A 112,361-nucleotide genomic window follows, 5' to 3' on the forward strand; every position below is an offset into this window, starting at 1 on the left:
GGGCACACTGCGCAGCGCGCAGGCGCAGGCCGCCGCGCATGCGCTCGCCGGCGCGCTCGGCGACTCCTACGAACCGCTCACCGTCGAGCGTCTCGACGACGTCGACGCGCTCGACATCGGCGGCGACGCGCTCGCGAAGCTCGCGCTCGCCGAGGACCGCGCCGGCTTCGCCACCGAAGTGCTCGCCGGCCGTTTCGCCGACGGAGCGGCCGAGGACGAGGCCACGGCGCGCCTCGTCAAGGACGGCGACCTGCTCGCGATGAGCGACAACCACAAGGAGACGGCGTCGCGGCTGATGCATCTGTCCGACGGGGCGAGGGACCTGCGCCGCAAGGTGTACGCGACGCAGGAGCTCACGGCGCACAGCGCGCAGGCCGTAGACCCGGCGACCGGCCTGCGCGCGAACACCGTCGCCATCCTGGAGATCGACTGCGCGCGCGACGAGCTCACGGCCTTCGACTCCTCCGCGCATGTCGACTACGCGACGATGTCCTCGCCGCGGCGCACGCAGATGCGCGCCGCGCTGGCGCAGTTGTCGATGCTCATCGCGACGCACGCGTACACGGCCTTCACTCTCGGCTACCCCCGCACCGACGACGTCCTCTTCGGTTGATCCGCGTCATCCGCAAACGCGGTCTCCGGTCGCGACATGCCGAGGATTTGACGTGGACGCAACCTGTGCCATAATGAACAAGTTGCTTGATTGCAGCGAATGGATGAGTGTCCGAGCGGTCTAAGGAGCACGCCTCGAAAGCGTGTGAGGGCAACCCCCTCCGCGAGTTCGAATCTCGCCTCATCCGCCATCAGGGTTTCCGGCTTCGCCCGGAAGCCCTTTTTTCATGCCATTCCCGGTCCCCTGACACCCAGACAGCGCGCCTTGCGCCCTGCACTGTCCCGCCCCGCGCACCCATACGCCCCGCAGGTCAGTCCTCCGGCAATGTGCGGCGCGCGCGGATCGCCTCGGCGCGCGCCGCCAGCTCGTCGTCGGCCGGGTATGCGATGTGCTCGAGCGTCAGCCCCTGCGGAGCGATCGGCCCGGTCGAGCCTTCGCGCAGCGGCACCGCCATCTTGCCGGCGAACCAGTCGACGCTGCGTTTGCCCATCCCCACCTGCACACAGGCGCCGACGAGCGAGCGCACCATGTTGCGCGCGAACGCGTCGGCGACGATCGTGAGGCACAGCAGCCCCGATTCGACGTCCGGCGTCCGGTAGCGCTCCCCCATGCCGGCGTCGAGCAGCGGACGCGCCGGCACGCGCGCCCAATACGCGGTCTTCACGTCGCGGATCGTCGTCCCTCCCGGATTCGCGATGGCGAAGGAGCCGAAGTCGTGCAGCCCGAGCGTCAATGCGGCGGCCTCGTTCATCCGCGCGACGTCGAGCGCGCGGTCGGTGCGCCATACGAAGTCCTTGAGCCGTGGATCCCATGGTGCATCGGCGTCGGCGATCCGGTACACGTAGGTGCGTTCGAGCGCGGAGAAGCGCGCGTCGAAGCCGTCCGGCGCGACGGTGACGTCATGGATGGCGATGTCGTCGGGCATCATGCGCGACAGCCTCGTCGCCAGCGCCTGCACCGGCGTGAGCCGCATATGCCCGACGCACCGTGCGAGCGAGGCGTCGTCGACGTCGATATGGCAGACCTGATGCGAGGCGTGCACGCCGGCGTCGGTGCGGCCGGCGACGGTCAGCCGAGGCGCGACGGCGCCGCCATGCGATCCGAGGATCCTGCCCAAGGCCTCCTCGATCGTCCCCTGCACCGTCCTGCCCTGCGGCTGCACCGCCCAGCCGTGGAAGGCGGCGCCGTTGTATGCCAGATCGATTCGTAAGCGCGTCACAGGGCGAGCTTAGCAAATGCGCCGGCCTCCCCTTCAGCGTCCGTGGCGCCTGCGTAGCCCGGAGAAGGCGTACCAGCCCGGGACGAGCGTCATGCCGGCGAGCAGCGCGGACAGCGTGAATACGTTCCAGAAGCCGTCCGCTCCGGTGATCGGCATCACCGGCGTCGTTCCTGCGGCCACTAGCTCGTAGCGCACGACGCTGCCGTTGTAGTCGTACCGGGCCGTCGTGTCCCACTGCGCGGTGCCGGCCGGATAGCCGCCCGGATACCGCGCGGTCGTGTCGCCGACGATCCGGATGGACTCCAGATCGTAACCGGAGGGCACGAGGTCGCCCTCCTTGGCCTTGAGTTCATCCAAGGTCTGCGGGAAGTCGCTCTTCGCGAACACGTCCTGGTTGTTCCTGTAATGCCTGGTCAGGTTCTCCAGCGGCACGACGCGCTCGGCGCCGGAGGCGTCGACGTACGCCAGCTGTGCGGTGATCGTCGACTTGCCGGTGACGGTGATCGTGGGCGTGCGCTCGTCGCCGGCACGGTAGAGGAGCGGGGCCAGCCGCAGCCCGGAGATGTACAGGCCGGATTCCACCGACTCGCTTTTGCCGGCGTCGACGGCGAGCGTGGGATCGATGCCGTGGAGGATGAAATGCCCGGCCACCGTGTTGCTCGCCAGCTGCGGTACCTTGATGAGCACCGAACGGATCGCCCCCCAGTCGGTGACGTGCGCCGCGTCCACGTAGGAAGTCGTGTCGGGCACCGCCGTCGCGCTCAACGCGGCCGGCGCCGTGGAATAGGCGACCGTCGTGCCGTCCGGGACGACCGATCGGTCCGTCGTCGCCGTGACGGGTCCCGTCAACCGTATGCCGAAGCCATCGCCGCCGCCGTCGGGCAGGTTGATGAACTGCCGCAGATCCTGCTGCACGACCGACGATCCGTTGTTGATGACGACTTCGACGTTCATCTCGCGTGCGTCGCTGAATGTGTTCGTCGCGGCGATGTCGTTCGATTCGCCGTTGCGGCTGAACATCACGTCGAGGTTGCCCTGCACCTGCGTCGTGCTCATCAGGATCCTCGCGGCGTTCACCGACCAGCTGCCGCCGCCGACCTCGTAGAGGTCCGTCGTCCTGTGCTCGACCCATGTGGGGTTCCATGAGGGGGCGCTCGTGTCGACCTTCCGGTTCGTCATCTGCGTCGTGGGGCTGTATACATAGATCGAGTACGGGTAGACGCCGGTCGTCGCGTCGCCGAGGATCGACAGCCACGCCTGCGTGTTCGCGCCCTCGTTGCAGTTGAACCAGTAGCCTGTGCCGTGGTAGCTGATCTTGACGACCTCGCGCCCGTCACTGGCCTGGAATTCGCTGACCTTCGGCGTCGGGCTCGTGCCGGCGTTGGAGTTGAGCGTCGTCAGCCCCTTCTGGCGGTTGTAGACGGTGCCCGCCGGCAGCACGTAGTAGAACTCCGGTTCGTAGATCGTCGGCGTCGTGCCGCCGTAGCTCTGGTAGACCGAGAGGTATCCCGATTCGAGATCACCCGGCTCCTTGCTCGTCTGCCAGCCGAAGGGCTGCAACGCCGCGCGCAGCTGGCTCGGCACGATCACCTGCTGCGTGACGGAGGCCTGCACCGAGAACTGGACGAAACGCCGGGAATCCGCATCCCATTGGAACGCCTTCTCGGGATCGGTCATCGAGATCGACGTGACCAGGTCATCGCCGCGCTTGACCGGCGCGCCGTCGTCGTACCGGGCGGCGAGCGTGCCCTGCAGATACAGCATGACCCTGCCCGCGCAGTTCGCGTTGTCGTCGGCGAGCGTCGTGCATGAGGACGCGTCGGCCGTGTGCGCGCCGGCCATCAGCAGGTTCGGATACAGCTTGGCGGTGCGGATCGGCGAATCCTTGACGCGTGTGATCGTGCCGCCAGCCGGCACGGTGCCGCTCTGCCGCGTGCCGTCGGCCAACGTGAGCTCGTAGCGGTACGAGGTCAGTCCCTTGAGATCGACGGCGCTCGCCGGCGTGACGATCGCCGTGGCGTCGAAGCCGCTGGGGACGTCCATCGTGATCACGGCGTCCTCGAGATCTTCGGGGCTGTTGTTCGCGAACCCCGCGAAGGCGAGCGTCGTCAGATGGCTTGGATCGGTGAGCAGGATGTCGTCGTCCGTGTTGTTGCCCGCGATCGTCGTCTTGAGGCACTGCCCGCCCGCGACGGGGCACAACCCCTTCTGGTCGCTCGAACGCAGCTGTTCGCTCCAGTCGTCCGGAAGCGTCTTGCGCAGATGGCGCGTGGCGCCTTGGGCGTCCACATACGTCTGGTCGATGGTGATGTCGCCCGAGGCGGTGAAGGTCTGCGTGGCCGTTGTGTTCTGCGCGTTGATGCGGCCTACCAGATAGTATCCCGGCTTGCTCTCGTAGCCCTGCGCGCCGCTGCCCTTCGGCACGCTGATGATGATGTCGTGGCCCTCGCCGCCCGGCTGGCTGATCGTCGTGTCGTCGTCGAAGGCGTTCTTCGCCGCGGTGGCGTCCGTGTTGAGGACGAAGTGTGGCGGCGTCGGAATCGTGATCGTCGTGCCGTAGTTGACCGCCGAGTTCACCTGTGCGGAAGCGTAGGACGTGTCGTCCCGCACGCCGTCGACCTCGTTCACGTCGAAACGGTAGGTGTAGTCGGTCTTGCCGTTGACGGCGGGGACCGACGTCTGGTCCGGCGATGTGCGTACGGGCGCCTTCGGCGACATCGCCGGCTTCACGTACTGCGTGATCGTCAGGGACGGCATCTGCTCGGGCTGCGTCATCGTCTTCCTGCGGCAGGTCCAGCTGATCGTCCGCGTCGATTCGCCGATGATCGTCATCGGCACGGACTGCGAGGTGTAGTTGTTGATCGCCGCCAGGTTCACCGACAGTTCGACGGACGCCGACGCGGTCGTGAAGTCGATCGAGAACACGACGGCGTCGTTCGTCTCGGTTCTGGTCACGGTGCCGATGTCGGCCGGCAGGTCGTCGCCGGGGCCTATGGAGTAAGTGCCCGCATAGGATGAGGATTTCGGGATGGTGACGGTATAGGTCGTGCCCGCCTCGCCCACGACGGCGAGCGTCAGCGTGATGCCCGAAGGCGCGTCGGCCACGTTGCCGATCCGGTTCGCGCTCAGATACAGCTTCGCCTTGCCGTCCGCGCTGACCGCCGTCAACGCGGCGTCATCGGACGGCCCGTCGCCGGCTGACGCCCCATCGGCGAGGAGGGCGGCGTGCGGCGATGCCATATGCGCCGCGTCATGACGCGGCTCCACGCCATACGCCGTATAGGAGAGGAATCCCAGTATCGCCGTCATCGCGATGGCCATCAGGGCTGCGATGAGGCGACGGCACCTCGAGACGCGCATTCCGGTCTGCTCCCTGTATCCGTTCATAGTCGCTTCCAATCTGGACCACTATGCAACATTGTCGTGCGATGCGCCGTATCCCCGGCATCGTTCGTCTATGGGGATAAGCCCGGCAACGATCGCCCCGATCGTCTAGGATGATGCGCCCACGGCACGCCAAACAAAAAGGGCCAGCACCTTGAAAGGTGCTGACCCTCACACGGTCAGTGGACCGGACTCACTCGGCGTTCTCGGCCTCGTTCGTCTCGGTCTCGGCCGGAGCCTCAACCGGGGCCTCTTCCTTGGCGGCGACCTTCGTCGCGGCCTCGGCTTCCTTGACGACCGCCTTCTTCGGGCTCACCGGCTCGGTGACGAGCGCGATGATCGCGGCGGGAGCGGAATCGCCCTTGCGCGGGGCGATCTTGACGATGCGGGTGTAGCCGCCCTCACGCTGTTCCATCTGCTCGGCGATCTCGGTGAAGAGCTTGTGCACGACGGACTTGTTGCGGATGACGCGCATCACACGACGGCGCGAGTGCAGATCGCCGCGCTTCGCGAAGGTGATCAGGCGCTCGGCGAGCGGACGGAGGCGCTTGGCCTTCGGCAGCGTCGTCGTGATGCGGCCGTGCTCGAACAGGCTGGTGGCCATGTTCGCGAGCATCAGGCGCTCGTGTGCCGGGCTGGAAGCCAGACGTGGGCCTTTCTTAGGTGTAGGCATTGTTTCTCCTTGCATGCCCCGCCGGACTCAGGTGGGCAGCTGCCCGAACATCCGAGACCGGCGAAGCGGTGGTTGTGTCGAAAGGGGGTCGGTCTCACTCGTCCTCAGGCGAGAAGAAGGTGCCACCTTCGAGGTTGCTGGTATCGAAGCCGAGCGGCGAGGCCTTGAGCGACAGTCCCAGGGACTGGAGCTTCTCCTTGACCTCATCGATGGACTTCATACCGAAATTACGGATGTCGAGCAGATCCTGCTCCGTGTGGTTGACCAGTTCGCCGACCGTGTGGATGCCTTCACGCTTGAGGCAGTTGTAGCTGCGCTGCGTGAGGTTGAGATCCTCGATCGGGACGGCCATCTCCGGATCGGCCTCCTCCACGACGGGGGCCGGACCGACCTCGACGCCCTCGGCCTGCGTGTTGAGCTCACGGCACAGGCCGAAGAGCTCCACGAGCGTCGAGCCAGCGGAAGCGACGGCGTCGCGCGGGGAGATGGCCGGCTTGGTCTCCACATCCAGAATGAGCCGGTCGAAATCGGTGCGCTGTTCGACGCGCGTCGCCTCGACCTTGTAGCTCACCTTGAGCACCGGCGAATAGATGGAATCGACCGGGATGCGGCCGATCTCATCACCATCCTGCTTGTTCATCTGCGCCGGGACGTAACCGCGGCCCCGCTCGACCGTGAACTCGATCTCGAGTTCGCCGTCGTCGGCGAGGGTGGCGATGTGCATCTCCGGATTGGCGATCGTGACGCCGGCCGGCGGGGTGATGTCCCCCGCGGTGGCCTCACCCTTGCCGCTCTTGCGCAGATACATGACAACGGGCTCGTCATATTCGCTCGTGAGCACGATGCCTTTGATGTTGAGCAGGATCTCAGTGACGTCTTCCTCAACTCCCGGCAGAGTGGTGAACTCGTGCAGGGCACCGGAAATACGCACCGACGTGACTGCCGCTCCCGGAATCGAGCTCAAGAGGGTACGGCGAAGCGAGTTGCCAAGCGTGTAGCCGAAGCCCGGCTCGAGTGGCTCGATGATGAAACGGGAACGCTGAGGGTTGAGCGATTCCTCGGTAAGTGTCGGACGCTGTGCGATAAGCACTGTGTTATCCTTTCAGCTTCGGCCGATGGTGCACTCATCGGCCTCAAGCGGCTCTATGGATGGTTTGGTCTAGTGCTCAGACGTGGCGACGCTTCGGAGGACGCACGCCGTTGAAAGCCACCGGCGTCGCATCGGTGATCGAACCGACTTCGAGACCTGCGGACTGCAGGGAGCGGATGGCGGTCTCGCGACCGGAACCCGGGCCCTTGACGAAGACATCGACCTTCTTGACGCCGTGCTCCATGGCCTTGCGGGCCGCGGATTCGGCTGCCATGCCGGCGGCGTACGGCGTGGACTTGCGGGAGCCCTTGAAACCGACGTCGCCACCGGACGCCCAGGACACAACCGCGCCGGACGGATCGGTGATGGAGATGATGGTGTTGTTGAACGTTGACTTGATGTGCGCCTGACCGACCGGGATCGACTTGCGATCGCGGCGACGAGTCTTGCGCGCAGCCTGCTTTTGAGCTGCCATTGACCCTCGTTTCCTTGTAACGAACTCTTGGTTGATTTGGCGCGGCGATGGTGTGAGCCGTGGCCGCGACCCGGGGCTCACCTATTACTTGGTGGCCTTCTTCTTTCCGGCGACCGTGCGCTTCGGTCCCTTACGGGTACGCGCATTGGTCTTGGTACGCTGTCCGCGGACCGGGAGTCCCTTACGGTGACGCATGCCCTGGTAGCAGTTGATCTGAATCTTACGACGGATATCGGCGTCGATCTCACGACGCAGATCGCCTTCGATCTTGTAGTTGGACTCGAGGTAATCACGCAGCGTGATCAGCTGCTCATCCGTCAGATCCTTGACGCGGGTGTCCGGGTTGATTCCGGTCGCGGCAAGGGTTTCCTTCGCACGAGTGCGGCCCACACCGAAGATGTAGGTCAGCGCGATCTCGATGCGCTTGTCATTGGGGATGTCGACTCCGGCAAGACGTGCCATTGCGATTCCTTCTGTTTCACGCAGGTCTTGCACCGAGTCTCCCGGTTTCCCGGCCCGGGCCTGCGCTCCCGGGGTTCAGTCCGATGGGACTGTGACTTAGTGCCTGGATTGGTGTGCCGCTGGGTCTGCTCAGCCCTGACGCTGCTTGTGACGCGGGTTGGTGCAGATCACCATGACGCGGCCGTGACGACGGATCACACGGCAGTTCTCGCAGATCCTCTTCACACTTGGGCTAACCTTCATGGTTGTTCCTTACTTTGGTTGTACCTTACTTGTAGCGGTACGTAATCCGACCACGATTGAGATCGTATGGGCTCATCTCAAGCACGACGCGATCCTGTGGCAGGATGCGGATGTAGTTCTTGCGCATCTTGCCCGAGATCGTCGCCAGCACGATGTGCTTGTTCTCCAGTTCGACGCGGAACATCGCGTTCGGCAATGCCTCGACGACTCGTCCTTCGACTTCAATCACACCGTCTTTTGCCATAATCCCGATTCCATTCGATGATCGACTTACTGCTGTGTCCGAAGACACACCAAATTGCAAGAATACACGAAACGACCCGAGATTCAAATACGGCGTGTCGTATTACGTCCCGCCGTGCACAACTGACGCCGCTCCCCCGCTATTCCCGGCGCATGCCGCTGCCCTCCCCCGATGCCCGCATATGCGACGACGTGCGCGGCGCCCGCGTCCGAAGACCGCGGCGTCGCGCACGTCGTGAGTCGTCATCGTGTGCGTGCGGCAGGCGCTCAGCTCGCCTTGACGTTCGCGTCGAGCTTCTCGATGATCGTCTGCGAGATCGCGTCGACGTCGCCGACGCCGTCGACGGTGATGAGCAGGCCGCGTTCCTTGTAGATGCCGAGCAGCGGGGCCGTCTCCTTCTCATAGGTCTCGAGACGCTTCGCGATGACCTCCGGCGTGTCGTCGGAGCGGCCCTGCTCCTTCGCGCGCTTGGCCATACGCTCGAGAAGCACGTCGCGGCCCGCCTCGAGCGCAACGACGGCGTCGAGGGACTGGCCGAGCTCGGCGAGCATCGCGTCGAGCGCCTCGACCTGCGCCGCGTTGCGCGGATAGCCGTCGAGGATCCAGCCGTTGACGGTGTCGTCCATCGCGAGGCGATCCTTGACGATCGTGTTCGTCAGCGAGTCCGGCACGAGTTCGCCCTTGTCCGTGTAGGACAGCGCCTCGAGGCCGAGCGGCGTCTTGTTTTTGATGTTGTATCGGAAGATGTCGCCGGTCGAGATCGCCGGGATGTCGTAATGGGTGGCGAGCAGCGCGGCCTGCGTGCCCTTGCCGACGCCCTGGGGTCCCATGATGAGAAGACGCATGCGTGGTGTCCTTTCGTTGTCGCATTGCTGGATGAATCCACGTCAAGCATACTCGGACGCAGGAATGCATGGGGGCGCCGCGCATGCGCGGCGCCCCCATGTCAGGACGTCATCGCAGGCCGATCACTTGCCTTCGATGTGCTCGTTGTTCTCGAACAGGAATCCGGCGTACTGGTACTGCTCGGTCTGGGCCTTCGCCTGACGCAGCGTGTCGAGGCCGACGCCGGCGATGATCAGGATCGTCGTACCGCCGAAGGGCAGCTGCGTGTTGAGGTTGAGCGCCATGATGAGCACGGTCGGCAGCAGCGCGACGAAGAGCAGGTAGACGGCGCCGACGGTGTTGAGTCGGTTGATGACGTACTTGAGGTAGCGCGCCGTCGCGTTGCCCGCGCGGATGCCCGGGATGAAGCCGCCGTACTGCTTCATGTTGTCGGCGGTCTCGTCCGGGTTGAACGTGATCTCGGTGTAGAAGAACGTGAAGAACACGATCATCAGCGCGTACAGCAGGATGTACCACAGCGTCGTCGAGTTCGCGAGGTTCGTGTTGATCCACTGGACCCAGCCCGCGTCGGACTTGCCGAACTGCGCGATGAGCGTCGGGATCGCGAGGATCGACGAGGCGAAGATCGGCGGGATGACACCGCTCATGTTGATCTTGAGCGGCAGGTAGGTCGAGGAGCCGCCGTACATCTTGCGGCCGATCATGCGGCGCGTGTACTGCACCGGGATGCGGCGCTGCGAAAGCTCGACGTAGTTGACGAAGACCATGATGACGAGCAGGACGCCGGTGACGATCGCGAACTTGCCCCAGTTGCCGTCGGAGCCGTTCGTGCCGTAGCCGATCTGCCACAGCTGCGGCAGGAAGCCGGAGCAGATGGACAGGAAGATGAGGATCGACATGCCCTGGCCGATGCCCTTCTCGGTGATGAGCTCGGCCATCCACATGATCAGGCCGGTGCCGCCGGTCATGACGAGGACCATGACGACGAGCGTCCAGATCGAACCGTCCGGGATGATGTTCGGGCACTGGTAGTTGAAGAGCGCGCCGGACTTCGCGGTGACGACGATCGTCGTCGACTGCAGGATCGCCAGGCCGATCGTCAGGTAACGCGTGTACTGCGTGAGCTTCGCCTCGCCCGACTGGCCTTCTTTGTGCAGCGTCTCGAATCGCGGGATGACGACGCGCAGCAGCTGGATGACGATCGACGCGGTGATGTACGGCATGACGCCGAGTGCGAAGATGGACAGCTGGAGCATCGCGCCGCCGGAGAACAGGTTGACCAGTCCGATGAAGTTCTCGGAGCCGGTGCTCGCCGTGCATGCACGCACGGCCTGCTCGCTGACGCCCGGGGCGGGGATGAACGCGCCGATGCGGTAAATGATGATCATGCCAAGGACGAAGAAGATCTTCTTCCTCAGTTCCTTGGTTCGGAAGGCCTGGATTAATGTCCTCACCTTGGGTTCCCTCCATGTCTGGTACGAACTCGCTCGCACACGGTCGAAAAACACACTCTAGGGGAAGAGTTTATCCCATCGTGTCTACCGGTTGCGGCGTCGCTTCCAAAATCTATAGAATTTCCGCACATTTCGTATACCGAGAACGTTCGCAGTCATGCCGCGGCCATTCCGGCATGCGGGCGTCGGCGCCCGCGGATGAGCCTCATCGGCGATGTGAATCTGTCCGGATAGTGGGCCGGATAACGATATGGTCCCCTCCCGCGATGCGTGGAGGGGACCATATCGACAGTATCGGTCAGGCCGGGACCGCGGCCCCGGCCGACCTCAATCAGTCTTCGCTGATCGAGCCACCGGCGGCTTCGATCTTCGCCTTGGCGGAAGCGGAGGCCTTGACACCCTTGATGGTGAAGGCCACCGTCGTCTCACCCTCGCCGAGGACCTTGACCGGACGGTTGGCGCGGACGGCACCCTTGGCCACGAGATCGGCCACGGTGACGTCGCCACCCTGCGGGAAGAGCTCCGCGAGGGTGCTGATGTTGACGACCTGGTACTCGGTCTTGAACGGGCTGCGGAAGCCGCGGAGCTTCGGCAGGCGCATGTAGAGCGGCAGCTGGCCACCTTCGAAGCCAGGACGAACCTGGTAGCGCTTCTTGGTGCCCTTGTCGCCACGACCCGAGGTCTTGCCCTTCGAGCCTTCGCCACGACCGACGCGAATGCGGTCCTTCTTGGCGCCCGGAGCCGGACGGAGGTCATGCATCTGCAGAATGTTGTTCTCTTCAGCCATGATCACTCAGCCTCCTCGACCTTGACCAGATGACGCACGACGTTGATGAGGCCGCGCGTCGTCGAATTGTCTTCACGGACGACGCTCTGGCCGATCTTGCGAAGGGCCAGCGTCTGCACGGTCGCACGCTGCTTCGGGTTCGCACCGCAGACACCGTGCACGAGCGTGATCTTGAGATTAGCCATCACTCACCATCCTTTGCGGCAGCCTGGGCTTCCTCGCGGGCCTTGCGGGCCTCGGCGATGCCGGCCGCACGAGAGCGGAGCAGCGCATCCGGCGCGACTTCCTGCACGGACAGTCCACGACGGGCCGCGATCTCCTCGGGCTCTTCGAGCTGCTTGAGGGCGTCGACGGTCGCGCGAACCACGTTGACCGCGGTCGACGAACCCATCGACTTCGTCAGGACGTCGGTGATGCCTGCGCATTCCATGACGGCGCGCACCGCGGAGCCGGCGATGACGCCGGTACCCGGAGCGGCCGGGCGAAGCATGACGACGCCGGCGTGGTCGCGACCGGTGACCGGGTGGGTCACGGTGCCGCGCACGCGCGGGACGTTGAACAGATGCTTCTTGGCGTCCAGCTGGCCCTTGGCGATCGCCGCCGGGACCTCACGGGACTTGCCGTAGCCGACGCCGACGGTGCCGTTGCCGTCACCGACGACGACGAGCGCGGCGAAGCTGAACGTACGGCCGCCCTTGTGGGTCTTGGACACGCGGTTGATCGTCACGACGCGATCGAGCATCTCGTCGCCGCGGTTCTCCTCGCGACGGTTGCGACGCTCGCCACGACGGCCTTCACCACGCTGTCCGCGACGGTTCCTGCGGTCGTCGTTGTTGGACTCGGCGGTTGCCTGAGTGTTCTGAGTTTCTTCAGCCACCTGGGTTTCCTTTTCGTTGTCGCTCACAGTGCCAGACCTCCCTCGCGGGCGCCATCAGCGACGGCTGCGACGCGACCATGGTACATGTTGCCGCCACGGTCGAAGACGACCGCGGTGATGCCCGCATCCTGTGCCTTCTTGGCGATCAGGAGGCCGACCTGCTTGGCCGCTTCGGTCTTCGTGCCCTCGAAGTCGGCGAAATCGCTCATCAGCGTGGATTCGCTGACGATCGTCTTGCCGATCGTGTCATCGACGATCTGGGCGACCATGTGGCGGTTGGAACGCGTGACCACCAGACGCGGGAGCTCGGCGGTGCCGCTGATGCGCTTGCGGATACGAGCGTGGCGACGCTTCAGCGCGACCTTCTTGCCTTTACCGTAGATCTTGACGCTCATATCACTTACCAGCCTTTCCAGCCTTGCGACGGATGCGCTCGTCCGAGTACTTGATGCCCTTGCCCTTGTAGGGTTCCGGGGCACGAAGCTTGCGGATGTTCGCGGCGACCTGGCCGACGACCTGCTTGTCGGTGCCCTTGACGATCACCTGGTTCGGGTTCGGCAGTTCGAACTCGATGCCCTCCGGCGGCTCAACGGTGATGGTGTGGGAGTAACCGAGCGAGAACTCGATGCCCTTGCCCTTCATCTGAGCGCGGTAACCGGTGCCGACGATGTCGAGGCTCTTCGTGTAGCCGTCGTGCACACCCTTGACCATCGAGGCCATGATCGAGCGGGCGAGGCCGTGCTTCGCACGGGTCGGACGCAGATCGTCGTTCGCGCTCACGATGAGCTCGTCGCCTTCGACCTTGGCGGTGATGCCTTCAGGGATGGTGTAGGAGTCGGAGCCCTTCGGTCCCTTGACCGTGAACTCCTGACCGTTGATCGTGATCTCATCGCCCGACGGAATGGTGATCGGGAGCTTGCCGATATGTGATGCCATTGTTCAGCTCTCCTTTCTCACCAAACGTAGGCGACGATCTCGCCGCCGATGCCCCGGTCGAGGCATTCCTTCTGAGTCATCAGTCCCGAGCTTGTCGAGATGATGGCGATTCCGAGACCACCGAGCGGCATCGGCAGCGCGTCGGACTTCGCGTAGCGGCGAAGGCCCGGCTTCGAGATGCGCTTGATGCCCTGGATGGAACGCTCGCCGTTCGGGCCGTACTTGAGCGTGAGCTCGAGCGTCTGGCCGACGCGGGCCTCCTTGGCGGTGAAGTCAGCGATGTAGCCTTCACGCTTGAGGATCTCGGCGATGTTCTTCTTGAACTTGGAGTACGGCATATCCACGGTTTCGTGCTTGGCCGCGCTCGCATTACGCAGACGCGTAAGCATATCTGCGATCGGATCTGTCATTGTCATTTGGGCTAACGCCCTTTCTCGCCGTGGTTTCCGCCGCCCTTGGGACTGCATGCAGTCCTTCGGGGCCGCGGACCTTCAGCGTCGATATTTACCAACTGGACTTCGTGACGCCGGGCAGCTCGCCGCGGTGGGCCTTCTCGCGAAGGCAGATGCGGCAGAGGCCGAACTTGCGGTAGACCGAATGAGGACGGCCGCAGACCATGCAACGGGTGTACGCACGCACCTTGAACTTCGGCTTGCGCAGCGCCTTGACCTTAAGACACGTTTTTGCCATTTCAGTTCTCCTTGAACGGGAAGCCGAGCGCCTTGAGCAGCGCATAGGCCTCGTCGTCGCTCTTAGTGGTGGTCACCACGGTGATGTCCATGCCGCGCTGGTGATCGATCGAATCGGGATCGATCTCGTGGAACATGGACTGCTCGGTCAGACCGAAGTTGTAGTTGCCCTGACCGTCGAACTGGTGGCCGTTGATGCCGCGGAAATCGCGGATGCGCGGCAGCGCCAGCGTGAGAAGACGATCGAGGAACTCCCACATGCGGTCGCCGCGGAGCGTGACGTAGGCACCGATGGCCTGGCCCTCACGCAGATGGAACTGCGCGACGGACTTCTTGGCCTTCGTGATCTTCGGCTTCTGACCGGTGATCGCGGTGAGGTCACGCACGGCGCCTTCGATGAGCTTGGAGTCGCGAGCCGCGGCGCCGACGCCCATCGAGACGACGACCTTCTCGATGCGCGGGATCTGCATCGGGTTGTCGTGCTTGAATTCCTTCTCGAGTTCAGGGACGATGACGTCCTTGTACTCCTGCTTCAGGCGCGGAGTAACAGGCGCTTCGACGGTGATCTCTTCAACCACTTCGCTCATGCCAGCTCCTTTCCTGACTTCTTCGCAACGCGGACGCGCACGGTCTTGACCTTGCCGTCGCGTGCTTCTTCCTTGACGATGACGCCAACGCGCGTCGGCTGCTTGGTCTCGGGATCGATGACCATCACGTTGGAGCGATGGATCGGGGCCTCGACCTCGACGATGCCGGCCTGCTGACCCTGCTGGGTCGCGCGGACGTGCTTCTTGACGATCTGAACGCCTTCGACGATCAGACGGTCGTCCTTGAGCACACGCTTGACGGTGCCTTCCTTGCCGCGATCCTTGCCGCGGATGACCTTGACGAGGTCGCCGCTCTTAATCTTGGCTACCATTCTCAGATCACCTCCGGGGCGAGGGACACGATGCGCATGAAGCGCTTGTCGCGCAGTTCACGGCCGACCGGTCCGAAGATACGAGTGCCCTTCGGTTCACGGCCGGAGCCGAGAATGACGGCGGCGTTCTCGTCGAACTTGATGTAGGAGCCGTCGGCGCGACGGCGTTCCTTGACGGTACGGACGACGACGGCCTTGACGACGTCGCCCTTCTTGACGGAACCGTTAGGGATCGCATCCTTAACGGAGGCGACGATCACGTCGCCGATTCCAGCATAGCGTCGCTTCGATCCGCCGAGCACTCGGATGCACAGGAGTTCCTTCGCACCCGTGTTGTCGGCGACATGAAGCCGCGTTTCCTGTTGAATCATTGATTCTCCTTAGCCGAGCTGGTTCTCCCTGATCACCCGGTCCATCCTAGCGTAAGGATGGACCGGGTGAATCAGCGAGCCTTGCCGAACTTATTACTTAGCGCGCTCGATGATGCTATCGAGACGCCAACGCTTGGTCTTGCTCAGTGGACGAGTCTCCATGATACTCACGAGGTCGCCAACGTGAGCTTCATTATGTTCGTCATGAGCCTTGACCGTGCGGGTTGAACGGACGACCTTGCCATACAGCGGGTGGGTCGTACGGAGTTCGAGTTCCACGGAAATGGTCTTGTCCATCTTATCGGACACGACATAACCGCGACGAACCTTGCGGGAGTTGCGCTCTTCAGCCATTACTTCTCCTCGGCTTTCGTTTCGGTCGCCTCGGGGGCCTGGCTGATGCCAAGCTCGCGTTCGCGCAGGACGGTGTACATCCTGGCGATGTCGTGCTTGACCGCCTTGAGGCGAGCGGTGTTCTCAAGCTGACCGGTCGCGTGCTGGAAGCGCAGGTTGAACAGCTCTTCCTTGGACTTCTTGAGGAAGCCCTCGATCTCCGCGTTGGTCTTCTCGTTGAGATTCTTCATCGTGTATTCTTCGGATCCGACTGCCATCAGATGTCACCGCCTTCACGAGCAATCACACGGCACTTCATGGGGAGCTTGTCGATCGCGCGGCGCAGGGCCTCGCGGGCGACGTCCTCGGAGACGCCGCCGATCTCGAACATGACGCGTCCGGGATGGACGTTGGCGATCCAGAACTCCGGGGTGCCCTTACCGGAACCCATTCGGGCGCCGAGCGGGTGCTTGGTGAGCGGACGATCCGGGAAGATCGTGATCCACACCTTGCCGCCGCGCTTGATGTAACGGGTCATCGCGATACGGGCCGCCTCGATCTGGCGGTTGGTGACATAGGCCGGAGCCAGTGCCTGAATGGCGAAATCACCGAAGTTGATCTCGTTGCCGCCCTTGGACATGCCGTGGCGGTCCGGGCGATGCTGCTTACGGTATTTGGTCCTCTTTGGGATAAGCATCTTCAGCTCACTCCTTAGTTTCCGATGCCGGTGCAGCGGTGGCGTCCTGCGCGACCGGGGCTTCGATCGGCTGATCGACGCCGGTCTTCACCTGGTTCTGCTGGTTGCCGCGCTGACCATTGCGCTGGCCACGGCGCGGGCGGCGATCGCCGCGACGGCCGTTGCGGTTGTTGCCCTGCTGCGCCTGCTGCTCTTCGAACTCACGCTCGGTCATGTCGCCCTTGTAGATCCACACCTTGACGCCGATGCGGCCGTAGGTGGTCTTGGCCTCGAAGAAGCCGTAATCGATGAGGGCGCGGAGCGTCTGCAGCGGGACGCGGCCTTCGCGGTAGAACTCCGAACGGCTCATTTCGGCGCCGCCGAGACGGCCCGAGAGCTTGATGCGGATGCCCTTGGCGCCGGCGCGCATGGCGTCCTGCTGAGCCTTGCGCATCGCGCGACGGAAGGTCACGCGGTTCGTCAGCTGCTCGGCGATGCCCTGGGCGACGAGCTGGGCGTCGAGGGCCGGGTTCTTCACTTCGAAGATGTTGAGCTGGACCTGCTTGCCGGTGAGCTTCTCGAGCTTGGCGCGGACGCGCTCGGCCTCGGCGCCGCGGCGGCCAATGACGATGCCCGGGCGGGCCGTGTGGATGTCCACACGCACGCGGTCGCGGGTGCGCTCGATGATGATGCGGGACACGCCTGCACGCTCGAGGTCCTTCGTCATCTCCTTGCGGATGGCGTCGTCTTCGAGCACGAAGTCGCGGTAGCGTTCGCCGGCCTTGTTGGAATCGGAGAACCACTTCGAACGATGGTCCTCAGTAATGCCCAGGCGATAGCCAAAGGGATTAATCTTCTGACCCATCTTTAGCGGGCTCCTTCCTTGGTGGCGACGACGACCGTGATGTGGCTCGTACGCTTGTTGATACGAGCCGCACGGCCCTGTGCACGAGCGCGGAAACGCTTGAGCGTCACGCCTTCGTCCACATAGGTCTCCTTGATGTACAGGTCGTTCTCGCGGAACGGCTCGCCGGCCTTGTCGGCCTTCACACGAGCGTTGGCGATGGCGCTCTCAAGGACCTTGAGCACCGGGGTGCTCGCGTCCTGCGGAGCGAACTTGAGGATGGTGATTGCATCTGCCGCCTTCTTGCCTCGGATGAGGTTGACCATACGGCGAGCCTTGCGCGGCGTCACGCGGACGTGACGGGCGATTGCTTTAGCTTCCATGTGTCCTTACTCTCCTACTTTCAGCGGCGCGACTTCTTGTCGTCCTTCACGTGACCCTTGAAGGTACGCGTCGGGGCGAACTCACCGAGCTTGTGGCCGACCATGGCCTCGGTGACGAACACCGGGACGTGCTTGCGGCCATCGTGAACTGCGAAGGTGTGTCCGATGAAATCAGGGGTGATCATCGAACGGCGCGACCACGTCTTGATGACGTTGTGCGTGCCCTTCTCATTCTGCTCGTCGACTTTCTTCTGCAGGTGGGCGTCGACGAAGGGGCCCTTCTTGATGCTACGAGTCATCTGTTCGACACTCCCTTACTTGCGGTTCTTGCCATTAGGACGACGACGAACGATCATCTTGTTCGAAGCCTTCTTAGGACGGCGAGTACGAACCTCACCCTTGCCCCACGGGGAGACCGGCGGCTTGCCGCCACGGGTGCGACCACCATGCGGGTGATCGACAGGGTTCATGGACTCACCACGGGTGATCGGGCGCTTGCCCATCCAACGTGCACGACCGGCCTTGCCGAGCTGGATGTTGGCGTGGTCGGAGTTGCCGACCTCGCCGACCGTCGCGCGGCAGCGGGCGTCCACGTTGCGGATCTCGCCGGACGGCATACGCAGCTGGGCGTAGGCGCCGTCCTTCGCGACGAGCTGCACGGCGGCGCCGGCGGAACGGGCGATCTTCGCGCCGCCGAGCGGACGGAGCTCGATCGCGTGGACCACGGTACCGGTCGGGATGTTGCGCAGCGGGAGGTTGTTGCCCGGCTTGATGTCGGCGTTGGCGCCGGTCTCGATGCGGTCGCCCTGCTTGACGCCCTCCGGGGCGATGATGTAGCGCTTCTCGCCGTCGGCGTAGTGCAGCAGCGCGATGCGGGCGGAACGGTTCGGATCGTACTCGATCTCGGCAACCGTCGCCGGCACGCCGTCCTTGTCCCAACGCTTGAAGTCGATGAGACGGTACTGGCGCTTGTGGCCGCCGCCACGATGGCGGGAGGTCATGCGGCCGTACGAGTTGCGGCCGCCAGTTTTGCTGTTCTTGCGTACGAGCGACTTCTCAGGCGTGCGGCGCGTGAGGTCGGAGAAGTCCGACACGGACGCGTTGCGACGGCCAGGAGTGGTCGGCTTATAAACGCGGATAGCCATAATCTAGTTCTTCCTTTAACTTTTGTCGGCTAACCTTCAGTTACCGAAGATGTCGATCGACTGGCCCTCGGCGACGGTCACGATCGCGCGCTTCTCATTGACGCGACGGCCGTAGCCGGTGCGGGTGCGCGTGCGCTTGCCTGCACGGTTGAGGGTGTTGACGTTCGTCACCTTGACCTTGAAGATCTCCTCGATGGCCTGCTTGATCTGCACCTTGTTCGCATCCGGGGCAACCACGAAGGTGTACTGACCCATATCGGACAGGGCGTAGCTCTTTTCGGAGACGACAGGCTTGAGGATGATATCGTGAGCTGGCTTGTGAACTGCGACCATGAGAATCAGGCCTCCTTTTCTGCCGGCTTCTTCGCCTCGAGGAACGCTTCGTAGCCTTCCTTCGAGAACACCACGTACTGGGCGGTCACCACGTCGTAGGTGTTGAGCTGATCGGCGAAGATCGGATGAACGGTCGGGATGTTGCGCACGGAGAGCCACTCGTTGATGTTGTCACGGGACAGCACAACGGTCGTGAAACCATCGCCGACGATCGGCGTGAGCGCGGAGAGCGCGGTCTTCGTCGACGGCTCGGTGACGCCGAAGTCGATGACGGAGACGCGGCCGTTGTTGGCGCGGTCGGACAGCACGTACTTGAGCGCTGCGGCCTTCATCTTCTTCGGGGTGCGCTGGGAGTAGTCACGCGGGACCGGTCCGTGGACGACGCCGCCGTGGTACCACTGCGGAGCGCGGATCGAGCCCTGACGGGCGCGGCCGGTGCCCTTCTGCTTCCACGGCTTACGGCCGCCGCCGGAGACCTTGGCGCGGTTCTTGACCGCGTGGGTGCCCTGACGCGCGGCGGCGAGCTGCGCGACGACGACCTGGTGGATCAGCGGGACGTGCTGCTGGACCTCTTCGGCGGTGAAGCCGAAGAAATCAGCGGGCGCCTCGATCGAACCAGCGGCCTGGCCCTTGTTGTCGGTGACGTTCAGAGTAACGTTTGCCATGGTCTATCAGGCTCCCTTCACTGCAGAACGGACGAGCACGATGCCACCCTTCGGGCCCGGAATGGCGCCCTTGATGGCGATGACGCCGTTCTCAACGTCCGAGGAGACCACGGTGAGGTTGAGGACGGTGTTCGTGGCGTGGCCCATGCGGCCAGCCATGCGCTTGCCCTTGAGGATACGGCTCGGAGTCGCGCATGCGCCGACCGAACCCGGGCGGCGTTCGTTCTTGTGGGAGCCGTGCGTGCGGCGGTAGGACTTGAAGCCCCAACGCTTGATGGTGCCGGCGAAGCCCTTGCCCTTGGTCGTGCCGGTCACGTCGACCTGCGCGCCCTCCGGGAAGAGTTCGGCGGTGAGTTCCTGACCCGGCTGGAAGTCCTCGACGTTGTCGGTGCGGACCTCGGCGAGGTGGCGGCGCGGCGTGACGCCGGCCTTCGCGAAGTGGCCGGCGAGCGGCTTGGTGACCTTGCGCGGGTCGATCTGGCCGTAGCCGAGCTGGACGGCCTTGTAGCCGTCGGTTTCTTCGTTCTTGACTGCGGTCACGACGTTCGTGGAGACGTCCACGAGGGTGACGGGGACGAAGAATCCGTTCTCGTCCCAGACCTGCGACATACCGAGCTTCTTGCCCAGCAGTGCGGTGCGCTTGGTGTTCGACATAGCGATTCCTCCTCCCTTTACAGCTTGATCTCGATGTTGACGTCCGCAGGCAGATCAATATGCATGAGGGAGTCCACAGCCTTGGGGGTGGGATCCACAATATCGATGAGACGCTTGTGAGTGCGCATCTCGAAATGCTCGCGGGAATCCTTGTACTTATGCGGAGAACGGATGACGCAGTACACGTTCTTCTCCGTCGGGATCGGAACCGGGCCAACCACAGTTGCGCCCGCGTTCGTCACCGTTTCGACGATCTTCTTCGCCGATTGGTCGATGACCTCATGGTCATAGGACTTAAGCCTGATGCGGATTTTCTGTCCCGCCATTGCCTTCCGCCCTTTCTAGCGATTCGTTGATTATTTACCACTAACCTGCTCAGGGCACCGGCGAAGAGCACCCGGAAGACATACACCTCCCGGCTGATCCACATCAGTGCATGGCCACGATGTCCGTCCCTTGCGGAATGACCCGCGCCACGCTCGCTTTTTTGAATTCCAATTATGCGAGCCCTTTTCAGGCAACTGTTATATTCAAGCACCAGCCCCCTACATGGCACAGCCCGGGCGTGTCGCGCATGCTCCGGGAAAAAATCCATCGTCCCTCTGGCGTGCCGGGCTCCGCCAATCTAGGCTGGGGGCCATGCCGCAGACACCTCCCTCCCATTCGGCCATGCCCGGATCAAGCCCCGACGCGACGCGGCGCCGTCCCGTGCGCCGTTCGGTCCGCGACTGGGTCTCGACCGAGCCCGGCGCATGGTCGATCGTATTGTTCCCGTCGATCGCCGCATGGGTCGCGACCGGTCCGACGTGGACCTCGACGTGGCTCGTCGCGCTGTGGGCGGTCTGCTACTGCGTGCAGTTCACGGCCGCACGCTGGTGCAAGTCGCGCTTCCGACGCCGCTACCGGACGCCCGCATTGACGTACGCGCTCGTGCTGGCAACCGCGGGGGTCCCGTTCCTTGTGCTGCATCCGGGGATCCTGTGGTGGGCGCCGGCATACGTCGTGCTGTGCGGCGTCTCGCTGCTCGCCTCGTGGATGCGGCGCGAACGCAGCCTGTGGGCGAATCTGGCCGCCGTGCTCGCCGCATCGGCGATGGCTGCGGTCGTCGCCCCCTTCGGCACACGCTGTCCTGCGCCGTCGGCGACCGACCGGCTGCCGCGGAGGTACGACCCGGCGCTGTTCCCGAGCGTCGGCGTCGAGATCGCCGTCGGCTTCGCACTCGCCTTGTTCGGCTCGGTGCTTTTCGTCAAGACGATGATCCGCGAACGCGGCCATCGCGGCTATCTGCATGCAAGCTGGACCTACCATGCGGTCCTCGTCGCGCTCGGGTTCCTATGCGACATATTGTACGGCGCGCTCGCGCTCGTGCTGCTCGCCCGCGCCGTCGCGCTGCCGCTCATCGCGCGCCGCCGTCCGGTGCCGGTCAAGGCCGTCGGCATCACTGAATCGGTCATGAGCCTGCTGATGCTGATCATGATCCCGCTGGGCGCCTGAGACCCGGGAGGCATTGCACGACGGCAGCGGCCCCGGCGGCATGGCGATGCGCATACGTATATATGTATATGGTGCGGCTCCCGTCCAATCGCTTGGACGGGAGCCGCACCATATATACGTATGCGCCTTCAGCGGATCATCCGCGGGTCGTCGGCCCTTCGGCGGCGACGGCCCGCAGCCATGCCGCTCAGATGCGCTGCGAGGCCTCCTCGGTCGCGTTGACGCCCTCGCGCTCGACGCGGATCTTGTGGCCCTCCTGCTGCGAGACGCCGTAGTAAGCAGCGATCGCGATGTCCATCATGTCCTGGATCTGCGGGATGCGCGGATTCGCCGGCGCGCACTGGTCCTCATAGGCGCGCATGCCAATCTGCTCGAGGATGCTCCAGAAGTAGTCCTCGTCGACGCCGCAGTCCTGGAAGGACTTGTTCATGCCGAGCTTGTTGTCGCGGTAGTCCTCGACGGCCTTCGCGAGGTTCTCGACGCCTTCGGCCGGGGTCTTGCCCGGATCGATGCCGAGGTTCTTCGCGATCTCCTGATAGCGTTCCGGCGCGATGTACTTGCTGTACTTCGGCCACGACGTCGGCTCCTCGGGGATCTGGCCGTTGTAGCGGATGACGTACGGCAGCAGGATCGAGTTGGTGCGGCCGTGCGCGATGTGGCACAGCGCGCCGATCGTGTGCGCCATCGCGTGGCACATGCCGAGGAACGCGGAACCGAAGGCCATGCCGGCCATCGTCGCGGCGTTGTGCATCTTCTCCTGCGCCTTCGTCTTCGCGACGCCCGGCTCGCTGTTGACGGACTCGGCGAGGTTGTCCCAGATCAGCTTGGCCGCATGCAGCGCCATGCCGTCGGTGAAGTCGTTCGCGTAGACGGAGACGTAGGCCTCCATCGAGTGCGTCAGCGCGTCGAAGCCGGCGTCGGAGGCGAGACGGCGCGGCTGCGTGCGCGCAAGCACCGGGTCGACGATCGCGACGGACGGCGTGAGCGCGTAGTCGGTGATCGGGTACTTGTAGCCGGTCTTGTGGTCGGTGATGACGGCGAACGGCGTGACCTCGGAGCCGGTGCCGGACGACGTCGGGATGCACACGAGCTTCGCCTTCTTGCCCAGCGGCGGGATCTTGAACGCGCGCTTGCGGATGTCGAAGAACTTCTCGCGCACATCGGAGAACGCGATCTCCGGATGCTCGTAGAGCAGCCACATGATCTTCGCGGCGTCCATCGGCGAGCCGCCGCCGACGGCGATGATCGTGTCCGGCTCGAACTCGTCGCGCATCATCGCGGCGCCGCGCTCGACGGTCTCGACGCTCGGCTCCGGCTCGACGTAGTCGACGATGCGGAATGTGACGCGGTTGGAGCGGGCGCGCAGCTGGTCGATGACCTTGTCGACGACGCCGAGCTGCTCCATGACCTTGTCGCAGACGATGACGGCGCGTTCGATGCCGTACATGTCGCGCAGGTACTTGATCGCGTTCGGCTCGAAGTAGGTCTTCGACGGGATCTTGAACCACTGCATGTTGTTGTTCCTTCGGGCGATGCGCTTGATGTTGAGCAGATTGATGGCCTGGACGTTGCCCGAGACCGAGTTGCCGCCGTAGGAGCCGCATCCGAGCGTGAGCGACGGCGCGATCGAGTTGTAGATGTCGCCGATGCCGCCGAGCGAGCTCGGCTGGTTCCAGATGATGCGGCACGCGTGCATGCGCAGGCCGTACTCGCGCACGAGGTCGTCGTTGTTCGTGTGGATCGCCGCCGTGTGGCCGGCGCCGTGCTTGAGCATCTCCTCGCACATCTCGAAGCCCTGTTCTTTGTCCTCGAACTTGAGCACGGCCTGCACCGGCGCGAGCTTCTCCATCGTGAGCGGTTCCATCTCGCCGACCTCGGCGCATTCCGCGGCGAGGATCGTCGCGTCCTCGGGGATCTCGAACCCGGCCTCGTGCGCGATGAACTGCGGCGACTTGCCCGGGACGACCGAGTTGAGCTTCGGCGTCTGGCCGGAGTAGGCCGTGCAGCCGAACATGTACTGCTCGAGCTTCGCCTTCTCCTCGTCGCTGACGAAGTAGGCCTTGCGGCGCTTGAGCTCCTTGACGAGCGGGTCGTAGATGTCCTTGTGCGCGATGACCGCCTGCTCGGTCGCGCAGATCATGCCGTAATCGAAGTGCTTGGACAGGATCAGGTCGTTCGCGACGCGCTGGACGTCGACGTTGGCGTCGACGTAGGCCGGGGCGTTGCCGGCGCCGACGCCGAGCGCCGGCTTGCCGGAGGAGTACGCGGCCTTGACCATGCCCGGGCCGCCGGTCGCGAGGATCGTCGCGATGCCGGGATGCTTCATCAGCGCGCCGGTCGCCTCGATCGACGGGTGCTCGATCCACTGGATGCAGTTCTCCGGAGCGCCGGCCTCGATCGCCGCGTCGCGCACGATGCGCGCCGCCTCGACGGAGCTCTGCTGCGCGCCCGGATGGAAGCCGAAGACGATCGGGCAGCGGGTCTTGAGCGCGATGAGCGACTTGAAGATCGCGGTGGAGGTCGGGTTCGTGACCGGGGTCACGCCGGCGACGACGCCGACCGGCTCGGCCACTTCGTCGATACCGAGCACGTCGTCCTCGCGGATGATGCCGACGGTCTTCTGCCCGGCCATGTAGTTCGTGACGTGCTCGCAGGCGAAGATGTTCTTCGTGGCCTTGTCCTCGACGAGACCGCGGCCGGTCTCGTCGACGGCCAGCTTGGCGAGCACGAGGTGCTTGTTGAGCGCGGCGACGGACGCCTTCGCGACGATGCGGTCGACCGTCTCCTGATCGAGCCTCTCAAATTCGTCGAGCGCCTGCGTCGCCTTCGCGACGAGCGCGTCGACCTCGGCCTGGGCGGCCGCTTCCTTGTCCACAACAGGCGTCGCGGCCGGTGCGTTCTTGGCGGCTTCCTTCACATCCTGTGCAGGGGCCTTCTGCGCATCGTCCTTGCGTGCTTCTGCCATGCGATCCTCCTAATAGAATCTGCTGTCGTGCGTTGATCCCAACGCATTGCCGTCCTCGCCACGGGGCATGACCGCCACCGCGACGTGGTGATGTACACAATGTATCGAATATCCGTCGACTTGTCAGCGTGTGTCGTGTCGCTGCAAACTTGTTCGATTCTGTTCTCTTTTCGTGCGTTAAGCTTTCGATATTGACAGATTTACCGCATGATATCCACCAAATGAAACATTTTGTGCGTTTTTCCACGCACACGAACAACGTCGCGGCGACCGCCTGTGGGAAACTTTCACAAAATCTCTTTACTAATGTCACATGCGCTCGAAAACTTCTGTAAAATCGATTTATCGAACTGGATGCGCAGGACGGACTGCGCACGGAACCGACGCGGACCCGAGCAAAGGACACCGATGCCCCACGACGACCACATCCCGGCGCTGCCCGACGGCGCAGGCGAGATCCTCGCGCTGCTGTACCACGGCGAGCCGGTCGCCAAACGCGACATCGCCGAGGCGCTGCATATCAGCGCGCCGACGCTCAACGCGCGTCTGCGCCTGCTCGAGGACACCGGACTGATCGTCGCCGCCGGCCATCGGCAGTCGACCGGCGGGCGCCGCGCGCTCACCTACACCTTCAACCACCGCAGACGCTGCGCGATCGGCGTCACGATCCGTTCGACCGAGATCGTCTGCATCGCCGTCGGCCTCGACGGCACGATGCTCGACGAACGCCACACGACGATCGCCGCGCACGCCGACGCCACGTTCTACGGCAGGGCGGCGCGCATCATCGACGAGTTCGCCGAGCAGGTCGCGGCAGCCGGCACGCCGCCGCTCGGCGTCGGCCTCGCCGTCCCCCGGCACATCAACACGGCGAACAGCCTCGACTACGCGGCGATCGCCGAACGCATCACATTGCCGGTGACGACGACCGAACGTTACTGCGCGTACGCCTTCGCCGAGCTGCGCGCGCGCCCGGCGCTGCGCGACGCCGTGTGCCTGTTCCTCGGCAGCCACATCGGCAGCGCCGTGCTGCAGAACGGCAGTCCCCACACCGGCGCGCTCGAGCATATGCCGCTCGACCCGGACGGCCCGCGCTGCGAATGCGGAGGCAACGGCTGCCTCAACGTCTACTGCTCGTCGGCGAACCTCACCGAGGAGGGCGAAAGCCTGCCCGGGTTCTTCGGCGTGCTCGAGCAGGGCGAGGTCCACCACCGCGATCGCATGCGCGAATGGCTGCGCTCGCTCGCGCACGCGATCGTCGGCATCCGCGCCGTATTCGCCGCCGACGTGCTGCTGTGCGGCCCGATCGCCGGCTTCCTCGACGACGCCGAGATCGCGCAGCTCGACCGCCTCGTCGCCGGACGCCCGGCCGCCTCCCGCACGGACGCGGGCGCCGACGGAGACGGTGCCGCTCCCCCATGCATCGCGCGCGGGCTGTGCGACGTCTATCAGGACGCCGACGGCGCCGCCTACGCGATCGTGCGCGACCATCTGCGCGAGCTCGCGCTGCTGCGCTGAACGGCCGCGGGAGCACACCGGACGGGGATGTCCATTCCCCGGTACCACGCGGTCCGCGCCGCAGCCGGCCGCCTACAATGTTGCCATGCAACTGCCTGAACTCCATCGTTACGCGACGCGCCCAGGACTGTTCTTCACCGACGACGGCGGCGCCGACGTCGTTGCGCGCTCCGAGACCGCCGATCAGCTGTGGTTCAGCGTCCTCGAGCCGATCGACGAGCCGAGCCGCTTCTACAACGAGGCGGTGCGCATCAACGAGGAGCCGACGATCCCGTTCATCGAACAGGTGCACCGCTTCCCGATCTGCACACGCGTGCTCAAATCGCTCGGCGTGCGCGAGACGCTGTTCCGCATGGAGGGCCCGCACTACGGGCTGTGGTACCTGCATCTGGACAAGGCATGGGACGGTATGCACTACGGCTACCGTGCCGACGGTGCCTGGGACCCGCGTCACGGGCTGCGCTTCAATCCCTACAAGTTCCTGCTCGACCCCTATGCCAAGGGCATCGAGGGGTCGATGACGCTCGATCCGGCCGTCTTCGCCTACGACTGCTCGCTGAAGAACGGCCTGATCAAAGGATCGGCGTGGGGCGCGATGAACCGGCTCGACTCCCTCGGCAAGGTGCCGATCTCGGTCGCGATCGACGACCGCGACGTGACGAAGCATGACGCCGACCCGTCGCACCCACATGTGCCGTGGAGCCGCACCGTCATCTACGAACTGCATGTCAAGGGCTTCACAGCGAAGGCGCCGTGGCTGCCCGAGGAGCTGCGCGGCACCTACGCGGGGCTCGCCCATCCGACGACGCTCGCCTATCTGCAGGGACTCGGCGTCACATCGATCGAACTGCTGCCGATCATGGCGAAGCAGTCCGAGGTCTTCCTGCAGGAACGCGACCGCGCGAACTACTGGGGATACTCGACGCTCAACTTCTTTTCCCCCGAGCCGTCGTACGCGACGAAGACGGCGCAGCGGCGCGGCGCCCACGCGGTGCGTCATGAGGTCATCGAAATGGTGCGCGCGCTGCACAGCGCCGGCTTCGAGGTGATCATGGACGTCGTCTTCAACCACACCTGCGAAGGCGGCAACGCCGGTCCGTCGGTGTGCTGGCGCGGCCTCGACAATCTCACGTTCTACCGGCAGCAGCATCAGGGCGGTGAACTCGAGGACACGACCGGCTGCGGCAACACGATCGACTTCACCGATACGCACAACATCACCTTCGCCGTCGACGCACTCAGCTACTGGGCGAAGCGCATCGGCATCGACGGCTTCCGCTTCGACCTGGGCGTCAGCCTCGCGCGGCTCAACGGGTCGTTCACGCCGTACCATCCGTTCCTGTACGCGCTGCGTTCGGAACCGATGCTCGGCAACCTCAAGCTGATCATGGAGCCATGGGATCTGGGCGAGCAGGGATGGCGCACCGGCCAGTTCCTCTCCCCCTTCGCCGAATGGAACGACCGTTTCCGCGACGCGACGCGCAGATTCTGGGTGTGCGAGGTCAACGACGGCGCGCGCGAGGGCGTCGGCATGCAGGAGATGGCGACGCGGCTGTGCGGCTCAGCGGACCTGTTCGCGACCGATCCGGGACGCGGCGCGACGTCGTCGATCAACTTCGTGACGGCGCACGACGGTTTCACGCTCGCCGACCTCACGCAGTACTCGACGAAGCACAACGAGGCGAACGGCGAACACAACAACGACGGCGCGAACACCAACAACTGCGCGAACTTCGGCGTCGAGGGGCCTTGCGACGACCCGCATGTGGCACTGCTGCGCGAACGCGCGCGCATGAACGTGCTCGGCACGCTGATGCTCTCGCTCGGCACGCCGATGATGCTCGCCGGCGACGAATTCAACAACTCGCAGGGCGGCAACAACAACGCGTACTGCCAGGACAACGACATCACCTGGCTCGACTGGGATTGGATCCTGCCCGAGACGAAGACGCCCGAATACATGCGGATGGAGTCGATCTCGCGACTCATCGCGGTGCGCAAGTCGCTCGACATCTACAACCACGAGGACTTCTTCACACGGCTGAGCCAGCTGGGGCTGCTCAAACCGTCGAGCCGCATCCAATGGCTGCTGCCGGACGGCACGACGCCGATGGAGCGCGACTGGTTCGACACGTCAATCCGCTCGTTCACGATGCGCCTGCTGAGCAAGGACGAGCTCGACGTCGCGATCGTCGTCAACGGCGGCGACAAGCCGCTGCGTTTCCACATGCCCCCGGACGCGCATTGGAACGTGCTGTGGTCGTCGGCGGAGACGACCGGTGAGTGGCCGTGCCCAGGCATGCATGAGGAGCGGTTCACTGTCCCGCTCGAGAAGTCGTTCTGGGTCGACCGTGCGATGCGCCGGCAAGGCGACGCCGACGAGACCTTCACACAGATGATGGAGCAGGCGCAGCGCAACGCGGCCGATGCGGCGGCGCGGGACGGCACGACCGTCGCGAGCGGCGCGGCCAGATCGGGTCAATATGTACCGAAATCGGCGCGCATAAGCGCCTCGAACTGGGTGATGCGCGCGACCAGCCGCGGGGACGCAGATCCGACGACGCTCGGACTGCCGAGGATCGGGCACGCGATTCGCAAGAACGTGGCCGATTCGGCGACGCCGTCGTCGCCGATCGGCCACGTCGATGCCGGCCGCCACGGCGCTCAGGCGGACGCCAACGGCGTCGGAACCCACATCTGGACCTTCCCCGCGCTGAGCATCAGCATCCTCATGCAGCAAAACCCTTTCGGCAACGAATAATGGCGATGCTTCACTGAGTGAAAATCTCAGGATACATCGGAACATGGTTCTGGGGGCCATCGACTATGATGCCGAGCGCTTCAGTCGACCATTTGATGGCATCGACTTGTCGTTGCTTGAGTTCTCTGGACATTGTATAGGATCTGATTATCCCAGCGATTTGGTTTCCTATAAAGGGTGATAAGGCTTCAGATTTCTGCTCATCATAGTATTGGTCTATATTGAAAGGCTCCGGTGCATCAAGGCGTCTCAGTTTCTCTTGAACTTCTTGCGGCTGTTCGGCAATCAGATCCTTGACATAGTTGACGCAATGACCAACCTGATCCATTTTTTGTGCATCATGAGATAATAGACTATATTCAATGCAGGAAATGCCGAGCAATATAATCCATGCACAACAGTAACCCAATATCACTACAACCATTTTCGAGATCAAGGTGCTTCGAGTTGTGCAAATCCGAGGGGTATCCTCATCTGTCTTCTCTACATGATGCTCGCTCAACACACACTCCTGTTATATAAAAATACGTCAAATGTTTATGTTCATCATGAAGGAGTTTGCAACACACATCAAACACATATACTACTATTTGACATATTAAATATACCGCAACATTACTTCGTTTCTAAATTATTCTTAATATCTCAACTGCAAACCATACCATTTTGCACCAGGAGCATCTTTAAGAGTATTTTGAAAATCCCAATCATGCCTATTCACTGATTTCTGGCAAATAATAGGGTATGCGTCTACCACCCTCCCATTATCATCTCTTATGACTTTACTGCCCACAACAACCATTGCATGATCGATATGCCCGTCATTCTTCCCTTCTTCCTGCCAGTCGGCATATATTAACGAACCTGCACCAAGACGGTGATAGTTGTTCTCCACATCAAAAATATTTGAATAATTCCTCATATAACGATAATTATTATCAGCGGCACCCCACGTAAAGGAAGTGAAATAATTATGAGGCTGCTTCTTAAATCCCCATCGGTCATCACTTTTGTAATTATGTATGTCTATATCGGTTGCAGGTAAGCCTCCTACATGCAAAACTTGAGAGACAAAATACGTGCATTGAGCACCAGTACAAAATGGTCCAGCAGGATCACTTGGATATTCAGGATTCGTACAATTGCTACCATTTTCTGTCCATTTTTCAGCGTACGTCACAGCTGTGAGATAATCAAACCCTGCCTTTGACTCCATTGCCGCAGAAGGCGCCGCGCTCTCCTCAGTCCGTAGGATAAAAGGAGCATTGTGTGAAACCATTTTAATATCTACCTGTGAGTCCGCAGCTCCAATGATTTCATCTGAAATAATCCGATAACCTGTTTGAACATTTACATCTTTTGCGAGTGTGAGCCTGTGCATATCAGTTGCAGAACTATCTAACACATCACGCTCTTCGTCACCAATAGTAATAGTAACGTTTTTGTTTGGCCTTTGATGTAGAATCGTAGTGATGTCAGCCACGACAGAGTACTCGCCATCATGATCTTCGGCTTTTAATATATTTGCCTTAACTTCCGCACTATCAATTATCATTGTATCAGGTGTCGCAAACTTATTATAACCATTTTCTTCAGCGAGTTTTTGTTGCGTCGAAGACTCTGACCGAAGCCTTGACCGACTAAACGAATAGGTGCTCTGTATCTGACTGGTGTATAGGTTGACGGTTTGTTCTATTTTTTCTTCAGTATCAGCGAAGGCCTCAGCCGGAGTATAGATAGTGAACATAATTACACCTACGGCAAGACAGAATCTGAAAGCCTTTCTACTTGGCATTATACCCCTTCCCTTGTTTTATACGATAGCATGATTATACTATAGGATATATTCACTATAGATTATTCATATTCCATATACTGAGATAAGAACATAACTGTGTCCCTTGAATCAATATATAGCAATATCTTTCATACGATATACTTTTATTAGGGTTATACGCCAAAAGATGTGTCTTTAATCTGAGCTGATGCCTTTTGCCGATTGGCGTGTCGGGGTGTTCATGATGTGTCCGGTCATTATGGCGCCCGGCCGTTTCGTGTGTCCGAAATGATTCCGGAGCTGTTCTCCCGCTTGGTGTCCGCGTCGGTTCATGATCGCGTTGGTCGACTGGTGCCATGCAACGACCGAAATGTTCGTCCCGCGGAAGGACGATGAAGAAGAACGGCAGGACCTCCGGCGGCAAGATCAGGTACCGGTGCGCGGGCTGCGGCGCGAGTACAAGCGCGAACCCGGACAACGAAGGCCAAGGACCCGTGCACCGCGCTGGACCGGCTCATGTCCAAGGACGCACTCGAGACGCATCATCTGCCGGCGCGTACGCCGCAACGCAAGTGCGAGCCGATGTGGAGCCTGATACCGCCCGTACCCAGAGACGGCGTCGTGCATGCCGCGCCGCACCTCGACGGCATCCATCCGGGTCGCGACGCGGTCGCGCCCATCGCCGTCGACGAGACCTCGCACGTGGCGGGACGGCATGTCGCACGCAGCGAGACGTCCGCCGCATGGAAACGCCTCCTGCCGCGTCCGGCGCCGCCCGACACGGTCGTGTGCGACGGAGGCGGCGGACCGCTCAAGGCACTGCACGAGACATGGCCCGAGACGCCCGTGCAGCGCCGCCTGTTCCACATCTGCATGAACATCACCCGACCGGCCGGCAGGCATCCCCGCTACGAGCCGTCCAAGCAGCTGCGGAATCCGGCGATCGCACCATCGAAGGCGCACGACCGGGAAACGGTCGACGAGTGGGGCAGGAACCGGCCGAGATGGGAGGCCGCATGCAACACGTCCATCGACGAACACCGCCGCAACGCCGACGGGCGCGAACACGACGCACATGAGCGTCTCGCCAAAGCCAGGCGCATGCCGCGCAGGCTCGTCGTCAAGGACCAGATGCTCACCTTCCCAGGATCGGGGACATCCCCACGACCAACAACCGCATCGAAAGCATGAACTCACTGATCCGCGCCATGCCGCGCCGGCACGGAGGCCTGAGTCCGGAACGTCGGATCAGGGCCGTGTGCCGGTGGCGCCACCGGCACACCATCTGCCCCGAAAGCCGCGAATGGCTCGTCAAGCATGCCGTCACCGACGAACAGCTCGACCAGTGGTACGAGAACGCATGGCAGAACGATCCCCGGACCTTGCACGACCAGACCGGCATGCCGCAGCGATACGGCACAGGCATCGAACGGAACGACCTCCACAAGAACACACCGTGGCAGGACAACAACTAATCAAAGAGGACACACATTTTGGCGTTTAACTCTTTTATTATTTATAGACTGAAAGAGTTGATACTCTATATACTCACGATTATTCTCAATACTGTAGCTAAATGATGATGCGCCGGTAAGCTCCATGTGCCATGCTAGAAATCATTACCGCCAGATGTTTCGACGCGTTCCATATAGTTCTCGGTGCACGATTCCGCACTGTTGATTGCATACGCCTGCAGTTGTAGAACTATCCTCCAATGGCGCTGCATGCTCTCTGTGCCACTTGTATTGTAGAGGTTCTCTGACTCGTCCAGCAACAACCACCGCCGCTTCGCAAATCGGTACCCCGCATATACAGCAAGCAGGCCACCCGCTATGCGGATGGCCTGCAGGATTGCGAGCAATGGAACGCGCAAATTAACGCTTCGAGAACTGCGGTGCGCGGCGAGCCTTGTGCAGACCCGCCTTCTTGCGCTCGACGACGCGCGCGTCGCGCGTCAGGAAGCCGGCCTTCTTCAGGGCCGCACGGTTCGCGTCGCGGTCGATCGCGTTGAGCGCGCGGGCGACGCCGAGGCGGATCGCGCCGGCCTGGCCGGTGGTGCCGCCGCCGTCGACGAGGACGACGACGTCGAACTTGTTCTCAAGCTTGAGCAGGACGATCGGCGAGTTGACTTCACGCTGCTGCAGCTTCGACGGGAAGTACTCCTCGAGCGTACGGCCGTTGATCGTCCACTTGCCGGTGCCCGGAACCAGACGCACGCGGGCGACGGCTTCCTTGCGACGGCCGGTGCCGTAACCCGGGGCGATCGCGGAGGTGCCGGTGCCGGCGCCGGAGTTGGTCTCGGTGGTGAAGGCGACGGTGTTCTCAGCCTCGGTTTCCTGAACCGGGGAGTTGTTGGTGTTTTCAGCCATGATATCTATCTCCTAACGGTTCACTTTGCCTGCTGCGAGACCTGATCGATCTCGAAGACCTGCGGCTGCTGGCCGGCGTACGGATGCTCCTCGCCAGCGAAGACGCGCAGACGGGTCAGCTGGACCTTGGCGAGCTTGTTCTTCGGCAGCATGCCCTTGACGGCGTGCATGATGATGCGCTCCGGCTTGTTCTTGAGCAGCTCGGCATAGCTGTCGCGGCGCAGACCGCCGGGACGACCGGAGTGGGAGTAGAGTTCCTTGTCCATCTTGTCACCGGTCAACGCGATCTTGTCGGCGTTGATGATGATGACGTAGTTGCCGGAATCGGCGTGCGGAGCGAAGGACGGCTTGTTCTTGCCGCGCAGCAGGTTCGCCGCGGCGACGGAAAGACGGCCAAGCACGACGTCGGAGGCGTCGATGATGTACCAGTCGTGAGTCAGATCAGCTGGCTTCGGTGTGAAAGTTTTCACGATATACCTTTTCTTTGTATTGTGTTCCGGACTTCCCGGACATGCTTGGTTAGGGCGGCGTCCGTTCGGTCTCATTACCGTGGGCTCCCTGAAAGTCCTTATGGCGAGTGGGAAAGCGCTTTGAAGGACCCCGTAGGGAAACACAACAATCCTCTAGTATATCGGCTGGCTTGACAATGACGGACATGCGACGCGCCGCGGATATGCGACGAAACACCGACGACGGGACAAAACCGCGATGTTGAGTGATCATGGATCTGAACCATGTTGGGGACATCGATCAATGGAGGTCGTCATGAACATAGTGGCGAAGAGCCGGTCACTCGCAGAGACGCTGAGGATGGACAGCCGGGAGCATTACAAGATCCCGCCGTATCAGCGGCCGTACTCATGGAAGAACCAGCAGATCGATCAGCTGTTCCAAGACATCTGCGCAGAGGACAACGGTTATTACATCGGCAACATCCTGGTCGCCACGCAGGAGAAGGAGAACGATCCATCCGGCGCGACCTACGAGGTCATCGACGGACAACAGCGTCTCACGACGCTGTCCCTGTTTCTGCTGGCGCTCTGGGAGATTTGCATCGAGTGCAGGGACGACGACGCTGTAACCAGGGAGGATCGGCGACGCGCGGAAAAGATGAGCACCCGTATCTCGTGCCGCCTGATCGTGGACGACAATGCGACGAACCCACGTCTGCAACTGCTCCGTGACGACGCGGCGATCTATCAGGAACTCATCCGCTGCATCCACGCGCGCGACGAAGGCAAAGCGGAAAACCCACATGTCAAGAGGAACCGTGTGTTCATGAAGCGCTACCGCCACATCTTCGACACGTTGAAGGACAAGGACACCTTCCCGGACATGGAGGCGATCTCGGCCTTCTACGACAAGCTCATGGATCTGATGATCCTGCAGATCGAAGCGCCGAACATCGGTGACGCCTTCAACATCTTCTCCTCGCTCAATTCGAAGGGTCTGCCGCTGACGCTCGTGGATCTGCTCAAGAGCGAGTTCCTGAGCATGGACGGCAACCAAAACGATGCGCAGCGGGAATCTTCGCTCGAGACGCGCTGGGAGGAACTCGCCGGGATCTTCACGAATGCTGACGGCGATGTGGATTCAAAGGCGTTCACGCAGTTCTTCCTCAACAATTACGACGCCTTCGAAAGCAGCGCGAAGGGGTCGGTGACGAAAGGCAAGGCGCTGTACCGGTATCAGGACGTGCTCAAGCGCAAGCGGTCCGCATCCCGACTGGGCGGACGCACCTATCTGCAGGAGATGATCGGCCGTGCGCGCGCATACGCCGCTATCATCCGCCTCTTCGACGAGTCCGGCGGATCCAGCGGCAACGAACTGCTCGACGACCAGGAGATCCGGCAGCTGCTCCAGGAACTCAAGCAACTGGAATCGACGCAGGCGTATCCGCTGCTGCTGTTCCTGTTCGTCAAGGCCGACGACCTGCAACTCGATAAGGATAAGCTGTCAGGGATCCTGCGCGCGTTCGTGACGTTCTACGTGCGGCGCAACGTCGCGGAGTACCCGAAGTCGTCGAACATCCGCGCCAAGCTCATCGGCCTCGTCCGCGCCATCGACGGCACGGACGACTCGCTGCGCGGCGAGGACATCGTACGCGCCATCGTGCATACGCTGAAGGACATGAGCAGGAACGACGAGGACTTCGGCGAAGAGATCCTCAAGCGTCCGATCTACGATCAGAACGCGAAAACCACGCGTTTCGTGCTCATCGATCTGGAACATGGGCTGCAGCGGAGCAACCACGTCAGCCTGTCCACGAAGGCGCGCCCTCTCGATCTCGACGACAGGCTCCCCAACGGCAAGCCGCGCTGGACGATCGAACACATCCTCCCCGAAGGCGATCTGCCCGAACATTGGAAGGAACGGATCTCCCCCGACGATCCGTCCGCCGCGAATGATCTCAAAGACGAGTACACGCACCGTTTCGGCAACCTGACGCTCACCGCGTACAACGAGAACATGCAACAGAAGCCCTTCGCCGTTTCCGAGCACCCGGTCTCCGAGAACGACACGCATTACGACCTCTCGAAGCGCGACTACAAGGACAACGGCGAATTCGTCGGCATGCGCAGCCCGCTGCAGATCAACACGAGCATCCCCGAGGACGGGCAGTCCATCGAGGACAAGACGACGTGGACGATCGGCGACATCAAGCGGCGTTCCGCATGGTTCCGCGACGAGATGCTCAAGCGCTACCGCTTCCCCGATATCGACTGAGAGAGGGCGCAGACGCGCCGGCGCGCAGCGACGGATCGTTGAATGGTACGGCAAGGGGCCCGGCGCTTGTATCAAGCGTCGGGCCCCTATGCACGCAATGGCGGAAATCAGGCGTTCATGATCTTCGTGATGCTCTGCAGCAGGTCGCCGCGGAACAGATCTTCGAGCATGACCGCATCGCCGGCCGCGTCAGCGAGCGGAACGCGCCAGTTCGGGTACTCGTTGTCGGTGCCCGGCTGGTTCTGTGCGCGCTTCTCGCCGACGGCGTCGACGATGGACGCGGCGAGCAGCTTGCACGGCGATCCCTTGAGGCCGCGGTACAGCGCCTCGACGATCTCGGTCTCGTGCGCGGTTTCGTCCTGCAGCACCGACGGATCCAGATACCCCTCGTCGGTGAGCATCTGCAGCATCGCGTTGTGCTCCGCGCGGGCGCTCGCCTCGAAGGCCTCGGCACCCTCCTCGAGCAGGCCGAGACGTTCGCGGATCTTGACGTGCTCGTATTCGAGGTAGCCGGCCGCCGGCGGCAGGTCGTGCGTGTTGACCGACGCGAGCGCGTACGGACGCCAATGCTTCGGCGGCGTGAAGACGCCGTCCATCTGCTCGAACCATTCGACGGCGCAACCGAGGATACCGTGGTCGGACAGCGACTTCTGCACGTAGTCGGGCACGACGCCGAGGTCCTCGCCGACGACGATGCCGCCGACGCGGCTCGCCTCGATCGCGAGGATGCCGAGCATGACGTCGTGGTCGTAGTAGACGTAGGTGCCGTCGACGGCCGTGTGGCCCTCCGGGATCCACCACAGACGGAACAGGCCGAGGATGTGGTCGATGCGCACGGCGCCGGCGCAGTCGAACATGCCGCGCACCATCTCACGGTAGGACAGGTATCCGGTATTCTTGAGCGCGAGCGGGCTGAGCGGCGGCTGGCTCCAGTTCTGGCCCTGCTGGTTGAACATGTCCGGCGGCGCGCCGACGGTGGCGCCCTTCGCGAAGCGCTCCGGGTTCCACCACACTTCGGAGCCGAGCGGATGGACGCCCACGGCCATGTCGGACATGATGCCGATCTTCATGCCTGCGGTGCGTGCCGCCTCCTGGGCGAGGTGCAGCTGCTGCGTCGCCGTCCACTCGAGCCAACGGTAGAACTCGAGCGTGTCGGCATGCTGCTCGCGCAGCGCGACGACCTCGGGCGACTGCTTGTCCATCTTGTGGATCCAGTTGTCCGGCTTGTCCTCCGGGGCGCCCCACAGCTCATAGCACAGGCACCAGGTGGCGTAGGCCTCGAGGTCCTCGCCGCAGCGGGCCTTGTATTCGTCGAACTCACGCTGGCGCTCCTGGGACAGGCCCGCGTCGAAGATCTCACGCAGCGCCGGCTTCTTCTCGAGCCACATCGCGTCGCGGTCGATGAGCTGCGCGTCGTTGTTGAAGCGCTCGACCTTCTCGTGCGCGGCGCGGATGCGTCCCTTCGCCTCGCCGTCGATCAGGTTGAACTCTGGGATGTCCTCCGGGCGGATGTACGTGAAGTTCACGAAGCGGCGCGACACCGGCAGGTACGGCGACGGCGTGAGCGGCACTACCGGCTCGGCGGCGTGCAGCGGGTTGACGAGCAGGAAATCGGCGTCCGTGTAGCGCTTGCCGTCGGTGAGCAGCGTGCGCAGGTCGGTGTAGTCGCCGACGCCCCACGAATCCGCCGAACGGATCGAATACAGCTGGGCCATCCAGCCCCACAGCGCGCCGTTCTTCATCGGATCGAGCATCTCGATGCGTTCCGGGGCGCTGATGAGCGTCGCGTTCTCGGAACGTTCGCCGCTCTCGACGTGCAGCGTGTGGTAGCCGACCGGCAGCTCGGCGGGGATGATCAGATCGGATTCGGCGATGAACTTGCCGTCGATCTCGCGCACCTTGGCTTCCGGCATCGCGTTGAGCCTGAGCTCGCCCTCGAAGGGCTCGCCGTTCTCGAGGATCAGCGTGATCTGCGCCGGCTCGGTGATGCCGGTGCGCAGCGTGACATGCGTCTCCTTGCCGACCGTGTGCAGCACGGTCGGGTCGATGAGACGCAGGTTGCGCTCACGCGTGATGTCGGCGATCGCCTTCTCGATCGCCTCGTCGGAGGTCGCGTCGATGCCGAGCGCACCAAGGATCGCGACGAGCGTCTCGTCGGAGATCTCATGGAAATCGCGCGACAGGCCGGTGTAACTAGTTGCAACGCCCATCATGGACGCCAGACGCACAAGGGGTCGTGCGAGGCGTTCCGGGCTTTCTTCCATTTGCTCTGTCATAGCTTCCTAGTGTAGGGCAACAAACGTTGTCAAAACACCGAAACGCGCGCATTCCCCACAGTTTTGCCACAGAACGCGGATTCACTGGGCGAGACGGCGACGCGCGGCATGCACGACCTCGTCGCTCGAATCAGTGCTCAGCCTTTCGAGAATCTCCTGTGACGCGTTCGGGTTAAGCGCTACAGCACGGCGCACCATCGATGACAATACAACGTTCGCATCCGGCTCGAGCTCCGCGCCGAGACGGGAGAGAAAATCGAGCGTGTCGACGTCCATATCCGGGTCCTGCGCGCCCTCGAGGCGCATCTTCCACGACGTGCGCTTGTTGCGCAGCGCCTCGTCGCGCACCGCGGGGATGCCGTCCTTCGTGAGCCTGCCGACGAGCCAGTTCTTGTCGTCGGCGTTCGCGGCGACCGCCTCTCGCACAGCCGGCGATGCGTCCTCGGACAGCTTGACGAGCACGTTCGGGAACGGCATCGTGCTCGCGAGGAACACGCGGTCCTCCTCGGGCGTGTGCGGATTGCCGGCGACGGCCTCGAGCAACGCCGTCGCGCGTGAGAACGCCGCCTGCTCGCCGCGGTCCGGCAACGGACGGCGCGCGAATTCATGCAGCTCGGCCGCGTCCGTCGAATGCCGCAGCCGTTCGTAGGTCGCCGTCAGCGGCTCGACGTGAGGGGCGTCGGCGTCGGCGCCAGCGGCCGTTGCGGTGTCGTCGTCGGTATTCGCCGTCGCCGGGACGTCGGCCGTCGCATCCGCGCCGCCGCGCGCGTCCGCGCCGTCCACCGCAGGCTGATCGTTCGTCATCGGCGCATCGACGGCATCGACGCCCGTCGTTTCGCCAGTCATCGTCTCATCGGTCATCGTTCCACCTCTATCCGTCCGGATCAGTCCGCCATATGCGCATGCGGCCGCATACGCATGCCCGTCCACTCTAGCAACTCCCGTATGCGCGAGACGCGCGCCGCGGGCGCCGCGACTGTGATCGGCGCGCGTGTCGCCGCGCGTCGCGCATATGCTGCGAAGGCCCCGTGCACGCGGCTCCCGGCCGCCCTCGCCGGCATCATCATCCGCATCATCGGCGCGGCGCGTCGGCTGCCCTCCCGACCATCGGCGGACATGCGCCGCCTAGCGTTCCTCGACCGGCCGCGCGACGAGGCCGAGCGGCTCCGGCACGACGGTCGCGTTGAAGGTCTCGCGCACATGGTCGGTGAATCGGTCCTCCATGTCGGTCGGCACCGCGCATTCGACCTCGACGTGGTCGGTGAACGCGGCGTCGAGCTGCGCTCCGTCGACGGCCGCGAGCAGCTGCTGGAAGGCGCCGAGCCGCGCATAGTCGAGACGGACGAGATACCGTCTGCACTGCACGATGCTCGCCTTGCGCGCCGCCTTCACGGCGAGCGACGCGCCGGTCGAATACGCGCGGACCAGGCCGCCCGAGCCGAGCAGGATGCCGCCGAAGTACCGGGTGACGGCGACGGCGCAGTCGGTCAGCCCGTTCGCGCGCAGCACATCGAGGATCGGCTTGCCGGCGGTGCCCGACGGTTCGCCGTCGTCGCTCATCCGTTCCATGACGCGCCCGGTTCCGTCGATGACGATCGCGGCGTATGCGACGTGCCGCGATTTCGGATGCGCCTCGCGGATCGTTTCGACGAATGCGAGCGCGGCGTCGAGGTCGTCGACGTGGCATGCGTCGCCGATGAACTCGGATTTCTTCTCGACGAAGGCGTCGTGCGCGGGCTCGGCGGCGGCGTTGAGGATCGTGCGCGTCATGCCGCCTCCGGATCGACGACGACGTTCTTCTTGCCGCCGGTGAAATACGCGGTGATATCCTCGACGCACTGCCTCGTGAGGTTGCGGTTCGCGCCGTCGGAACGCCATGCGACGTGCGGCGTGAGCACGAGGCCGTCGATCGCGAGCAGCGGGCTGTCCGTCGGCAGCGGCTCCTGGTAGTAGACGTCGAGCGCCGCCGGGACATCGCCGCGTTCGAGACGGCGCACAAGCGCGCCGGGGGCGATGATCTCGGCGCGCGCCGTGTTGACGAACATCGTGCCCGGTCGCAGCGCGTCGAGTTCGGCGTCGCCGATCATGCCGCGCGTGCCGTCGACGAGCGGCATGTGGATCGAGACGACGTCGGCGCCGGCGAACAACGCCTTCATGTCGGCGATCGGCGTCACATCGTGCTCCGTGTAGCGTTCGCGCGGACCGCGCCCCGAATCCCAGACGGTCACATCCATGCCGAAACCGCGGGCGATGCGCGCGACCGTCTGTCCGATGCCGCCGAACCCGACGATCGCGAGCGTCTTGCCGGCGAGCTCGACGCTGCTCACGCCGTCCCAGTCGCCGGCGCGCAGTTCGCGGTCGAGGTCGCCGACGCGGCGCGCGAGCTCGAGGATCAGCGCGAAGGTGAATTCGGCGACGGCCGCGTCGCCGTAGTGGCGCACATTGCAGATGCGCACACCGAGCTCGCGCGCCAGATCGAAGTTGACGTAGCTGGCCACGCCGGTGCCGCCGAACGCGAGGCAGCGCACGGTCTTCGCGAGGCGCCGCAGCATGTCGTCGGAGATATGCACGCCGATGACGATGACGGCCTCGGCGCCTTGCGCGCGTTCGACGAACGTGTCCTCGTCGAGCGTGTAGTCCTCGAACATGCGCACCCGGGCGATGCCGTCGAGCATCGGCAGCGCCGCCTTGAGCGGGGCGACCATGTCCTCGAACACGCATGGGATCGCGAGGAGCGGGAGGTCGGGGCGCGCGGCCGCGGATTCAGGGAGGGTCGGGCCGACCGAAACGGCCGCAACGTCTGGATCGGATGATGCGGCGGCCGGAGGCGCGGTCCTGCATGCGGGCGCCGACGCGCCAAATGCGGCAGCGTGCGCCGGTTCCGTGGGTTCGATGTGTTCCGTCATGGGTTCCACTGTAGCGCCGCCCCTGTTTCCGCCGTGCGTTGGAGGCTCTGCGGGTTGGTCCGGCCGAACCGTTCCGCGGAATCTCATCGGCAGACCGGGAAGGGAGCCACCCGATAGGCGCGACCATGGGCGCGGAAACAGCCCGCTGCCCAATCGTCTCACGACACTGTCCATGAAAACGTTTCATGATTTGCAGGGATTTGCAGAACGTACTACAGTGACGAATCGAGGCTGTGGACAAAGGCGTACCGCGGCTTCACTTTTTCCTCAACCGTTCGGTCTGCTCCGGCACACCCGGATCCACTGAGCGAACGCACACCCCATCCGCAACCCCGTCTGGTCCACGCGCACCGCTGAAGCGACGAAAAAGCCGGAAACGCACTGCGTTTCCGGCTTGGTCCGGCGGAGTCAGAGGGATTCGAACCCTCGAGCCGCTAACGCGACTAACACCTTAGCAGGGTGCCCCTTTCGGCCACTCAGGCATGACTCCACGTCACGCTTCATAAGCGCAACAGGTTGTAAGCATAGCAGCCTTCCCCGACCAGCACAAATCGGCATCATGTTGCGTGTCCCCCGCTCGCACGTCCCGCCCCCCATCCCCACCGAAGTCGGACCGATCGGTTCCGCCGTGCAGATCGCCGAATCCGTTCGTAGACGGACACCGTCGCGACCCGTTCCGCCACATAGGGCCTCCACTCCGTTCGGAAACCGGCCTCCTTGCGACCCCATCCGTCGCGCGCGCCGACGAAACGACCCGGAGACAGACCCCGGGACGCCCCGAACCGTCGGACCGGCCGACAAGACCGCCCGCACACCTATCCATCCGCGGGGGCGAGCCGACGAACCGACCCGCCCCCGCCGGACTTTCATTCGAACAAATGTTCCACTAGAATACGGCGTATGAGCACAGCACCACGCATCGCAGCCGCCAAGCGCGACTGGGGCCATGACGAACGCGGCTGCACTGTGCTGCATATCGACATGGACGCGTTCTTCGCGTCGCTTGAAATCGCGCGGCATCCCGAACTCGCCGGCCAGCCGGTCATCATCGGCACCGGCAACCGCGCCGTCGTATCGGCGGCGAACTACGAGGCCCGCAAATACGGCATCAACTCGGCGATGCCGGCGTCACGCGCGCATCAGCTGTGTCCCGGCGGCGTCTTCCTCCCCGTCGACCACCACTACTACAGCCAGGTCTCGCGCGACATCTTCGGCGCGATCTTCAGCCGTGTGACCGACCGGATCGAACAGGTCTCGGTCGACGAATGCTATATGGACGTCGCCGGCGCATTGCTCGAATGGGGCTCCCCACTGCGCATCGGCGCATGGCTGCGCGAGCAGGTCCGCGCGCGCCACGGCATCACCTGCTCGGTCGGCGTCGCGTCGAACAAGCTCGTCGCGAAGATGGCGTCGACGAACGCGAAGCCGGACGGCATGCTGCTCATCCCGGTCGCCCGTCAGGCCGACTTCGTGCAGCTGATGCCGCTGCGCGGCATCCCTGGCATCGGCCCCGCGCTCGAACGCAGACTGGGCGAGCACGGCGTCGATTCGGTGCGCGCGCTCGCCGAACTCGATCTGCCGTTGCTCGAAGGCATCACGGGTTCGCGCATCACCGCCGAACGTCTCTACAACGCGGCGCGCGGACTCGACGAGCGGCAGATCGTCACCCATGCACCCGAGAAATCAATCGGCGCCGAGCACACGTTCCCGCAGGACGTGGGCGACGCGGCGAGCGTGTGCGGGCTGCTGCGGCGCTGCTGCGACGACGTCGCGTCGACATTGCGCCGCAAAGGCCTCGTCGCGCGCACCGTCACCGTGAAACTGCGGTTCCCCGACCTGAGCGTCACGACGAAATCGTTGACGATCGAACAACCGACCGATGCCGCGAGCGCGCTGCTGCCGGTGACGCTCCGACTGCTGCGCGCGATGCTCGGCATGGCGCCGGATGCGGCGCCGGCGAGGCTGCCGCGCGCGATCCGTCTCGCCGGCATGTCGGTGAGCGGCCTGAGCGAGCGCGCGAAGACGGTCATCCAGCCGACGCTCGACGACATGCTCGCCGAAAGCGGCGACGACGGCCATGGCTCGACGACGCAGTCGCGGCTGCGCGGCGCCGAGGAGGCGCTCGACGCGATCCGCGGCCGTTTCGGATCCGGCAGCGCGCAACTCGGCATCTGAGCGATCCATGCGCGCATACGGTCGCATCGGAGTAGACGCAGCAGGCATCCGGCGCGGCCTACGACGACCACGCGATGGCGGGACCGCCGTAGGCCGCGCAGCGGCGATCGCGGCCATCGCGACACGACCGTCCGCTCACAGTCGTCATGTGGCCGTCACTCGCCGATCGCGGCACCCGCGCGCAGCCTGCCGACGGCCGACGCGACTGCCTCGTCGTCCACCGTCGCCGAGAAGCGCAGATAGGCTCCGTCGCCGTAAAACTCGCCGGGGCTCGCGATGATGCCGATCGAGGCCAGGTCCTCCATGTCCTGCCAGCAGTCGCCGGACTTCGCCTTCACCCACACGTAGAGCGCGCCCTGCGGCATCGTCGCGTCGTATCCGTAGGCGCGCAGGCCGCCGACGAGCGCCTCGAGCCGCGCATGGTAGCGGTTGTGCTGCAGGCGCACCTCGTCCGTCGCGCGCAACCCGGCGGTCATCGCCGCCTGCACGGGGCCGGGGACGATGAGGCCGAGCTGCTTGCGCAGGTTCGTCATGTCGTGCACGATCGCCGCGTCGCCGGCGATGCATGCCGTGCGATAGCCGGCCATGTTCGACTGTTTGCTCAGCGAATACAGGACGAGCACGCCGCGCGCGTCGCCTTCGCACACGTCGGCGCGCAGCGCGCACGGCGACCCCTCGAGATCCTGCTCGAGCATGCCGTCTCCGTCGTTGTCGTCGTTCCACGTCATCATCGCATAGCATTCGTCGGACAATACGACGGCGTCGATCGCGCGAGCCGCCTGCACGATGCGTCGCAGCTGCGCCGCGTCGAGCGTCGCACCGGTCGGGTTGTTCGGCGAGTTGACCCACACGGCCTTGACGCCGGACACGTCCTTCCACGATGCGACATCGGCGACGTCGTCCACCTTGAGCACGGCGGCGCCGGCGACCTGCGTGCCGATTTCGTAGGTCGGATAGGACACGCGCGGCTGGACGACGACGTCTCCGGGACCGAAACGCAGCAGCGACGCCATCATCGCGACGGCCTCCTTCGAGCCGACCGTCGGCACGACGTCGGCGCCGATCTGCGCGAGTTCGACGTCGCGGCAGTCGCGGAACCATGCGTGCAGCGCGGCGCGCAGTTCGGCGGTGCCGACCGTGGCCGGATAACCGTAGCCGTTCGCGGCGTTCGCGGCGCCGGCGAGCGCGACGCGCACGGCCTCGGGCACGTCATCCACCGGCGAGCCGATCGACAGGTCGATCATGCCTCCGGCGAATCCGCGCGCGCGTTCCTTGTACTGCGCGATGCGCGACCAGTCGTACGGCGACGAAAAACCATGGAATCCCATCTCACGCTCCTTGTTTCCGGATGTTCGGCTGCTGCGAATGATTATCGTCCCCGTCGTTGACGAGGGTCGGCGGCCGCGACATGGCGTATCTGCGTTGGCGGGGAGCAACTTGCGGGATATCGCCCGGTATCGGGGTGCAGGATCCCTTGTTTTCCAACGATGCGCGACGCGGCTATCCGCCCAGATGCCATATGATGCTCCCCGCCGACGCAGATACGACGCCCGAAGCCGTCCGAAGCACACAAAAACGGTCCGCGGGCCTCCGTCGAGGGGAAGTCCGCGGACCGTGCGTCCGCATCCTGCGTTTTGGCGTCACGCGCCGTTCTGCGGCGGCAGCTCGGCGACGCGCTTCGGGTCCTTGCCGATCGGGCCGGCGGCCTGCGCGCCGCCGAGGTCGCCCACTTCGGCGAAGAACTCGATCGCCGCGTCCTTGTACCACTCCCACTGCGGCGGCAGATCGTCCTCGTAGAAGATCGCCTCGGTCGGGCAGACCGGTTCGCAAGCGCCGCAGTCGACGCATTCGTTCGGGTTGATGTACAGCGAACGCTTGCCTTCGTAGATGCAGTCGACCGGGCATTCGTCGACGCACGCCTTGTCCTTGACGTCCACGCAGGGCTGGGCAATCACATAGGCCATCTTGTCCTCCTTAAGAATCCGTTCCAGACTACCGCGGCGCGCGCGGCCGGGCAAAGTCGACGCGCGCGGCCGGACGGCGATCGGCTCAGCGTCCCCCGTGCCGGCGTCCGGCCTTCGCGGCGGCCTGCGCCTTCGCCTCGGCCGTCTCATGCTCATGCGCCGTCTCCTCGAGCTGCTTGATGCGCTGCTCCTTGTCGAAGCGTTCGAGTTCGGCGTCGAGTTCGCCGGTGCCGAGGCGCGCATGGCCGTAGCTGTAGGTGAAGTAGATGACGAAGCCGATGACGAGCCACACGAGGAAACGGATCCATGTGAGCACCGTCAGGTTGAGCATGAGCCAGAAGTTCGCGAGCGCGACGAGGATCGGCACCCACGGATTGCCGGGGATGCGGAACGTGCGCGGCAGGTCGGGGCGCTTCTTGCGCATGATCGGGATCGCGAGCGCGACGAGCGTGAACGCCGAGAGCGTGCCGATGTTGACCATGTCGGACAGCACGTCGATGTTGAAGCAGGCGGCGACGAGCGCGACGACGACACCGACGATGATCTGCAGCCTCGCCGGCGTGCCGTGCCTGCCGGTGCGCGAGATGCCGCGCGGCAGCAGACCGTCGCGGCTCATCGCGAAGACGACGCGCGTCAGGCCGAGCAGCAGCACCATGACGACGGTCGCCAGGCCGAGCACGATCGCGAAGCTGATGATCTTGGCCGCCCAATCGGCGCCGACGAGTTCGAACGCGGTCGCGAGCGACGGGCTGTCCACGGTCGCGAGCTGCTTGTAGGAGACCATGCCGGTCGTGACGATCGCGACGAGCACGTACATGACGATGACGAGCAGCATGCCGACGCCGATGCCGAGCGGCACGTTGCGCTTCGGGTTCTTCGTCTCCTCGGATGCGGTGGCGACGACGTCGAAGCCGATGAACGCGAAGAAGACGAGAGCGGCGCCGGAGAGCACGCCGGACCACCCGTAGATCGTCGGCTTCATGTGCGTGAGCCACTGCCACAGCGGCTGCGCCATGCTGCCGCCGAGTTCGCCGTGCTGCACATGGTTGGCCGGTTCGCTCGGCGGCACGAACGGCGTGTAGTTGGCGGCCTTCACATAGAAGAAGCCGACGACGACGACGAAGACGACGATCGCGATCTTGAGGATCGTCATCGCGCCGTCCACGCGCGCGCCGATCTTCGTGCCGAAGACGAGCAGCACGGTGAAGAGCCCGACGATGATGATCGGCGCGAGGTCGAGGTGGAAGGAGCCGAAGGTCAGGTTCGTGTTCCAGTCCAGCCCCATGAGCCGCATGAAGTCGTTGAGGTAGACGCCCCAGTATTTGGAGATGACGGATCCCGCCATCAGCATCTCGAGGATGAGGTCCCACCCGATGATCCACGCCATGATCTCGCCGATCGTCGCGTAGGTGAAGGTGTACGCGGATCCGGCGACCGGCATGATCGACGCGAATTCGGCGTAGCACATGACGGCCGCGCCGCATACGATGCCGGCGATGATGAAGCTGATGATGACGGCGGGGCCGGCGTGGAACGCCGCGGCCTGCGCGCCCACCGAGAAGATGCCGGCGCCGACGGCCACGGCGACGCCCATGACGGCGAGGTCCCACCATCCGAGGCTGCGTTTGAGCGAATGCCCCGTCTCGTTCGTTTCGGCTATGGTTTGTTCGACTGACTTCGTCCTGAATATCTGCACGATGCCACCTTGTTCGCGTTCCTACTCTCTGATGTGCAGCTGGCGCTCATGAGCTTTTGGCGTGACCTGCGAACAGGCGATGGTTGCCAGATACGCAGCCTAAGTGTAGGAGCCACCCCGGCGCATCGTTCACTGTGAGCAAGATTGCGGCGGCGCGCGCCGCATATCCGCCCGTTTCGCCATGCAGACGGACGCGATGTGGGGAAAAGGATCCGCCGGCCGCGCCTTGCGTCGGCCGGCGGATCGGAAGGTCGTCGCTGACGCGGGCGTCGTCAGACGCGTCCGTCGTCAGATATGACCGTCGTCAGGACAGCTTCGTGTTGACCATGACCGGCTCGGGCACGAGCGTCACGTTGAACCGCTTGCGCACGCCGTCGCGGATCGCCGAGGCGAGCGCGACGATGTCGTCGCAGGTCGCGCCGCCGCGGTTCGTGATCGCGAGCGTATGCAGGTCGGACAGCGCCGCGCGCGCGTCGGGGGACACGCGGTATCCCTTGTGGAAGCCGGCATGGTCGATGAGCCACGCCGCGGACAGCTTGACGCCGGTCGAGCCGTCGGGAAGCGTCGCCGGATACTTCGGCGAGTCGTCGGGGAGCGCCGCGGCCACAGCGTCGTCGACGATCGGGTTCATGAAGAAGCTGCCGCAGCTGTGGCGGTTGTAGTCCTCGTTCTGACCGACCGTCGCCTGCATATGCTCGTCGATGACATCGGCCGGCGCGTCGTGATCCGTCACATAGCGCTGCTGGGCGCTGATCGCGCGTTCGACCGCCTCCGGTCGCTTCTCGTCGACCATGATGGGCAGCCTGTAGCGCGTCGCGTCCTCGAGCATCGCCTTCGACGCGCGCACGTCGAGCACGGCGTCGCGCAGACGGGAGATCGGGATGCGATCGGAGAGGTTGACGTCGAGCGCCTTCGCAAGCTGCGGATAGTTGACGGCGCCGGTCTCGGTGTGCGTGAGCGCGAAGGTCACGGACAGCACGATGTAGCGCGGCGACGGATAGTACTCCTCGTTCGGCACGCCCGGCGCCTTGTACATGCTCGTCTTGAGCAGGCTCGAACGGTAGCCGAACTGCATCTCGACGTTCGACAATGTCTTCGTCTTGCGGTCCTCGCGGTCCCACACCTCGACCGATTCGACGCTCGTCGCGACCTCCTGGCCATAGGCGCCGATGTTCTGCACGACGCTCGCGCCGACGTTGCCAGGGATGCCGGAGAGCCCTTCGATGCCTTCGAGGCCGCGGTCGACGCAGAACGCGACGAGATCGTCCCAGTTGCATCCGGCCTCGGCGGTCACGTGCACGGTGTTGTCGCCGTTCTCGACCGGATCGGCTTCGTCCGGCACCGTGATGAGGCGGCGGGCGTCGCGCAGCACGAGGCCGTGGAAGTCGTCGTCGGAGGCGAGCAGGTTCGAGCCTCCACCGATGACGCACACGGGGATGCCGTGGGTGTCCGCGTGTTCGATCTCCTCGATGATGCTTGCGCGCGTCGTCGGTTCCATGAAATGATCGATATTGCCACCTACGCCGATGGTGGTGAGCTCTGCGAATGTAGTCATAACTCCCACAGTAACAAAAAACGCCGCAGGCCGGTCGGGTTCAGCTGCCCACAATAATGCGGGCGAGGGGGATGCGCGGACGGCGCCCGCGGGGATCGGAGGCACGGTCCGTACCGACGGCGTCGGCGCAAACGAAAGGAGCCCGACCTGTACGGTCGGGCTCCTGCAAAGATCTATGCTCAGCGGGTCTCGCGATGAAGCGTCTGCTTGCCGCAGCGCGGGCAGAACTTCTTCAGTTCGAGACGGTCGGGCGTGTTACGACGGTTCTTGGTCGTGATGTAGTTACGCTCTTTGCACTCGGTGCATGCCAGCGTGATGCCCGGACGAATGTCTGCGCTCTTGCTTGCCATTTGGTTCACCTCTTGTTGTCGAATATGTGGGCCGGTTTCCCGGCCCTTATAGTAGCGAGAAAGAGACTCGAACTCTTGACCTTACGATTATGAGTCGTACGCTCTAGCCAGCTGAGCTATCCCGCCAGAGAGCCTCGAGTGAGAATCGGACTCACGACCTCTTCCTTACCAAGGAAGTGCTCTACCACTGAGCTATCGAGGCGTGGCGGATAGTGGATTCGAACCACTGAAGCACGAAGCGCCTGATTTACAGTCAGGTCCCTTTGACCGCTTGGGAAATCCGCCATCGTTTTCGGTTGAGGTTCAACCGGCAACTTGGCTAGTATGCCATGGGAGGGTAACTTTCCGCAAATCTCGGCGTGTCGCGTTGCCGTTCCTCGGTTTTCGCCCATCGGCGCAACAGCCTTCTCGCGTGCGGCCGCCGGCCGCACATAGGGGTCAACAGCAATCCGCCGCCGCTATTCCCGTCTGACGCCGGTCCGCGACCACGGCGCCCCGCCCGCACCCCGTCCCGGACGCATTCGGTCGTCGGATACGCGAAGGCCCCGCGTGTCGGAGATGACACGCGGGGCCTTCGCCGTTGCACGGCACGCGCGGATCCGCGCGGCCGCCTTCGCGTCAGGCGAGGATCGCGAGCACGTCGCGCGCGGCCACGATGAGGTAGTCCTCACCCTGATAGTGCACTTCGGTGCCGCCGTACTTCGAGTACAGGATCTTGTCGCCGACCTTGACGTCCATCGGGATGCGCTCACCCTTCTCGTCGCGGCGGCCCGGGCCGACGGCGAGGACTTCGCCCTGCTGCGGCTTCTCCTTGGCGTTGTCCGGGATGAACAGACCCGAAGCGGTCTGCGTCTCGGCCTCGGCCTGCTTGACGATGATCTTGTCTTCCAGTGGAATGAGTGGGAACGACACGACGTACCTCCTCTTTCTGCATTGCTGCATGCGAACAATCGTTACGGTTTCGCTCGGGAACGAATACGTCAGGCGGCTGACGATTCACTTGCCGCACCCTTTCCGTCGCGCTAGTTGTCTATCCTAGCGCGACCGGTAGCACTCTGCCAACTCGAGTGCTAACGCTGTGAGAGAAAAGGTTGCAGCATAAGGAAAACACCGGCCGCACGCGGGCCGGTGTCGTCCGGGATGCGGCGCGCCGCGGCAGACGCGATCGCCGCGGCGCGGCGGTCAGTTGCCGCGACGCGCGAGAATCGATTCAAGGCTCGAGCCGAGCGAGTCGCTCGTCTCGTCGGGCGCCTCGACGGCGGCCGTGCGTTCGCTCTCGTGGAACGCGGCGGAGTCGTTGATCGCCGACGGCGCGGATGCGTCCGCCTTCGGCGTGTCGTTCGATGGCTCCCCGGCGTCCTCGGACGTGGCCGTTTCGACGACGTCCCCCGCATCGGCGTCAGGCGCCTTCGGTTCGGCCTTCGCGACCTGCTTCGTCGATTTGATCTCGCGGCTTTCGGGCGCCTCCCGCGGATGCTCGACGCCATTGCGCGGCGATCCGAGCGAGAAGGAGATCAGGTCCTGGCTGACCGCCATGTCGAAGGCGTCGACCGCGGAAGCCGGCGAGATCTCGGACAGTTCGTTCGTCTCGTCAGGCGGATAGGCGTTCATCTCCTCGCGGACGACAAGCTGCGCATGCACGGCGTCCTCGGCGGCCACGGCGGTCTCGACGCGTGCGGCGGTCTCCCCCGGCTGCGGCGCGGCCGATTCCTCCTGCGCCACCTGTTGCGCCGCCTGGCGACGCGCAAGCGCCTGGGCCTGCTCGACGCGTGCCTGATGCAATGCACGGCGGATCTCCCGCTGTTCCATGACGTCGGTGCGCGTCTCCTCATCCGGCTGCCCCACGGCGTCGGCGTCGGCCGGGGACTGCGCTCCGGCGGCCTCCTCGACCTGACGCCGGACCGCCTTCGGGCGCATCCGCTGCCTGCGCCGATGCTCCTGCTCCTTAGCGGCGACCTTCGCCTCCCAGGCGCGCGCCTGCTTGGACGCGCGGATGCCGAGCGCGCAGACGAGCGCGAGCAGCCCCGCCGGGATGAGCGTGTACCACGGGCTGAAGTGCAACACGAAGGCGAGGAGGACGACGACGACGGACGCGGTGAGCAGTGCGCCGGCGATCAGTTTGCGGCGATGCGCGGCGGCACGGCGAAGCTTGCGTACATTGGCCACATGCTCGCGGTATTCGCGGTATGCGCCGTGTTCCTTCTGCGTCGCTGGCATTATCGCCCCTTTCGTCTTCGGCGAATCGACATCGTTGAACGTCGTGCCACTTTGCTCATCCACCAGATGCAGCGAAGTGGAGTACCGGTCCGAACGATGCTTCATCACTGTCTTCATGCCGTCGACCGTCTTGCGTGGCAGCCATATCGCCATGATGATTCCGACCATCACCAAGACCACGATCGTGCTTAGTGATTCGTAACCCATAGTTCCTAAGAATAAAAGAATTTAGGACAATGAGGAAACGCGGCCGCCGGGCGTGTCGCCAAGCAGGCGGCGGGTGAATCCGCCGGGAGCGTCCTCGGCGAGCAGACTGTACGATTCATGATCGCGCCACTGCCCATTGATGTACATATATTTTCGTCGCATGCCCTCATATTGGGCGCCGACCTTCTCCACGACACGCCGCGAGCGCCCGTTCTGCGGCACGAGGTCGATCTCCACCCGGTGCAGCCGCGGGCCGTCCGGATCGAGCATCGCCCAGTCGGCGAGCATCGCCACGGCGAGCGGCGTGAATCCCCTGCCGGCGTAATCATGGTCGATCCAATATCCGATGATGCCGCTGCGCATCGCGCCGAGCATGACCGCGCCGAGTGAGATCTGCCCGACGATGCGGCCGCCGTATTCGACGACGAACACGATCGCCGACCCCGAACGCTCGTCGCGCCGCTGCATCCGTATCCATTGCGGGAACGTGACCGGCCGACGGCGCTCGGGATCATTCGAATCCCACGGTTCGAGCCATGCCGCGTTGCGTATGCGCACCTGGTCCCATTCGGCCTCGTCGGCCGCCGTCATCGTGCGCAGGCGGATCGCCGGCGCGTCCGCCGGGGCGAGCAGCGTCATCGGCGTGCGGAAGGCGTCGGACGTGTCGCGCCGCATCGCGTCGCGCAGGGTTCGGAATATCGTCACGCCCTCCATTGTCCCACGCGCGACGCGCACGCCGACGCCGCGGCGTCCCATCTCGCGGTACGCGCAACCCGACGGTGACCTCGGCATGGTAGAACCGTGACCATGCCGCACATGAACCAGCCGAAGCCGACGACCGACGAGCGCAAACGCGAGCTCCGCCATGAGCTGCTCCGGCAACGCCGCTATATGACGGCGGCCGACTGCGCCGGCGCTGGCGAGCGCTGCGCCGACGCGCTGTTCGCGTTGCCGTTGTTCTCCCGGCCGCGCACAACGCCGCTGACGATGGCCTGCCATGTGTCGATGGGCACCGAGATCAGCACATTGCCGATCCTCAACGAGGCCGCGGCGCGGGGCATCCATCTGCTGGTGCCCCGGCTCGGATCGGGACGGGAGGTCGGATGGTCCCGGCTGACGTCGCCCGAGGAGGTCGCCGGGTTGCGCCACGAGGCCGCCTTCGTCGCCGGACGTACGCCGCATCCCCACGAGCCCGATGCCGAGACGCTGCCGGCCGCGGCGCTCGCCGACGCCGACGTCATCGTGCTGCCGGCGCTCGCCGTCGACCACGACGGCGACAGGCTCGGACGTGGAGCGGCGTGGTACGACCATGCGCTCATGTTCGCGCCGGCGGCGTCGCCGCGCATCGCGATATGCTGGGCGAGCGAATTCGTCGACGAGACGCTGCCGACGCAACCGCACGACGTGCGGGTCGACGCCGTGCTCACGCCGCGCGGCCTCACGTTCACCCGATGACCCGCGCGGGGCGATGCGCCCTGCCGTCCGCATCCCGCCACGTGGACGACCTACGCCTACGGTGGATGGCCGTTCCCGTTCATGCATACATGTGAGTAGTCTCTGGGGATTAGAACGATATGCGCTCGCGCGAACGCGTCCACCCGAAAGGAGCATCATGCCCGTCTACCATTACCGTTGCAAGCATTGCGGCCACGACTTCACCGAACACCAATCCTTCGACGACAAGCCGATCACCGTCTGCCCCGAATGCGGAGAGCCGACCGTGCACAAGGTGTATTCGGCGGTTCCGATCACCTTCAAGGGCAGCGGCTTCTACCGCACCGACAAGGGCTCGTCGAAGTAGGTCCTCTTCGAAGCCGCGCTCATCTTATCGCAGCGCGCTCACTATTCGTATTCGCAAGGCCACCGTCGCTCCCATGCCATGGAGCACGGTGGCCTTGCGGCGTCTGCCATGACGCCGGCGACGGATAGCCCCGCAAAGATCGCCGTTCGGCCTCGGGCGTAGCGCCGTCCGCGCCTTCCGCGGATGCCCGCTCCCTCTGCGTCCGTCCTTGGATTCCGCGGCGGCGCCCGTCTTCCATGCCGTTGCGCGAATCCGACGATGGACTGCGGGCACGATGATCCCCGTCGCCTCCCTCCATCCGCGGCTGCATGGCGGCTCTTGTGGATGGGGGTCCCGTTCATCCACAACCATGTGGATACGATGTGGACTGAGAGCGAACAATCTTCACAATCCACAACTCCGCACGGCGTGTCGTCCACATTTGGCCGACGACACACCCTTCCGGTCACATACCCCGCTGCGGCTGGACACCGCCGGAGCTCCGGACGCATCATGCTGCCATGACGCATATGTTCGACTTCAGTTTCCGTTCCGGCCGCGGCGGCGAGCCACGACCAGGCCGGCCACGCACACCGCGCGGCCGACGTCTCGACCGCCGCTCCCGCAAGCTGCTCGCGGCCTGCTGTGCCGCGCTCGCCGTGCTGTGCACGCTCGAATGCATCATCACGGCGACGGCGACGCGCAACGTGCTCACCGCGTCCCATCAGATCCAAGCGGGCGACGCCGTCGTCACCGCCGATTTCACGCCGACGACACTGCCTGCGAGCGACGCGTTGGACGGCGCCGTCGAACGGCTCGACGACGAGACCGCCTACGCGCTCATCGACATCCGCAAAGGCGACGTGCTGCTGCCGACGATGCTGGGATCCACGCCGGCCGTCGCGCCGGGGCATACCGTCATCGACGTGCGCCTCGGCGAGCTCAGCCATCCCTTCGCCCCGGGCACGCATGTCAGACTGACCGCAGCGACCGGATGCTCCCCTCCCGCCGTCGGCGCCGGCGAGGCAGCCGACGAAGCCGAACCGACGGATGCGGACGCACAGCCGAGCCCGGATACGAGCGCGGATGCGAAAGCGTCCGCCGTCGCGGACGACGTGCAGGCGGACGGCCTGTGCACGGTCAGCGACGACGCGATCGTCATGGGAGCCCCACGCGACGATGCGGCGGCCGACGGGCGTCTGACGCCGGTCGCGATGAGCGCGGCCGACGCGATGCGCACATTGCAGGCGCAGGCGAACGGACCGGTACTCGCCGTGCGCGCCGATTAGCGGCCGCGCTCCTCGAAGACGCCCCAATGCGGCGGCAGCTCCCCGAGGATGCGACGGTCGTCGTCAGCCGCACGCTGCTCGCGTGTGCGCATGTCGCCGGCCTCGAGCTTGACGCCGTCGGCGTCGAACCGCTCGGTGCCCTTCATGACGACGCGGCGATGGCGGCGCGGCGTACGCCGGTCGGCGCTGTACGCCGGCGCCTGCGCGCCCTCGGCACCGCCATCGCCGGCATATGCGCCGCCGGCGCCGTGCGCACCCTCGCCTGCGCCGTCGAAGACATGGATGACGGCGTCGCTCATCGCTGCGCCTCCCGGTACAGCGCGTCGAGCTGCGCGACGACGCGATCGACCTCCTTGTCCGGGTTGACGAAGGCCGCGACGCTCCAGATCGTCATGACCGACCATCCGAGGCCTTCGGTGTCCTGCTCGAGGATCCGATGCCGTTCGCGCGTCGACTGGATGCCCATGAACTGGGCGTCGTCGGTGAACACGGCGAGCACATACGGCTTGTCCTTGCGCCCAACGACCATCGGCAGCCTCGCGCCGCCGTCGTAGCCGTAGTCGATGGCCACGTCGAGACCGCGCTCACGGATGCGCGCGGCCAGATCGGTGAGGAGGACGTTGTCCGCATCGGGTCTGCCCGCCGGCTCGATCGGCGTCTCGTTGCCGAGCCGCTGCGCCCAGACGAGCAGCGTCTTGAGCATCTTCGGGCCCGCGTGGTGCAGGCGGTCGTCCTCGAGGTCGTCGGCGCTGAATGCGCTGACGATGTCGATGTTGTGGTCGGCGAGCGCGAGCGCGTCGAGCAGCATCCCCTTGCCGCCGTCGCTTTCGAGCGCGCCGAACTGCTGCAGCAGGCGGCCGTGCGACGTCTTCGCGTAGCTCATCGACAGGATGACGTCGGTCGCGTGCGCCCCGGCGACGTCGGTGATGTCGATGATGCGCACGTGCCGCAGGAAGCGCCCCATGATCTCGTTGCGCGTCGCGAGCGCCTTGAGCTCGGCGCCCAGCCGGGTGCGGAAGGTCGGCGTCATGCACACGACGGTCAGGATGTAGCTCGCCGGCACAGTGGTGAAGGTCTGCGCGCGCCGGGTGATGAGGTTGACGATCTCGTCGATCTCGCCCTGGCTGCTTTCGACGAGTCCGCTCGCCATGATCGGCACGCCGGTCGCTTCGATCTGGTGGAACATCAGATGCCCCTGCACTCCGTCGCGCGTCACGTCATGGCTGACGTTGCCGTAGCCCTGCGCTTCGAGGAAACGGTTGACGCGGGGATCGCGGCGCGTCGGATGCGGCGCGACCGTGACGTGCGGCAGCAGCGAGACGAGCGTGCGCACGCTGTCGGAGGTGATCGTCTGCTCATGGGCGAGGACAACGACCTGACGCGCGCGGCACAGGATGTTCAGCAGCAGGATCGACGGCAGATGCGCGGCCGCGTCGACGATGACGACGTCGGCGATCGGCGTCGGCTTCGTGACCGAGGCGAGCGTCGCCGGCGTGCTCATGATGACCGGCTTCGCGGCGGCGAGGATCTCGGGATGGTCATGGTGGATGCGGCTCAGCGAGATGCCGTTCGAACCGGCGAGCACGGTGTGCAGCATGTTCGCCTCCTGCGTGCGCGCGAACAGCAGGTCGCACAGGCGGTGCATCGACTCCTGCATGATCATAGGGCCGACCGAGCGCACATGCTCGGTGTCGACCTGCACGAAGCGGTCGGAGGCGTTCTGCAACGCCGAGCCGTCCTGGTTCGAGATGATCGCCGACGAATGCACGATGTCGTCGAAGACGGTCGTCCACCAAGCGAGGCGCAGCTCGTCGCGCACGGCGTCGACGGCCACATGGCGCTGGTGCAGGTCGTCGACGAGCGCGCTCAGGCCGGCGGCGTCGAGCTCGCGTTCGAGCGTGGCGCGCTCGGGCAGCGTATCGAGCGCCTTGCGGTCGTCGAACAGCGCCTTGAGCCGCTCCTCGACGTCGTTGAAGTCGGTAGTCTGCAGGTCGCCGCCGTCGGGCGTCGTCGCGAGCACCGTGTCGAGCGCCGTCATGTTGGAGACAAGCTCGTCCTGCGTCGTGATGATGTCGTCGAGCTTCGGCGGCAGCACCGGCCAGCCGCCGTGCGGCACGAACAGACGCCACTGCTCGGCCTGGCGCTGCACGACGCACAGCGCGTCGTGCAGGTTCTCGACCTGCGCGCCGACGCGCAGCAGGCTCCTCGCCTCCTTGATGTGACGGCGGCGCTCCCAGAAGCCCATCGCCGACCCGTCGGACTTGCGGTCCTGCTTCGGCTTCGTCGCCTCGATCATCAGATCGATGTCGCGTTCGAAGATCTCCGGCTGGAACACGTCGAGCACACGCCGCAGGTTCTTGAGCACCGTGACCTGACGTCCCCATTCCTGCGCCGTCGCCGGCACCGAGAAACCGCAGGTCTTCACGGTGCTCGTCACCTGCTCGCGCGTCGCCGGCAGCAACGTGCGCAGCATCGTCACGACGCGCTGGTAGGCGCCGATCGCCTCGTCCTCGCTGTAGAGGGAGGCCTTGTACCACGCGGTGTCCTTCGCGTCGATCGAGTATTCGCCGAGCTCGCCGGCGCGCTCGAGTTTGGCGGCCCAGTCATCGAGCGACGGCCCGATCTTCTGCGCGACCTCCTTCGACAGCCGCACATGCGTCGACGGATGCGTCGGCAGTTCGGCGATGCTCGCGAGGTTCTGGATCGTCTGGTAGGCGGAGACGCCCCACGTCTTGTTGACGCCGTGCAGGTCGCCGAGGTAGCGCGTCAGACGCGAGCGCACGCCGACGAGTTCGTCGGCGAGCTGTTCGAAGCGCGACGTCGCGACGCCCTGCTGGTAGCCGACGGCGCGGATGAGCTGATGGTCGATCGCGGCGTTCGCGTTCGGGTCGGCCACGTCGAGCGCCTGCCCGCTGAGCTCGTTCGCGCGCATGATCGACAGGAAGCGGCGCTTCTGGTCGGTCACGCACGGCACATACAGCACGGAACGGCCCGCCATGATGCAGCGCGAGGCGATCGCGGCGGCCTGCTCGGCCGTGTCGGTGTCCTCGGTGCCGTCGACGAACAGCGAATGGCCGGCGGCGACCATGTTCGCCGCGTAGCGGACCGTGTTGTCGACGTCGCCGACTTCGTATTCGGAATGCGGGTCGCCATCGAAGGGGCTGAAGGGGGGCATCTTCTCGTTGCTCAGCGAACCGCGCGCCTGCGGATAGCCGGCGAGCGCGTCGAGCATGACGTTACCGCTCGGCCCCTTCGCGAGATGGTCGATGATCATCTGGCTCTCGACGAGGATCTGCGTCGACGGATCCATGAAACAGCCGAGGATGATCTGCCGTTCGATCGAGAAATCGGGGAAGACCTGCTGCGCGACCTTCGAGATCGCGGCGAAGACGGCGGCCGTCTCCGGCGTGCCGGACGCGTAGTTCGACCCATCGAACAGCTGGCGTTCGTCGAGGCGCACCCCGTGCTCGCGCATCGCGGCGAGGAAGGACGCATTGAGCCGCACATGCCCGGTGAAGCTGATCGTCGTGTGGTGTTCGACCGGATTGCCGTCGCGCACCACCTCGACCGGGTAGAGCAGCACCGGCATCATGTTGCCCTTCCACGTGGCCACGCCGACGACAAGCGACAGTTCGGCGACGCCGCTGATGCGCCGCTTCGCGCCTTGGTCGTCGAGGACGCGTTCGACACGGCGCGCGGCCGTGCGTAGCATGCCGCTGTCGCGGAACAGCGAATGCAGCGGCGCGCTGCCGCGGGCGAACAGCTGCGAGATGCCCGACGGGTGCGCGTGCGTGAGGTCGACCTGCGCGGTCAGCTGCGCCACGTCCTCGAGCGGCGAGGGCACGAGGTTCGCCTTGAACTCCTCACGCCACCGGCGCAGCTCGTCGAGCGCGCCGCTCGTCTGGGTGGAATTGTCCGTCATCTGCTCGCTCACTTTCCTACTGCCTTACGGTAGTCCTCATATCCCGGATTGCGGCTCAGCGCCTCGTCGATGTCCGCGTTCGACTGCGCGGCGAGCCATTCGTACAGGTCATCGTACAGCGTCGGGTTCATCGCGAGGAACGGCAGCAGCTCCGCATGACGCGCCATCTCGAACTGCTCGGTGAAGTCGTCGGAGCGGCGCGCGTCGTCGGAGGTGTAACCGCCGGCCTCGATGAGCTCCTTCGGCTTGTCGAAGTCGCCGTTCGCGACGCGTTCGAACACCGATCCGGGTTCGAAGGCCGGCGTGAAGGCCTGCGTCTCGTCGAGCGACGGCGCATCGTCGTCGTCATGACGGCGGAAGCGCTCGTAGTCGTCGACGTCCGCGTTCTGCGCGGCGGCGTCCTCCGACGAGGACTCGGCGGCTGTCTCGGTCGCCTCGACCACGAAATTCGTCTGATGCGCCGGCGCCGCGACCTCAATCGGCACCGTCACGTCGGCGGGCGCGGAAGCCGCGGCCGTCGTGGTCATTTCGTACGGCGCCGCGATGTCCGGTCCGTGCAACGCCGACTCGATGACGTCGAAATGCAGCGCGTTGCGCTGTTCGGCGAACGCGTCGGAAGGCGCCGGCTGCGTCGGCTGGGCGGATGCGGGGTCGCGCGGCAGCTCGACGTGGACGAGCGGCGTCTGCGCGGCCGTCGTCTGCACGTTCGGCTGCTGCGGCTGCTGCATCGACGCATCGTATGGCGCCCCCGCGTTCGGCTGGGCGATCATGTTCGGCTCGGCGGCCTGGACGACTGCGTTCGGCTGGGCGGACCGGTCGAGCGGCTGGCCGGGCTGCGTGATCGGCTGAACGGCCGGCTCCTGCATCGGCCGCATGTTCGGCGCCCCCGCGTCGTATCGCGGTTCCGCACCCGACGGTTCCCCCGTCGTCTGCGTATCCGGCATCGGCTGCTGCGCGGGCTTCGGCTGCATCGCGACGCCCGACTGCATCGACGTCTGCCAGATGCTCGGCTGCTGCGGACGTGCTGGCGTCTGCGCGTCCTGCGGCTGCGTGGCGGTTTCCCGCTGCGGACGCATCGTCGTCGAAATCGACGGTTCGCCGTGCATCGACGGCGTCGGCGAGACGGTCGGGGAGACCGGTTCGCGCGTCGCGCCGACGGACGACTCCTGCGGCTGGGCGACGTCAAGGGACGGAATCGGCCGATGCTGCCTCGCGAGCTCGGACACGCTGACGAGACTGTCAGCGTTGCGACGGTCGGCATGACGCGGACCATCGTGCATGCGCGGCACGAACTCCTCCTTTTTCGCGGCCGGTTCGTCGATCTTGCCGGCGGCGACGTCGTGTGCATCGGCGAACAGGTCGCGCGGCGCCGCGTCCTGCGCGTCATCGTCGTTCGCGTCGTTCACCGCGAGCGGGTTGAGCGGCGACGTGAACGGCGCGAAGGTCTGCTGTTCCGCCTGCCGCAGCTCCTTCGCGCGCGAACGCACCTGACCGGCGTTGAAGATGTTGGTCGGTTCGCCGGCGCGCAGATTGAGGATGTCGTCGATCGACATGTCGGCGGCCTCGGGCTCGCTCGGCTGGTTGTCGAGCGCATAGTCGAAGAGGTTGGCGACGTCGTCGCCCTTCGACGTCGCGTCGTCGTTGATGAAGCGCACGAAGTCGACGGGCACGTCGCCGAACTGCAGGCGCACCGTGTCGTCGTTCATCGCGAAGTCGGAGCCGCCGGGCAGCCTCACGAGTTCGTTGCCGGGACGCACGAGGAAGGTGCCGTTCGTCGAATTGAGGTCGCGCAGGATCGCGTTGCCGTCCGTCTTCACCGAGAATTCCGCATGCCGTTTCGACATCGAGCGGGTGTCGTCGAGGATCTCGATGCGGCGCATGCCTCCGCCCGGAACCGGACGCAGCGGCTTGCGGCCGATCTCCACGGTTTGCCCTGCTTCGACGCTGGCCAGATCCGAACCGTCAACACGTATCATCCATTTCGTTGTCGTTCGTTGATCTCCGCTCACCGTGGGACCTTCCTTTCGCCGTTGTCCGCTCGGGTGCGCCGCGCGCGACGGTGCCTCACCGAGAAGTACGCATACTGAACAACAGTTTACGCGGTAGTTCAACAAATCACCCGATTCCGCCCCAACACGCCAGCATTATCGCACAGAGCTGCAACCGTGCCTCGGCCGCAGCAGGTCGAACCATCGCCGCTGTCGACAATCCGCCCCGCAATCAGGCCCGTTCCCGGGTCGATCCGCTGCCCGCGCCGACAACCCTACCCGCAATCCGGCCCTTTCCCGGCCCGAGCTGTCGCCCGCGGCGATGAACCCTCCCGCAACGACCCACCCCGTCGACGCTGTCGACGAACCGACCCGCAATCAGGCCAGTTTGTGGGCCAAACCGTCAACTACGGCGACAATCCGACCCGCTACGACCCGACCTGTCAGTGACGTCGACGAATCGACCCGCAAACCGGCCCGTCTCCGGGGCGAACCGTCGACACCGTCGACAACCCGACCCGCAACCACCCGCGTTTCCGTCCCGAACCCTCGATCGGACCGACGAAACTGCCCGCCGCACTCATCCGCACGGTCATGCCGCCTGCTGCACCATCGGGACGCCCGCTTCGGCGAGCCTTCTCGTCAGCTCCCAACGATCGGCGAGGTCCTCCATCCTGATGCGGATCACCGTGTGCACGCCGGCGCGTTTCAGCCCTTCCGTCCGTTCGCGCTCATCGTCGATGATGCCGCCAAGCGTACGTCCCTGCGTCATCGACGGATCCGTATACTTCACCAGCCCGTCGAGCTCGACGACGATGAGCCTGCCATCGGCCGTCCGCCATAGATAATCAACACGGTAGCGCCGCCCCGTCTGCGGATCGACGAATTCCACCTGCTGCGCCGGCGGCACGAATCCGCATTCGATGAGCACGGCGAATGTCTTCGCCTCTCCCCCGTTCTCCGCATGCGCATTCGCGTACTGCAGTACCTTGCGCAATCCGTCGTTCATCAGCCCGTCCTCCGCCGCGCACACCATGACCAGTTCCGCCCGCACGCCTTTGCGCAGCGCGCAACACGTCAGTGTCGTGCCGTCGACGAACGACATCGTAGCGACGCACTCGGCAACCGTCTGCGCAAGTGGCGTCACACGCACGCCATCCACGACCACGCTGCGCACATGCGCATGATGCCTTCTTTCGATATGCGCGCTGTTGCAATGGGTACCTTTCGGCTCACAGATGACGGTAACGGTGAGATCCTGCAGAATCCGCCGCACAACCTTGTACTCGAGCCACAGACCATGCATGCATGCCGCGGCCACGCCGCCGAACACCCAATCCGGATGCCACTGCGCAAGCGCGCGCACCACATATTTGAGTTGGTCGACCGGCTTGAGCGACGCCCACAGCTCGGCCCGTATGAACAATCCGGGCATCGGCGACTCGATTTCGCCAGTCCTTACCCGGCGCAGCAACGCCTTGTGCGCGGGATTGCTTGTTGGATGCAAGCATCGGCGTTCCCGCTCGGCTTCATCCAGCTGACGATTCATTTCGGCGTGATCTCGCATGTGCCGACTCCTTTGCCTACACGATTACTGACCTGCCTCACGCTATCTGCGCCGACCATCGCCGCGCCAGCTGCGACAACCCATGTGTACGGACGCTCCGGTTATCCACATTCCGCGGTTGGCAGACCATCGTCGCCGCAATTCGGCCCTGTACCTAGCGGAACCCGCGATCACGCCGTCTTTTCCGTCCCGATTCGTTACTCCCACCGACGAAACCACCCGCCCCACCGGCGTTTCCGTCCCGTTCCGTCGACACCGTCGACGATTCGACCCGCAACCACCCGCGTTTCCGTACCGAACCCTCGACACGGTTGATAAACCGACCCGCTCCGTCCCGGCTCATCGACCCTGTCGACAACCCGACCAGCAAGCAGCCGCGTTTCCGTCCCGAACCGCCGACATGGTAGACAACCCGACCCGCAAGCAGCCGCGTTTCCGTCCCGAACCGCCGACATGGTAGACAACCCGACCCGCAAAACAGGCCAGTTCCGGGACAACCTGTCGGCCCTGTCGACGAACCAACCCGCAGACCATGCCCAGGCCAACCGATCTCCCCCACAACGCAGGAGTCCCCTGCAGTCCGCGGACTGCAGGGGACTCCCACAAAGCATCTGTGATGTGCGGCTTGAGCCGCGCGAATCACTTGAGCTCGACGGTGGCGCCAGCTTCTTCGAGCTGAGCCTTGGCCTTCTCGGCGTCTTCCTTCTTGGCGTGCTCGAGAACCGGCTTCGGAGCGCCGTCGACGAGGGCCTTCGCCTCAGCCAGGCCGAGGTTGGTGATGGCGCGGACAGCCTTGATGACCTGGATCTTCTTGTCGCCAACGGCGGAGAGGATGACGTCGAACTCATCCTTCTCTTCCTCGGCCGGAGCAGCGCCCGGAGCGGCGGCAGCGGCAACGGCGACCGGAGCGGTGGCTTCGACGTCGAACTTCTCTTCGAAGGCCTTGACGAACTCGGAGAGCTCGACGAGGGTCATTTCACCGAAAGCTTCGAGGAGCTCATCCTGGGTGAACTTAGCCATTATGGCTTCCTTTCAATCGTGGCACGCAGCGTTGTTGTCGTGTTCCGCGCACCTGAAATTTATCTGGTTTTCCGTTTTTCCGAACCGATTGCTATGCGGCGAACCGCAGGGCGATCAGGCGGCCTTCTCCTGCTTTTCGCGCAGGGCGTCGATCGTGCGAACGACCTTCGTCGGCAGCGCGTTGAACAGGCAGGCGGCCTTGGACATCGTGCCCTTGAGCGCGCCGGCCATTTCGGCAAGCAGTTCCGGACGAGACTTGAGGTCTGCGAGCTGCTTGGCACCCTCGGCGTCGTACACGGTTCCGTCTGCGTAACCGCCCTTGACGATGAGGGCCTTGTTGGTCTTGGCGAAGTCACGCAGCGTCTTCGCAGCCTCGATGAAGTCTCCCTGGACGAAGACAACCGCGGAAGGACCCTTGAGCATCTCATCGAGACCCTCAATGCCCGCTTCCTTGGCGGCGATGCGGAACAGCGTGTTCTTAGCCACAGTGTAGGAAGTATCGCGGCCTAGCTTTTCGCGCAGATCGGAGATCTGCGGAACGGTAAGCCCGCGGTACTCGGTCAGGTAGACCGCGTCAGCGTTACGGAAAGCTTCCGTAAGCTCGGCGACCACCACTTCCTTTTCGGGCCTCTTCATGGCGTTCCTTCCTAAGTCGGCCGTCGATTGTGAGGCGGAACGCCGGGCCGGGTAATAAAAAAGCCCTGCGCACAGGCAGAGCAGCATCCATCCTCGAATACTCAAGGAACTATGTTTCTCAACCTGCGCTGGCTTGGCGAACCAAACTTCGTGAAGCCGTGAACGACTTCCAACCAACGGTCTGTGGTTTACAAGAGTGAAAATCTACCGACTCCCTGCGACATGACCCGACCCCGGCGTGTCGCCACCGCCCCACACCGCCGACACGCATGACACCCCACCCGCAACAAGACCCATCTCCGTCCCGATCCGTCAACCTCGCCGATGAACCGACCCACAGCGTCCCATTCCGTCAACCACGTCGACAACCCCGACCACAACAGGACCCATTTCCGTGCCGATTCGTCGAACCCTCGACGAACCGACCCGTAAAGCAGCCCGCTTCCGTACCGATCCGTCGGCCCCGTCGACAAACTCACCCACTCCGGTCCGTACCGTCGGCCCCGTCGACGAACCGGCCCGCAAACCGCCGCGGCTCCGCCCCATCACACCTCGCCACCCGCCGATACGGCCCCATTCGCCCGCCCATCCATGCGCCCCATCCGGCGCGCCACACCGAAGGACCGCTTATTGCGAACGATTCTCAATAATGCTACAGTGGTCGCATCAACGACCGACGGCTCGCGCGCATGCGCGCGAGCGCATACACTGACGAACGAAGAAATGAGGAACCATATGAAGAAACTGATGCGCGCCGTGCTCGCGACGCTCGCCGGCATCGCGACCGTCGCCGCCGTGAGCGCCTGCTCGACCAGCGGCACCGCGAACGCCGGCAAGAGTACCGGCGAAGGCGGCAACGGGAACGCCGTCATCACCGTCATCGCGTCGAGCAACCAGTGGGGCTCGCTCGCGAAGGACCTCGGCGGCGACTACGTCGACGTCACAAGCATCCTCAACAACACCGGCACCGACGCGCACGACTACGAGCCGACGACGAACGACATCTCGAAGATCCAGAACGCGCAGGTCGCCGTCGTCAACGGAGCCGGATACGACGACTGGGCGCTCAAGGCGGCGCAGCAGTCGTCGAAGACGCTCGTCGTCGACGCAGCCGACGTGAGCGGCGTCAAGACGGGCGACAATCCGCACATCTGGTTCTCGGCGAACGCGCGCATCAAGACGGCGGATGCGATCACCGCCGACTACATCAAGCTGCAGCCCGCGCACAAAGCACAGTTCGAACAGTTGCACAAGACATGGCTCGACGAGGAACAGCAGCTCGACAAGGACCTCAAGGAACTCGCGAAGGACAAGGGCAGCAAGAACTACGCGGCCGTCGAATCGGTCGCGCAGTACCTCGCCGAGGACATGGGCCTGACCGACGTGACGCCGAAGGGCTACAAGCAGGCGTCCGCGAACGAATCGGAACCGACGCCGTCGGACATCAAGGAGTTCACGGACCTCCTCAAGAAAGGCGACATGCGCATGCTCATCACGAATTCGCAGGAACCGAGCGAGATGAACGACCAGCTCGTCGCCACCGCCGATTCCGGCAATGTGCCGGTCGTCGACGTGACCGAGCAGATGCCCGACCAGTACAAGTCGCTGCACGAGTGGATGCGCGCGCTCGCCAAGCAGATCCAGCAGACGAGCGAAGAATCGAAGAGCGGCAAGTAGCGACAAGCAATCGTCGTCGTGCTCATGTCCGATTAATCGCGCGGACCGTCGAATACGGCAAGGCCCGCGTCACCGAACGACGGTGACGCGGGCCTTGCCGTATTCGACGCGCGAGCCTGCCCGAGTGCATGTGCCCGCGCGCATCCGCATATGCGCGCGACCGGATCACAGCTTCGCAGTCATCGCGCTACAGGATCGCCATGCATGCGAAGTCGAGGATGAACAGCGCGGAGACGATCCAGACGATCGGATGGACCTCGGCCGCCTTCTTCTTGCAGACCTTGACGATGCAGTAGGTGATGAAGCCCGCGGCGATGCCGTAGGAGATCGAATACGCGAAGGCCATGAACACCGACGCGAAGAACGCCGGGATCGCCTCGGAGATGTCGTCCCAGCGCACTTCCTTGAGGGAGGCGGCCATCATGCAGCCGACGATGACGAGGACGCCCGCCGTCGCGGCGCTCGGCACGGCCGAGATGACCGGCGCGAAGAAGATCGACAGCGCGAAGCAGCAGGCGACGACGACCGAGGTCAGGCCGGTGCGGCCGCCCGCGGCGATGCCGGCCGAGGATTCGACGTAGGTCGTCGTGTTCGAGGTGCCGAAGATCGAGCCGATCGACGTCGCGATCGAGTCGGCGAACAGCGCCTTGTCCATCTTCGACGAGAAGCCGTGTCCATTCTCGAGCGACTCCTCGTCGGCCTTCGAGAAGATGCCGGTGCGGCGGCCGGTGCCGATGAAGGTGCCGAGCGTGTCGAAGGTGTCCGACATCGAGAACGCGAAGATCGTCACGAGGACGAGCGGCAGCTTCGCCGGGTCGGCGAACAATGTGCCGAAGCCCTCATGGGAGAACAGCGCGCCGAAGGTCTGCGGCAGCTGTCCGAAGGCGTCGCCGATCGAGATGCTGTTGTTCATCGTCGTCAGGCCCATCGGGATGCCGATGACGGCGGTCAGCACGATCGCGAGCAGCATGCCGCCCTTGACCTTGAGGATCGTGAAGACGATGACGAGCAACAGGCCGATGAGGAACAGCCACAGCGTCGGCGTGTTGAGCGTGGCCATGCCCGGCACGGCGGACACGGCGCCGCCCTGGGCGGCCGCCTTCGGATCGTTCGGCGTGAAGGTGACGGCGGCCACGTTGAGCAGGCCGACGTAGGCGACGAAGAGGCCGATGCCGCCGCCGATCGCGTGCTGCAGCGACTCGGGGATCGCCTTGATGATCATCTTGCGCACCTTGGTGACGGTGATCAGGATGTTGATCAGACCGCACAGGAAGACCATGCACAGCGCCTGCTGCCAGGTGAAGCCGAGGCCGAAGCACACGGTGTAGGTGAAGAACGCGTTGAGGCCCATGCCCGGCGCCTGCGCGTACGGGACGTTCGCGAACAGGCCCATGACGAGCGTGCCGATGATCGCCGCGATGATCGTCGCGAGGAAGACGCCGCCCCATGGCATGCCCGTCTGCTGCAGGATCTGCGGATTGACGATGATGATGTAGGACATTGCGAAGAACGTCGTCAGACCGGCCATGCATTCCCTGCTGACCGTCGTGCCGTTCTCCTTGAGATGGAAGAACTTCTCCATGGAACACCCTGTTTTTCTTCTCGTGGACTCTAGTGTGCTGTCCCGTCCCGAAAGACAGGACAGCAAAAAACTAGCACGGGCATGTAAAACCGCAGTGTTACATGGCGTTCGCCGATGGAGAAACGGCGCCCGCGCGCACGCTCAGCCGAAACGGCCGGAGATGTAGCGTTCGGCCTCCTCGTTCTGCGGATCGTTGAACATCGTCGACGTATCGGCGAAGTACTCGAGGTGGCCCGGCTGCCCGACCGCCTTGAGATTGAAGAACGCCGTGTAGTCGGCCACACGTGCGGCCTGCTGCATGTTGTGCGTGACGATGACGATCGTGTAGTCCCGTTTGAGTTCGTTGATGAGGTCCTCGACGGCGAGCGTCGAGATCGGGTCGAGCGCCGAGCACGGCTCATCCATCAACAGGACCGACGGATGCACGGCGACGGCGCGCGCGATGCACAGGCGCTGCTGCTGGCCGCCCGACAATCCGATGCCCGGATGATCGAGGCGGTCCTTGACCTCGTTCCACAGATTGGCGCCGCGCAACGCCCACTCCACCAGATCGTCGGCGTCCGACTTCGCGATCTTCTTGTTGTTGAGCCGCACGCCGGCGAGCACGTTCTGGCGGATCGACATCGTCGGGAACGGGTTCGGCCGCTGGAACACCATGCCGACGTCACGGCGCACCGCGACCGGATCCACCCCCTTCGCATACAGATCGCGCCCTTCGAGCAGCACCTCGCCGGTCACATGCGCGCCCGGTGTGATCTCGTGCATGCGGTCGAGCGAGCGCAACACCGTCGATTTGCCGCAGCCGGACGGCCCGATGAACGCGGTCACCTGATTCGCCGCGATGTGCAGGTTGACGTCCTCGACGGCGAGGAAGCCGCCATAGTAGACGTTGAGATGATTGACATCGATTTGCTGTCCCATATTCGGTGACGATTCCTTTCAGCGTTCGGTGTGGACGGCGCAGATGCGCGCGACGATCCTGCCGATGAGGTTGAGAATGAGCACGATGACGATGAGCACGAGCGCGGCCGACCAGGCGCGCTCCATCGGGATCGTCGGCACGCACATGTCGCCGGCGTTCGCCGGGCAGTTCGCACTGAGCTTCGAGTACTCCTGATAGACGTAGACCGGCAGCGTCGTCATCTGCCCGGAGAAGAGATTGACGTTCGTCGTGACGACGTAGCCGGCCGTCATCAGCAGCGGCGCCGTCTCGCCGATGACGCGCGCGATCGCGAGGATCGAGCCGGAGACGATGCCCGGCAGCGCCGTGCGCAATACGACCTTCGTGATCGTGCGCTGCTTCGTGACGCCCAGCGCGAGCGACGCCTCACGCAGCGCGTCCGGGACGACCTTGAGCATCTCCTCCGAGGATTTGCACACGGTCGGGATCATCAGCAGCGCCAACGCGACCGAACCCTCGAGGCCGTTGAAGGTGCCCGGACCGAAGATCATCGAGAACAGCGACAATGCGAACAGGCCGGCGACGATCGACGGGATGCCGCTCATGACGTCGACGAGCAGGCGGATCGTCTTCGCCAATGCGTTGTCTCGCGCGTATTCGATCAGGTGGACGGCGCACATGACGCCGATCGGGATCGAGATCGCCATCGCGCCGAAGGTGATTTCCAACGTGCCGACGATCGCGTGCAGGACGCCGCCGTATCCGCCGGCGGCAGTCGGGTTGCCGCCGATGACGCCGGTCATGTTATGGGTCAGGAACCCCAGGTCGAGCCGGCCGATGCCGTGCGTGAGCGTCGTCCACAGCACCGAGGCGAGCGGGATCAGTGCGACGGCGAAGGCAGCCGTGAACAACGCGCGCATCAGCCGGTCCTTGCGCCGGCGCGCGTTGGCCGTCGAGCGCGACGGGCGGAAATGGTCGAGGTCGAGGTCGGCGAGCATCCGCTGCGCGTCCATCGGCGGATTGCATTCGAGTGTCGTCATGAGGCGGCCTTTCCGGTGAGTCTGCGGGCGGCGTAGTTGACGGCGAACGTGATCGCGAACAGCACGAGACCCGTCGCGATGAGCACGGACACGCCCAGTCCGTTCGCCTCCGGGTATTGTGCGGCGATGTTCGCGGCAATCGTCTGGCTTTGCGATGCTTGCAGCAGATGGAACGAATACTTGAGTCCCGGCGAGAGGATCATCAGCACGGCCATCGTCTCGCCGAGCGCACGACCCAGACCGAGCATCGACGCCGAGACGATGCCGGAGCGTCCGAACGGCAGGACGGCGAGCCTGATCGTCTCCCACTGCGTCGCGCCGAGGCCGAGCGCGGCCTCCTCGAGCAGTTTCGGCGTCTGCAGGAAGATGTCCCGCGTCATTGACGTGATGATCGGCAGGATCATCACGGCCAGGACGAGCGCGACCGTCGCCACGGTGCGCGATGGGTTCGCGGCGGGGCCGGCGAACAGCGGAATCCAGCCGAAGTGCCCGGCGATCCAATTCCAGAACGGGTAGATCGCCGGCACGAGCACGAGGCCGCCCCACAGACCGTAGACGACCGACGGGATCGCGGCGAGCAGGTCGATGATCGTGTTGAGCGCGCCGACCAACCGCCGCGGCGCATATTGGGAGATGAAGACGGCGATGCCGAGCGAGACGAAGAACGCCAGCGCGAGCGCGAGCGCGGCCACGAGCACCGAGCCGAACAGCAGCGGCGGCACGTACCCCCAGAGCGAGGCGAATCGTCCGCCGGTGAAGCTGGAGACGACGGCGTCGACGGCGTCGGGCGGACCGCCTACCGCGGGCCATGCCCGCAGCAGCAGGAAGACGGCGACGGCTGCGAGCACGGCGAGGATGAGCAGGCCGCTGCCGTAGGCGAGGCCGGCGAAGATGCGGTCCGCCGCGCGTCCGCGCCTCGCCTCGCCCGGATCGGTGCCCTTGGGAATCGGGGCTACGGCGACTTCGTCCACCGCGGCCCGTTGCAGATCGTTACCGGGCATCGGCATGGGTCCCGTCACTCAGTCGACCTTGATCTGATCGATCGATGCCGTGATCCTGCCGGTCAGCGTCTCCGGCAGCGGAGCGACGCCGGCCGCGGCCTGGGCGGCCTGCTGGCCTTCCGCGCTCGTGACGTAGCCGAGCCACGCCTTCGCGAACCTCGCGTCCTGGGGGTCCTTGTAGGCCGGACAGACGATGTCGTAGGAGACGAGCACGATCGGGTACGCGCCGGCCGCCTTCGTCGTGTGGTTGATCGTGACGACGATGCGGTTGTCGCCTTCGACGCTCGCATCGATCTGCGAATCGGCGATGACCTTCGAGCCGGCTTCGGCGGAGATCGGCGTGTAGGCGTCGCCGACCTTGACGGCGACGGTGCCGAGGCCGGCCACCTGCGAGAAGTCGGCGTAGCCGATCGTGCCGTTCGCCTGCCTGATCGTCGAGACGACGCCGGACGTACCTTTGGCGCCCTGACCGACCTCGTTCGGCCAGTTCTCGGACAGTTCGTAGTCCCACATGTCCGGTGCGGCGTCCTTGAGATAGCTGACGAAGTTGAGCGTCGTGCCGGATTTGTCGGAGCGGTGCACGACGGTGATCGCGAGATCAGGCAGGTCGAGGTCGGGGTTCTGGGAGGCGATCCGCTCGTCATTCCAGCGGGTGATCCTGCCGGCGAAGACGTCGGCGATCGTCGCCGCGTCCATGTTGACGTGCCTGCCGGCGTCGGAGACGCCCTCGAGGTTGAAGGCGACGGCGATCGGCGAGATGTACACCGGCACGTCGAAGGCGGTGCCCGAGGCGCACACGCTCTTGGACTGCGCCACCTCGTCGTCGCTCAGCGCCTTGTCGGAGCCGGCCCAGACCGTCGATCCGGTCAGGAATGCGCTGACGCCCGCGCCGGAGCCGGAGGGGTTGTAGGCGACGGTCGCGTTCGGCGCGACGCCGCGGAACCCCTCGATCCACGCCTCGACGGCGCTCTGCTGCGATGATGCGCCGGCGCCGGCGTATTCGCCGCCCAGCGCGGCGGCGCCTGCGGCCTGCGCCGTCGATGCGCCCGACGCCGTGTTGTCGCCGCAGGCGGCGAGCGATGCCAGCAGTGCGGCGGCGCAGACGGCGGCCGTGGCGCGCATGGGGATTTGGTTGTGCATGATGGTGCTCACTGTTCTCTTGATTCTCTATGCATACGATGTACGATGATGCGTTTGCATACGCATTGCATTGTGCATTGTTCAACGGGTTCCGGGTCGATGCCCCGGTTGATTCCTCGTTGTGCTTCCAGCTTAGAACGGCGGCAGGGAGCCGCTGCGCGGTTTCGGTGAACACCAAGTGAACAGTCGCCCAACATTGCATGGCGGCCTCGACGGCGTACGCCGCCCGCTCGACGCCGCGCCGTTAGGAACAATAAAAATGAGGTCCGCCCCACATTGCGTGGAGCGGACCTCGAAGAAAACGCGGGTGCAACGCCGCCGCTGCGTGCCGCGCAGGGTGCCGCGCGGACGACGCCGCGCCCGATCAGCCGAAGCGGCCGGAGACGTAACGCTCCGCCTCCTCGTTCTGCGGGTTGTTGAACATCGTCGACGTATCGGCGAAGTACTCGAGATGGCCCGGCTGGCCGACCGCCTTGAGATTGAAGAACGCCGTATAATCCGCCACGCGCGCCGCCTGCTGCATGTTATGCGTGACGATGACGATCGTATAGTCGCTCTTGAGCTCCTCGATGAGGTCCTCGACGGCGAGCGTCGAGATCGGGTCGAGCGCCGAGCACGGCTCATCCATCAACAGCACCTGCGGATGCACGGCGACGGCGCGCGCGATACAGAGCCGCTGCTGCTGGCCGCCCGACAGGCCGATGCCGGGATTGTCAAGGCGGTCCTTGACCTCGTTCCACAGATTCGCGCCGCGCAACGCCCACTCGACGAGATCGTCGGCGTCCGACTTCGCGATCTTGCGGTTGTTGAGCGAGACGCCGGCGAGCACGTTCTGGCGGATCGACATCGTCGGGAACGGGTTCGGCCGCTGGAACACCATGCCGACGTCACGGCGCACCGCGACAGGGTCGACGTCCTTCGCATAGAGGTTCTTGCCTTCGAGCAGCACCTCGCCGGTCACATGCGCGCCCGGTGTGATCTCGTGCATGCGGTCGAGCGAGCGCAACACCGTCGACTTGCCGCAACCCGAAGGCCCGATGAAGGCCGTGACCTTGTTCGCCGCGATATGCAGGTTGACGTCTTCGACGGCGAGGAAATTGCCGTAGTAGATGTTGAGATGATTGACGTCGATTTGCTGTCCCATACGTTCCTTCCTTGACTGCCTGAACTGCCTTGCATGCGTATGCGTACGTCGTGCCGGGGCGCGCCCGCCTGCTCATTTCTTCTTCGGCGCGAAGACCTTCGCGACGATCCTGCCGATGAGGTTGAGAATGAGCACGATGACGATGAGCACGAGCGCGGCCGACCACGCACGTTCCATCGGGATGCCGGTGACGCAGCCGCTGCCGGCGTCCGCCGGACAGTTCGCGTGGTACTTCGAGTACTCCTGGTAGACGTAGACCGGCAGCGTCGTCATCTCCCCCGAGAACAGGTTCGCGTTCGTCGACACGATGTAGCCGGCCGTCATCAGCAGCGGCGCCGTTTCGCCGATGACGCGCGCGATCGCGAGGATCGAGCCGGAGACGATGCCGGAAAGCGCCGTGCGCAATACGACCTTCGTGATCGTGCGCTGCTTCGTGACGCCCAGCGCGAGCGACGCCTCACGCAGGTCGTTCGGGACGATCTTGAGCATCTCCTCGGTCGTCTTGACGACGGTCGGGATCATCAGCAGCGACAGCGCGACCGAACCCTCGAAACCGCTGAGCGTGCCGGGGCCGACGAGGATCGCGAACATCGAGTAGGCGAACAGGCCGGCGACGATCGACGGGATGCCGCTCATGACGTCGACGAGCAGATGGATCGTGCGCGCGAGCTTCGAGCCGCCGGCGTATTCGATCAGGTAGACGGCGCACATGACGCCGATCGGGATCGAGATGACCATCGCGCCGAGCGTGATCTCCAATGTGCCGACGATCGCGTGCAGGATGCCGCCGTAGCCGCCCGAAGGCGTCTGGTTGCCGCCGATGACGTTCGTCATGTTATGGGACAGGAAATCCCAGTTGAGGCGGCGCGCGCCGTGCACGAGCGTCGTCCACAGCACCGAGACGAGCGGGATCAGCGCGACGACGAAGGCGAGGATGATGAGCGCGCGCATCGCGACGTCCTTGCGTTTGCGCGCCGCCGTATACGAACGGGTCGGGTTGAACTTGTCGAAATCGATGGCCGGCGCCTTGTCGGCCTTAGGCGAGGACTGCGGTTGGGCCATCATTTGCTCGCTTTCTCGGTGATGCGCCGCGCCAGCAGGTTCACGAGGAACGTGATGACGAACAGCACGAGGCCGGTGCCGATGAGTACCGAGACGCCGATGCTGTCCGCCTCCGGGTACTGGGCGGCGATGTTCGCGGCGATCGTCTGGTTCTGCGACGCCTGCAGCAGATGGAACGAATACTTGAGCCCCGGCGAGAGGATCATCAGCACGGCCATCGTCTCGCCGAGCGCACGACCCAGACCGAGCATCGACGCCGAAACGATGCCCGAACGCGCGAACGGCAGCACCGAAAGGCGGATCATCTCCCACTTCGTCGCGCCGAGGCCGAGCGCGGCCTCCTCAAGCAGTTTCGGCGTCTGCAGGAAGATGTCCCGCGTGATCGACGTGATGATCGGCAGGATCATGATCGCGAGCACGAGCGCGACCGTCGCCACCGTGCGCGGCGGGTTCGCGGCGGGGCCGGCGAACAGCGGAATCCAGCCGAGATGCTCGGCGACCCAGTTCCAGAACGGGTAGATCGCCGGCACGAGCACGAGGCCGCCCCACAGACCGTAGATGACCGACGGGATCGCGGCGAGGATGTCGACGATGTAGCTGAGCGCGGCGGCGAGGCGCTTGGGCGCGTAATGCGAGATGAACAGCGCGATGCCGATCGAGACGAAGAACGCGATGACGAGCGCGAGCGCGGCAACGAGCACGGTGCCGAACAGCAGCGGGCCGACGTAGCCCCAGAAGTTCGTCGCGCGGCCGCCGGTGAAGTTCGCGATGACCTCGCCGTTCGTCCGCTGGTCGCCGCCGATGAGCGGCCATGCGCGGAACAGCAGGAACAGTGCGACGGCGGCGAGCACGACGAGGATCAGGATGCCGCAGGCGTAGGCGACGGCGCGGAAGACGCGGTCGGCCTTCTCGCCGCTGACCGGTTTCGTCAGCGACGACGCGGAGGATGAGGAGGGTTTCGATGCCGATGTCATGGGACTCATTTCACTTCCATCGCGTCCACGGACGCGCGCACGTATGCGGCGATGTTGTCGGGCAGCGGCGCCGAGCCGGTCGCCTTCATCGCCTGATCCTGGCCCTTCGCGCTCGTGACGTAGCCGAGCCACGACTTGGCGAAGCGCGCCGTGTTCTCGTCGCGGTATGCGGGGCAGGCGATGTCGTAGGAGACGAGCACGATCGGGTACGCGCCTTCGACGCTCGTCGTATGGTTGATGTCGAGGACGACGCGGTGTTCGCCGGGCGCCGATTCGTCGATCGTCGAATCGGCGACGGCCTTCGAGGCCGCCTCGGCCGAGATCTCGGTGTAGTCGTCGCCGACCTTGATCGCGACGGTGCCCATGCCGCCGGCCTGCGAGAAGTCGGCGTAACCGATCGTCCCGTTCGCCTGGTCGATCGTCGAGATGACGCCCGACGTGCCCTTCGCGCCCTGGCCGACGTCGTTCGGCCAGTTCTCGGACAGCTCGTACGGCCAGTCCTTCGGCGCGGCGGCCTTGACGTATTCGAGGAAGTTGAGCGTCGTGCCGGACTTGTCCGAGCGGTGCACGACGGTGATCGGCAGGTCGGGCAGCTCGAGGTCGGGGTTCTGCCTCCTGAGCGACGCGTCGTTCCAGCGCGTGATCTTGCCGTTGAAGATCCTCGCGACCGTCGCCGCGTCCATGTTGACGTGCCTGCCGGCGTCGGAGACGCCGTGCAGGTTGAAGACGATCGCCAACGGCGAGATGTACACCGGCACGTCGAAGGCCGTGCGGCCCGCGCACACCTGCTTCGACTCCTCGACCTGCCTCTCGTCGAGCGGCTTGTCGGAGCCGGCCCAGACGGTCGCGCCGGTCAGGAAGGTGACGACGCCGGCGCCGGAGCCGGACGGGTTGTAGGAGATCCTCGCATCCGGATTCGTCTTCTGGTAGCCGGCGATCCACGCCTCGACGGCGGTCTGCTGCGAGGATGCGCCGGCGCCGGCGAAGCTGCCCGAGACCGATGCGGCGTTCGATGCCGGGCGGTGCTCCGGATCGACGTTGTCCCCGCACGCCGCGCCGGCCGCGACGACGATGATGCCGCACAGCGCCGCGAGCGCGCGCCGGGCAAGATTGCTACGCATGTGGTGTCCTTTGGTCACGGTGCCATTCTATCCAACCAATCCAGTCTAGGGGACACCGTCGATGCACCCGCGCCCGGAACGTGAATTTAGCGTGAACGATCATTCTCCGATCCGGTAGCCGACGCCGCGCACCGTCGTCAGCAGCGCCGGATGCGCCGGATCGTCCTCGATCTTCGCGCGGATGCGCTTGACGTGCACGTCGAGCGTCTTCGTGTCGCCGACGTAGTCGCTGCCCCAGACGCGCGCGATGAGCTGATGGCGTGTGAGCACATGCCCTTTGTTGCGCAGCAGGTATTCGAGGACCTCGAACTCCTTGAGCGGGAACGCCGTCAGCTTGCCGCGCACATGCACCTCGTGCGACGCGACCGACATCTCGACCGGTCCGCAGCTGAGCGTCCTGACGGCGTCGGCGCGCGCGCCCTCGTCCTGGCCTTCGAGGCTGCGGCGCAGCACGGCGTGGATGCGCGCGAGCAGCTCGCGGAACGAGTACGGCTTCGTCACATAGTCGTCGGCGCCGATCTCGAGGCCGACGATGACGTCGTTCTCGGCCGACTTCGCCGTCACCATGATGATCGGCACGCGGCGCAGCTCGCGCATGCGCCGGCACAGCGTCGTCCCCGAGACGCCGGGCAGCATCAGGTCGAGCAGCACGAGGTCGAACTCCATCTCCTCGTAGAGCGCCCACCCCTCCTCGCCGGTGGACGCGCCGTAGGCCTCGTAGCCTTCGCGCGTGAGCTGGTAGAGCAGCGGATCGAGATACGACTGTTCGTCCTCGACGATCAGTATGCGGGTCATCGTATGTCCTCCTTGCGCTGATGGTCCGGAGCGTCCGCGGCTTCCGGTCCGTCCGGCGCCGCGGCGTTCTGCGCGAGCGGCAGCGCCACCGTGAACGTCGATCCCTCCCCCGGACGTGACCACAGCGTGATCCGCCCGTGGTTGGCGCGCACATGATGGTTGGCGATCGACAATCCCAGACCGGTGCCGCCGGTCAGCCGCGAGCGCGCCGGGTCGACGCGGTAGAAGCGTTCGAAGACGCGTCCCTGCAGCTGCTGCGGGATGCCGACGCCGTGGTCGACGACGCGAATGCACGCCTCGTCGCCGGCGCGCGAAAGCTCGACGGCGACGACGGCGCCCTCGGGCGAATAGTTGATTGCGTTCTCGATGATGTTCTTGAACGCGATGCGCATGCCGGCGGCGTCGACCTCGACCGGCAGCGGCATGTCGGCGGCGGCGTCGCGCAGCCGCACGACGGCGTGGCGCGCGGCCGCCGTGACCTCGGTGTCGGCGATCGCCTGCGCGACGAGCCCGCGCACGTCCACGGCGGCCGCCGACCGTTCGCCGCCGGCGTTCATGCGTCCCAGTTCGATCAGGCGGCGCACGAGCCCGTCGAGGCGTTTCGCCTCGACGCCGATGCGCGCGGCGAAATGGCGGATCATGTCGACGTCGTCGCCGGCGTCGCCGATCGTCTCGGCGAGCAGCATGATCGCGCCGACCGGCGTCTTGAGCTCATGGGAGACGTTCGTCACGAAGTCGCGGCGCACGCGGTCGACGCTGCGCCGGTAGCCGGTGTCGGCGCACACGAGCGTGATCCGTCCCGGCGCCGCCGGCTGTGTGGTCAATTGCGCGGTCGCGGCGACATGCATGCGATCCGCGCCGCGCACGAGCGTCAGCTCACGGTCGACGGGACGCTGCGCAGCCTCGTCCACGAGCGCGCGCACGGCATCGTCGGCGAGCATGCCGTCGACGACGATGCCGCGTTCGACGGCCGCCTCGTTCGCGACGAGCACGGCGCCGGAGACATCGGCGACGACGACGGCCTCCTCGAGCATCGCGAGCATGCGGCGTTCGGCGTCGACGGCGTCGGCGTCCGCGAGGCCCGCGAACAATGCGCGTGCGCTCGGCATGCGGTCGCGCGCACGCGCCGCGCCCGCACGGTAGGCGACGACGGCCGTCGCGGCCACGACGAGCACGGCTGCGACGGCGAGCGCCGCCGTGAGCGCCGGCGTCATCGGATCACATCCTGCACAGGATCTCGACGGCGAGCTTCGCCGCCGTGTCCGCGTAGGCGCTCACGTCGAAGGTCCTGAAATCCTCGTAGTCGGTGTCGGCGTTGTCGCTCATCGCGCGGATGACGAGCGCCGGCACGTCGTTGCGGGCGGCGACGTGCGCGACGGCGGCGCCCTCCATCTCGACGGCGTCGGCGTGCGTCTCGCGGATGACGCGTTCGACCTGCTCGGGCGAGTCGACGAAGTAGTTGCCGGAGGCGATGACGCCGTTGACGTGGTGGATGCCCATGCCGTCGAGCGCGGCCTCGGCGAGCGCGATGAGCGCGGGGTCGGAGTGGAACTCCTCGGTCCGCGGCTTCCACTGGCCGACGAGGCGCATGTCGGTGTCGAGGTAGCGCAGCGTCTCGCCGAGGACGATGTCGTTGATGTGCAGGTCCGGGTTGAGGTTGCCGGCGATGCCGGAGAACAGCACGGCGTCCGGCTGCGCGACGTCGATGAGACACTGCGTAGTCGCGGCCGCGTTGACGAGTCCCATGCCGCCGACGGTCACCGAGACGTTGAGTTCGCGTCCGTCGTGCGTCGGCAGCGTGCCGTGCGTGATCGTCAGGCTCGCTCGTCGCTCCTCGGTGACGTCGTTGAGCGAGGCGGCGATGTGCGAGGCCTCCTCCTCGAGCGCGCTGATGATGACGACGGTGCTGAAGCTGGCCATGGGTGTCCTTCCGTTGGTTCGGTTGATGATGCGTGCGTGCATGTTCAACGCCAGCGGCGGGCGCTGACGGCGTCGGCGAGTTCGTGCAGCAGGCGTTCGGTCTCGGGCCAGCTGATGCAGCGGTCGGTGATCGACCTGCCGTAGACGAGCTGGTCGAGCGGTCCCTCCGGCTGGTTGCCGCCTTCGATGAAGCTCTCCATCATGATGCCGGTGATGCCCTGCTCGCCGTCGGCGATGCGCGCGGCGATGTCGCGCACGACGGCGGCCTGACGCACCTCGTCCTTGCCGGAGTTGCCGTGCGAGCAGTCGATGATCAGGCCGTGCGCGGCCGCCGTGTCGGCGTCCATCGAGTCGCGGACCATCGCCATCGCCTCGTCGACCGATGCGGCGTCGTAGTTCGGGCCGTGGCTCGATCCGCGCAGCACGATGTGGCAGTCGGGGTTGCCGAGCGTCTCGACGGCGCAGGCGCGCCCCTGATGGTCGATGCCGAAGAAGGTGTGCTGGCGGGCGGCCGTGATGCAGCTGTTCATCGCCGCCTTGACCGAGCCGTCGGTCGCGTTCTTGAAGCCGATCGGCATGCTCAGGCCGCTCGCGAGCTGGCGGTGCACCTGGCTTTCGGTGTTGCGCGCGCCGATCGCGCCCCAGCTGATCGCGTCGGCGATGTACTGCGGGCTCGTCGGCTCGAGGAACTCGGTCGCGGCGGCGAGGCCGGCGCCGAGCACGTCGAGCAACGTCCGGCGGGCGAGCAGCAGACCCTTTTGGATGTTGTGGCTGCCGTCGATGTCCGGATCGTTGATCAGACCCTTCCATCCGACGGTGCTGCGCGGCTTCTCGAAGTAGACGCGCATGACGATGAGCAGTTCGCCCTCGAGCTCCTGCTTGACGTCGTAGAGCCGGCGCGCGTAGTCGAGCGCAGCCTTCGGATCGTGCACCGAGCACGGGCCGACGATGACGAGCAACCGGTCGTCCTGGCCGTAGAGGCATGCGCGGATCTCGTCTCGCGAATAGGCGACGATGTCCTGCGCGGACGCGTCGAGCGGCAGCGCGGACAGCACCTGCGCCGGCGTCGGCAGCGGATCAAGCTCCATGACGCGGCGGTTGATGATGCGGTCGATGCCGACGGCGTCCTCCCAATGCGGCAGATCCGGGATCGCCGTGAACGGGTTGCCGCCGGCGGCCATGACGGCGTGCACCTCGTCGAGCTTCGCCGACGTGTAGGTCATCGGCTCGCCGAGCTCGATCGCACGGCGGTGGTCCTCGCGGAACGTGTGCTTGGGCGTGCCGTCGCGGCGCGTGTCCTGATCACTCATAGACGATGCTCCTTCTTGTTTCGGCCTCAGCTTAGCAAGGGACGGCGCATGGCGCACGCGGATGGCTGCCATCCGCGTGCTCACTGCGGGCACACGGCGCGCATCAGCATCTGCGCGTAGGCCTGCGTGCCCAGTTCGTTCGGATGCGTGCCGTCGTCGTACAGGTATTCGGGGTGCGCGCCGGACAGCGCCGACCAGTCGATGACGCCGACGTTCGGATGCGCGTTCGCGGCGTCGATGAACAGCCGGTTCGTCTCGTCGATCCACGTTACAGGCGCGCGCGTCGTCAGGAAGTACAACGGCCGGCCGGCCGCCAGACGGATGACCTCGTCGACGCTTTCCTGCGTCGGCGGCCCGTTCGTGCCGAGCGCGAAGACGATGAGCTGGGGGTCCTCGCCCGCCAGATACCCGCGCAGCAGATCGACGCCGGTGCCGAACTGGCGGCTGACGGCGCCGTCGACGTGCGCGTTCGGGAAATGCTGCATGAGCGCCGGTGCGACGCCTTCGGTCACCGAATCGCCGATGACGAGCAGGCGCGCGTCGCAGGTCCCGGCCGCGGCGTCGCAGCGCCAGCGCGACGGATCGAGGTTGTCGGGGACCTTGAGCGCCTCGACCTTCGGCTTCGCCGGCTCCGGCGCGGCGGGGCGCGTCGCCGTCTCCTTCGGCTTCGGCGCGGGCTCCGCAGGCTCCGGCCCGCGCTGCGCGTCGAGCTCCTTCCTCGCCTGCTCGGCCGTCATGGCGAGTTCGGGACGCAGCGCGACGGCGCGTTCGTGCGCGAGCTGACGCCACGGCAACGGCAGCAGCATGATGACGATGATGACGACGCCGGTCACCGCGCCGATGAAGGCGCCCGGACGCTGCGTGCGCTCCGGGTTGTCGCGACGGCGGCGCGTCCACGGCAGCCACGGCGCGCCGCGCAGCGCCTCGACGCATTGGTAGAAGACCTCGCCGACGACGAGGATGACGACGAACTGACCGATCACGGCCCACCACGGCGTATGCACGCGCGTCGCCGGATTCATGACGAGCAGCAGCGGATAGTGCACGAGATACAGCGAGAACGACCGCGACCCCAGATAGACGAGCGCCTTGGCGCCCATCGCGCGTCCGAAGGCGCCCGGCGACATCCCGGCCCACAGCATCGCCGCCGTCAGCAGCGCGTAGAGCAGGAAGCCGCCACGGTACATCCATGCGGCAGAGGCATCGACGGCGAACATCGAGACAACGAGGACGGCCACGCACAGGAAGGCGGCCACGTCGACGACACTGCCGGTGGTGAGCGGCAGCACATGCGAGCCGATGCGCACGTCGCGCCGACGGTCGCGCCACGCCGCGGCGGACGGAGGGGCGCCGTCGGCGCGGTGCATGAGGACGGCGAGCAGCGCGCCGACGAGCAGCTCGGCGGCTCGCGTATCGAGACCGTAGTACATGCGCGACGTGTCATGCCCCGGCACGTACAGCACCGCCATCTCGACGCTCGAAGCCGCGACGAGCGCGGCGATCGTGCAGGCGCGCGCCCACTTGCGGCGCATGAAGCGCACGACGAGCGCGAGCAGCAGCGGCCACAGCAGATAGAACTGCATGATCAGGCTCGTGTACCACAGATGCGTCAGCGGCGACGGCAGTCCGGCGGCGTCGAAATACGAGACATGACGGAAGACGTACGACCAGTTGCTGTAGAACAGCGCGCTCGGGACGGCGTCGGCGCGCAGCTTGAGCAGCAGCGACGGCGCCCACATATAGACGACGGCGGCCGCGAACGCGATCGTCGTGAGCACCGGCGGCCAGATGCGTCGCGCGCGGCGCGCGACGAATCCCGGGTAGGAGCAGCGGCCCGACTCGAGCAGGCCGAGCAGTCCCCGCGTGATCAGGAAACCGGAGAGCACGAGGAAGACGGTGACGCCGAGGAAGCCGCCGACGGCGAGCGACGGGCGCGCATGGTAGAGCAGCACGCCGCCGATCGCGAGCGCGCGCAGGCCGTCGATGACGCGGATATGGCCGCCCGGCGCCGATTCGCGGCGCGCGACGGGACGGATGGACATGGCGGACGCGGACGTGCGCAGCTGCGACGCGTTGTCGCTGGCGATGATGCGTTGCATCGTGCGATGCGCTCGCTCAGGCTCCGCGCCGCGCGGCGACGGCGTCGGCGAGTTCGCGCAGCACCTGCTCGGTGCGGTCCCACGGCACGCAGGCGTCGGTCACTGACTGGCCGTAGACGAGCTGGTCGAGCGGCGCCGGCTTCTGGTGGCCGCCCTTGAGGAAGCTCTCCATCATGATGCCGAGGATGCCGCGCTCGCCCGCCGCGATGCGCGACGCGATGTCCTCGACGACGCGCGCCTCGACGACCTCGTCCTTGCCGCAGTTGCCGTGGGCGGCATCGATGACGAGGCCGTGGTCGCTCGGGCCGCTCGCCTTCGACGCCCTGAGCGCCTCGAGCGCGTCGGCCACCGAGACCGGGTCGTAGTTCGGGCCGCTGCTCGAACCGCGCAACACGAGATGGCAGTCGGGGTTGCCTTTCGTCTCAGCGGAGATGACCTGGCCGTCGAGGTTGACGGACAGGAAATGGTGTTCGAAGGCGGCCGTGTAGCATGAGTCGGCGGCGGGCTTGACCGAGCCGTCGGTCGCGTTCTTGAAGCCGATCGGCATGCTCATGCCGCTCGCCAGTTCGCGGTGCACCTGGCTTTCGGTGTTGCGCGCGCCGATCGCACCCCAGCTGACGAGGTCGCACAGGTACTGCGGCGTGATCGGGTCGAGCCATTCGGTCGCCGCCGGCAGGCCGAGCGACAGCACGTCGGTGAGCACCTTGCGCGCGAGCCACATGCCCTTGCGGATGTCGAAGCGTCCGTTGAGGTCGGGGTCGTTGATCAGGCCCTTCCACCCGATCGTCGTGCGCGGCTTCTCGAAGTAGACGCGCATGACGATCATCAGCCGGTCCTTGAGCTCCTCGTTGAGCGCGGCCAGCCTCGTCGCGTACTCGTGCGCGGCCTTCGGATCGTGGATCGAGCACGGGCCGACGATCGCGAGCACGCGGTCGTCGCGGCCGTGCAGGATGTCGCGGATCTGCCGGCGCGAGGACAGGACGAGCTCGCCCATCGCGTCGGTCAGCGGCAGCTCCTTGATGAAATAGCGCGGGGCCGGGATCGGGTCGAGCTGACGGATGTTGACGTCGACGGTCTCGGGGACCACGGCGCGCGCGTCGAGCACATTGTCCTGCGAACTGTCCGGACCACGAAGGGCTGCCATCGTTCGTTCCTCTTCTTCCTCTTATCGATCCTCTTGCTTCCTCATGCACGTTCCCGGGCGGGAAATCGGATACCCATACTAGGCCACATCCCCTGACGACCAGGCGCCGTGTATCACAAAGCGGCGCGCGGGTCCCGAAACCCGCGCGCCGCCTGCGTGGGCGTTCAGCGCGACGGCCGCCCCCGTCGGGGCGGAGATGTCACGCGAGCGCGCCCATCGGATCCCATGCCGGCAGCATCGTCGCCGGCTCGTCAAGCGCCTTGAGATACTCGTCGGGCAGCATCGCCTTCGGCACGGCCACCTCGAAGACGTACTGGTCGAACCAGTCGTCGCCCATCGTGAAGTAGCCCTTGTCGGCGATCTTCGTGCCCCACGAGTTCTCGACGCGCCAGCGGCGCGTCGTCGTGCCGTCGTCCTCGACGTCGACGCCGACGAAGGCCATCGCATGGTTCATCGCCGAATCGCCGAAACGCACGCGCTGCTCCTTCGTCATATCGAAGTCGACGCGGTACACCTTGCCGTACTCGAACAGGTCGGTCGCCCATGCGCCGTCGGCGCGGTCCATCATCGGATGGCAGTCGGCGCCGAACCACACCGGGATGCCCTGCTCGACGAGGATGTCGCGCACGCAGTCCTTCATGAACCGCACCGGCACGTTGAGGTATTCGGTCGGGTCGCCGCCGACGACGTTGCCCAGGTGCTCGATGCCGATCTTCGTGCCCTTCGCGTGCTCACGGCGCGGATCGTCGACGAGGCAGACGTAGCTTTCGAGATCGGCGGAGCCGACGTACCTGGCCCAGAACTCCTGCGGCGTGATCTCGCCGTCGCGGTGGAATACGCCGTCGGCGTCCGTCCACTCCCAGTGGAAGCGCTTCGGCGGCTCGCCGAGGTGGATCGTGAGCATGCGGTGGCCGGCCTCGACGGTTTCGCGCACGATGTCGTCGATCCGCGAGGGGTCGTCGACCATGTGCGCGACGGCCGTGTGCAGCAGGCGGCGCAGCTGCGTGTTCATCTCGCCGGTGTTCTTCGACGACTCGGTCTCCGGATACAGGTCCTTCGGCACGGCGCCGTATTTCTTGTAGACGTTGAGCGCCATCGTCCACTGGCCGCCGTCGCCCATGACGTCGGCGAGCATGTGCTGGAACAGGCGCGAGTCGATCGGTTCGCCGGCGCGGACCAGCCCGGCCATGTCGCCCATGAAGTAGTTGATGCGCTCGAGCTTGTCGTAGTACATCGCGTAGTTCTGCGAGAACTCGAACTCCTTGAGGTTCATGTTCCTCTTCGCGACGAAGCGCGCCACGTTGAGCGAGCTGAACAGCCAGCAGCGGCCCGAGCGGTCCTGATGGGTCGCCTCGCCGTTGTCGACGGTCGTCGAGAAGCGGCGCTGCAGCAGGCGCGCGCGGTCGTAGTTGCGCGCGACCTTGTCGATGCCGGCGCTCGTGACGGCGTTCATCGCCATGCGGTTGACGGGGTCGGAGTCGAAGTCGGCGGTCAGCTGGTTGAGTTCGTCGGCGGACAATGGGGTGGTTGCGGTCAATGGTGCTCCTTGCTTTTCTGGTTGTGGGCGGATTGCTATTGCCGGCGCGTGGCGCGCCTTCGACGTGCGACCGCCCGCGACGGCCGTGGCCACGGCCGTCGCGGGCGGTCGCACGATGGTTCGGCGGTCAGTCGGTCAGCTGCGTGGCGTCGAGGTCGCCGTCGGCCGCATCGAAGGCCGTCGTCGGCGCGTCGTCGACGGCGGCATGGCCGTCCGTGTCGGTCTCGGCCACGTCGATGACCTCGGTCGTGCTCTCCTCGACATGCGGCGCCGCGTCGGCCTCGCCGGCCTCGCCGGTGCCGTCCCCATGCTCGTGATCGGGCATCGTCGGCGCCGGCGGGACGATGGGCGCGTGCTGCGCGTGGTCGTCGATGAGCACCGTCGTGTCGGCGTCGCCGGCGTCATCGGCGTCGGCGTCGTTGTCGGATTCGACGAAGGCGTTGACGACGGACATGTTGTCGGTCGAATGCGCGTTGTCGACGCCGAGGCCGAAGCCGGCGAAGGCGTTCGCGAACATCGAACGCAGCTCGGAGACGCGCTGCGTGATGTCGGCCTCGCGGCTCTGCAGGTCGCCGATGCGCTTCGTCAGGCCGTCGAGTTCGGACTGCGCGGCGCGGCGGCGCTGCTCGATCTGGTTGCTCGCCTCCTCGCTCGCCTTGCGCACCGTCTGCGCGGACTCCTCGTCCGCCTCCTTGCGCTTGCGCGCGGCGTAGGCGTCGGCCTCCTCGCGGATCTGCTTCGCCTCGGCGATCTGCGTCTCGGCCTCCTCCTTGGCCTGCTGGCGGCGCTCCTCGAGGTTCTTGAGCAGCTCGGCGACCTTCTTCGTCGCCTCGTCCTGCTGCGCGGCGATGTCGGCGCGGATCTGCTCGACCTCGGCGTTGACCTGGCTCATCGTCTTCGTGCGGTTGACCTCGGCCGTGTCGGTGATCTCCTGCGCGTGCGACTTCGCGGAGTCGGTGATCTCGCCGGCCTTGCGCTGCGCCTCGGTCATCAGCTTCGAGACCTGTTCGCGTACGTCGGCGAGCTTCTTGTTCGCGTCGGCGAGCGCCGTCTCGATCTGGTCGTTCGTCTCGCTCTTGAGGCGCGCGATCTCCTCGTTCGCGCTGCGGCGCTGGTCGCTGATCTGCTGCGTCGCCTGCGCGCGCAGCTCGGCGAGCTCGCGCTCCTGCGACGCCTTCTCGGCCTCGAGTCGCTTGACGTGCTCCTCGCGCGAGTTCGTCAGCTCGAGGTCGAGCGTCTGGCGCTGCTCGCTGACCATCTTCGCCGTCGACGCCTTGAGCTGGCTCGCCTCCTGCTGCGCGTTCGTGATGATCGTCGTCGCCTCGTTCTGCGCGTTCTTGAGCATCGTGTCCGCCTTGGCCTGGGCGTCGTCGACGAGATGCTGCGCATCGAGCTTCGCGTTGTTGATCAACGTCTGCGACTGCGACTGCGCCTCGACCCGGGCGCTCGCCGCGTCCTTCTTCGCGCGTTCGAGCAGCTCGGTGCTCGTCTGTTCGGCGGAGGCGAGCATCTGCTGCGCGTTCGCGCCGAGCGACGCGAAGGAGTTGTCCGAGCTGGCCTTGCGGTTCTTCTCCTCCTGCAGCTGCGCCTGGAGCTGCAGCACGGTGTCGTCCCCGGCCTTCACCTGTTCGCGCAGACGGTCGATCGTCGTCTGCGCCGCAATCATCGCCTCATCCACACGTTCTTTGTCGTAGCCACGCAGCACGACCGGGAATCGCTCAACCATTAGTCATTCCTTTCGCGAAAGGGTGTTCGCAGGACCTTCATGTGCGTCGGCGACGCACATCCACAGCATGAACTCTAGTCTATGCATATCGCCGGGCGGTGCCGCAACACGCGGAAACTCACATTGAGCGCAAAACCGCGGCGCCACCGCGGCCATACGACTCATGGCCGGCGCATCGGCTTTCCCCCATCCTTCGACGGCAGTATGTGTGTGACCTCACCCACGAACTGCCATCTACAGCAGGATGTCCTCGCTCGTCGGCTGCAGATAGTAGCGGGCCGAGGCGCGCACGAGGTCCTTGCCTGCCTGGATCTGCTGGCGCAGCGACAGGCCGTGCTGCGGATGCGGCTGCTCGTTGACGAGCGGGAGGTTGACGAATCCGCCCATCGTGTCGCCGCGCTGCGCCGCCCATTCCTGCAGATGGTAGAACAGCGCATTGCAGACGAAGGTGCCGGCGTCCGAGCTCAGCGTCGCCGGGATGTCGTCCTTCGCGAAGGCGTTGAGGATCGCGCGCAGCGGCAGTCCGGTCCAGTACGCCGCCGGACCGTGCTCGTTGATGACGCGGCGCCCCGGAATGACGTTCTCGGCGTCGGGCCGGGTCGTGTCCTTGAGGTTGATCGCGCATCGCTCGAGCAGGATGCCGCGCGCCGCGCGTTTGAGCCCGGTCGCGATGACGATGTTCGGCTGCACCTGCTCGAGTGTGTCGTGCAGCTGCGCCCATCCGTTGCGGAAGCTGACCGGCACATGCACGGCATGCACGTCGATTGCGACGTCGTGCAGCGGGTCCTCGATGTTGTCCCGGTCGACGTCGACGCCTTCGTTCGCGAGCGCGTCGGGCACGACGAGCGACGGGTTCACGCTGACGCCCTCATAGGGGTCGAATCCGGAAATCACGACGGTAAGTTGCTCCATGTCTCCCCAGTGTAGACGCGCGGCGCAGATGCTGCAGTGTGAACGTACGTCAGCATAACCACGCGCCCCATAGTCGCGCGCCACCATGAACATCCGCCGCACCGGCATGCATCCCGCATGCATCTCTGCTGAGCGGTGGCATTTCGCGCGACTACCCCACCTATCAACCTCCAAAACCGCACGATTCCGCGGGGCATACTCGCCTACCCGCAGGAAAAATGCACCCTCCCAGCCGAGATACCAGCGAACCGCCACCCGACACGGACCTACACAGCCGTAGACACACGCACAACAACGCAAAACGCGGCGCACAGGAGCTGTACTCCCATGCGCCGCGTTCGTCTTCGCAGCTGATCCAGCGCAGCCGATTCAACTCAGCGCCTGCTGGAACATCGTGTGCACCTGCTGCTTGGCGGCTGCCTTCGTGATCTCGCCGGCGATGAGCGTCGCGAACGGCATGTCGTCGCGCGTCGTGACCTTCATGTTGAGCGGCGAGCCGCCGACGATCGCCACCGGCGTATCCGGCAGGTAGTCGACGACGACGCGCGTGTCGTCGGTCGGGCGGAAATCGGGGTCGTCGGACGCGAGCGCGTAGGCCTCGTGGATCGTCGCGAAGCGGAAGGCCTGCGGCGTCTGCGCGCGGTACGAGTGGCGCCGTTCGGGCACCGACTTGACGCCCTGCCGGTCGCCGAGGTCCTCGGTGAGCAGGATCGTGTCCGTCGACGGGCACGCGACGGTGGCCGCGTCGAACTCCTCGAGCGCGTCGATGCAGCCGTCGATCTGCGACTGCGTGACGAAGGGCCGCACCGAATCGTGGATGAGGATCTTCGCGTCGCCGGGCACGCCGGCGGCCGACAGCGTCTCGAGCGCCGCGGCCGTGCTGTCCGCGCGTTCGGCGCCGCCGTCGATGACGGCGCGCACCTTCGTGGCGCCGCCGTCGCGGATGAGCTGTTCGATCGCGGCTCGCACCTGCGCGTTGACGACGACGATGATGTCGCTGACACGCGCGTTGCGTTCGAAGGCGTCGATGCTCCACCCGACGATCGGCCTGCCGTCGATCGCGACGAGCTGCTTGGGGTTGTCGGGGTCGAAGCGCAGGCCCGAGCCGGCGGCGAGCACGACGGCGACGACCGGCGCATCGTGGCGTCCCTGAGCCTGCTCGCCGTCCGTTGTGGTCACGTTCTGTTGTTCCATGGTTGATCCTTTGCGAGAAATCCAATGGTTGGTCGGTGCGCGTTCACTGGCGCACGATGAGCGCGAGCATGCGCCCCTCGTGTTCCTTGTGCGCGAGCTGCGCGCGGCGGTGCGAGAACCACAGCGGGTTCTCGAGCGTGCACATGCTGTGGCGGATGCCCTTGATGCGTTCGTCGAGTTCGGGGTCGCCCTCGTTGTCCTCGCGGCACAGCTGCCGCAGTTCCTCATCCTGCGACAGGTACTGCGTGGCCGCGTTGACGCGCGGCTGCGACGAGAAGATGTGCTTCGGGGAGACGCCCGCCTCCTCGAGCGCCTGCAGAGCCGCCTTGTTGATGTCGATGCCGGGGCCGCCGAAGCGCGTGAGCGTGAAGGTGCCGGGGAACTTCGCGTCGAAGGCGTCGGCGATCTCGTCGCCGGTCTCGTAGCAGTCGCCGCAGATCGCCGGGCCGAGCGTCGCGAGGATGTGCGCGGGGTCGGCGCCCTTGTGCTTCATCATCCCGACCGTCTCGGCGATGACGCCGGCCATCAGACCCTTGCGCCCGCAGTGCGCGGCGGCGATGACGCCGGCGACCGGATCGGCGAGCAGCACCGGCAGGCAGTCGGCGGCGAACACGCCGAGCGCGATGCCGGTCTTCGTCGTCACCTGCGCGTCGCCTTCGATGATCTGCACGGCCCCGTCGACCGATTCGACGTCGTCGACGCCGTCGCTCGGACGCTGCACGGCGATCGCGCCGTCCTCCCCGCGCACGGCGGTGCGCTGCGTGCCCGAGGCGTCGAAGCCGAAGGTCGCGTTCTCGGTGAACACGTCGTCGGCGTCGACCGCCTTCGCCGAATGCACCTGGTTGATGATCGACAGCTTCGCGTGCAGCTCGTTCGCGAGCGCGTCGCGGTTCGCGCGCACATGCGCCGGGTCGTCGCCGGATTTGCCGCCGAGGTTGAAGTGCGCCCATTCGTCGGTGCTCACGCCGCCGAGTCGCGTCGTGTAGACGACGTTGATGCCGGGGGCGAGCACGATCGGGATCGTCACCGGGATCGGGTTGCCTTCGTCGTCGGTCGGTTCGATCGCCGAACTGTCGAGGATCGCGTCGTCGTACTGTTTGCCGTCGGCGTCCTTGGCGTCGTGTTCGCGCGCCGCCTTGTCCTGTTCCTCCATCGTCTTCTTGCCGTGCGCCTGCACCGCCTGCAGCAGGTCGTCGAGATCGATCTGCGTCGGCTGGTGCCCGGCGTCGTTGTGCTGTGCGCTCGCCCCATCCGGCTGCGCGTCATGTGCTGTTTCGCTCATACCGCTCACTTTAGCGCCTGACGCGCGCCGACGGACGACTCCCTAAGCTCAGGCAATAACGGACCGGCTATTCCGCTTTGAGCGTCGGCTTCTTCGTGCGCGAACGCAGCGCCGCGTTGACGGGCACCTCGACGTCGAGCGGCAGCGAGAAGACGTGGGCCGGGTTGTTGACCATCGGCACGTCGTTGCCGTCGGCGTCGCGGATGCCGTGGTCGGGCACGACGTAGACGAGCGGCGCGCGTCCCGGCAGCAGGAACTCGACGGTCTGCCCCGGCTCGATCTTGTTGCGGCTCATGATCGTCACGCGGCCGCCTTCGTCGGGGCTCCATCCGAGCGTTTCGCCGACGACGAGCCATTCGCGGAAGTACGCGCTGCGGTCGGTGTTCTGCGTCACCTTGCGCTCCGGATAGTAGAAGCCGGTGCTGTAGTCGCGGTGCGCGACCTTGTACGGCTCCTCCATCAGCCAATCGGGCAGTTCGATGTGCGGCGCCGGACGCACGGCGGCGTGCAGCCAGCCGTCGGCGGTCTCCTCGGCGTACGCGCGCTGGCGGTCGAGTCCGCTGCGGCGCGCCGCGCGGTTCGAGATCTCGTCGGTGGCGGCTGCAGCGGCCGCGTTCGCCATGCCGTCGGCGGCTTCGTCGGCGTCCGGCGCCTCTCCTTCGTCGTTCGCGCTGTCCCAGTTCGGCATGCCGCAGAACGCTGCGTCGGCGTTCACCATGATCGTATCGGCGCCGTCCAGGTCGTCAGCAGTCTCGCCGGCGCGCACGACGCGGTCATGGAACGGCTTGAGCTCGTTGCCGTCCTCGTCCTCGAAGCCGCGCTGCACCATGTATGCGTCGACGGCGGTCTTGTAGGCGTTCGTCATCGCGGCCACGTAGTACGCCGACTTCGAACGTCCTTCGATCTTGAGCGACGTGGCGCCCGAATCGATCAGATCGTCGATGTGCGCCATCATGTTCATGTCCTGCGAGTTGAACAGGTAGGTGCCTTGCTCGGTCTCTTCGACCGGGAACACCTGCCCGGGCCGTTTCTCCTCGACGAGCGAATACTTCCAGCGGCACGGCTGCGCGCATTCGCCGTGGTTTCCGTCGCGGCCGGTGAGGTAGTTCGAGATGAGGCAGCGGCCGGAGAACGCCATGCACATCGACCCGTGGACGAAGGTCTCGATGTCGAGGTCGTCGGGGATGTTCGCGCGGATGTCGCGCACGGCCTGCAGATCCATCTCGCGCGCGAGCACGACGCGCCGCGCCCCGAGCTCGTACAAGGCGTTCGCCGCGAGGTAGTTCGTGACGCCGGCCTGCGTGGACACATGCAGTTCGAGTTCCGGCGCGATGCGGCGCGCGAGCATCATGACGCCGATGTCGGTGACGATGAGCGCGTCGACGCCGGTCGTCTTGAGATCGTTGATGTACGCCTCGATCGCCGTGATCTCGTTGTTCCTCGGCAGGATGTTGAGCGTGACGTAGACGCGCGCGCCGCGTTCGTGCGCGTAGCGTGCGCCTTCGGCGAAGTCCTCGATGCTCAGGTTGCGCGGCGCTGAGCGCATGCCGAAGGCCTTGCCGCCGCAGTACACGGCGTCCGCGCCGTAGTCGACGGCCGTCTTCAGTCCGCGCAGGTTGCCTGCCGGCGCGAGCACCTCTGGTTTCACACGACGTTTCATGCCCGATTCCTCCTGTTGCCGCCGCGCGTGGCGATGTCCTTGCGCCCGCGCGACCCCGTTTTCGCCGCAGACCAGTCTAACCGCAACGCCACCCCGTCCGAAGCCGTCCCGCTTCCGTCCACATCCACGCAGCGTCCCGATCCATCGACCATCCCGACAGACCTACCCCACAACGGCCGGCTTCCGTCCCGATCCATCGACCCCACCGATAAACCGACCCGCGAAGCAGCCCGATCGGGGGCCGAATCGTCGAGGCCGACGACAAAACGCACCGCTCTCAGCCCGGTAACCGCCGCACACCGGCCCGCAACGCGACGGGCCGGTCCCACGCCACCTTCTGACGTGCGTGGGACCGGCCCTGCATACGCTGCCGAGATGTCAGCCGAGCGTCGCGAGCTCCTCCGGCGTCAGTTCAAGGTCGCCGGCCTTGAGCGAATCGAGGATCGTCGCCGGACGGTGCGCGCCCGGGATGACGAACACATGGTCGCCCTTGGCGAGCTCCCAGGCGAGCACTACCTGCTGGTAGCTGACGCCGCGGCGTTCGGCGATCGCGCGGAACGGATCGAACTTTGACTCGTCCTTCGGCTTGCGGAAGCCGCCGAGCGGGCTCCAGCACACGAAGCTGATGCCGATCCGGGCCGCATGCTCGAGCGTGTCCGCCGTCTCCGTGTAGATCGGCGAATACTGGTTCTGCACGGCGATCAGCTTCTCGCCGAGGATCTCCTGCGCGATGTCCATCTGTTCGATCGACGCGTTCGACACGCCCGCCTCGCGCGCCACGCCTTCGTCGACGAGCTGCTTGATCGCCTCGATCGATTCGCCGTACGGGATGCCCGGATCGGGCCGGTGGAAGTACAGCAGGTCGATCGTGTCCACGCCGAGCGCAAGCGCGCTTTCCTTCGCGCGCCGGATCAGGTTCTCCGGCGACCCGTCGACGGCCCATGTCGGCTTGCCGTCGGTGAAGTTGCGGTAGTGCCCGACCTTCGTCGCGATGAGCACCTCGTCCTTCGGGCCGTCCCAGCTGGCCATCGCCTCGCGCACGAGCTTCTCGCCGGTCTGCTCCTCGCCGCCCGAGCAGTAGTACGCCCACGCCGTGTCGACCTGGCGGCAGCCGGCGTCGAGCGCCGCATGGATCGTCTCGACGCCCATGTTCGGCCCCAGATTGTTCTCAATGGTCAGCGGCATTTCGCCCAGACCGATCGCCGTCGTGTCGAACGGCCCCAAGTTCCTGTGCAGTACCATCGCTGCTCCTTCGCGGTTGTTGACGATTCGGCGCGGCGCCCCATACGGCGCGCGCCCCGTCACCATCATAGAAATCGCCCGGTAATTCCCGCACCGCACGCCGCACGCCCCCGCGTCGCACGCCCCTGCGCGGGGCTCAGCGTCCGCCGCCGCCCCAGCCCGGCTGTTCCAGCCGCCCGATCCGCCGCTGAACGCGCCGGACGCCGCCGAGAGCACCTGCGCGACGTCGCCGAAGCCGACCGCGAACCGCGCGCCGAGATCGACGAAGTCCCCGACCATCGGCACGCCGTCGCGCAATCCGCCGCCATACATGCGGCCGCGGCGGAACGAACGGTCCATCCAGTAGACGAGCGAGTAGCCGTCGCCGCCGGCGGACGCCCATGCGGGATCGGTCAGCTGCGGATAGGCGGCCGTCAGCTGCGCCATCGCCTTGTCGGCGATGCCGAACGCGGCCGCGTACACCATGTAGCGTCCCCACAGTTTCACGTCGAGCACGCCGCGGTCGGCGAAATGGCTGAAGTCCTCGAGATATCTGCCCAAGCCCCGCACCTGCGCCGCAAGCCGCATGCCGCGCTCGTCGACGTCGTACTGCGTCTGCCCCATCAGCTGCACGCCGGCGAGCGCGGCGAACACGACGACGATGACGATCGGCAGCAGTATGCCGCCAGCGCCCCACAGCCATATCAGCGCCGCGAGGAACGCGCACGCGTAGGAGAGGACGGCGCAGACGCGCGCTCCCATCGACCGCTTCGGGAACACGCCGAGCGCGCCCATCTCGGCGACGCAGCGCCCGTAGAAAGACCGCGACAGTTCCTGCGCGTCGCCTGCGTCCTTGAGACACCGCGAGAACTGTTGCGTGTCGAAGACAACCGAGTTCAGCTGCCGGCCGACCGCATGCAGCATGTCGAGCGCGGCGCGCTCCGACATGCACAGCCGCCGCTCGCACGCCGCCATGTCGAAGGCGCGCGGCAGCAGCACGATCGTGCTCGTCGTGTCGGCGTCGCGTCCCCCGCCGCGCGACATGACCATCCGCGCGAGCGTCGCCGCGTCCGTCCTGAGCAGATCGATGCCGCCGTACATGTCCACCGTGCCCGGATACATGCGCGCGAAGCCCTTCGTCACGAGCGAGAGCATCGTCGCGCTCAGCTGGCGGCCGATGAGCCTGCGGTCGGTGGCCACGCCGTTGACGGTGTCGTAGACGAGCGCCGCCGCGCCCGGGCTTATCGGCGGCAGCCCGCGCCAATACGGCATGATGGCCTCGAGGCGACCGCGGAGCCTGCCCTGCCTGAACACGGAACGCATGCCGATCGCGGCGATCACAGCGGCGGCGAGCAGCAGCATGCCGGACACGACGAGCAGTCCGCGCGCCGACGACTGCTGTTCGTTGCGCCATTTCGTCTCGCGTCGCCGCTCCTGTTCGTTGAGCTGGCTGCCGCTCGCCGTGTCCGTCCTGGCCGGCCGCGCCACGCTGCCCTCCGGCAGCATCGCCGTCAGCTGGACGTATGATTTCGTGCGCACGCCGTCGATGCCGAACGTGAACATGCCGTCGTGATACGCCGTCGTGGACTTGCCGTCGTAGTGCACCCACATCGTCGAATTCTCCGCGTCGACGGCCTGCGGGAAGCGCACCGTCGCCGAGAACCGCCGGATAGGCGAGTCGTTCGTCTCGTCCACCGGCTGCCAGTTGAAGACGTCGTTGCCCTGGCAGGCGGTGACCATGCCGGCGAGCGTCATCGTCACCTCGATCCTCACGCTCTTCGCCGACTTCGTCACCGGGATGTTCCAGCCGATCTCGACGTTCTTCTCGATCGACTGCGACGAGCCGGCGCGCACGCCGTCCGTGCGCGAATCGTACGAGTGCGGCATGTCCGCCGTGATGTACCACTGGCGCGCGTGCCGCACGTCCCATGTGGCGTCGGAGGACAGGCTCGCGTCCACCGGATCTCCTTGCGTATACGTCTCGCCGGTGCTCAGGTTGCGCACGCCCTCGACGGACACGTTCGTCACGCCGGCCGGCGACAGCGGGATCGTGCGGTACAGCTGTTTCCATGTCTTCGACGATCCGCGCTTGCCCAGCCGGTAGTCGAGCGTCATCGTCACGCGCGTGTTGCCGTTGTCGAGCACCTGCACGTCGTAGGACGTCTCGTTGTAGGAGAGCGGCGCGGACGTCGACTGCCCCCTCACGGCGGTCGCGAGCACGAGCAGCACGCCGAGCGCGGCGAGCAGCAGGCTCGCCAGCACGATGTTCTTCGTCCGTTTGGTCATATGCGTCCCCCGACGTTCGCTGTGAGCGCCGTGAGTGGCCCCCATCGGATGTGAGCATCATACCGGTGCGCACGCGACAGCCCCCGCCCGCAAAGGGCGAGGCCGCCGTCACCGGCCGCCGAAGGAGCCGCCGCCGGAACCACCCGACGAGCCGCCGAATCCGCCGCCGGAGAAGGAGCCGCCCGAGCCGCCCGACGAGGACGACGGCGCGGCCGCCGAGATCGTCGACTGCACCGACGCCATGCCCGAGCTCAGCTGGGAGCCGAAATCGACAAAACCGCCGGAGAACGCGCCGAAGCTGCCGCCGGCGAGCGCCGAGCCAAGCGACGCGCCGACGATCGTGCTCGGTCTGGCCGACCAGAACAGCACGCCGGAGGCGGCCGCGTTGTCGTCGAGCCATGCGGCGTCGTTGACCTGCGGATAGGCGGCCGCAAGCTGCTGCAGCACCTTGCGCGACACGCCGAGCGCGGCCGCGTACACGAGGTATCTGCCCCACAGCGTCACGTCGAGCACGTCGCGGTCGGCGAACGCGCTGAAGTCCTCGAGGTAACGCTCGAAGCCGACGAGCTCGCCGATCGTGCGCTGCCCGGATTCGGTGATGCGGAAGTCCTTGTGCAGGATGCACGACAGCAGGCCGCAGAAGACGGCGGGCAGGCTCAGGCAGCAGGTCAGCAGCACGTTGCCTTCGAGCGCCATGAAGTAGACGCCGGCGAGCACGCCGATGACGATGTCGAAGATGCCGAGCGTGACCGCGGCCGGCGATGCGCCCTGCAGCGCGCCGAGCGCGTCGCATTCGTCGTCGCAGGCCTCGGTGAACAGCTCGACCGACAGGTGGCCGTCCTCCCACTGCCGGAACGCCTTGTTCATCTGCTTGATGTCGAACACCGGCGTGTGCAGCCGTTCGTACGCCTCGCGCAGGATGCCCAGCAGCCGCTGCTCCGACCTGCACAGTTCGGGGGCGCCGCCGTAGCCGTCGGTGATCGTCGAGCCGAACACGCGCGGCAGCAGCACGATCGTGCTCGTCTTGCCGAGCTTCCTCGGATTCGTCCCGTCCGACGCGAGCAGCCGCGCGATGTCGGCGGCGCCGACGCGGCTCAGGTCGATGCCGGCGTAGCGTTTCGCCTCGCCCGGATACACGGCGATGTACTTCTTGTCGATGAGCGACATCATCGTCGCCGCCATCTCGCGCGACGTGCGCGTCGCGGACGGCGCGCGTCCGATCCTCGTCCACATGACGGCGGCCGCGCCCGGCGTCATCGCCGGCACGTCGCGCCAGTAGTCGATGTCGCTCGTCAGCCGTGCTGCGCGCCGCGAGCGCAAGGCCGCGCGGATGCCGAAGAAGCTCAGCAGCGCGACGGCGATCGCGACGGCGATCCAGACGCACAGCCGGATGACGGCGCGGCGGTGCTGCCGGTCGTGCCATTCGCGTTCCTGACGCGTCTCGTCGTCGATCGTCCACTGCTTCGCGTCGCCGTCGACGTGGCGCGCGACGTCGCCGACATGCGCGTTCGTCATCATCGCGACGAGGTCGAGGTGCTGCTTGGAGCGCACGTTGTAGGCGGTGAACTCGAGGCCTCCGGGGATGCGTTTCGTGGTCGAGTTGCCGGAGTAGTGCAGCCACGCCCACGAATCGCCCTCGCCGACGCCCTCGGGGAAGGTCACCTTCGCACGCACGACGCCGATCGGCGTCATGTTCTCCGGACCGAAGGGCTCCCATTGGAACTTCGTGACGTCGTTGTATTCGGTCGCGACGCCCTCCCATGTCATCGCGATCTCGAAGCGCATGCTCTTCGCCGAATTGGTCGCCGGGATGTTCCAGCCTATCTCCACGTCCTTGTCGCGCGGCCGTTCGAGGTCGTCCTCGTCATCGGCGGCGTCCGGGGAGGCCGTCGCGGCCTGCTCGTCGAGGCCCATCTGGGCGCGCGTGCGCGATTCGAGCCCGTCGGCGGCCGGATCGTAGGGTTTGGGCGACGACGCGCCCGAGGTCACGTCGGCGATGTACCAGTGCTTCGCGTATTCCTTGTTCCATTCGCCCGTCGAAAGGTACTTGGGGTTCTTCGGCACGGTCTGCGCGTACTCCTCGCCGGTGCTGAGGTTCCTCACGCTGATGTCGGTGATGTTCGTCAGCTGCGACGCCTTGAGCGTGTAGGTCTGGTACAGCTGCTTCCACGGGATCACGTCGTCGTCCGAGTCCTCGCGTTCATGCAGCCGCACGTCGATGGTCTCCGTGATGCGCAGGTCGCCGTCGTCGAGCACCTGCACGTCGTAGTCGAGCGCGTTGTATTCGAGGTCGGACGAGTTCGACTCCTTCGCGATCAGGAATCCGACGCCGAACACGAGCGCGCAGATGACGACGGTCCAGATCACCGAACTCAGCATCGACAGCCATACACGTTTCTTCATGATTCTCCCTGCACGTGCGTTTCCTCTGATCCCTCCGATTATCCCGACCATCGCCCGCCGGCCGCTCGCTTTTCTCAAAATCAACCCCGCCGTCGGCATGACGGCCGCCGACCCGCCGCATGCCGTTCATCTTGCGCCGTATGGATCCGAGAACATATACGGATCCGAAAACGACGGGGCGGTGGCGACGCCTGTCGTGCGCGTCGCCACCGCCCCGGATCGTTCAGGTCGGATCGCCCCGTCAGTACTGCGGGTAGCCGCCTGTCTGCGGACCATCCGCAGTCGGATACTGCGGATAGCCGCCGTTGTTCGCCGGCGGCTTCTGCATCGGCTGGGACGGCTGCATCGGCTGAGGCTGCGCGGTCGGCATGCCCGGCTGCGCCATCGGCGGCTGCTGCGGCTGCGCGAAGCTCACCTGCGGCACCTGGCGGTCGGCCTCGTCGACGTTGAAGTACGCGGCTTCGACGAAGTGGCACATGCCGGCGACGATGTTCGACGGGATCGTCTGGATCCTGGTGTTGTACTTGAGCACGACGTCGTTGTAGAACTGGCGTCCGTAGGCGATCTGCTCCTCGATCTGCGCGAGCTGCCGCTGCAGCTCCATGAAGTTGGCGTTCGCCTTGAGGTCGGGGTAGGCCTCGACGACGGCGCGGAGGTTGAACATCGCGCGCGACAGCTGGTTCTCGGCGTTCATGCGGCTCGCGAACGACGCGTTCGGCTGGCTCGCGGCGCTCACGGCGTTGGCGCGCGCCTGCGTGACCTGCGTGAGCACGGCGTTCTCATGCCCGGCGTATCCCTTGACCGTCTCGACGATGTTCGGAATGAGGTCGGCGCGTTTCTTGAGCAGCACGTCGACCTGTGCCCAGCCGTTCGTGACGCGGTTGCGCAGCTGCACGAGCGAGTTGTAGGTCGTGACGAACCAGATCACGAGCACGAGGATGATCGCCAGGATGACGATCAACGCGATGATGGGGCCGTTCATAAGCGGTTCTCCTTGATTTGCGAAGGGCGCGACGGCGGCATGCGTCGCCGTCCGCCATCCCGGTACTGCCCCGATTATCGCACGGTCAGCCAACAACGTCGCGCCGCGTCCCAGATCTGCGCGCACGCCCGTACGTCCGCGGCGGCCCTTCCGACATGCCCGTCGACCCCCCGTCAGCCGACGTCCGCCGTCGGCGCAGCGACGCGCCCGCCGCCGGCATGTCCTGTGAACAACGTCACAGCCCATCCCGCCACCACCGTCCGCCCGTTGCCGGCGCGACCCTTACGGCCGGCTGCCGCCATGCGTGCGCTGTGGCCTTCCTCACATCCGAGACCACTACATCTAGTGGTCGATAGCCGCCGCAAACACCATGTATCGTTGTTCCGGCAGCGGCGCCGCGCCCACCGGCGACGACAACGCGCACGCCGCCCGACCTGACGCACGGCGCGGCGCGCCACCGCGAACCACCAACCGCACACGACCGTCCGGAACCGCGCCGGCCACGGCCGCCGAACGAAAGGAGCACCGATGCCCACCACGATCTACACGAAGCCGGGCTGCCCGCAATGCACGGCGACCCGCCGCGCCTTCGAACGCCTCGGTCTGAGCTACCGCACCGTCGATATCACGCGCGACCCGGCCGCGGCGCAGACGCTGCGCGACGCCGGGTTCCTGCAGGCGCCGGTCGTCGTCACCGACGCCGGCTCCTGGTCCGGCTACCGCCCCGACCGCATCCGCATGCTCGTCCAGCGGGACGCCGCGGCATGACCGGCACCGTCGTCTACTTCTCGTCGGCGTCGCGCAACACCGAACGCTTCGTCGAGCGATGCGACTTCCCGTCGCACGGCGTCGACGTGCGGCGCATCCCGCTCGCGCCGACGGACGCCCCGCTGCATGTCGACGCCCCGTACATCCTGATCATGCCGACCTACGGCGGCGGCGATGCGCGCAAGGCCGTGCCGCCCCAGGTCAAGCGCTTCCTCAACGACCATGTGAACCGTTCGTGGATCCGCGGCGTCATCGCCTCGGGCAACACGAACTTCGGCGAGGCGTACGCGGCCGCCGGCCCGATCATCGCCGGCAAATGCCATGTCCCGCTGATGTACCGCTTCGAGCTGATGGGCACGCCGCGCGACGTCGCGACGGTGACCGACGGCGTGACGCGCTTCTTCGACGCCCTCCCGCAGTGACCCGTCCGCGTTCCATAACCACGACCATTGCCGACCAACCGTTTTCAGGACCACCGATGACCCAGACCACACAGACCACCCACTCCCCCGCCGTCGACCCCACGGCCGACCCCCACGCGCTCAACGCGATGCTCAACCTCTACGACGAGGACGGCCATATCCAGTTCGACAAGGACCATGAGGCCGTCGACGCCTTCCTCGCCGGCCATGTGCGCCCGCGCACGCGCCGCTTCGCGAGCACCGCCGAGCGCCTCGACCATCTGATCGCCCACGACTACTACGACGCGGCCGTCTTCGCCGCCTACACGCCGGCCTTCCTCGACGAGATCCACATGCGCGCCGCGGACGCCGGCCACCGTTTCGAGACCTTCCTCGGCGCGTTCAAGTTCTACCGTTCGTATGCGCTGAAGAGCTTCGACGGCGAGGAGTACCTCGAGGACTTCCCGCAGCGCGCCGCCGCCGTCGCGCTCGCGCTCGCCGACGGCGACGAGGACGCGGCGCGCGACGTCCTCGACGAAATCGTCTCCGGCCGCTTCCAGCCGGCGACGCCGACCTTCCTCAACCTCGGCAAGGCGCAGCGCGGCGAGCCGGTCAGCTGCTTCCTCGTGCGCATCGAAGACAACATGGAATCGATCTCGCGCGGCATCAACGCGGCGCTGCAGCTGAGCAAGCGCGGCGGCGGCGTCGCGCTGCTGCTGAGCAACCTGCGCGAGGCGGGTGCGCCGATCAAGCACATCGAGCATCAGTCGAGCGGCGTCGTGCCGGTCATGAAGCTGCTCGAGGACTCGTTCAGCTACGCGAACCAGCTCGGCGCCAGACAGGGCGCCGGCGCCGTCTATCTGCACGCCCACCATCCGGACATCATGAAGTTCCTCGATACGAAGCGCGAGAACGCCGACGAGAAGATCCGCATCAAGTCGCTCGCGCTCGGCGTCGTCATCCCGGACATCACCTTCGAACTGGCGAAGCGGCGCGAGCCGATGGCGCTGTTCAGCCCCTACGACGTGGAACGCGAATACGGCGTGCCGTTCGCCGACCTCGGCATCAGCGCGCACTACGACGAGCTGCTCGCGAACCCGAGGATCCGGCGCACCGAGATCGACGCGCGCGGGTTCTTCACGACGCTCGCGCAGATCCAGTTCGAATCCGGCTACCCGTACATCCTGTTCGAGGACACGGCGAACCGCGCGAACCCGATCGCCGGCCATATCACGATGAGCAACCTGTGCTCGGAGATCCTGCAGGTGCAGGAGCCGAGCACCTACCGCGAGGACCTCACCTACGACCACGTCGGACGCGACGTCAGCTGCAACCTTGGCTCGCTCAACATCGCTCACGCGATGGACGCCGGGCTCGCGCATCCGGTGCGCACGGCGATCCGCGCGCTCACCGCCGTCGCCGAGCACACGCGCATCGATGCGGTGCCGTCGATCCGCCGCGCGAACGACGAAGGCCACGCGATCGGACTGGGTCAGATGAACCTGCACGGCTTCCTCGCGCGCGAAGGCATCCGCTACGGCTCGCCGGAGGCGCTCGACTTCACGAACCTGTACTTCATGACGGTCGCCTACCACGCCTACGTGGCCTCGCACGAGCTCGCCGTCGAACGCGGCCGCGCATTCGCCGGCTTCGAGGACTCCGCCTACGCGAAGCCGGCCGGCGCCGGCAACCATTTCGACAAGTATCTCGACGGGTCGATCGACATCCGTCCGCGCACCGAACATGTGGCCGAGCTGTTCGCCGGCTGCGGCGTGGAGGTCCCGACCGCCGACGACTGGCGTGCGCTGCAGCGCGCGATCATGCGCGACGGCATCTACAACCAGTATCTGCAGGCGGTGCCGCCGACCGGATCGATCTCGTACATCAACCACGCCACGAGCTCGATCCACCCGATCGCCGCGAAGATCGAGATCCGCAAGGAGGGCAAGACCGGCCGCATGTACTATCCGGCCCCGTACATGACGGACGACAACCTCGACCTGTACGCCGACGCCTACGAGATCGGCTGGAAGGCGATCGTCGACACCTACGCCGAGGCGACGCGGCACGTCGACCAAGGACTGTCGCTGACACTGTTCTTCCCGGACACGGCGACGACGCGCGAGCTCAACCAGGCGCAGATCTACGCGTGGCGCAAAGGCATCAAGACGCTCTACTACATCCGCATCCGCCAGCGCGCGCTCGAAGGCACCGCCGTCGACGGCTGCGTCAGCTGCACGTTGTGAGCGCTCGCCGCAGCCGGCCGATCCGGCCGATGCAACCGACCCAACCGTTTTTCCCCACCAAAAACCATCCGATCCCGCCGAAGGAGCATCCATGGCACATACCGCACTCATCGACCGCGTCACCGCGATCAACTGGAACCGCCTCGAGGACGACAAGGACCTCGAGGTCTGGGACCGCCTCACCGGCAACTTCTGGCTGCCGGAGAAGGTGCCGGTCTCGAACGACATCCCCGATTGGCGCATGATGAGCGACGCCGAGCGCACACTGACGATGCGCGTCTTCACCGGGCTGACGCTGCTCGACACGATCCAGGGCACCGTCGGCGCCGTCAGCCTGATCCCGGACGCGCTCACGCCGCACGAGGAGGCCGTGTACACGAACATCGCGTTCATGGAGAGCGTGCATGCGAAAAGCTACTCGTCGATCTTCTCGACGCTGTGCTCGACGGCGCAGATCGACGAGGCCTTCTCATGGAGCGAGCAGAACCCGCATCTGCAGCGCAAGGCGCAGATCGTGCTCGACTACTACGAGGGCGACGACCCGCTCAAGCGCAAGGTCGCCTCGACGCTGCTCGAATCGTTCCTGTTCTATTCGGGATTCTATCTGCCGATGTACTTCTCGGCGCACGCGAAGCTGACGAACACGGCCGACGTGATCCGTCTGATCATCCGCGACGAGGCCGTGCACGGCTACTACATCGGCTACAAGTACCAGCGGGGCCTCGAACTGGCCGACGACGCGAAGCGCGCCGAGATGGAACGCTACACCTACGACCTGCTCGACGAACTCTACGAGAACGAGGTCGCGTACACGCATTCGCTGTACGACGGGGTCGGGCTGGCGGACGACGTCGAGAAGTTCCTGCACTACAACGCGAACAAGGCGCTGATGAACCTCGGCTACCCGGCGCTGTTCCCCGCCGAGATCTGCGATGTGAACCCGGCGATCCTCGCCGCGCTCGCGCCCGACGCCGACGAGAACCATGATTTCTTCTCCGGCTCCGGCAGCTCCTATGTGATGGGCAAGGCCGAACAGACCGACGACGACGATTGGGATTTCTGATGCCGGGGCTCCGCAGCCAACGGCAACGATGAGGGCCCCGCCGTCCTGATGGACGGCGGGGCCCTCATCGTTCAGCGGCCGGATTCAGCCGGCCCCCGTCGATCAGTCCTCGAAGGGATCGAAATCGCGGCGCACGCGGCGGCGCGGACGCTCGTGACGCTCCTCGCGCCCCGCACGGTACTCGTCGTAGTTCTCGTCGGCGGCGTAGCGCGGGTTGCGGTCGTCGTTGCGACGGCGGCGCGGACGATCATCGCGGTCGCGGTCGTCGTCATGGCGGCGCGCACGGCGCGGACGGTCATCATAGTCACGGTCGCGGTCGCGGTCGTCGGAACGGCGGCGACGCGGACGGTCATCATAGTCATCGTCGTCGTAGTCGCGGCGGCGCGGACGATCATCGTAGTCACGGTCGGCACGGCGGTCGTCGCGATCGTCACGGCGACGGCGCGGGCGGTCGTCGCGATCGTCGTCGTCACGGCGGCGCGGACGGCGCGGACGGTCGTCACGGTCGTCACGGCGACGGTCGTCGCGGCGGCCGGCGCCGGCGTTGCTCTCCTGATTCTCATACCCCGGGATCGCGAGCGAGATCTTGCCGCGGTCGTCGACGCCCTGGACGACGACCTCGACGGTGTCGCCCTCCTTGAGCACGTCCTCGACCGAGTCGATGCGCTCGCCGTCGGCGAGGTTGCGGATCTGCGAGATATGCAGCAGGCCGTCGGTGCCCGGCGTCAGGTTGACGAAGGCGCCGAAGCTCGTCGTCTTGACGACCTTGCCGTTGTAGGTCTCGCCGGCCTGCGGCACATGCGGGTTGGCGATCTGGTCGATGATCTCCTTCGCCTTCTGCGCGGCCTCGCCGCCTTCGGAGGCGATGTAGACGGTGCCGTCGTCCTCGATCGTGATCTCGGCGCCGGTGTCCTCCTGGATCTGGTTGATCATCTTGCCCTTCGGGCCGATGACCTCGCCGATCTTGTCGACCGGGACCGTCGTCGTGATGATGCGCGGCGCGAACGGGCTCATCTCGGCCGGCCCGTCGATGCATTCGTTGATGACCTCGAGGATCGTCGTGCGCGCCTCGTGCGCCTGCTTGAGCGCGCCGGCGAGCACGTCGGCCGGGATGCCGTCGAGCTTCGTGTCGAGCTGCAGCGCGGTGATGAAGTCGGCCGTGCCGGCGACCTTGAAGTCCATGTCGCCGAAGGCGTCCTCGGCGCCGAGGATGTCGGTGAGCGTCTTGTAGACGTGCTGGCCGTCCACGTCGCCGGAGACGAGGCCCATCGCGATGCCCGCGACCGGCGCCTTGAGCGGGACGCCGGCGTCGAGCAGCGACAGCGTGCTCGCGCACACCGAGCCCATCGACGTCGAGCCGTTCGAGCCGATGGCCTCGGAGACCTGACGGATCGCGTACGGGAACTCCTCACGGCTCGGCAGCACCGGCACGATCGCCTTCTCGGCGAGCGCGCCGTGGCCGATCTCGCGGCGCTTCGGCGAGCCGACGCGGCCGGTCTCGCCGGTCGAATACGGCGGCATCTCGTAGTTGTGCATGTAGCGCTTCGTCTGCGGGCCGCTCAGCGCGTCGATCTGCTGCTCCATCTTGAGCATGTTGAGCGTCGTGACGCCGAGGATCTGCGTCTCGCCGCGCTGGAACAGCGCCGAGCCGTGCACGCGCGGCACGATGCCCACTTCGGCGGACAACGTACGGATGTCGCGCAGGCCTCGGCCGTCGATGCGATAGTCCTGCGTGAGGATGCGGCGGCGCACGATCTGGCGCTGCAGCTCCTTGAACGCGTTGCCGAGCTCCTTCTCCTTCTCCGCGTCGTCCATGTCGGTGAACTCGAGCGCGAGCGTGTCGCGGACCTTCTGCTTGATCTCGGAGATGCGCTCCTGACGCGGCAGCTTTTCGGCGATCGACAGCGCCTCGTCGAGGTCCGCGTGCGCGATCTCGTCGACGCGGTTGTAGATCTCCTCGGTGAACTCCGGGAAGAGCGGGAAGTCGCGCGTCTCCTTCGCGGCGATCTTCTTGAGCTCGTTCTGCGCGTCGCACAGCACCTTGATGAACGGCTTGGCGGCTTCGAGGCCGCCGGCCACGACCTCCTCGTCCGGCTTCATCTGGCCCTCGTCGTGGATGAGGCTCCACGCGTTCTTGCCGGCGCCCGCCTCGATCATCGCGATCGCGACGTCGCCGTTCTCGACGACGCGTCCGGCGACGACGATCTCGAAGACGGCGCGTTCGCGTTCGCTCCAGCGCGGGAACGCGACCCACTGTCCGTCGATGAGCGCGAGGCGCACACCGCCGACCGGGCCGGCGAACGGCAGACCGGAGATCAGCGTCGACGCCGATGCGGCGTTGAGCGCGATCATGTCATACGAATCCTCCGGGTTTACCGCGAGGATCGTCTCGACGACCTGCACCTCGTTGCGCAGCGTGTGCGGGAAGAGCGGGCGCAGCGGCCGGTCGATGATGCGGCATGCGAGGATCGCCTCGGAGCTCGGACGGCCTTCGCGGCGGAAGAACGAGCCCGGGATCTTGCCGGCGGCGTACATCTTCTCCTCGACGTCAACGGTGAGCGGGAAGAAGTCGTAGTTCTCCTTCGGGGTGCTGCCGGCGGTGGTGGTGGACAGGACCATCGAATCGTCGTCCAGATACGCGGCCACGGCGCCGTCCGCCTGCTGGGCGAGACGACCGGTCTCGAAGCGCATCGTGCGCTTGCCATACGAACCGTTGTCGATGACGGCTTCGACCGCCTTGATTTCGGGACCCTCCATAGGGTTCCTCCTTTGTGTTCTGTTGTTACTTCTGTTCTGCAAACATCCTCGTCGGGCCACGGATGACTGCCCGTGACCGTGATTGATTATGTTGTCCGCGGGTGTTTCGCCCCACGCGCCCCGCGGTTCATCAGCCTGACGAACCCCGGGCCTCTTTCGGGATCCGGACCTCTCCCGGTCCGGTCTCCGCCAGTGTCTCATTGTAATACCGCCGGCCCTTGTTCATCCCTCTATGCTGCCGGCCATACCGCCGCGCGCCCGTATCGTCGCATCGTCTCCCGTCGCGCGCTCCATACAAAAAACCCGAGCCGGCCTCGGCCGGACTCGGGCGGACGTTTGGATTATCGGCGCAGACCCAGGCGCTCGATGAGCGAACGGTAACGGTTGATGTCCACGTTCTTGAGATAGTCGAGCAGGCGACGACGGTCACCGACCATGAGCAGCAGACCACGACGGGAGTGGTGATCGTGCTTGTGCTCCTTGAGGTGCTCGGTCAGGTCGGCGATGCGCTTGGTGAGCAGCGCGACCTGGACCTCCGGGGAGCCGGTGTCACCTTCATGGGTAGCGTACTTAGCGATGATGTCCTGCTTTTCTTCAGCCGTCAGTGCCACGGCATCCTCCTTGTAGACTGCGCGGTGCTGCCGGCCCGATGCCGGTGCGCTCTCCATCCGCGGGCGAAACACGCCAATCGGCCACTATACAGACGCCCCGCGACGGCGCGGCGACGACGCGGCGCGCCACCCCCGGCCCGCGCACATATGCGCGCCGCGGTCCACAATGTGGCCTTTTTGTTCGCCCAAGGTGGAAGCGAACCTTCCGATCAACGGCGGCGCAACAGTCGCGCCCCACAATGTTCGGCGAACATCATCGTCCGCGACGCCGCCGGCGGCGCATGCGGAGGGCATCCGCGACGCGGCCGGCGCGAACGGGCGAGCAGGAGAGAGAGGAAGCAGATATGGGTACGGTCACGAAGGTCGGCATCGTCGGCATGGGGCATGTGGGCGCGCACGTCGCGAACAGCCTCGTGCTGCAGGGCATCGCCGACGAGCTGTACATGACGGAGCAGTGCTCCGGCGACGAGGACCACAGCGCCAAGCTCGCGGCGGAGGTGCAGGACCTCGGCGATTCGCTCGCGTTCTGCCCGCACAACGTCGCACTCGTCAACTGCGGCGACGACTACGGCCGGCTCGCCGAATGCGACGTCATCGTCAACGCCGCCGGCAAGGTCAGCCTCGCGAGCGAGGATCGCGACGGCGAGCTGTTCTACACGACCGACACGGCGAGGAAGTTCATCAAGCCGATCGCCGACGCCGGATTCGACGGCGTCTGGGTGAGCATCGCGAACCCCTGCGACGTCGTCGCCACCGAGATCTGGAAACTCTCCGGCATCGACCCACGCCATGTCATCGGCACCGGCACGGCGCTCGACTCGAGCCGCCTCAAGTACGCGCTCTCGCGCGCGACCGGCTACGACCAGCATTCGATCTGCGCCTATATGCTCGGCGAGCACGGCAGCAGCATGTTCGCCGCATGGAGCGCCGTGAACTTCGGAGGCAAGCCGCTCGCCCAGCTCAAGCGCGAACAGCCGGAACGCTTCGGTTTCGACGAGGCCGAGGTCGAGGAGGCCGCCCGGCACGGCGGCTACGTGACCTACGCCGGCAAGCACTGCACCGAGTTCGCCGTCGCCGACGCCGCATGCCGCATCGTGCGCGCCGTCGTCTCGAACGAGCATTACATCACGCCGTGTTCGACGCTGATGACCGGCGACTACGGCGAGGAGGGGTTCTTCACGTCGCTGCCGTGCGTCATCGGCGCCGACGGCGTCGAGGAGGTCATGCACTTCGACCTGTCGGACGCCGAGCTCGCCGAGTTCCATGCGAGCTGCGCGCATGTCAAGGAGAATCTGGAACGCGTCGGCCTGCGCTGACGCGCGCTTGCCCTGCGCATATGCGGACGGCGTCCCGCGACGAAGGGCACGCCGTCCGCATATGCGCGGGGCAAGCGCGCGATCAGACGATCGTCAGCATGCCGCCGAACATCACGATGAGCAGCGCGACCACCTCGAAGACGAGCCACAGCAGCATCGACGTCCACACATGGGTGAGCACGTTGAGCGGCGAATCCTTCCTGATGGCGACGAGCAACCCCACCCAGACGACGGCGAAGACGGCGAGCGCGATCGACGCGGCGATGATGCCGAGGTTCGCTGCGTTCGCGATGCGCGCGGAATCGCCGTACATGACGTAGGTCGAATGCCAGAAGTCGAATTTGAGCAGCGATACGCCCGAGATGAACTGTTCGCCGCACAGGAACACGACGAAGGACGCGAACCACGGGATCTTGCGACGCTCCACGATCATCATCGCGAGCGACACGAACGCGAACAACGTGACGGCCCACGCCACGAGCGCGATGCCGCGCGGGTCGACGTTCGCGAACCGCTGCACGATCTGCGCCGTGTGCCGCACCGCGAACGTGCGTCCGGCCCAGTACGGGAACACGAGCGCCGCGAGCGCGAGGATGCAGCAGAACGCCCAGCGCACCGGATGCGACTGGCTGCGTTCGATGTCGGCGAGCGACACGTCCGATTCGGGAATCGTCGCCTGCGGATGCTTCGAGACGCGGTTCTCCTGCATCTCCTGCCCGCTGCGCGGTGTCGTGGGCGTGGGGCGCGGCTCGGCGTCGAGCCTCGCGACCTCCCGTTCGTCGGCGTCCGCCATCGGTGACCTCCCGTCTCCCGCCCGCGCCCACGACGCGCGCCGTCTGTACATGCCAGTTTCAGCATACGTACGCCGCCCTACCGCCGTATGCGTGGCATGCGACGGGCGTGCCCCCGGTTCCGTCCCGATCCGTCGGCCCCGACGACGCCCCGACCCGCCAACCGACCCATTACCGTCCCGTTCCATCGACGCCGTTGACGCCCCGGCCCGCAGCGTCCCACTCCATCGACCTGGCCGACGGACTCTCCCCCAACCCAGCCTGTTCCCGACCCAATCCATCGACCTCGCCGACGCCCCGACCCGCAGCGTCCCATCCCATCGACCCGGCCGACGATTCCACCCGCAAAACGGACCGTCCGCGGGTCGACCCGTCGACTCCACCGACGGTTCGACCCGCCAACCGGCTTCGTCGCCCGGCGCCGTGTAGCATTCGCGGTATGCACACGTTGTATGACACGCTGGCCGCACTGCATATCGATGTCGACGAGGTCGAGCATGAAGCTGTGACGACCGTCGAGGCCGCGCAGTTCGTCAAGACGCTCATCGACGGCGTCGGCGTCAAGAACCTGCTGCTGCGCGACACGCACGACGCCTACTATCTCGTCATGCTCGACGAGGGCAAACGCGCCGACCTCAAGGAACTCGCGAGCACCGTGCACAGCGGACGGCTGAGTTTCGCGAACGCCGAACAGCTGCATGACGTGCTCGGTCTCGAACCGGGTGGCGTCACGCCGCTCGTCGTCATCAACGACGCCGATCAGGCGGTGACCGTGCTCATCGACCGCACGCTCGCCGGCAACCGTCTGCTCGTGCATCCGTTGACGAACACGAGGACGATGGCGATCGACTGCGACGATCTGATCCGTTTTCTCGACGCGACCGATCACACGCCGACGCTGTTCTGACGCCGTCGCCGTCCGATTCCACCGACCGACCCGATGGCCCCGGACGCGGGCCCGCTCTGTTCCGTCCCAATCCGCCGACGACATGCGAAAGGCCGCAGACCCGTGAGGATCTGCGGCCTTTCCACTGGAGCGGATGACGGGAATCGAACCCGCGTAATCAGTTTGGAAGACTGAGGCTCTACCATTGAGCTACATCCGCGTGCCGCCCGGAACACCGTTCCGGACAACGTGTGCCATTATACACAACGCCGCGCCAACCGCAAATCGCCCGTATCACGCCGATGGCACACCGACGTGCATGCCGCGCGCGGTCGCATCACGACTGCGGGCCACCGCCGTCGTGATGCGGCCGCGTCCCGCACGACCCGACCCCGCTATTGCGCGCACAGCATGACGACGGCCGACGCGATGCCGCCGTCGTGCGAGATCGACACGAACCATCGCAGATCCGGCTCCGGTTCCATGCCGCCGCGCACATGCGCACCGACCGATATGCGCAACCGGCTTTCGACGTCGCCGCCGAGCACGATGCGCGGGCTGCCGTTCGCCTCGCTGAGCACCTCGATGGCCGCCCACGGCGTATCGTCGAGCGTATAGGGGGGAGCCGCCGCGCCGAGCGCCTCGCACCACGCCTTGACGACCGATTCCTTGGCGGCCCATCTGCCCGCGAGATGCACGGCCTCGCCGTCATGCTTGCGCTCGGCGCGCATCCGCACCTGGCGCAGTTCACGCGCCGAGAACAGCGCGCGCATCCGTGATCCGGGGATGGCGAGCTGTTCCTCGAACGCCCGCACATCCACCACATCATGTCCGACGCCCAGCATCATCATCGCCGCGGCCTCCTTATCATCGTCATCCGCCGCAACCCGCGCTACGCCGCGAAGAACCCGTCGGCGCCGAGGCGTGCGTCCGGGTCGAGCAGCATCGCCTTCTCGACCTCATGCGCGTCGTAGCCGCGTCCGTCCTCGTGGAACCGGCGGTCGTCGATCGGCTCGTAGAGCGCCGCGCGCCCCATCATGCCCTCCTCGAACCTGCGCCGGCCGGCCGCGAGTCGTTCGTTCGCGCGCGAGCGCCACGCCGCGAGCGCCTCGGCGCCGTGCGCGTGCTCGACGGCCGCCTCGAAAGCGCCCGGATGCACGATCGCCGCGAATCCGGAGACGTGTCCGAAGCCGAGCGACGTCGCGAGCGCCGCCTTCACGGTCCTGCGCGAGCCGATCGCGAGCGGCGTGCGCAGCCACACCATGTAGTCGTCGCGCGCGAGCTTCGGGTCGACGCATTCGAGCGCCGCGTTCGCCGGCACGACGCCGGAGCGGAACAGCTGCGTGATGCCGTTGATCTGGAACACGCACGCGCCGCCCTTCGCATGTCCGGTCAGCGACTTCTGCGAGATGACGAACAGCGGGTTGCCTTCCGCGCGTCCGATCGCGTGGGCGAGCGTGTTGTGCAGTTCCGACTCGTTCGGATCGTTCGCGTTCGTCGATGTGTCGTGCTTGGAGACCACGGCGATGTCGTCCGGCGTGACGCCGAGCGCCGCGAGGTCGCGCACGAGCTTCGACGAGCGGCCGCCCATGCCGGCGGCGAGCGCGCCGAGGCCGGGCGCCGGGATCGACGTGTGCGCGCCGTCGGCGTAGGAGTGCACGAAGCCGATGACGCCGGCGACCGGCAGTCCCAGTCGCAGCGCGATGTCGCCGCGCGTGAGCAGCACGGTGCCGCCGCCCTGCGATTCGACGAAGCCGCCGCGACGCCGGTCGTTCGCCCGCGAGAAGAACCGCGGCTCGATGCCCTTGTCGAGCATCTCGCGCGAGTTCGCCGTCGCATTCATGTTGCCGAATCCGATGACCGATTCGACGCCGATGTCGTCGATCGCGCCGGTGACGACGAAGTCGGCCTTGCCGAGCGCGATCTTGTCGGCGCCCTCCTCGAGCGAGACGGCGGCCGTCGCGCATGCGGACACCGGCTGCACCATGTTGCCGTAGCCGCCGATGTAGCTTTGCATGACGTGCGCGGCGACGACGTTCGGCAGCGCCTCCTGCAGGATGTCGGTCGGGATCTCGTGGCCGAGGAAGCGGTCGAGGTACAGCTTGCGCATCGAGGCCATGCCGCCGAAGCCAGTGCCCTGCGTGCTCGCGACCATCGACGGGTGCACGGCTTGCAGGATCTCGGTCGGCGTGAAGCCGGCGGACAGGTAGGCGTCGACGGTCGTCACGATGTTCCACAGCGCGATCGGGTCCACGTCGCCGACCATCGAGGCGGGGATGCCCCACTTCGTCGGGTCGAAGCCGTCCGGGAACTGGCCGCCGACGGTGCGCGTCATCGTCGCGCGCCGCGGCACGCGGATCATCGATCCGGCGTGGCGCGTCACCGTCCATTCGCCGCTTTCGTCGTCGGGCATGATCGACGTGTGCCCGGCGTCCATCGCGATGTATTCGTCGGCGATCGCGCGCGTCGGCACGCTGAAGCTGACGTCGTGGTCGAGGTAGACCTCGGCCTCCTCCTCGTCGGTGCCGTCGCGGTAGTCGGAGCCCATGCCGGCCGCGAAGGGGCGCACGCCGGATTTGGCGACGACCTCGTCGTGGTAGCGTTCGGCGATGTCGGATTCCGGCACGAGGTTGCCGTCAGCGTCGTACCAGCCCGGCTTGGGCGAGTCCGCCCAGCTGAGCAGCCCCATGTTCCAGGCGAGTTCGAGCACGGCGCCTGCGGACAGGTCGACGTCGCCGTCCGCGTGGATGCCGAGTTCGGCCTCGGCGCGCGTGCGTCCCGAACCCCACGGGCCGAGTTCGCCGATCGAGACGATGACGATCTCGTCCTCGGGTCGCGCGCTCACCCGTTCCCAGTCGGCGAGGTCGACGGCCGCCTGCTTCGGCACGTGCGGACTCGGCAGCGCCTTGACCTGCACGTCGTCGGCGGCGTCGGCCTCCGCCTCGGCCATGTCGAGCGCGGCGTCGGCGAGCGCTTCGGCGCGCAGCGCCTTGATGTCGATCGGCTCTGCGCCGAGGCCGCCGGTCAGGTCGACGTCGAGCGGCGCGACGGCGGCTTTGTCCCGTGCCTCCGCCGTCGTCAGCTTGAGCAGTTCGGCGGCGATCTGTTCGGTGGAATACGTCGTCAGTCCGTGGCGTTCGACGACGGCGACGAGCGGGTCGTTGCCTCCCATGAGCCCGGTGCCGCGCACCCAGCCGATCTTCGGATGCGCGAAGGTGACGCGGTCCGACCATGCGCGTTCGCTGCGGGCGCGGTTGACGATCGCGTCGAAGGCCGACTTGACCTCGCCGTACGCGCCGTCGCCGCCGAAGACGCCGCGGTTGGGCGAACCGGGCAGCACGACGTGCAGCCGGTGGCGCACGTCGGTGTCGGCGCCGAGGGCCGCGAAGCCGGCGATCGCGCGTTCGACGCCCCACAGCATCAGACGCGCCTGCGATTCGAACAACGCGCCGGAATCGGCGAGCGAGCCATGCACCGGCGGCGCCGCGAACGGGAAGAACAGGTCCGGCTCGTAGGCCGGCTTGAGCTCCGTCGTCGTCGCGCCGTTCGTCTTCTTCTGCACATGGCCGACCCAGTCGACGAGCGCGTCCACATCCCGGTACGACGACAGGTTCGCCGGCACGAGCCACAGTTTCGCGTCGCCGCGCGCATGCTCGCGGTAGCTGCGCTGCGCCCACGCCTTGACCGACGGCTTGAAGCTGTGCGACGTCGCGATGACGGTCGCGCCGCCTTCGAGCAGCCCATTGACGACCTGCGCGGCGATCGAGTTCGGCGCGACACCGGTGACGACGGCCACCTGGGCGTCGTGGTCGAGCGTGACGTCGGCCTTGTCGGCCGCCGCCTGCCGTGCGATCTCGCCGTAGCGTGCGGCGAGCGCGGCGTCCTCGACGTGCGCGGCGTACCATGCCGCCTGCTTGGCGACGGCGTCGCCGGCC

100 protein-coding genes, 6 tRNA genes and 2 pseudogenes are annotated in these 112,361 nt (G+C 65.7%); 19 read left to right on the plus strand and 89 right to left on the minus strand.

The genetic code is table 11. The features are described from left to right. Together B1400_RS09560 and B1400_RS00425 are read left to right on the plus strand one after the other, a co-directional pair. A partial coding sequence (locus tag B1400_RS09560) for a hypothetical protein (RefSeq protein ID WP_095612546.1) occupies positions 1-613 on the plus strand: 613 nt, incomplete at its 5' end. 101 nt (positions 614-714) lie between these two features. Beyond that, positions 715-803, plus strand: a tRNA-Ser gene (locus tag B1400_RS00425). Between the two features lie 120 nt (positions 804-923). Here the strand turns inward: B1400_RS00425 and B1400_RS00430 are convergent. The 31 genes from B1400_RS00430 to rpsJ form a co-directional block, all read right to left on the minus strand. Continuing rightward, complete coding sequence (locus B1400_RS00430; protein ID WP_095612547.1) at positions 924-1,832, minus strand: tRNA pseudouridine synthase A; 909 nt, start codon at positions 1,830-1,832, stop codon at positions 924-926. Between the two features lie 33 nt (positions 1,833-1,865). After that, entirely contained in the window at positions 1,866-5,219 is a 3,354-nt protein-coding gene (locus B1400_RS00435; protein ID WP_095612548.1) for a hypothetical protein, read from the minus strand. Positions 5,220-5,409: 190 nt separating this feature from the next. Then, on the minus strand, positions 5,410-5,889 hold the full coding sequence (gene rplQ, locus B1400_RS00440; protein WP_095612549.1) for a 50S ribosomal protein L17: 480 nt from the start codon (positions 5,887-5,889) through the stop codon (positions 5,410-5,412). 94 nt (positions 5,890-5,983) lie between these two features. After that, positions 5,984-6,979, minus strand: coding sequence for a DNA-directed RNA polymerase subunit alpha (locus tag B1400_RS00445; protein ID WP_024540953.1), 996 nt, complete (start codon positions 6,977-6,979; stop codon positions 5,984-5,986). Positions 6,980-7,055: 76 nt separating this feature from the next. Beyond that, positions 7,056-7,454: a 30S ribosomal protein S11 gene (gene rpsK, locus B1400_RS00450; RefSeq protein WP_024540954.1), complete on the minus strand. Its 399-nt coding sequence runs from the start codon at positions 7,452-7,454 to the stop codon at positions 7,056-7,058. A gap of 84 nt (positions 7,455-7,538) precedes the next feature. Further along, positions 7,539-7,916 carry a 30S ribosomal protein S13 gene (gene rpsM, locus B1400_RS00455; protein ID WP_024540955.1) on the minus strand — a complete coding sequence of 126 codons (378 nt, stop codon included), beginning with the start codon at positions 7,914-7,916 and terminating at the stop codon, positions 7,539-7,541. A gap of 129 nt (positions 7,917-8,045) precedes the next feature. Then, complete coding sequence (gene rpmJ, locus B1400_RS00460; RefSeq protein ID WP_003814578.1) at positions 8,046-8,159, minus strand: 50S ribosomal protein L36; 114 nt, start codon at positions 8,157-8,159, stop codon at positions 8,046-8,048. Positions 8,160-8,184: 25 nt separating this feature from the next. Continuing rightward, on the minus strand, positions 8,185-8,403 hold the full coding sequence (gene infA / locus B1400_RS00465; protein ID WP_004268611.1) for a translation initiation factor IF-1: 219 nt from the start codon (positions 8,401-8,403) through the stop codon (positions 8,185-8,187). A 266-nt stretch (positions 8,404-8,669) separates the two neighbouring features. Beyond that, positions 8,670-9,248, minus strand: coding sequence for an adenylate kinase (locus tag B1400_RS00470; protein ID WP_095612550.1), 579 nt, complete (start codon positions 9,246-9,248; stop codon positions 8,670-8,672). 123 nt (positions 9,249-9,371) lie between these two features. After that, complete coding sequence (gene secY, locus B1400_RS00475) at positions 9,372-10,703, minus strand: preprotein translocase subunit SecY (protein ID WP_095612551.1); 1,332 nt, start codon at positions 10,701-10,703, stop codon at positions 9,372-9,374. Positions 10,704-11,034: 331 nt separating this feature from the next. Beyond that, positions 11,035-11,490: a 50S ribosomal protein L15 gene (gene rplO / locus B1400_RS00480; protein WP_024540958.1), complete on the minus strand. Its 456-nt coding sequence runs from the start codon at positions 11,488-11,490 to the stop codon at positions 11,035-11,037. A gap of 2 nt (positions 11,491-11,492) precedes the next feature. Further along, complete coding sequence (gene rpmD / locus B1400_RS00485) at positions 11,493-11,675, minus strand: 50S ribosomal protein L30 (RefSeq protein WP_024540959.1); 183 nt, start codon at positions 11,673-11,675, stop codon at positions 11,493-11,495. Next, positions 11,675-12,394, minus strand: a complete 720-nt coding sequence (gene rpsE, locus B1400_RS00490; RefSeq protein ID WP_034247860.1) for a 30S ribosomal protein S5 — start codon at positions 12,392-12,394, stop codon at positions 11,675-11,677. The genes rpmD and rpsE overlap by 1 nt, the downstream gene beginning before the upstream one ends. Beyond that, positions 12,391-12,762 (minus strand): 50S ribosomal protein L18, encoded by a 372-nt coding sequence (gene rplR / locus B1400_RS00495; protein WP_024540961.1) that lies wholly within the window; start codon positions 12,760-12,762, stop codon positions 12,391-12,393. Before rplR ends, rpsE begins: the two co-directional genes overlap by 4 nt. Before the next feature lies 1 nt (position 12,763). After that, a complete protein-coding gene (gene rplF, locus B1400_RS00500) occupies positions 12,764-13,303 on the minus strand; it encodes a 50S ribosomal protein L6 (RefSeq protein WP_095612552.1) in 540 nt (179 codons plus the stop codon). 17 nt (positions 13,304-13,320) lie between these two features. After that, complete coding sequence (rpsH, locus tag B1400_RS00505) at positions 13,321-13,719, minus strand: 30S ribosomal protein S8 (RefSeq protein ID WP_024540963.1); 399 nt, start codon at positions 13,717-13,719, stop codon at positions 13,321-13,323. 88 nt (positions 13,720-13,807) lie between these two features. Next, a complete protein-coding gene (locus B1400_RS00510; protein ID WP_004268593.1) occupies positions 13,808-13,993 on the minus strand; it encodes a type Z 30S ribosomal protein S14 in 186 nt (61 codons plus the stop codon). A 1-nt stretch (position 13,994) separates the two neighbouring features. After that, entirely contained in the window at positions 13,995-14,579 is a 585-nt protein-coding gene (gene rplE / locus B1400_RS00515; RefSeq protein WP_095612553.1) for a 50S ribosomal protein L5, read from the minus strand. Beyond that, positions 14,576-14,911 carry a 50S ribosomal protein L24 gene (gene rplX / locus B1400_RS00520; protein WP_024540965.1) on the minus strand — a complete coding sequence of 112 codons (336 nt, stop codon included), beginning with the start codon at positions 14,909-14,911 and terminating at the stop codon, positions 14,576-14,578. The genes rplE and rplX overlap by 4 nt, the downstream gene beginning before the upstream one ends. 2 nt (positions 14,912-14,913) lie before the next feature. Continuing rightward, on the minus strand, positions 14,914-15,282 hold the full coding sequence (rplN, locus tag B1400_RS00525) for a 50S ribosomal protein L14 (RefSeq protein WP_022858223.1): 369 nt from the start codon (positions 15,280-15,282) through the stop codon (positions 14,914-14,916). A gap of 93 nt (positions 15,283-15,375) precedes the next feature. Further along, complete coding sequence (rpsQ, locus tag B1400_RS00530) at positions 15,376-15,636, minus strand: 30S ribosomal protein S17 (protein ID WP_024540966.1); 261 nt, start codon at positions 15,634-15,636, stop codon at positions 15,376-15,378. Continuing rightward, complete coding sequence (gene rpmC / locus B1400_RS00535) at positions 15,636-15,893, minus strand: 50S ribosomal protein L29 (RefSeq protein ID WP_024540967.1); 258 nt, start codon at positions 15,891-15,893, stop codon at positions 15,636-15,638. Before rpmC ends, rpsQ begins: the two co-directional genes overlap by 1 nt. Next, a complete protein-coding gene (gene rplP, locus B1400_RS00540) occupies positions 15,893-16,312 on the minus strand; it encodes a 50S ribosomal protein L16 (protein WP_004268585.1) in 420 nt (139 codons plus the stop codon). The genes rpmC and rplP overlap by 1 nt, the downstream gene beginning before the upstream one ends. Positions 16,313-16,319: 7 nt before the next feature. Next, a complete protein-coding gene (gene rpsC, locus B1400_RS00545) occupies positions 16,320-17,156 on the minus strand; it encodes a 30S ribosomal protein S3 (protein ID WP_095612554.1) in 837 nt (278 codons plus the stop codon). Between the two features lie 2 nt (positions 17,157-17,158). Next, complete coding sequence (gene rplV / locus B1400_RS00550; protein ID WP_024540969.1) at positions 17,159-17,518, minus strand: 50S ribosomal protein L22; 360 nt, start codon at positions 17,516-17,518, stop codon at positions 17,159-17,161. A gap of 20 nt (positions 17,519-17,538) precedes the next feature. After that, complete coding sequence (rpsS, locus tag B1400_RS00555) at positions 17,539-17,817, minus strand: 30S ribosomal protein S19 (protein ID WP_022858217.1); 279 nt, start codon at positions 17,815-17,817, stop codon at positions 17,539-17,541. Positions 17,818-17,832: 15 nt separating this feature from the next. Beyond that, the gene (rplB, locus tag B1400_RS00560; protein ID WP_095612555.1) at positions 17,833-18,663 is read right to left on the minus strand and encodes a 50S ribosomal protein L2; all 831 of its coding nucleotides are present in this window, start codon (positions 18,661-18,663) and stop codon (positions 17,833-17,835) included. Between the two features lie 36 nt (positions 18,664-18,699). After that, positions 18,700-18,996 carry a 50S ribosomal protein L23 gene (gene rplW / locus B1400_RS00565; protein WP_026644635.1) on the minus strand — a complete coding sequence of 99 codons (297 nt, stop codon included), beginning with the start codon at positions 18,994-18,996 and terminating at the stop codon, positions 18,700-18,702. Between the two features lie 5 nt (positions 18,997-19,001). Further along, positions 19,002-19,661 carry a 50S ribosomal protein L4 gene (gene rplD, locus B1400_RS00570; RefSeq protein ID WP_095612556.1) on the minus strand — a complete coding sequence of 220 codons (660 nt, stop codon included), beginning with the start codon at positions 19,659-19,661 and terminating at the stop codon, positions 19,002-19,004. A gap of 6 nt (positions 19,662-19,667) precedes the next feature. Further along, the gene (gene rplC / locus B1400_RS00575; protein ID WP_095612557.1) at positions 19,668-20,315 is read right to left on the minus strand and encodes a 50S ribosomal protein L3; all 648 of its coding nucleotides are present in this window, start codon (positions 20,313-20,315) and stop codon (positions 19,668-19,670) included. Positions 20,316-20,332: 17 nt separating this feature from the next. Next, positions 20,333-20,641, minus strand: a complete 309-nt coding sequence (rpsJ, locus tag B1400_RS00580; protein ID WP_095612558.1) for a 30S ribosomal protein S10 — start codon at positions 20,639-20,641, stop codon at positions 20,333-20,335. Between the two features lie 343 nt (positions 20,642-20,984). On the opposite strand from rpsJ, the gene B1400_RS00585 reads away from it, so the two are divergent. Next, complete coding sequence (locus B1400_RS00585) at positions 20,985-21,809, plus strand: YwiC-like family protein (RefSeq protein WP_095612559.1); 825 nt, start codon at positions 20,985-20,987, stop codon at positions 21,807-21,809. A gap of 187 nt (positions 21,810-21,996) precedes the next feature. Here the strand turns inward: B1400_RS00585 and adhE are convergent, their stop codons facing one another. Beyond that, positions 21,997-24,726 (minus strand): bifunctional acetaldehyde-CoA/alcohol dehydrogenase, encoded by a 2,730-nt coding sequence (adhE, locus tag B1400_RS00590; RefSeq protein ID WP_095612605.1) that lies wholly within the window; start codon positions 24,724-24,726, stop codon positions 21,997-21,999. Between the two features lie 456 nt (positions 24,727-25,182). On the opposite strand from adhE, the gene B1400_RS00595 reads away from it, so the two are divergent. Continuing rightward, complete coding sequence (locus B1400_RS00595) at positions 25,183-26,292, plus strand: ROK family transcriptional regulator (protein WP_162288140.1); 1,110 nt, start codon at positions 25,183-25,185, stop codon at positions 26,290-26,292. An 85-nt stretch (positions 26,293-26,377) separates the two neighbouring features. Then, positions 26,378-29,053 carry a glycogen debranching protein GlgX gene (gene glgX / locus B1400_RS00600; protein ID WP_095612561.1) on the plus strand — a complete coding sequence of 892 codons (2,676 nt, stop codon included), beginning with the start codon at positions 26,378-26,380 and terminating at the stop codon, positions 29,051-29,053. A gap of 10 nt (positions 29,054-29,063) precedes the next feature. Here glgX and B1400_RS09390 read toward each other — a convergent pair whose 3' ends face one another. Then, the gene (locus B1400_RS09390) at positions 29,064-29,555 is read right to left on the minus strand and encodes a hypothetical protein (protein ID WP_133064567.1); all 492 of its coding nucleotides are present in this window, start codon (positions 29,553-29,555) and stop codon (positions 29,064-29,066) included. Positions 29,556-29,690: 135 nt separating this feature from the next. Then, complete coding sequence (locus B1400_RS00605; RefSeq protein ID WP_157909599.1) at positions 29,691-30,800, minus strand: amidase domain-containing protein; 1,110 nt, start codon at positions 30,798-30,800, stop codon at positions 29,691-29,693. Positions 30,801-31,346: 546 nt separating this feature from the next. On the opposite strand from B1400_RS00605, the gene B1400_RS00610 reads away from it, so the two are divergent. After that, entirely contained in the window at positions 31,347-32,021 is a 675-nt protein-coding gene (locus B1400_RS00610) for a hypothetical protein (protein WP_051198364.1), read from the plus strand. Beyond that, a complete protein-coding gene (locus B1400_RS00615; protein ID WP_051198366.1) occupies positions 32,018-32,305 on the plus strand; it encodes a hypothetical protein in 288 nt (95 codons plus the stop codon). The genes B1400_RS00610 and B1400_RS00615 overlap by 4 nt, the downstream gene beginning before the upstream one ends. A 399-nt stretch (positions 32,306-32,704) precedes the next feature. Here the strand turns inward: B1400_RS00615 and rpsI are convergent, their stop codons facing one another. Continuing rightward, positions 32,705-33,199 (minus strand): 30S ribosomal protein S9, encoded by a 495-nt coding sequence (gene rpsI, locus B1400_RS00625; protein ID WP_026644641.1) that lies wholly within the window; start codon positions 33,197-33,199, stop codon positions 32,705-32,707. Positions 33,200-33,219: 20 nt separating this feature from the next. After that, positions 33,220-33,669: a 50S ribosomal protein L13 gene (gene rplM, locus B1400_RS00630; RefSeq protein ID WP_026644642.1), complete on the minus strand. Its 450-nt coding sequence runs from the start codon at positions 33,667-33,669 to the stop codon at positions 33,220-33,222. Between the two features lie 295 nt (positions 33,670-33,964). Here rplM and B1400_RS00635 point away from each other — a divergent pair, with 295 nt between their 5' ends. Continuing rightward, the gene (locus B1400_RS00635) at positions 33,965-35,926 is read left to right on the plus strand and encodes a DUF262 domain-containing protein (RefSeq protein WP_162288141.1); all 1,962 of its coding nucleotides are present in this window, start codon (positions 33,965-33,967) and stop codon (positions 35,924-35,926) included. Positions 35,927-36,033: 107 nt separating this feature from the next. Here B1400_RS00635 and malQ read toward each other — a convergent pair whose 3' ends face one another. The 5 genes from malQ to B1400_RS00665 all read right to left on the minus strand — a co-directional run bounded on the left by malQ (position 36,034) and on the right by B1400_RS00665 (position 41,598). Continuing rightward, positions 36,034-38,202 carry a 4-alpha-glucanotransferase gene (gene malQ, locus B1400_RS00640; protein ID WP_095612564.1) on the minus strand — a complete coding sequence of 723 codons (2,169 nt, stop codon included), beginning with the start codon at positions 38,200-38,202 and terminating at the stop codon, positions 36,034-36,036. A gap of 81 nt (positions 38,203-38,283) precedes the next feature. Beyond that, entirely contained in the window at positions 38,284-39,006 is a 723-nt protein-coding gene (locus tag B1400_RS00645; protein ID WP_095612606.1) for an AbrB family transcriptional regulator, read from the minus strand. A 321-nt stretch (positions 39,007-39,327) separates the two neighbouring features. After that, positions 39,328-39,972, minus strand: coding sequence for an IMPACT family protein (locus B1400_RS00655; protein WP_095612566.1), 645 nt, complete (start codon positions 39,970-39,972; stop codon positions 39,328-39,330). Then, complete coding sequence (locus tag B1400_RS00660) at positions 39,969-40,907, minus strand: D-2-hydroxyacid dehydrogenase family protein (protein ID WP_235607240.1); 939 nt, start codon at positions 40,905-40,907, stop codon at positions 39,969-39,971. Before B1400_RS00660 ends, B1400_RS00655 begins: the two co-directional genes overlap by 4 nt. Before the next feature lie 604 nt (positions 40,908-41,511). Then, positions 41,512-41,598 (minus strand) — tRNA-Ser (locus tag B1400_RS00665). A gap of 410 nt (positions 41,599-42,008) precedes the next feature. On the opposite strand from B1400_RS00665, the gene dinB reads away from it, so the two are divergent. Continuing rightward, positions 42,009-43,283, plus strand: a complete 1,275-nt coding sequence (gene dinB / locus B1400_RS00670; RefSeq protein WP_095612568.1) for a DNA polymerase IV — start codon at positions 42,009-42,011, stop codon at positions 43,281-43,283. 155 nt (positions 43,284-43,438) lie between these two features. On the opposite strand, the gene dapC is transcribed toward dinB, so the two are convergent. The 11 genes from dapC to B1400_RS00725 all read right to left on the minus strand — a co-directional run bounded on the left by dapC (position 43,439) and on the right by B1400_RS00725 (position 51,977). Further along, positions 43,439-44,611, minus strand: coding sequence for a succinyldiaminopimelate transaminase (gene dapC, locus B1400_RS00675; protein ID WP_095612569.1), 1,173 nt, complete (start codon positions 44,609-44,611; stop codon positions 43,439-43,441). Positions 44,612-44,923: 312 nt separating this feature from the next. Next, the gene (gene fdxA / locus B1400_RS00680; RefSeq protein WP_024540987.1) at positions 44,924-45,247 is read right to left on the minus strand and encodes a ferredoxin; all 324 of its coding nucleotides are present in this window, start codon (positions 45,245-45,247) and stop codon (positions 44,924-44,926) included. Between the two features lie 85 nt (positions 45,248-45,332). Continuing rightward, the gene (locus B1400_RS00685) at positions 45,333-46,943 is read right to left on the minus strand and encodes an amino acid permease (RefSeq protein WP_095612570.1); all 1,611 of its coding nucleotides are present in this window, start codon (positions 46,941-46,943) and stop codon (positions 45,333-45,335) included. A 304-nt stretch (positions 46,944-47,247) separates the two neighbouring features. Then, complete coding sequence (locus B1400_RS00690; RefSeq protein WP_095612571.1) at positions 47,248-48,498, minus strand: FAD-binding protein; 1,251 nt, start codon at positions 48,496-48,498, stop codon at positions 47,248-47,250. Positions 48,499-48,677: 179 nt separating this feature from the next. Next, on the minus strand, positions 48,678-48,848 hold the full coding sequence (gene rpmG, locus B1400_RS00695) for a 50S ribosomal protein L33 (protein WP_022858912.1): 171 nt from the start codon (positions 48,846-48,848) through the stop codon (positions 48,678-48,680). 52 nt (positions 48,849-48,900) lie between these two features. Beyond that, a tRNA-Met gene (locus B1400_RS00700) sits at positions 48,901-48,974 on the minus strand. A 4-nt stretch (positions 48,975-48,978) separates the two neighbouring features. After that, positions 48,979-49,050 (minus strand) — tRNA-Thr (locus B1400_RS00705). Position 49,051: 1 nt separating this feature from the next. Then, positions 49,052-49,133 (minus strand) — tRNA-Tyr (locus B1400_RS00710). A 333-nt stretch (positions 49,134-49,466) separates the two neighbouring features. Then, positions 49,467-49,760, minus strand: coding sequence for a co-chaperone GroES (groES, locus tag B1400_RS00715; protein ID WP_024540990.1), 294 nt, complete (start codon positions 49,758-49,760; stop codon positions 49,467-49,469). Positions 49,761-50,030: 270 nt separating this feature from the next. Next, positions 50,031-51,233: a ribonuclease E domain-containing protein gene (locus B1400_RS00720; protein WP_407641052.1), complete on the minus strand. Its 1,203-nt coding sequence runs from the start codon at positions 51,231-51,233 to the stop codon at positions 50,031-50,033. Positions 51,234-51,293: 60 nt separating this feature from the next. Further along, a complete protein-coding gene (locus tag B1400_RS00725) occupies positions 51,294-51,977 on the minus strand; it encodes a GNAT family N-acetyltransferase (RefSeq protein ID WP_235607234.1) in 684 nt (227 codons plus the stop codon). Positions 51,978-52,088: 111 nt separating this feature from the next. On the opposite strand from B1400_RS00725, the gene B1400_RS00730 reads away from it, so the two are divergent. The 3 genes from B1400_RS00730 (at position 52,089) to B1400_RS00740 (ending at position 54,341) form a co-directional block, all read left to right on the plus strand. After that, complete coding sequence (locus B1400_RS00730; protein ID WP_157909600.1) at positions 52,089-52,727, plus strand: 5-formyltetrahydrofolate cyclo-ligase; 639 nt, start codon at positions 52,089-52,091, stop codon at positions 52,725-52,727. Between the two features lie 157 nt (positions 52,728-52,884). Next, a complete protein-coding gene (locus tag B1400_RS00735; protein WP_095612574.1) occupies positions 52,885-53,073 on the plus strand; it encodes an FmdB family zinc ribbon protein in 189 nt (62 codons plus the stop codon). Between the two features lie 500 nt (positions 53,074-53,573). Beyond that, entirely contained in the window at positions 53,574-54,341 is a 768-nt protein-coding gene (locus tag B1400_RS00740; RefSeq protein ID WP_095612575.1) for an SAF domain-containing protein, read from the plus strand. On the opposite strand, the gene B1400_RS00745 is transcribed toward B1400_RS00740, so the two are convergent. The 6 genes from B1400_RS00745 to rplJ form a co-directional block, all read right to left on the minus strand. After that, the gene (locus tag B1400_RS00745; protein ID WP_095612608.1) at positions 54,338-54,487 is read right to left on the minus strand and encodes a BAG family molecular chaperone regulator 5; all 150 of its coding nucleotides are present in this window, start codon (positions 54,485-54,487) and stop codon (positions 54,338-54,340) included. The two genes, B1400_RS00740 and B1400_RS00745, sit on opposite strands and share 4 nt — an antisense overlap. 149 nt (positions 54,488-54,636) lie before the next feature. Next, entirely contained in the window at positions 54,637-58,263 is a 3,627-nt protein-coding gene (locus B1400_RS00750) for a helicase (protein ID WP_095612609.1), read from the minus strand. Between the two features lie 8 nt (positions 58,264-58,271). After that, positions 58,272-60,239: an FHA domain-containing protein gene (locus B1400_RS09865; protein WP_235607235.1), complete on the minus strand. Its 1,968-nt coding sequence runs from the start codon at positions 60,237-60,239 to the stop codon at positions 58,272-58,274. Positions 60,240-60,843: 604 nt separating this feature from the next. After that, entirely contained in the window at positions 60,844-61,686 is an 843-nt protein-coding gene (locus B1400_RS00765; protein ID WP_095612576.1) for a CTP synthase, read from the minus strand. A gap of 771 nt (positions 61,687-62,457) precedes the next feature. Further along, entirely contained in the window at positions 62,458-62,838 is a 381-nt protein-coding gene (rplL, locus tag B1400_RS00770; protein ID WP_024541000.1) for a 50S ribosomal protein L7/L12, read from the minus strand. A gap of 114 nt (positions 62,839-62,952) precedes the next feature. Further along, on the minus strand, positions 62,953-63,474 hold the full coding sequence (gene rplJ / locus B1400_RS00775; protein ID WP_095612577.1) for a 50S ribosomal protein L10: 522 nt from the start codon (positions 63,472-63,474) through the stop codon (positions 62,953-62,955). A 735-nt stretch (positions 63,475-64,209) separates the two neighbouring features. On the opposite strand from rplJ, the gene B1400_RS00785 reads away from it, so the two are divergent. After that, on the plus strand, positions 64,210-65,151 hold the full coding sequence (locus B1400_RS00785) for a metal ABC transporter solute-binding protein, Zn/Mn family (protein WP_235607236.1): 942 nt from the start codon (positions 64,210-64,212) through the stop codon (positions 65,149-65,151). 187 nt (positions 65,152-65,338) lie between these two features. On the opposite strand, the gene B1400_RS00790 is transcribed toward B1400_RS00785, so the two are convergent. The 25 genes and pseudogenes from B1400_RS00790 to B1400_RS00905 all read right to left on the minus strand — a co-directional run. Continuing rightward, positions 65,339-66,733 (minus strand): NCS2 family permease, encoded by a 1,395-nt coding sequence (locus tag B1400_RS00790; protein WP_026644659.1) that lies wholly within the window; start codon positions 66,731-66,733, stop codon positions 65,339-65,341. A 141-nt stretch (positions 66,734-66,874) separates the two neighbouring features. After that, positions 66,875-67,654, minus strand: a complete 780-nt coding sequence (gene pstB, locus B1400_RS00795; RefSeq protein ID WP_095612579.1) for a phosphate ABC transporter ATP-binding protein PstB — start codon at positions 67,652-67,654, stop codon at positions 66,875-66,877. An 18-nt stretch (positions 67,655-67,672) separates the two neighbouring features. Continuing rightward, positions 67,673-68,674, minus strand: a complete 1,002-nt coding sequence (gene pstA, locus B1400_RS00800; protein WP_201260175.1) for a phosphate ABC transporter permease PstA — start codon at positions 68,672-68,674, stop codon at positions 67,673-67,675. Further along, complete coding sequence (gene pstC / locus B1400_RS00805; RefSeq protein WP_095612611.1) at positions 68,671-69,675, minus strand: phosphate ABC transporter permease subunit PstC; 1,005 nt, start codon at positions 69,673-69,675, stop codon at positions 68,671-68,673. Before pstC (B1400_RS00805) ends, pstA (B1400_RS00800) begins: the two co-directional genes overlap by 4 nt. Before the next feature lie 18 nt (positions 69,676-69,693). Then, on the minus strand, positions 69,694-70,815 hold the full coding sequence (gene pstS, locus B1400_RS00810; RefSeq protein ID WP_095612612.1) for a phosphate ABC transporter substrate-binding protein PstS: 1,122 nt from the start codon (positions 70,813-70,815) through the stop codon (positions 69,694-69,696). A 364-nt stretch (positions 70,816-71,179) separates the two neighbouring features. Then, positions 71,180-71,959, minus strand: coding sequence for a phosphate ABC transporter ATP-binding protein PstB (gene pstB, locus B1400_RS00815; protein WP_095612580.1), 780 nt, complete (start codon positions 71,957-71,959; stop codon positions 71,180-71,182). A 72-nt stretch (positions 71,960-72,031) separates the two neighbouring features. Further along, complete coding sequence (pstA, locus tag B1400_RS00820; protein WP_095612581.1) at positions 72,032-73,024, minus strand: phosphate ABC transporter permease PstA; 993 nt, start codon at positions 73,022-73,024, stop codon at positions 72,032-72,034. Further along, entirely contained in the window at positions 73,021-73,995 is a 975-nt protein-coding gene (gene pstC / locus B1400_RS00825) for a phosphate ABC transporter permease subunit PstC (protein ID WP_095612582.1), read from the minus strand. The genes pstA (B1400_RS00820) and pstC (B1400_RS00825) overlap by 4 nt, the downstream gene beginning before the upstream one ends. 5 nt (positions 73,996-74,000) lie before the next feature. Further along, positions 74,001-75,116, minus strand: coding sequence for a phosphate ABC transporter substrate-binding protein PstS (locus B1400_RS00830; RefSeq protein ID WP_095612583.1), 1,116 nt, complete (start codon positions 75,114-75,116; stop codon positions 74,001-74,003). 99 nt (positions 75,117-75,215) lie between these two features. Beyond that, a complete protein-coding gene (locus tag B1400_RS00835; protein ID WP_095612584.1) occupies positions 75,216-75,911 on the minus strand; it encodes a response regulator transcription factor in 696 nt (231 codons plus the stop codon). After that, positions 75,908-77,125: a sensor histidine kinase gene (locus tag B1400_RS00840; protein WP_095612585.1), complete on the minus strand. Its 1,218-nt coding sequence runs from the start codon at positions 77,123-77,125 to the stop codon at positions 75,908-75,910. Before B1400_RS00840 ends, B1400_RS00835 begins: the two co-directional genes overlap by 4 nt. A 4-nt stretch (positions 77,126-77,129) precedes the next feature. After that, entirely contained in the window at positions 77,130-77,831 is a 702-nt protein-coding gene (mtnN, locus tag B1400_RS00845; protein WP_095612586.1) for a 5'-methylthioadenosine/S-adenosylhomocysteine nucleosidase, read from the minus strand. A 44-nt stretch (positions 77,832-77,875) separates the two neighbouring features. Beyond that, the gene (locus tag B1400_RS00850; RefSeq protein ID WP_095612613.1) at positions 77,876-79,054 is read right to left on the minus strand and encodes a 3-deoxy-7-phosphoheptulonate synthase; all 1,179 of its coding nucleotides are present in this window, start codon (positions 79,052-79,054) and stop codon (positions 77,876-77,878) included. A gap of 167 nt (positions 79,055-79,221) precedes the next feature. After that, a complete protein-coding gene (locus B1400_RS00855) occupies positions 79,222-81,240 on the minus strand; it encodes an acyltransferase family protein (RefSeq protein ID WP_095612587.1) in 2,019 nt (672 codons plus the stop codon). A gap of 16 nt (positions 81,241-81,256) precedes the next feature. Continuing rightward, the gene (locus B1400_RS00860; protein ID WP_095612588.1) at positions 81,257-82,384 is read right to left on the minus strand and encodes a 3-deoxy-7-phosphoheptulonate synthase; all 1,128 of its coding nucleotides are present in this window, start codon (positions 82,382-82,384) and stop codon (positions 81,257-81,259) included. Between the two features lie 199 nt (positions 82,385-82,583). Beyond that, the gene (locus tag B1400_RS00865; RefSeq protein ID WP_095612589.1) at positions 82,584-83,921 is read right to left on the minus strand and encodes a C1 family peptidase; all 1,338 of its coding nucleotides are present in this window, start codon (positions 83,919-83,921) and stop codon (positions 82,584-82,586) included. Positions 83,922-84,048: 127 nt separating this feature from the next. Next, a complete protein-coding gene (locus B1400_RS00870; protein ID WP_235607238.1) occupies positions 84,049-85,647 on the minus strand; it encodes a cell division protein in 1,599 nt (532 codons plus the stop codon). 234 nt (positions 85,648-85,881) lie between these two features. Beyond that, entirely contained in the window at positions 85,882-86,559 is a 678-nt protein-coding gene (locus tag B1400_RS00875) for a pyroglutamyl-peptidase I (RefSeq protein ID WP_095612590.1), read from the minus strand. 369 nt (positions 86,560-86,928) lie between these two features. After that, positions 86,929-87,753, minus strand: coding sequence for an IspD/TarI family cytidylyltransferase (locus tag B1400_RS00880; protein WP_095612591.1), 825 nt, complete (start codon positions 87,751-87,753; stop codon positions 86,929-86,931). A gap of 43 nt (positions 87,754-87,796) precedes the next feature. Further along, a complete protein-coding gene (locus B1400_RS00885; RefSeq protein WP_095612614.1) occupies positions 87,797-88,906 on the minus strand; it encodes a polyphenol oxidase family protein in 1,110 nt (369 codons plus the stop codon). 196 nt (positions 88,907-89,102) lie between these two features. Further along, positions 89,103-90,695 (minus strand): peptidase U32 family protein, encoded by a 1,593-nt coding sequence (locus tag B1400_RS00890; protein WP_095612592.1) that lies wholly within the window; start codon positions 90,693-90,695, stop codon positions 89,103-89,105. 378 nt (positions 90,696-91,073) lie between these two features. Further along, on the minus strand, positions 91,074-91,937 hold the full coding sequence (locus tag B1400_RS09870) for an aldo/keto reductase (protein ID WP_235607242.1): 864 nt from the start codon (positions 91,935-91,937) through the stop codon (positions 91,074-91,076). A 426-nt stretch (positions 91,938-92,363) separates the two neighbouring features. After that, positions 92,364-94,247: pseudogene (locus B1400_RS09875) on the minus strand (DUF2207 domain-containing protein); the annotation flags it as partial. Positions 94,248-94,310: 63 nt separating this feature from the next. Beyond that, positions 94,311-96,605 (minus strand): DUF2207 domain-containing protein, encoded by a 2,295-nt coding sequence (locus B1400_RS00900; protein WP_162288144.1) that lies wholly within the window; start codon positions 96,603-96,605, stop codon positions 94,311-94,313. 406 nt (positions 96,606-97,011) lie between these two features. After that, positions 97,012-97,587 (minus strand): annotated as a pseudogene (locus B1400_RS00905) (LemA family protein); the annotation flags it as partial. Between the two features lie 528 nt (positions 97,588-98,115). Here B1400_RS00905 and B1400_RS00910 point away from each other — a divergent pair. The 4 genes from B1400_RS00910 to nrdF all read left to right on the plus strand — a co-directional run bounded on the left by B1400_RS00910 (position 98,116) and on the right by nrdF (position 102,065). Then, positions 98,116-98,355, plus strand: coding sequence for a glutaredoxin domain-containing protein (locus B1400_RS00910; RefSeq protein ID WP_095612596.1), 240 nt, complete (start codon positions 98,116-98,118; stop codon positions 98,353-98,355). Then, positions 98,352-98,777, plus strand: a complete 426-nt coding sequence (gene nrdI, locus B1400_RS00915; RefSeq protein WP_095612597.1) for a class Ib ribonucleoside-diphosphate reductase assembly flavoprotein NrdI — start codon at positions 98,352-98,354, stop codon at positions 98,775-98,777. Before B1400_RS00910 ends, nrdI begins: the two co-directional genes overlap by 4 nt. Before the next feature lie 56 nt (positions 98,778-98,833). Further along, complete coding sequence (gene nrdE / locus B1400_RS00920; protein WP_095612598.1) at positions 98,834-101,002, plus strand: class 1b ribonucleoside-diphosphate reductase subunit alpha; 2,169 nt, start codon at positions 98,834-98,836, stop codon at positions 101,000-101,002. 91 nt (positions 101,003-101,093) lie between these two features. Next, positions 101,094-102,065: a class 1b ribonucleoside-diphosphate reductase subunit beta gene (gene nrdF / locus B1400_RS00925; RefSeq protein ID WP_095612599.1), complete on the plus strand. Its 972-nt coding sequence runs from the start codon at positions 101,094-101,096 to the stop codon at positions 102,063-102,065. A 102-nt stretch (positions 102,066-102,167) separates the two neighbouring features. Here nrdF and B1400_RS00930 read toward each other — a convergent pair whose 3' ends face one another. Further along, positions 102,168-104,822, minus strand: coding sequence for a polyribonucleotide nucleotidyltransferase (locus B1400_RS00930; RefSeq protein WP_095612600.1), 2,655 nt, complete (start codon positions 104,820-104,822; stop codon positions 102,168-102,170). 341 nt (positions 104,823-105,163) lie between these two features. Next, on the minus strand, positions 105,164-105,433 hold the full coding sequence (gene rpsO, locus B1400_RS00935) for a 30S ribosomal protein S15 (RefSeq protein ID WP_095612601.1): 270 nt from the start codon (positions 105,431-105,433) through the stop codon (positions 105,164-105,166). Between the two features lie 344 nt (positions 105,434-105,777). Between rpsO and B1400_RS00940 the strand changes: the two genes are divergently transcribed. Next, complete coding sequence (locus B1400_RS00940; protein WP_095612602.1) at positions 105,778-106,749, plus strand: lactate/malate family dehydrogenase; 972 nt, start codon at positions 105,778-105,780, stop codon at positions 106,747-106,749. Between the two features lie 82 nt (positions 106,750-106,831). On the opposite strand, the gene B1400_RS00945 is transcribed toward B1400_RS00940, so the two are convergent. Further along, positions 106,832-107,542, minus strand: a complete 711-nt coding sequence (locus B1400_RS00945; protein WP_095612603.1) for a teichoic acid transporter — start codon at positions 107,540-107,542, stop codon at positions 106,832-106,834. Positions 107,543-107,979: 437 nt separating this feature from the next. Between B1400_RS00945 and B1400_RS00950 the strand changes: the two genes are divergently transcribed. After that, a complete protein-coding gene (locus tag B1400_RS00950; protein WP_095612604.1) occupies positions 107,980-108,447 on the plus strand; it encodes a prolyl-tRNA synthetase associated domain-containing protein in 468 nt (155 codons plus the stop codon). Between the two features lie 125 nt (positions 108,448-108,572). Here the strand turns inward: B1400_RS00950 and B1400_RS00955 are convergent. From B1400_RS00955 to B1400_RS00965, 3 genes are all read right to left on the minus strand, one after another. Beyond that, positions 108,573-108,646 (minus strand) — tRNA-Gly (locus B1400_RS00955). 175 nt (positions 108,647-108,821) lie between these two features. Next, complete coding sequence (locus B1400_RS00960; protein WP_095612615.1) at positions 108,822-109,274, minus strand: holo-ACP synthase; 453 nt, start codon at positions 109,272-109,274, stop codon at positions 108,822-108,824. A 44-nt stretch (positions 109,275-109,318) separates the two neighbouring features. After that, the coding region (locus tag B1400_RS00965) for a beta-ketoacyl synthase N-terminal-like domain-containing protein (protein WP_268802248.1) at positions 109,319-112,361 on the minus strand (3,043 nt) is incomplete at its 5' end.

The sequence above is a fragment of the Bifidobacterium italicum genome, assembly GCF_002286915.1.
Taxonomy (GTDB): Bacteria; Actinomycetota; Actinomycetes; order Actinomycetales; family Bifidobacteriaceae; genus Bifidobacterium; species Bifidobacterium italicum.

Excerpts from the sequence above, each read along its gene's own strand:
- B1400_RS00435 (WP_095612548.1), bottom strand. The coding sequence starts at position 5,219 with ATGAACGGATACAGGGAGCAGACCGGAATGCGCGTCTCGAGGTGCCGT.
- rplQ (WP_095612549.1), bottom strand. The coding sequence starts at position 5,889 with ATGCCTACACCTAAGAAAGGCCCACGTCTGGCTTCCAGCCCGGCACAC.
- rpsK (WP_024540954.1), bottom strand. The coding sequence starts at position 7,454 with ATGGCAGCTCAAAAGCAGGCTGCGCGCAAGACTCGTCGCCGCGATCGC.
- rpsM (WP_024540955.1), bottom strand. The coding sequence starts at position 7,916 with ATGGCACGTCTTGCCGGAGTCGACATCCCCAATGACAAGCGCATCGAG.
- rpmJ (WP_003814578.1), bottom strand. The coding sequence starts at position 8,159 with ATGAAGGTTAGCCCAAGTGTGAAGAGGATCTGCGAGAACTGCCGTGTG.
- infA (WP_004268611.1), bottom strand. The coding sequence starts at position 8,403 with ATGGCAAAAGACGGTGTGATTGAAGTCGAAGGACGAGTCGTCGAGGCA.
- B1400_RS00470 (WP_095612550.1), bottom strand. The coding sequence starts at position 9,248 with ATGCGTCTTCTCATCATGGGACCCCAGGGCGTCGGCAAGGGCACGCAG.
- rplO (WP_024540958.1), bottom strand. The coding sequence starts at position 11,490 with ATGGCTGAAGAGAACAACATTCTGCAGATGCATGACCTCCGTCCGGCT.
- rpmD (WP_024540959.1), bottom strand. The coding sequence starts at position 11,675 with ATGGCTAATCTCAAGATCACGCTCGTGCACGGTGTCTGCGGTGCGAAC.
- rplR (WP_024540961.1), bottom strand. The coding sequence starts at position 12,762 with ATGAGCGTCAAGATCTACGGTAAAGGCAAGAAGGTCGCGCTGAAGCGT.
- rplF (WP_095612552.1), bottom strand. The coding sequence starts at position 13,303 with ATGGCATCACATATCGGCAAGCTCCCGATCACCATTCCGTCGGGCGAT.
- rpsH (WP_024540963.1), bottom strand. The coding sequence starts at position 13,719 with ATGACAATGACAGATCCGATCGCAGATATGCTTACGCGTCTGCGTAAT.
- B1400_RS00510 (WP_004268593.1), bottom strand. The coding sequence starts at position 13,993 with ATGGCAAAAACGTGTCTTAAGGTCAAGGCGCTGCGCAAGCCGAAGTTC.
- rplE (WP_095612553.1), bottom strand. The coding sequence starts at position 14,579 with ATGAGCGAAGTGGTTGAAGAGATCACCGTCGAAGCGCCTGTTACTCCG.
- rplX (WP_024540965.1), bottom strand. The coding sequence starts at position 14,911 with ATGGTAGCCAAGATTAAGAGCGGCGACCTCGTCAAGGTCATCCGCGGC.
- rplN (WP_022858223.1), bottom strand. The coding sequence starts at position 15,282 with ATGATTCAACAGGAAACGCGGCTTCATGTCGCCGACAACACGGGTGCG.
- rpsQ (WP_024540966.1), bottom strand. The coding sequence starts at position 15,636 with ATGGCTGAAGAGCGCAACTCCCGCAAGGTTCGTCGCGGTTATGTCGTG.
- rpmC (WP_024540967.1), bottom strand. The coding sequence starts at position 15,893 with ATGGCAGTCGGATCCGAAGAATACACGATGAAGAATCTCAACGAGAAG.
- rplP (WP_004268585.1), bottom strand. The coding sequence starts at position 16,312 with ATGCTTATCCCAAAGAGGACCAAATACCGTAAGCAGCATCGCCCGGAC.
- rpsC (WP_095612554.1), bottom strand. The coding sequence starts at position 17,156 with ATGGGTCAGAAGATTAATCCCTTTGGCTATCGCCTGGGCATTACTGAG.
- rplV (WP_024540969.1), bottom strand. The coding sequence starts at position 17,518 with ATGGAAGCTAAAGCAATCGCCCGTCACGTCCGCGTGACGCCGCGCAAG.
- rpsS (WP_022858217.1), bottom strand. The coding sequence starts at position 17,817 with ATGACTCGTAGCATCAAGAAGGGCCCCTTCGTCGACGCCCACCTGCAG.
- rplB (WP_095612555.1), bottom strand. The coding sequence starts at position 18,663 with ATGGCTATCCGCGTTTATAAGCCGACCACTCCTGGCCGTCGCAACGCG.
- rplW (WP_026644635.1), bottom strand. The coding sequence starts at position 18,996 with ATGGTCGCAGTTCACAAGCCAGCTCACGATATCATCCTCAAGCCTGTC.
- rplD (WP_095612556.1), bottom strand. The coding sequence starts at position 19,661 with ATGGCAAACGTTACTCTGAACGTCACCGACAACAAGGGCCAGGCCGCT.
- rplC (WP_095612557.1), bottom strand. The coding sequence starts at position 20,315 with ATGTCGAACACCAAGCGCACCGCACTGCTGGGCAAGAAGCTCGGTATG.
- rpsJ (WP_095612558.1), bottom strand. The coding sequence starts at position 20,641 with ATGGCGGGACAGAAAATCCGCATCAGGCTTAAGTCCTATGACCATGAG.
- B1400_RS00585 (WP_095612559.1), top strand. The coding sequence starts at position 20,985 with ATGCCCGGATCAAGCCCCGACGCGACGCGGCGCCGTCCCGTGCGCCGT.
- B1400_RS00595 (WP_162288140.1), top strand. The coding sequence starts at position 25,183 with ATGCCCCACGACGACCACATCCCGGCGCTGCCCGACGGCGCAGGCGAG.
- glgX (WP_095612561.1), top strand. The coding sequence starts at position 26,378 with ATGCAACTGCCTGAACTCCATCGTTACGCGACGCGCCCAGGACTGTTC.
- B1400_RS00605 (WP_157909599.1), bottom strand. The coding sequence starts at position 30,800 with ATGTTCACTATCTATACTCCGGCTGAGGCCTTCGCTGATACTGAAGAA.
- B1400_RS00610 (WP_051198364.1), top strand. The coding sequence starts at position 31,347 with ATGTCCAAGGACGCACTCGAGACGCATCATCTGCCGGCGCGTACGCCG.
- B1400_RS00615 (WP_051198366.1), top strand. The coding sequence starts at position 32,018 with ATGAACTCACTGATCCGCGCCATGCCGCGCCGGCACGGAGGCCTGAGT.
- rpsI (WP_026644641.1), bottom strand. The coding sequence starts at position 33,199 with ATGGCTGAAAACACCAACAACTCCCCGGTTCAGGAAACCGAGGCTGAG.
- B1400_RS00635 (WP_162288141.1), top strand. The coding sequence starts at position 33,965 with ATGAACATAGTGGCGAAGAGCCGGTCACTCGCAGAGACGCTGAGGATG.
- malQ (WP_095612564.1), bottom strand. The coding sequence starts at position 38,202 with ATGACAGAGCAAATGGAAGAAAGCCCGGAACGCCTCGCACGACCCCTT.
- B1400_RS00645 (WP_095612606.1), bottom strand. The coding sequence starts at position 39,006 with ATGACGAACGATCAGCCTGCGGTGGACGGCGCGGACGCGCGCGGCGGC.
- B1400_RS00655 (WP_095612566.1), bottom strand. The coding sequence starts at position 39,972 with ATGACGCGCACGATCCTCAACGCCGCCGCCGAGCCCGCGCACGACGCC.
- B1400_RS00660 (WP_235607240.1), bottom strand. The coding sequence starts at position 40,907 with ATGGTCGCCCCGCTCAAGGCGGCGCTGCCGATGCTCGACGGCATCGCC.
- dinB (WP_095612568.1), top strand. The coding sequence starts at position 42,009 with ATGAGCACAGCACCACGCATCGCAGCCGCCAAGCGCGACTGGGGCCAT.
- dapC (WP_095612569.1), bottom strand. The coding sequence starts at position 44,611 with ATGGGATTCCATGGTTTTTCGTCGCCGTACGACTGGTCGCGCATCGCG.
- fdxA (WP_024540987.1), bottom strand. The coding sequence starts at position 45,247 with ATGGCCTATGTGATTGCCCAGCCCTGCGTGGACGTCAAGGACAAGGCG.
- B1400_RS00690 (WP_095612571.1), bottom strand. The coding sequence starts at position 48,498 with ATGACTACATTCGCAGAGCTCACCACCATCGGCGTAGGTGGCAATATC.
- rpmG (WP_022858912.1), bottom strand. The coding sequence starts at position 48,848 with ATGGCAAGCAAGAGCGCAGACATTCGTCCGGGCATCACGCTGGCATGC.
- B1400_RS00720 (WP_407641052.1), bottom strand. The coding sequence starts at position 51,233 with ATGGTCGGAATCATCATGGCGATATGGCTGCCACGCAAGACGGTCGAC.
- B1400_RS00730 (WP_157909600.1), top strand. The coding sequence starts at position 52,089 with ATGAACCAGCCGAAGCCGACGACCGACGAGCGCAAACGCGAGCTCCGC.
- B1400_RS00735 (WP_095612574.1), top strand. The coding sequence starts at position 52,885 with ATGCCCGTCTACCATTACCGTTGCAAGCATTGCGGCCACGACTTCACC.
- B1400_RS00740 (WP_095612575.1), top strand. The coding sequence starts at position 53,574 with ATGACGCATATGTTCGACTTCAGTTTCCGTTCCGGCCGCGGCGGCGAG.
- B1400_RS00745 (WP_095612608.1), bottom strand. The coding sequence starts at position 54,487 with ATGAAGGGCACCGAGCGGTTCGACGCCGACGGCGTCAAGCTCGAGGCC.
- B1400_RS00750 (WP_095612609.1), bottom strand. The coding sequence starts at position 58,263 with ATGACGGACAATTCCACCCAGACGAGCGGCGCGCTCGACGAGCTGCGC.
- B1400_RS09865 (WP_235607235.1), bottom strand. The coding sequence starts at position 60,239 with ATGATACGTGTTGACGGTTCGGATCTGGCCAGCGTCGAAGCAGGGCAA.
- B1400_RS00765 (WP_095612576.1), bottom strand. The coding sequence starts at position 61,686 with ATGCCCGGATTGTTCATACGGGCCGAGCTGTGGGCGTCGCTCAAGCCG.
- rplL (WP_024541000.1), bottom strand. The coding sequence starts at position 62,838 with ATGGCTAAGTTCACCCAGGATGAGCTCCTCGAAGCTTTCGGTGAAATG.
- rplJ (WP_095612577.1), bottom strand. The coding sequence starts at position 63,474 with ATGAAGAGGCCCGAAAAGGAAGTGGTGGTCGCCGAGCTTACGGAAGCT.
- B1400_RS00785 (WP_235607236.1), top strand. The coding sequence starts at position 64,210 with ATGAAGAAACTGATGCGCGCCGTGCTCGCGACGCTCGCCGGCATCGCG.
- B1400_RS00790 (WP_026644659.1), bottom strand. The coding sequence starts at position 66,733 with ATGGAGAAGTTCTTCCATCTCAAGGAGAACGGCACGACGGTCAGCAGG.
- pstB (WP_095612579.1), bottom strand. The coding sequence starts at position 67,654 with ATGGGACAGCAAATCGATGTCAATCATCTCAACGTCTACTATGGCGGC.
- pstA (WP_201260175.1), bottom strand. The coding sequence starts at position 68,674 with ATGACGACACTCGAATGCAATCCGCCGATGGACGCGCAGCGGATGCTC.
- pstC (WP_095612611.1), bottom strand. The coding sequence starts at position 69,675 with ATGCCCGGTAACGATCTGCAACGGGCCGCGGTGGACGAAGTCGCCGTA.
- pstS (WP_095612612.1), bottom strand. The coding sequence starts at position 70,815 with ATGCACAACCAAATCCCCATGCGCGCCACGGCCGCCGTCTGCGCCGCC.
- pstB (WP_095612580.1), bottom strand. The coding sequence starts at position 71,959 with ATGGGACAGCAAATCGACGTCAATCATCTCAACATCTACTACGGCAAT.
- pstA (WP_095612581.1), bottom strand. The coding sequence starts at position 73,024 with ATGATGGCCCAACCGCAGTCCTCGCCTAAGGCCGACAAGGCGCCGGCC.
- pstC (WP_095612582.1), bottom strand. The coding sequence starts at position 73,995 with ATGACATCGGCATCGAAACCCTCCTCATCCTCCGCGTCGTCGCTGACG.
- B1400_RS00830 (WP_095612583.1), bottom strand. The coding sequence starts at position 75,116 with ATGCGTAGCAATCTTGCCCGGCGCGCGCTCGCGGCGCTGTGCGGCATC.
- B1400_RS00835 (WP_095612584.1), bottom strand. The coding sequence starts at position 75,911 with ATGACCCGCATACTGATCGTCGAGGACGAACAGTCGTATCTCGATCCG.
- B1400_RS00840 (WP_095612585.1), bottom strand. The coding sequence starts at position 77,125 with ATGACGCCGGCGCTCACGGCGGCGCTCGCCGTCGCAGCCGTGCTCGTC.
- mtnN (WP_095612586.1), bottom strand. The coding sequence starts at position 77,831 with ATGGCCAGCTTCAGCACCGTCGTCATCATCAGCGCGCTCGAGGAGGAG.
- B1400_RS00850 (WP_095612613.1), bottom strand. The coding sequence starts at position 79,054 with ATGACCTACACGTCGGCGAAGCTCGACGAGGTGCACGCCGTCATGGCC.
- B1400_RS00855 (WP_095612587.1), bottom strand. The coding sequence starts at position 81,240 with ATGCAACGCATCATCGCCAGCGACAACGCGTCGCAGCTGCGCACGTCC.
- B1400_RS00860 (WP_095612588.1), bottom strand. The coding sequence starts at position 82,384 with ATGGCAGCCCTTCGTGGTCCGGACAGTTCGCAGGACAATGTGCTCGAC.
- B1400_RS00870 (WP_235607238.1), bottom strand. The coding sequence starts at position 85,647 with ATGGTTGAGCGATTCCCGGTCGTGCTGCGTGGCTACGACAAAGAACGT.
- B1400_RS00875 (WP_095612590.1), bottom strand. The coding sequence starts at position 86,559 with ATGGAGCAACTTACCGTCGTGATTTCCGGATTCGACCCCTATGAGGGC.
- B1400_RS00880 (WP_095612591.1), bottom strand. The coding sequence starts at position 87,753 with ATGGAACAACAGAACGTGACCACAACGGACGGCGAGCAGGCTCAGGGA.
- B1400_RS00885 (WP_095612614.1), bottom strand. The coding sequence starts at position 88,906 with ATGGAGGAACAGGACAAGGCGGCGCGCGAACACGACGCCAAGGACGCC.
- B1400_RS00890 (WP_095612592.1), bottom strand. The coding sequence starts at position 90,695 with ATGAAACGTCGTGTGAAACCAGAGGTGCTCGCGCCGGCAGGCAACCTG.
- B1400_RS09870 (WP_235607242.1), bottom strand. The coding sequence starts at position 91,937 with ATGGTACTGCACAGGAACTTGGGGCCGTTCGACACGACGGCGATCGGT.
- B1400_RS00900 (WP_162288144.1), bottom strand. The coding sequence starts at position 96,605 with ATGAAGAAACGTGTATGGCTGTCGATGCTGAGTTCGGTGATCTGGACC.
- B1400_RS00910 (WP_095612596.1), top strand. The coding sequence starts at position 98,116 with ATGCCCACCACGATCTACACGAAGCCGGGCTGCCCGCAATGCACGGCG.
- nrdI (WP_095612597.1), top strand. The coding sequence starts at position 98,352 with ATGACCGGCACCGTCGTCTACTTCTCGTCGGCGTCGCGCAACACCGAA.
- nrdE (WP_095612598.1), top strand. The coding sequence starts at position 98,834 with ATGACCCAGACCACACAGACCACCCACTCCCCCGCCGTCGACCCCACG.
- nrdF (WP_095612599.1), top strand. The coding sequence starts at position 101,094 with ATGGCACATACCGCACTCATCGACCGCGTCACCGCGATCAACTGGAAC.
- B1400_RS00930 (WP_095612600.1), bottom strand. The coding sequence starts at position 104,822 with ATGGAGGGTCCCGAAATCAAGGCGGTCGAAGCCGTCATCGACAACGGT.
- B1400_RS00940 (WP_095612602.1), top strand. The coding sequence starts at position 105,778 with ATGGGTACGGTCACGAAGGTCGGCATCGTCGGCATGGGGCATGTGGGC.
- B1400_RS00945 (WP_095612603.1), bottom strand. The coding sequence starts at position 107,542 with ATGGCGGACGCCGACGAACGGGAGGTCGCGAGGCTCGACGCCGAGCCG.
- B1400_RS00950 (WP_095612604.1), top strand. The coding sequence starts at position 107,980 with ATGCACACGTTGTATGACACGCTGGCCGCACTGCATATCGATGTCGAC.
- B1400_RS00960 (WP_095612615.1), bottom strand. The coding sequence starts at position 109,274 with ATGATGCTGGGCGTCGGACATGATGTGGTGGATGTGCGGGCGTTCGAG.